Here is a 108,140-nt window from a genome sequence, read left to right as displayed (position 1 = left end):
GCGCTGCCGCAGGTCGAGGTCGATGATCGCCACGCGGCGGCCGGCGTGCAGGAAGCCGGTGGCGACGTGGATGGCGAGGGTGGACTTGCCCGCCCCCCCCTTCTCGTTGCCGATGACGATGACCAAGGGCTCGGCCATGAACCTCTCCGAACGGGACGCACGCCGACTCAGCGACATGCATGGGAGGGCAGACTCGGGGAGCCGCCGCCGTTCGTCAACGAGAGGTTAAGCGCCGGCCGGCGACCTCAGGCCGCGCTGCGGCACCAGGGATCCGCCACATCCGCAAGCTGGCACAGCCGCGCCGCCTGTTCGGCCGGCAGACGGACCCGCAGACGGGTGAAGGTGCGGTCGTTGACCTGAACGGTGGAGAAGATCGGCTCCAGCCCGGCCGTGAGGCTGGCCGCCGGACCGCGCGCCACCTCGGCCCAGGCGGACCGGGCCGCCGTTGCGCTCGAGAAGGCCCCGAGCTGGATAGTAGCGAGGCTGGCGGCCGCCCGCGCCGGGGCCGCGGGCGCGGGCTCCGGCGCCGCCCGCGGACGGCTCAGCGTCTGGTCGACCGCTTGCTGGACGGTCGCGACAGCGGCGGCCTGCACGGCAGGCGCGGCGGCTTCGACGAGCGCCGGCGCGGCCGCCTCGATGGCCCCGCGCAGACCCGCGTCGCGGGCGTCCCAGAGCTCGTGCGGCTCCACCACCTCGACGCGGACGGCGGGCCGCAGCCCGGCCTCCGCGCTGGTCCGGACAGGGGTCTCGCCACCCCGGGAAGGCACCTCGACGGCCGCGACCATGCGGGCGAGGCTTTCGAACCGGCCCTGCTCGGGCTCCATGCCGCCACAGCCGGCCACGGCCAGCAGGGGGAGGACGATCACCGCTTTACGAAGTCGAACGCCTGGGGTCATAAGCGCCAACCTATCGCGGGGCCTTTAGGGTCCCGTTGAGGAACACGCTTAAGTCGCACGGTTAACGGGTTCACCATGTCCGAGGTCGAGACGTCCGGCCCCCTGCCGATCGCCCGGGCGGTCGAGCCGTTGCGGGCGCAGGTCAGCACCTGGCGCGCCGCCGGGCTGAAGGTCGGCTTCGTGCCGACCATGGGGGCCCTGCATGACGGCCACCTCGGCCTCGTGCGCGACGCCCTGACCCGGGCGGATCGCGTCGTGGCCAGCGTCTTCGTCAATCCGACCCAGTTCGCCCCGCACGAGGACCTCGACCGTTATCCACGGCAGGAGGCGCGCGACGCCGAGCTGCTGGCCGGGGCCGGGTGCCATCTGCTGTTCGCCCCGACCCCGACGGTCATGTATCCGGAGGGCTTCGTCACCCGGGTGGAGGTGGGCGGCCCCTCGGCCGGGCTGGAGACCGACTTCCGGCCGCACTTCTTCGGCGGGGTGGCCGTGGTGGTCGCCAAGCTGCTCAACCAGGTCCAGGCCGACGTCGCCGTCTTCGGCGAGAAGGACTACCAGCAGCTGCTGGTCGTGCGGCGTCTGGCGCGGGATCTCGACATCCCGACGGAAATCGTCGGCAGCCCGACGGCGCGCGACGCCCGCGGCCTCGCCCTGTCCAGCCGCAACGCCTACCTCTCCCCCGCCGAGCTGGAGACCGCGCGCCGCCTGAATGTCGTGCTGCGCGAGGCCGGCGCTTCCGCGCGCGCGGGCTCCGTGGCGAACGCCGAGGGGCAGGCGGTCCGCGACCTCGAAGCCGCCGGTTTCGGCCCGGTCGACTATGTGGCGATCCGGCGCGCAGACGACCTCGCGCCCTTCGCCGGGGACCGCATCAACGCCCCGGCGCGCATTCTCGCCGCCGCCTGGCTCGGCCGGACGCGGCTGATCGACAATCTGCCGGTCTAGAACGGCGTCGCCGGCCCCAGCGGCACCACGCCGGTCGGATTGATGCCCTCGTGGCTCTCGTAATAGTGCCGCTTGATGTGCTCGAGATTGACGGTCCCGGCGACGCCCTCAAGCTCGTAAAGGCGGCGCGTGAAGGCTCGCAGGGCCGGATAGTCGACCAGCCGGCGCAGGTTGCACTTGAAGTGGCCGTGATAGACCGGATCGAACCGGATCAGGGTCGTCCACAGGCGGATGTCCGCCTCGGTGAGACGGTCGCCGGTCAGCCACGGCCGGTCCGCCAGCCTCGCCTCCAGCCAGTCCAGGGTCTCGAACAGCGGAACCACCGCCTCCTCATAGGCGGCCTGGGTCGTGGCGAAACCGGCCTTGTAGACCCCGTTGTTGACGGTGTCATAGACGCGGGCGTTCACCGCATCGATCCCGGCGCGAAGATCTTCGGGATAGTAGTCGCCGGCCCGGGCGCCGGCCTCATCGAAGCCGCTGTTGAGGAGCCGCAGGATGTCGGCGGACTCATTGCTGACGATCGTTCCCGCAACGCGATCCCACAGCACCGGCACCGTAACCCGCCCGGTGTAGGCCGGGTCCGCCGCCGTATAGACCTGATGCAGATAGTCGGCTCCGTGGATCGGGTCCGGAACCACGCCGGGGCCGTCGGCGAAAGTCCACCCGTGCTCGCGCATGCGCCAGTGCACCACCGAGACGCTGATGTGGTCGAGGCCCTTCAGCGCACGCATCACCAGGGTCCGGTGCGCCCAGGGGCAGGCCAGCGAGACATAGAGGTGATACCGGCCCGGCTCGGCAGGGTGGCCGGTGTCCGGTCCGATCGCGCCACGGAAGGCGCTCTCGCTGCGGACGAACCGGCCGCCGGTCTTCGAAGTGTCGTACCAGGCGTCCGTCCAGACGCCGTCCACCAGCATGCCCATGCCTGTTCCTCTTCGCTGCCTGCCCCGACTTAACGCGGCAGGTCGCGAAAGGTCAGCCGATCGCGCCGACGCACCCCTCGATTTCGCCCGGGGCGAGGTCGGCGTCGGTCAGCGACAGCGTCCAGCCGTGGTGGGTGGCGAGACCCCAGCGACGGGCCCCCGAGCCGATCCCGGCGTCGCCGCCGGCCGAGACCACCACGCGCCGGCCCTTCGGCAGCGCCGCCGGATCGATCTTGGCCACCGCCAGCGAGGTCGGGATGTCCCCGCCGAAGCCGTCGAACACCGACAGGCTCGACCACTCGCGACGCAGGGCGGTCCACCAGGCGGAGTCGCCGTTGAGGCCCAGCACCGCCACGCCGTGGCCGTCGGCGGCGAAGCGCAGGGCGGCGTCCGGGTCATGGACGAGGCGCAGGTCGGCGGCGCGGCCGAAACGCAGGCGGGCCCCGTCCCAGGCCTTCGTCGGATCGGTCGGGGCCCAGACCTGCACCTGCAGCCGGCCCTGACGGTTCAGGCCCCAGCCGACGATCTCGCGCCACAGGGCCTCGACGGCCTCGGCGGTGTCCGGGGTGGCCTGACCGAGCATCCGCGACAGCACGGCCTGTTCGCGGTCGGGACGCAGCTTGGTGTGCGGGCCGGCCGGCGCATCCTTGGCCTGGCCGACACGGGACGCCAGGGACAGACGCTGCAGGAACAGGTCCAGCAGGGCGTCATCGATCGCATCGATCTCCTGGCGCAGGGCGGCCAGCGCCATCTGCTCGGGCGTCATTTCGGCGGCCTCGGGCCAGATTTGCTTGAGGGGGGAAACGGGGGACATGGGCGGACTTTCGGCAAGAACGGATTTCGAGGGGGGTCACGGCGCGTTGGCGCGGGGCCGCTCCAGGGGAGCGGTCGCCGGCGAGGCGGTCAGGGACGAAGCAAGCCCGACGCCTCAGCCGGCGTATCGAAAGCCGTAAAAGCGATAGCCAAAATAGAAACCGGCCGCGCGCGAGCGGGTCGAAAGCGACAGGATGTCGGCGCGCAGCGAGGACATGGTCCGGTTCCGTGGGCGGAGCGAAGGCGCTCCTCACCTGCCCAGAACACGCAAACTTCGTGCGCCGTCAAGCGCCGGCGCGCGTCAGCAAGAGAAAACGGGTCCGGTTGTCGGCCGAATCCTGCAGATCGTTGCGCAAAATCGACAGGCCATAGATGTCCGCGGCCGCCGCGGGCGCGATCGCCGCCCGGCTCCGGTCTCCCGCCTCGGCCACCGCCTGCGCCGCCCCCGCCGTGTCGAAGACCTCGACCGGGGTCAGCCCCAGGGCCGCCAGGGCGGCGACACACTGGCCCAGCGCCGCCGGGTGACTTTCGGCGGTTCTCAGATCGGACAGCCGCGCTTCGGGGATGGCCATCAGGGCCAACCGGATCGGCCGCCAGACGTCCGCCGCGACCTCCAGCCCGCTGGCCGCGACGAGCGACGCCGCCGGCTCGACCACCCCGATGGTGGTGTTCTCGACGGGAATGAGCGCGCAGTCGCAGTCCCCGGAGGCGACCGCGTCCAGCGCCTCGGCGAAGGTCTCGAACGGCGCCGGCACATCCCAGGGGCGCAGCGCCAGGCAGGCCTCGTGGCTGAAGGCGCCAGGCGCCCCCTGGTAGGCGACGCGGCCCGAGGCGGGCGGTTCAGCGGCTTTGTCGGCGTGGCTCATGGAAACCGGGACGGCGGCGTAACGGAAGAAGGACGCGCATTGTCCGGGGGCCGGGCGTCAGGCACAAGGCCCGGCGACACGGCACAGAGGACGACGCCATGACCCTGATGCAGCGCCGGAGCCTTCTGCTCGGCGCGGGCGCGCTCGGCCTCGGCGCCTGTTCCTCGACCGCGATGGCCCCGCCGCCGCCCACCCTGGTCCGGCCGTCGCTGCCGCCGATGCGCCTGTCGAGCGACCGGATCGTGCGCATCACCGTCTGCAGTCGCCCGTTCCGCCCGGCCGGGCCACGGATCGAGGTCGAGACGGTCGGCGACAAGCGCGTGGTGCACAACTACGGACACGGCGGCAGCGGCTGGTCCCTGTCGTGGGGCTCGGCCGAGCTCGCGCGCGATCTGGCGCTGTCGGGCGGCGTCCGCGACGTCGCGGTGATCGGCTGCGGGGCCATTGGCATGACGGCCGCCACCCTGCTTCAGCGCGCCGGCGCGACGGTCACCGTCTATGCCTCGGAACGTCTGCCCCATGCACGTTCCGCGCGCGCGACAGGCCTGTGGACGCCGGATTCGCGTATCGCCGACCCGGATCGCGTCGATCCTGCGTTTCCGGCGCAGTGGGAACAGATGGCCCGCGCCTCCTGGGCGATGCACCAGACCTATGTCGGCCAGCCCGCCGAGCCGGTGGCGTTTCTGGACCGCTATGGCGTCGGCGGCGTGCGCGCCCCGGACCCCGAAACCGGCTTTCAACCCCAGCCGGCCGCGCCGCCGGTCGAGGTCCGCTTCGCCGGCTATGGTTCGCGCCTCGCCGGACTGACGCCGCGCTCCCGGCTGCTGGCGCCGGATCAGCACGACTTCGACGCCGAGCGCGTCCGCCTGGCGCCGGAGATGCAGTTCAACATCGCCGAGCTGTCGCGTCGGCTCATCGCCGACTTCCAGGCCGACGGCGGCAGGATCGAGACGCGGACCTTCCATGCCCCGTCCGAGCTGGCGACCCTGCGCCAGCCGGTCATCGTCAACTGCACCGGCTACGGGGCGCGGGCCCTGTTCGGGGACGACAGCCTGGTCCCCGTGCGCGGCCAGATGGCCTGGCTGCCGCCCCAGCCGGAGGTGCGCTACGGCTTCTACGGCAACGGCGTGTCCGTCATGTCGCGACCGGACGGCCTCGGCGTCCAGCGGATCGCCGGCGACATGTTCGGCTACGGCGTCGACGACGAGACGGCGGACGTCCTTGAAGCCGAGGACGCGATCCTGCGCGCCGCCGCCGTCTTCGCAGCCTGAGCGTCAGGCCGCCTGGGACCGGTTCACCCGGCCGGCGCTGAGCCGCTCGGCGACGAGGAAGGCCAGTTCCAGCGCCTGGTCGGCGTTGAGGCGCGGATCGCAGTGGGTGTGATAGCGGCTCGACAGGTCGTCCTCGGTCACCGCATGGGCCCCGCCGAGGCACTCGGTGACGTTCTGACCGGTCATCTCCAGATGCACGCCGCCGGGGTGCACGCCCTCGGCCTCGGCCACGTCGATGAAGGTCCGCACCTCGCCGAGGATGCGCTCGAACGGCCGGGTTTTGTAACCGTTGCCCGCCTTCAGCGTGTTGCCGTGCATCGGGTCGATCGACCAGACCACCCGCTTGCCGTGGGCCTTCACCGCCTTCATCAGGCGCGGCAGGCGCTCGGCGGCCTTGTCGGCGCCGAACCGGCCGATCAGCGTCAGACGACCCGGCGTATTGTCCGGGTTGAGGATGTCGATCAGCGGGAGCAGGTCGTCCGGCTCCATCGTCGGGCCGCACTTCAGCCCGATCGGATTGCGGATGCCGCGCATGAACTCGACGTGGGCCCCGTCCGGCTGGCGGGTGCGCTCGCCGATCCACAGCATGTGCGCCGAGGTGTCGAACCACTCGCCGGTGGCCCCGTCCAGCCGCGTCAGGGCGCTTTCGAGATTGAGCAGCAGGGCCTCGTGGCTGGTGAACATCTCGACCCGGGCGAGGATCGGGTGACTCTCCTGGGTCAGGCCCAGGGTGTCCATGAACTCCAGCGCATCGGCGATCTTCTCGGCCACCTCGCGGTAGCGCGCCTGCGACGGGTTCTGGGCCGCGAACTCCAGGGTCCAGCGGTGCACGTTGCGCAGGTCGGCGAAGCCGCCCTCGGCCAGGGCGCGCAGCAGGTTCAGCGTCGCCGTCGACTGGTGGTAGGCGCGGATCAGCCGCTCGGGGTCCGGCGTGCGCTCTTCCGGCGTGAAGGCCATGCCGTTGATGATGTCGCCGCGATAGCTCGGCAGCTCGACCTCGCCGATCTTCTCGACCGGAGACGAGCGCGGCTTAGCGAACTGGCCGGCGATGCGCCCGACCTTCACCACCGGCTTCTTGCCGGCGAAGGTCAGCACCACCGCCATCTGCAGGATCAGGCGGAAGGTGTCGCGGATGTTGTCGGTCGAGAACTCCTTGAAGCTCTCGGCGCAGTCCCCGCCCTGCAGCAGGAAGGCCTCGCCCGCCTCGACCTGGGCCAGACGCTCGGTCAGACGCCGGGCCTCGCCGGCGAACACGAGCGGGGGCATGCCGCGCAGACGGTCCTCAACGGCCTCGAGGGCGCGGGCGTCAGGATAGTCCGTCGGCATCTGGGTGACGGGACGGGTTCTCCAGCTTTCGGGGGTCCAACGGGCGCTCATGGGCACAGAATAGGCTTTCCCGCCGTCCTGAACAATGAACAGTGTGCAGATGCGGCGTCGCCGCTGGAAGGATCGTGCCATGCAGACGCGTCGGGTGAAGACGGACGGATTGACCCAGCAGGTGCTGGAGGCCGGCGAGGGGCCGCTGGTGGTGCTGCTGCACGGCTTCCCCGACCTCGCCCTCGGCTGGCGCGCCCAGATCGCGGCGCTCGCGGCGGCCGGCTACCGCGCCGTGGCGCCGGACATGCGCGGCTATGGCGGCACGGACCGGCCGGGCGGGCGCGAGGAGCACACCATCCTGCATCTTGTCGGCGACGTGGTGGACCTCGTCCGGGCGCTCGGCGAGACCTCGGCGGTAGTCGTCGGCCACGACTGGGGCGCACCGGTCGCCTGGCATTGCGCCCTGCTGCGCCCCGACATGTTCCGCGCCGTCGCCGGCCTCGCCGTCCCCTTCCAGCCGCGCCGGCCGGGCGGCCCGCCCATCGCCGCGATGAAGGCGATCGCCGCCCGCGCCGGGCGTGGCGACCTCTACATCACCCGTTTCCAGGCCGACGACGCCCACCTGCCGTTCGAGGCCGATGTCGCCGCCGCCCTGCGCAAGGCCTTTTACGCCTATGACGGCGCGACGCCGGACACAGTCCAGTCGACCGGCTTCCTCCCGCCCGGCGAGACCTTCCTGTCGACCATCCGCGACGACGCCCCCCTGCCCCCCTGGCTCGACGCGGGGCACTTCGACCAGTACGTGGCCGCCTTCGCGGCGAGTGGCTTTCGCGGACCGGTGGACTGGTATCGCTGTCTCGACCTGAACTGGGCCCTGACGGCCTGCCTGCAGGACCGGAAGATCGACCAGCCGTCGCTGTTCATGGTCGGCGAGCGCGACCCGGTGCGTCACTACGCCGGAGCGCACGAGGCCGGTCAGGCCGACTGGCTCACCGACCTGCGCGGCCAGCATGTCCTGCCCGGCGCCGGCCACTGGCTGCCGCAGGAGCGGGCGGAGGAGGTCAACGCCCGACTGCTGGCGTTCCTGGCGGAAATCGACCGCGGCGACTGAACCGTTCGACGCCCGGCGCGCACCTTGCCCTCATCATGACCGATGACGTCGCTTCCGATGACGACCGTGCGCCGGACACCTTGCTGGTCCTGTCCGCGAGACTCGGCGACCGTCTGGCTCTCGACCGCCTTGTGCGGCGATGGCAGCCCCGCCTGACCGCCCACGCCCGGCGCCTGCTGCAGGACCCGGACGCCGCCCGGGACGCTGTCCAGACGGCATGGCTCGAGATCGTACGCGGGCTTGAGCGGTTGCGAGACCCGGCGGCCTTTCCGGCCTGGGCCTATCGCATCGTCACCCGCCGCTGCGCAGCGACCATCGGCGGCCGTCGACGGGACCGCGCCCTGGCGGCGGGCATGGCCCGCGAGGCCCGGGTGCCGCCGGAGCCCCCGCCGGGCCCTGACGCGGCCGACGATCACGGGCGCCTGCGCGCCGCCGTGCGTGCGCTGCCGCCCGACCAGCGCGCCGCCATCGCCCTGTTTCATTTCGAAGGCCTGTCCGTGGCCGAGACGGCCGTGGCGCTCGACGCCCCGGTCGGCACGGTGAAGACCCGCCTTATGCACGCCCGGCGAAAGCTCCGGGCCGCCCTTGAAGGAGACCGCCATGACTGACTTCGACCGTCAGCTCGACGCCGCCGTCGTCGCCGAGGAACGCGACCTGCTCCGCCGCATCGGCGAGGAGCCCGGCGCGATCCCCCAGCTGTTCGGCCTGTTTCAGGGGCGGATGGCGTGGGTGAACCTCGTCATGATGCTGGCGCAGGCCGCCCTGTTCATCGCCGGCGTCTGGGCGGCGTGGCGCTTCTTCCAGGCCACGGACGCTCTGGAGGCGCTGCGCTGGGGCCTGCCGGCCGCCGTGGCTTTGCTGGCCGCCCTCGTCATCAAGGTCGCCATGTATCCGGTCGTGCACATCCGTCAGCTACGGCAGGAGCTGCTCCGGCTCCAGCTCAGCCAGCACCGGGACTGATGCGGCTCAGACAGGATGGGTCGGATCCGGCTTCGGCGCCGGCTCGGGCGTCGACGGCACGTCGGGCAACGGGATGAACTCCAGATCGTCCTCGCTCGGCAGCGTCATGCGCCCGGCCTTCCAGTCGGCCTTGGCGGCGTCGATGCGGGCCTGGGTCGAGGCCACGAAGTTCCACCAGATGATGCGTTCGCCCACCGGCTCGCCGCCCAGCGCCATCACCGTCGAGGGCTGCAGGGCCGTGACCGTCGGCTCGGCGTGGGGCGCCAGCACGACCATCTGGCCTTCGCCGAAGCGCTGGTCGCCGACCTCGATCTCGCCGCGCACGACATAGAGGGCGCGCTCGGAATAGCCGCCGGCGCCGCGCCCCGGCGGCGGCGTGGTGCGCACCCCCTCCGCCAGCTCCCAGTGGACGTAGAACAGCGGCGACGACACCGGTACGCCGGCCCGGGCGCCATAGGCCTCGCCGGCGACCAGCCGGGCGAACAGGCCGCCGTTCTCGTAGCTCGGCTGGTCTTCCTCGGGATGGTGGTGGAAGGACGGATCCGCCTCCTCCGCCTCGAGCGGCAGGGCGATCCACGCCTGCATGCCGTGCATGGGGCCGCCGCGGCTGCGCTTCAGCGGGTCGGTGCGTTCGGAATGGACCACGCCCTTGCCGGCGGTCATCCAGTTGACCTCCCCCGGGCGGATGGCCTGGGTCGCGCCGGTGTTGTCCCGGTGCATGATCTCGCCCTCGAACAGATAGGTCAGGGTCGACAGGCCGATGTGCGGGTGCGGCCGCACATTGATGGCCTCGGCCCCGGGGGCGAACTCCGCCGGGCCCATCTGGTCGAGGAAGATGAAGGGCCCAACCATGCGCCGCCTGTGGAAGGGCAGAACCCGTCCGACCTCGAAACCGCCGAGATCCTTGCGGCGGGCGTTGATCACCATCTCGATCATGTCGGGCTCCCGTTCAGTGCAGCGCCAGCCGGGCGAGGATCGCCGGGGCCGGGTCAGGCGTCGCCTGCGCCCCGTCCGCGGTGAAGTCGCTCCACTGGGAACGGGCAACGAACACCAGTTCGCCGTCGTGAACCAGCCCCGTGGTCGGGGCGTCGAGTTGCGGCAGGTTGGCGGCGAGCACCTCGACGGTGGCCACCCCGCTCGCATCAGCGGCCAGCGTCAGCCGGAGTATGCGTTGCGGCATGGCGCCGTTCTGGATGGCGTACAGCACCGTCCCGTCAGCGACCAGGCCGTCCAGCCCGATCAGGCTCGCCTCGGCAGGCGCCGGCAGCCGGATCGCGGCCCCCGAGCGCCGGTCAATCCGCCACAGCCCAGAGGAATAGTCCGCCACAATCAGCGCTGCGCCGTCGGTCGTCGTCACCATCCCCTGCGGCGAGCCGAGCTGTCCGGCCGGAACCCAGACCTCCAGCGACGTGCCGCCGGACGGCAGACGGTAGATCGCGCCGCCGGTAGAATCCGCGACATAGAGGGCGCCGTCAGCCGCAAGCAGCAGATCGCCGGGGTCGAAGTCCGTGACGCCGGCCGGCGCGCCGAAACGGGCGCGCACCGCCCCCGTCGCCGCGTCGAGCTGGAGCAGGGCCGGCTCCGGGCGCGCCGCCCCCTCCGGCAGCCCGTGCACCGCAGGCGCCAGCGGAGCGGTGGTCGCCCACAGCGAGTCCGTCCCCGGATCGAGCGCGAGGCCGATCGCCGCGCCGATACTGGCGTCGCCGGCCAGCAGCGGCGTCACCACGCCATCGTCCGCCAGCGCCACAATCGCCCGCCCTCGAACCTGGGATACCAGCCAGCGCCCGCGCGCCGCGTCCCGGACGAGGCCCTCGGCGATAACCGGCCCCTCGAGGCGGGCCATCGACGACAGGCGCCCTTCGCCGACCGGAGCCAGATTCGCCGCCAGCGCCGCGGCGGCCTCGGCATGGCCGGGCGCGCCGGCGAGGGCGGACAGGGCGCGGTCGCGCTCCAGATTAAAGACGAGGCCGGTGGCGGCGTAGCGACGCACCAGCCGCAGGGCCTCATCGGTCTGCCCGCGGGCGGCGGCGATGCGCGCGCGCAGCTGGATCAGCCCCGGATGGTTGTCGATCCGCAAGTCCGCCTCGGCGAGACGGGCGGCGGCCAGATCGAGGTCCCCCGCGGCGGCCGCCGCGAGCCCCTCGGCGCGAAGCCGTCGAAAGGCCGCGACATCGCCCTCCTCCGCCTGGGCTACAGCCGCCGGATCCGCCGCCGCCGGCCAGGCGAGGGCGACCGGGCCAGGGGCGGCAAGGGCGCAGGCCAGCGCGCACGCGACGAAGCGCCGCGCGGACATTGAGGTCATGCGGCGGGCCCCTAGTTGAGGTGCGGTGTAACGATGCCCAGCGGCAGGGTGGTGACGTTCTTCACCCCGCGCGTGACGATGTGGCTCTCGCAGTCCGAAACCACCGCCAGCGCCAGCAGCTTCTCGCGCAGGAACTTGTCGAAGGCATGCATGTCGGAGGTGACGATGCGCAGCACATAGTCCTCGCGGCCGGTGATCGTGGCGCACTGCACCACCTCGGGCCAGCCCTGCACGGCGGCCTCGAAGGCGTTGAGGTTCTCGGTGGAGGGCAGGCTCAGCTTGACGATGGCGTAGACCTCGAAGTCGAGCCCCAGCTTGCTGGCGTCGAGCAGGGTCACCCGCTTGCGGATCAGCCCCTGGTCCTCGAGCCGCTTGATGCGGCGCCAGCAGGGCGAAGCCGACAGACCGACCCGGTCAGCGACCTCTGCGACCGACAATCCGGCGTCATTCTGCAGGATGTCGAGGATCCGCGCGTCAATGGCGTCCAGCTCTTCCGCGAGCATCATTCCTCCAACTTTTGTTTCGTAGAACAAAATACCTCAAATCGGCATTTGGCAAGGCGGATTTGAGCGAGCCTTCCCGACGGCGTCATGCTATTGCCGCCGCTGGAGAGAAACGCCGGTCGGATCAACCGAGGGCAGGACCCGATGAAGAAGAACAGCCAACCGCTTTCCCTACGGATTCCGGAGCCTTCCGGCCGCCCGGGGGATACGCCGGACTTCAGCCACATCACCCTCGACGCCGCCGGCGCCGTGGCGCGTCCCGACACGGACGCCGCGCCTGCCAGTCTGCGCGACATGGCCTTCCAACTGGTGCGGGTGCTCGACGACGAGGGCCGCGCTGTCGGCCCGTGGGACCCGCGCCTCGATGCGGAGACGCTGCGTCGCGGTCTGAAGGCGATGATCCTGACGCGCGCTTTCGACGACCGGATGCACCGCGCCCACCGTCAGGGCAAGACCAGCTTCTACATGAAGTGCACCGGCGAGGAGGCCATCGCCGTCGCCCAGGGCATGGTCCTGAGCCGCGAGGACATGGGCTTCCCGACCTACCGCCAGCAGGGGCTTCTGATCGCCCGCGACTACCCGCTGGTGGACATGATGCACCAGATCTATTCGAACGCATCGGACCCGATCAAAGGCCGGCAGCTGCCGATCATGTACTCCTCGAAGGAGTATGGCTTCTTCACGATCTCGGGCAACCTCGGCACCCAGGTGCCCCAGGCCGTCGGCTGGGCCATGGCCAGCGCCTACAAGGGCGACGACCGGATCGCCATCAGCTGGATCGGCGACGGCGCCACGGCCGAGGGCGACTTCCACAACGCCCTGACGTTCGCGGCCGTCTACCGGGCCCCCGTGATCCTGAACATCGTCAACAACCAGTGGGCCATCAGCTCCTTCCAGGGCATCGCCGGCGGGCTGGAGACGACCTTCGCCTCCAAGGCCATCGGCTACGGCCTGCCGGCCCTGCGCGTCGATGGCAACGACTTCCTCGCCGTCTGGGCGGCGACCCGCTGGGCCGAGGAGCGCGCCCGCGCCAACCTCGGCGCCACGGTGATCGAGCTGTTCACCTACCGCGCGGCCCCGCACTCGACGTCGGACGACCCCAGCCGCTACCGGCCCGGCGACGAGTTCGAGAAGTGGCCGCTGGGGGATCCGGTCGCCCGACTGAAGCAGCACCTGATCGCGCTTGGGGAATGGTCCGACGAGCAGCACGAGGCCGAGCTCAAGGCCGCCGAGGAGAAGGTGCGCGCCGCCGGCAAGGAGGCGGAGGCGGTCGGCACCCTGGGCCAGTCGCGCCCGAGCGTGAAGACCATGTTCGAGGACGTCTACGCCACCGAGGACTGGCGCCTCGTCGAACAGCGCCGCGAGGTGGGGATCTGAGGATGAGTGCGCCCGCCATGACCACCGACACCCCCGCCGTCGTTCCGATGAACATGATCCAGGCGCTGAACTCGGCGCTGGACGTGAAGATGACCGAGGATCCCAACGTCCTGTCGTTCGGCGAGGACGCCGGCTACTTCGGCGGCGTCTTCCGCGTCACCGACAAGCTGCAGCAGAAGCACGGCCTGACCCGCAGCTTCGACGCCCCGATCAGCGAGTGCGGCATCGTCGCCGCCGCCATCGGCATGGGGACCTACGGCCTGCGCCCGGTCGTCGAGATCCAGTTCGCCGACTACATCTACCCGGCCTACGACCAGATCGTCTCCGAGGCGGCCAAGCTGCGCTACCGCTCGGCCGGCCAGTTCACCGCCCCGATCGTGGTGCGCAGCCCTTACGGCGGCGGCATCTTCGGCGGCCAGACCCACAGCCAGAGCCCCGAGAGCCTGTTCACCCACATCGCCGGGTTGAAGGTGGTGATCCCGTCGAATCCCTATGACGCCAAGGGCCTGCTGACGGCGGCGATCGAGGACGACGATCCGGTCATCTTCTTCGAGCCCAAGCGCCTCTACAACGGCCCCTTCGACGGCTGGCACGAGAAGCCGGTGTCGCCCTGGAAGGCCCAGGCGCTGGCCCAGGTCCCGACCGGCAAGGTGGTCGAGCCGATCGGCAAGGCGCGGGTGATGCGCGAGGGCAATGACGTCACCATCCTGGCCTATGGCACCATGGTCTGGGTGTCGCTGGCCGGGGCCGAGCACGCCGGCGTCGACGCCGAGGTCATCGACCTGCGCAGCCTCGTGCCGCTGGACATCGAGGCCATCGAAGCCTCGGTGAAAAAGACCGGCCGCTGCGTCGTGGTGCACGAGGCCCCGAAAACCTCGGGCTTCGGCGCCGAGCTGAGCGCCCTGGTGCAGGAGCGCTGCTTCTACCACCTCGAGGCGCCGGTGATGCGCGTCACCGGCTGGGACACGCCCTACCCCCACGCCTTCGAGTGGGAATACTTCCCCGGCCCCGAACGGGTGGCCGAGGCGCTGAAAGCCGTCATGTCGGGAGGCCGCTGATGGGTCGTTTCGTCTTCAAGCTGCCCGATGTGGGCGAAGGCACCGCCGAGGCCGAACTGGCCGCCTGGCACGTCAAGGTCGGCGACCCGGTGGCCGAGGACCAGATCGTCGCCGAGGTGATGACCGACAAGGCCACGGTAGAGATCACCGCGCCGGTCGCCGGCGTCGTCTCGAAGCTGCACGGCGAGCCGGGCCAGATGCTGGCCGTGCGCGGCCCGCTGGTCGAGTTCGAGGTCGAGGGCGCCGGGAATGCGGCGGCGGAGGAGTCTCAACCGGCTCCCCTCTCCCTTGAGGGGAGAGGGGCCGGGGGTGAGGGTGACACCGCGTCCGGACAGTCTGCCCCCGTTGCAGCTGCGCCCGTCGAAGCGGCCGCGCCCGCGCCCCAACCGGCTGGCGGGGTCACCCCCACCCCTGCCCCTCCCCCCTCAAGGGGGAGGGGAATTGAAAGGGACCCCAACCAGAAGCCCCTCGCCTCTCCGGCCGTGCGCCGGCGGGCGCGGGAGCTGGGCGTCGAGCTGCAGTTCGTGACGGGCTCCGGCCCGGCCGGCCGCATCGAGCACGGCGACCTCGACGCCTTCCTCGCCGGCGGCGCGCGTCCCGCGCCGACCGTGACCGGCGGCGCCCCGACCTTCGCCCGCGCCGAAGGGACGACCGAGGTGAAGATCATCGGCCTGCGCCGCAAGATCGCGGAGAAGATGGCCGAGAGCGTGCGGCGCATCCCGCACATCACCTATGTCGAGGAGATCGACGTCACGGCCCTGGAAGAGCTGCGCGCCCATCTGAACGCGCAGAACAAGGGGACGGACCGGCCCAAGCTCAACCTGCTGCCTTTCCTCGCCCGCGCCATGGTCGTGGCCCTGCGCGACCAGCCGCAGATCAACGCCCACTATGACGACGAGGCCGGCATCCTGACCCAGCACGCCCCGGTGCACCTGGGCATCGCCGCCCAGACGCCGAACGGGCTGATGGTGCCGGTAGTGCGCCACGCCGAGGCGCGCGACGTCTATGACACCGCCAACGAGATCGCCCGGGTCTCGGCCGCGGCCAAGTCGGGCAAGGCGGCGAAGGACGAGCTGTCCGGCTCGACCATCACCATCACCTCGCTCGGCACGCTGGGCGGCGTGGTCCACACCCCGATCATCAACCACCCCGAGGTGGCCATCGTCGGCCCCAACAAGATCCAGGAGCGGGTCGTGGTGCGCGACGGCCAGATGGTCGTGCGCAAGATGATGAACCTGTCCTCGTCCTTCGATCACCGCATCGTCGACGGCCATGACGCGGCGGTGTTCATCCAGCGCATCAAGGGCCTGCTGGAACAGCCCGCGACGCTGTGGATGTGATGTGCATCGGGTGTGGTGGCGTCAGATCTTCCGATGTTGCGCGTCGCCACGGCCCGGCGTTCCATTGACCCGCCTATCGCGAGGAACGTCATGAAACATGCCCTGATCGCCTTGGTCTCCGCGTCCACGCTCGCCTGCGCCGCGCCGGCCTGGGCCTGCGTGCCGCCGCCGTTCAACGCCTCCAATGACACGGCGGCGGCGCGCGCCGTGTTCGTGGGCCGGGTCGTTTCGGTGGAGCTTTCTGACCCGGCCGAGTGCCTCGCCGCAGCCCGGAACCGCGCCAGCCTCAACCTGCCGCGAGACCCCGGAGCCAGCGCCTGCGAGGCTTTTGGCTATGCGACGCTTGAACCCGCCTGGGTCATCAAGGGTGAGGACGTCGCGACCGGGCCGTTCCGCGTCGCCTGGAACCAGGTCGGCTATTGCACCGCCGGCTGGACAGCCGAGGTCGGCGCCCTCGCCATCGTCATGGTTCCGGAGGATGCGCGTACCCTGCGCGACGGCGTCACAGCGACCGTCGAAGGCGCCTACCAGACCGACCCCCTGTTCAGCACCATCCTCGAGCTGGTCGCAGAGACCCAGCCCTGACGTTCACAAGCGACGGCCACGCATGACCCAGACCCTCAAGACCAAAGTCCTCATCGTCGGCGCCGGCACCGGCGGCTATGTGGCGGGCATCCGCTGCGGCCAGCTGGGGCTGGAGACCGTTCTGGTCGACGGCGGCGACGGGCTCGGCGGGACCTGCCTGAACGTCGGCTGCATCCCGTCCAAGGCCATCATCCACGCGGCCGGCAAGTACGAGACTGTGGCGAAGGCGGCGGCGGACGGCGGGACCCTGGGGATCACCGCTGCGGCCCCCGCCGTTGACCTGGCGAAGACCGTCGCATGGAAGGACGGCATCGTCCGCAAGCTCAACGCCGGCGTCGCGGCCCTGCTGAAGAAGGCGAAGGTCAAGGTCATCAACGGCTGGGCCGAGTTCGCCGACGCCAAGACCTGCACCGTGAAGACGGCGGACGGCGACATCCGCATCAGCGCCGAGCACGTCATCCTCGCCACCGGCTCCGAACCGGTCGAGCTGCCCTTCCTGCCCTTCGGCGGCGACGTCATCTCCTCGACCGAGGCCCTGTCGCTGGACGCCGTGCCCGGAAAGCTTGTCGTTGTCGGCGGCGGCTATATCGGGCTGGAGCTGGGCATCGCCTATCGCAAACTCGGGGCCGAGGTGGCCATCGTCGAGATGGCCGACCGCATCCTGCCGCTCTACGACAAGGCCCTGACCGACCCGGTGCACAGGTGGCTGGAGCGCCACGGGGTGCAGCTGTTCCTCGGCGCCCGCGCCGGCGGCTTCGGGGATGGCGCGCTCTCCGTCACCACGAAGGACGGCGAGCCCCTGTCGATCCCGGCGGACAAGGTGCTGGTCACCGTCGGCCGCAAGCCGCGCACCCGCGGCTGGGGTCTCGAAAACATGGGCCTGGCCATGGACGGCCCGTTCGTGAAGATCGACGACCGCTGCGCCACCAGCATGAAGAACGTCTGGGCCGTCGGCGACCTGACCGGCGAGCCGATGCTGGCGCACAAGGGCTCGGCGCAGGGCGAGATGGTCGCCGAGATCATCGCCGGCAAACCCCGCCGGTTTGATCCGGTTTCGATCGCGGCGGTCTGCTTCACCGAGCCGGAGATCGTCTCCGCCGGCCTCGGCCCGGCCGACGTCGAGGGCCGCGACGACGTCATCACCGCCATGTTCCCCTTCGCCGCCATCGGTCGCGCCCTGGCCATCGAAGCCGGCGAGGACGGCGGCTTCGTGCGGGTCATCGCCTCGAAGACCGACCACCGCATCCTCGGGCTCCAGGCCGTCGGCCAGCATGTCTCGGAGCTGTCCAACAGCTTCGCCCAGATGCTGGAGATGGGCGCCCTGCTCGAGGACGTCGCCGGCACGATCCACGTGCACCCGACACTGGGCGAAGCCTTCCACGAGGCCAGCTTGCGGGCGCTGGGGCACGCGATCCACATCTAGGGGGCGCCAGAAAGCCCCTCCGTCCGGCCGCTTCGCGCCCGGCCACCTCCCCATTTCATGGGGAGGAGATCGCCTTTCCTCCCCACGCAGTGGGGAGGGGGACCGCGAAGCGGTGGAGGGGCCTGATCACGTTATCCGCCCCCAGTCCAGCGCGTGCACCTTGTCCCGTCCCAGCGCGGCGACGAGGGGCGGCGCAGCGAACAGGCCGGCGATCGCCGGGTCGCGCACGTCCAGCCCGCCGGTGAAGGCGCCGAAGGCGGGCAGCAGGATCCGCTGGCCATCGGTGACGAAGCAGGGCCGGCGCACGCCGCGGCCGTGGGCGGCGACGCGCACGGCGGGGTGAAGGTGGCCGGCGACCTCTCCCGCTCCGTCCCCGGCCTGCGGCTCATGGATCAGGCGCAGCGCCCCGACCTGACGGGTCGTCACCACCTCACCGGTCAGCCGGTCCAGCGCCCCGGCCAGGGCCTCGAGGTCGTGGTTGCCTTCCAGCCAGACCCAGCGCCGCCCCTGCGCCAGCCGCGCCAGCCGGGCGTGGTCCGCCTCGCCCAGCCGCTCGACCGCGCGCCGGTCGTGGAAGCTGTCGCCGAGAAGCACCACCGTGGCCGGCTGCAACGCCTCCACCTCGGCCTCCAGCTTCGCCAGGGTCGCCGGGCTGTCGTAGGGCGGCAGCATCTGGCCGCGAACGGCGAAGGCCGAGCCCTTCTCCATATGCAGGTCCGAAGCGACCAGCGTCCCCTGCGCCGGGATCCAGAGCGCACCCGAACAGCGCAGCACGCAGGTCTCGCCGGCCACGCGCACCGTCAGGCCGCCGCAGGCGCGCCGCGCCGGGGCGAGCGTCGCCTTCAGAGCCGCGTTCATCGCCCGCGCCCCGTCGGGACAAGGGCATCACACCGGCCACAGCGAAGGCACAGAGGACACAGCGACGTCGCGCATGCCGCGCCGAAGGCGCCTTTCCTTCGAGCCCTGGAATTGAGGCGCTTCGCGCAAAGCCTCGCCGACGCCGTCGTGCTCGCTGTGCCTCGCTGTGGCCGCCGTGATCCCTTGAGGACCGGGGGCGGCAGCAATCTGGCCCTCATCCCATCACCTCGGCCACCAGCGCCTCTTCGTCGAACATCAGGCCGGAAGCCTCAAGGATCAGCTCGGCCGCCTCGCCGCCGTCGACCCGTTCGCGGCCGATCTGCACCAGCACGGGCACCGAGAAGGGCGAGGGCCGCGCCAGCGCCGCATGGTCGATCCGCCCCCGGATTCGCGTCAACAGTTGACCCAGCCGCGCCACGTCCAGCAGCCCCGCCGCCGCGTCCGCCCGGGCGATGCGCAGCAACAGGTGATCCGGCTGGTGCCGGCGCAGCACGTCGTAGATCAGGTCGGTCGAGAAGGTCACCTGCCGCCCGGTCTTCTCCGCCCCCGGCTGGCGCCGCTCGATCAGGCCGGAAATGAGCGCGCAGGCCTTGAAGGTGCGCTTCATCATGAAGCTCTCGTCCAGCCAGCTCTCCAGATCGTCGCCCAGCATGTCCGGCTCGAACAGGGCCTCGAAGTCGAGGTCGGCCATGGAGCGCACCGACCAGATGGCCAGGGCGTAGTCGGTCACCACGAAGCCCAGCGGCCCGACCCCGGCCCGGTCCAGGCGGCGGGTCAGCAGCATGGCGAGCGTCTGGTGCGCGATCCGCCCCTCGAACGGATAGGCCACGAGGAAGTGGCGGCTGCCGCGGGCGAAGGTCTCGACCAGCAGGGCTTTGCGCCCGGGGATGCGCGAGCGCTCGTCCTGGGCCTCCAGCCATTCCTGCACGTCCGGCGGCAGGACCCGCCAGTGGTCGCGGTCCTCGATCATCTCGCGCACCCGGTCGGCCAGCGAGGTCGACAGCGGAAACTTCGAGCCGCCCCAGCTGGGGATCTTCGGCTCCTTGTCCTGCGCCGGGCTGACGAAGGCGTCGAGGCCCACGATGCCCTGGAAGGCCCAGACCTGGCCGGCGAAGACGAAGGTGTCGCCGGGCGACATCTGTTCGAAGTAGTGCTCCTCGGCCTCGCCCACCTTGCGGCCGCCCATCAGGGCCTTGCCCCCGGCCCGGCGGGAGGCGACGCGGACGTTCAGGGTGGCGGCGGTGACGATGGCCCCGACATTCATGCGGTGGCGCTGGGCGGTCTTGGCGTCGCGCACCCGCCACATCCCCTGCCGGTCGCGCACGATGCGGGCGAAGCGGTCGTAGGTGCGCAGCGCATAGCCGCCGGTGGCGACCAGATCGACCACCTCCTCGAAAGCGGCGTACGACAGGTCGCGATAGGGGGCCGCCGTGGTGATCTCGGCGTGCAGCGCTTCAAGGCTGAACGGCTCGGAGCAGGCGCAGCCCATGATGTGCTGGGCCAGGGCGTCCAGCGCCCCGACCTGCCCCGGGTCGCGGTCGAAGGCGTTGGCCTCGACCGCCTCGCGCGCCGCCTGGCACTCCAGCAGCTCGAACCGGCTGGCCGGCACCAGCAGGGCCCGGCTGGGCTCGTCGAGGCGATGGTTGGCGCGGCCGATGCGCTGCACCAGCCGGCTGGCGCCCTTGGGCGCCGCCAGCTGGATCACCAGGTCCACGTCGCCCCAGTCGATGCCGAGATCGAGCGTCGAGGTGCAGACCACCGCCCGCAGGTCGCCGCGCGCCATGGCCGCCTCGACCTTGCGCCGCTGCTCCGCCGCCAGCGAGCCGTGGTGCAGGGCGATGGGCAGGTCGCGATCGTTGATCGCCCACAGCTGCTGGAACACGAACTCCGCCTGCCAGCGGGTGTTGACGAAGATCAGCGTCAGTCCGGCCCGCACGATGGCGTCATAGACCTCCGGCATGGCGTGCTGGCCCGTGTGCCCGGCCCAAGGCACCCGCCCCTGCGACACCAGCACCTCCACCACCGGCGGCGCGCCCGGGTCGCCGGTGACCACCCGTACTCCATCCCATTCTCCCCCCCCAGGGGGGAGAGGACCATGCGGAGCATGGTGAGGGGGGGTAGCGCCCCGCCCCCCCTCCACCGCTTCGCGGTCCCCCTCCCCCTGCGGGGGAGGAATGCACGGCCCCAGCCACCCCGCGATCTTGCCCGGGTCATCCACCGTCGCGCTCAGCGCCACCCGCCGCATGGCCGGGGCGTAAGTCTGAAGCCGGGCCAGGCCGAGGTTGAGCAGGTCGCCGCGCTTGCCGTTCCAGATGGCGTGCACCTCGTCGAGGATGATGCAGCGCAGGTCGGCGAAGTAGCTGCGCGCGCCCTCCCAGGCGAGGAACAGCGCCAGCTGCTCCGGCGTGGTCAGCAGGATGTCCGGCGGCGACTGGCGCTGGCGCTGGCGCTTCGCCATGCCCGTGTCGCCGGTGCGGCTCTCGACGTGGATGTTCAGCCCGATCTCGCGGATCGGCGTCATCAGGTTGCGCTCGACATCGACGGTCAGGGCCTTGAGCGGCGACAGATACAGGGTGTGCACCCCGGACCCGGGCCCGCTCTCCGGCCGCGGCCCGCGCTCCGCCAGCTCCAGCAGGGTCGGCAGGAAACCCGCCAGCGTCTTGCCGCCCCCGGTGGGCGCGACCAGCAGGGCGTGCGCCCCGGCCTGCGCCGCCGCGACCATCTCCAGCTGGTGCCGCCGCGGCGCCCAGCCGCGCCGCGCGAACCAGTCGGCGAACAGGGGAGGAAGACCGGACGACGCGCTCACCGCACCCTGATAGCATGTTCCCGTTCCGTTTCAGCCCCCGAGCGGCTATCTGTCCGGAGTGAGTCCGTCATCCCCGACCACCACCGCGCCCGAGACCAGTCCGGTCGCCGCCAGCCTGCCGCCGCTGCCAGCCGCCCTGGCGACGCCGCCGGGCGCGGGGGCGGTGGCGGACGACGCCGGCGCGCGCCGGATCAAGCGCGGCGAGGCCGAGGGGCTGTTCACCGGACCGGCGGTGATCGTGGCCCACGCCGGGCTGACGGCGCGCCGGCTGGGGCTGGCCCCGCCGCCGCGCGGCCCGGGCCTTTTCGATGCGCTGGAGCTGTTCGCCTTCGTGCGGCCGGCCACCTTCTGCGCCCCCTCCCCCACCGGTCTGGCGCTGGCCGTCGGCCTGGCCGAGCCGGGCCCGGCCGAGGCCCAGGCCCTCGCCCTGCGCGAGGCCGCGGGCCTGCTGCTGGCCGAGCTGGCGCGGCCGGACTATCCGGGACGTGAGGCGGCCTTCACCCTCAACGAGACCCTCGGCCGCGCCGGCTGGCCCTGGGCCGACCATGTGCGCGCCGCCCTGTCGGCCCAGCCGCTGCGCGAGCGGCGCGAGCGGAGCGCGGGTCTCGACGTCTGGGCGCGCCTGCCGGAGTGGGAGGACGAGGCGCCGCGCGGCGAGGCCGGCTCGGCCCCGGTCGACAGCGAGAGCGCCCGCATCCGGCTGGAGAAACTGCTGCAGGCGGCCGGGCTGGACGAGGCGCGGCCGACCCAGTCCGACTACGCCGCCGAGGCCGCCTTCGCCTTCTCGCCCCGGGATGAGGAGGGCCGGCCGCGGGTGCTGCTGGCCGAGGCCGGCACCGGCACCGGCAAAACCCTCGGTTATCTGGCCCCCGCCAGCCTGTGGGCCGAGCGCAATGCGGGCGCGGCCTGGGTCTCGACCTACACCCGCGCCCTGCAGCGTCAGATCGATCGGGAGAGCGCCGGCCTGTGGCCCGACCCCGAGGTGCGCCGGAAGAAGGCCGTGGTCCGCAAGGGCCGCGAGAACTACCTCTGCCTGCTGAACCTGCAGGACATGGTCCAGGCCGCCCAGCTGGGCAACGGCGACCTGATCGGGGCGGCGCTGGTGGCGCGCTGGGCCCTGCACAGCCGCGACGGGGACATGACCGGCGGCGACTTCCCGGGCTGGCTGCCGGGCCTGTTCGCCGTCGCCCCGGGCGGCCAGGCCTCGGCCGCCAATCTCGTCGACCGGCGCGGCGAGTGCGTCCACGCCGCCTGCCCGCACTACCGCACCTGTTTCGTGGAGAAGACCATCCGCGCCAGCCGCCGCGCCGACCTGGTCATCGCCAACCATGCGCTGGTCATGACCCAGGCCGCCTTCGACGGCGCGCGGACGGCGCGGGGCCAGAAGGGCGACGCCGAGACCGCGGCCCTGAAGCGCATTGTCTTCGACGAGGGCCACCATCTGTTCGAGGCGGCGGACAGCGCCTTCTCCGCCTGCCTGTCAGGGCAGGAGGCCGCCGAGCTGCGCCGCTGGATCCGCGGGCCGGAGGGGCGCGGCCGGCGCGGGCGCGGGCTGGAGCAGAGGCTCGGCGAGCTGTGCGCGGACAACGAGCCGGCGGCCAAGGCGCTGAGCGACGCGATCCGCGCCGCGGCCGCCCTGCCCGGCGAGGGGGTGTCCGGCCGCATCGCCCCGGCCTCGGGCGAGATCAATCCGGTCGGGCCGATCGAGCGCTTCCTCGCCGCCGCCCTGGCCCAGCTGCGCGCCCGGGCGGCCGAGGGGGCCAGCTCCACGGAGTTCGGCCTCGAATGCGCCCTGCGCCCGGTCACCGAGCCGGTGCTGGAGTCGGCCCGGGCCGCCGCCCAGGCCCTCGCCGCGGTCGAGGCGCCGCTGCTGGCCCTGTCGCGGCATCTGGAAGACATTCTCGACGACGACGCGGCCGAGCTCGACAGCGGCGTGCGCGCCCGCATCGAGGGGGCGCTGCGCGGGCTGGACCGGCGCGCGCGCATGACCCTGCCCGGCTGGCGCGCCATGCTGGCGGCGCTGGAGGAGGCCTCCGACGAACCCGACCCGGACTTCGTCGACTGGCTGTCGGCCGAGGCCGCCTTCGGCCGCATCCAGGACGTGGCCCTGCGCCGCCACTGGATCGATCCGACCGTGCCGCTGGAGGCGGCCGTCATCATGCCGGCGCACGGGGTGCTGGTGACCTCGGCCACCCTGACCGACCCCGGCGCCCTTGAGGACGGCGGCGATCCGTTCGACGCGGCGCGGGTGCGCACCGGGGCCGCCCGTCTGATCGAGCCGGCGCGCACCCTGAAGGTCGAGAGTCCGTTCGACTACGCCGCCAACAGCCGGGTGCTGGTGGTCACTGACGTCGGCAAGGACGACCCGCGCCAGACCGCGGCAGCCATGCGCGAGCTGTTCCTCGCCGCCGGCGGCGGGGCGCTGGGCCTGTTCACCGCCATCCGCCGGCTCAAGGCGGTCTATGAGCGGCTGGGGCCGGAGCTGGCGAAGGCGGGCATCCCCCTCTACGCCCAGCACGTCGATCCGCTGGAAGTCGGGGCGCTGGTCGATGTGTTCCGCGCCGAGCGCGACAGCTGCCTGCTCGGTACGGACGCGGTGCGGGACGGCGTCGACGTGCCGGGCCGCTCGCTGCGGCTGCTGGCCTTCGATCGCGCGCCCTGGCCGCGGCCAGATCTGCTGCACCGGGCGCGGCGCCAGCGCTTCGGCGGTGAGGGCGCGGCCGGACGCGCCTGGGACGACGCGCTGGCCCGCGGGCGCATCGCCCAGGCCTTCGGCCGCCTGATCCGGCGCGCCGACGACCGCGGCGTGTTCGTCATGCTGGACGCCGCCACCCCGACCCGCCTGTTCGCCGCCCTGCCCCCGGGCACAGAGGTGCGCCGCCTCGGCCTCGCCGACGCGGTGGAGGTGGTGCGGGAGTTTCTCGGATAATCTCCTCCCCCGTAGCGAAGCGTATGGGGGAGGGGGACCACGCGCAGCGTGGTGGAGGGGGCGAGGGACGAGACGAAAACCTCACAGCGCGCGGCGCCTGCGGTCGCCCCCTCCACCGCTTCGCGGTCCCCCTCCCCCGTTTCACGGGGGAGGAGCGCTCAGGCCGCCGCCGCCTGTTTGCGGGCGTCGGCCCAGCGGATCAGGGCGGCGCGGGGCCAGGCGACGATCCACGAACGGGCGGTGTATTCGCCAGCCTCGATCATCGCCCGTCGGGTCGGCGAGGAGGCGGAGGCCCGCTGGGTGTGGATCTCGTCCGGCCCCTGGTGGACCATGAAGGCGCCGTGCCGCAGCGGGTTCAGCCGCAGATAGGCCAGCCGCGGGCTGATCGTCTCCAGCGGCGGGTCGTAGAACCAGCTGGAGCCCAGCATGCCAGCCATGTGCGGCCGCCGCTTCAGAATCTCCGCCGCGGTGGCCCAGGCGCGGTCCCAGCCGGCCTCATTGAAATCGCCCAGCTCGCGGCTCTCGGTGTGCACCTCCAGCCACGGCTTCCAGGCCTGGGCGCGGGCATAGTCGGCCACCACCGACCAGCCGTGGCCCTCGCGGGCGTGGCGCAGCACCTGGCCGGCCCCGAGCGGCGAGGACAGGTCGATCATCTGGGTGCGCGCCCCGGGCACGCTCAGCGCCAGCGACAGGCGCACGTCCTTGGCCCAGAAATCGCGGTCGTAGGGATCCTCGGCCGCGGTCAGGAAGGCGGCCATGCGCCCGATCCACTCGGGATAGAGGGCGTGGACTTCCGGCGGCAGGGTCTCTGCGGCGGCGCGCTGCGGCAACTCCAGCGCCCAGACCGCCACGAGCGCGCGACGGTGGGCATCTGTGAGGCGATTACCGAAGTGCGCTTCCAGCGCCGCCTCGGCGGCGTGCGACGGCAGGTCGAAGTTCCAGTGCGGGGCGGCCGCGGCGGCGTCGCGGGCGGCGAAAGGGGCGATGGCCTCCACCGCGGCGGCGTCGTCGGTCGACAGCCGGGCGAGGACGGCGCGGAAGGCGGCGGCGTGATCGGGCGCGAGCGTGTCCATGTCCCGCAGCCTGCCACAGGGCCGTATGTGAAGGCTTAAGCCGCGCCCGCGAGACGGCAGGGCCTGATCCACCAGTCGGGATGCGCCGCCTGGAGCCGCCCCGCTGCAGCCTCTGCCATTGCGGTGTCGCGGCACAGCCCGAAGACGGTCGCCCCGGACCCGGACATCCGCGCCAGCGCTACGCCCGGGTCGGCCCGGACGGCGGCAAGCGCCTCGCCGATACGGGGCTCCAGCCGCACCGCCGGGGCTTCCAGATCGTTCCGTTGCGCCGCCAGCCAGGCGATAACCTCGGCGACGGACCACTCGGCCGGCGGCTGCGGGAGATCGGCGGCGCCGGTCACGGCGGCGTCATAGGCGCGATAGACTGCACCCGTAGGCGACGGCGCGCCGGGATTGACCAGCACGGCGGCGAGCGGCGGCAGGCGCGTCTCGGGTTGCAGCGCATCGCCCCGGCCGGTCGCCCAGGCGGTTTCGGCGCGCAGACACATGGGCCCGTCCGCCCCGAGGGCGGCGGCGATGGCCTCCAGCGCCGCTGGCGACAGGGGCGCCCCGGCGAGATGGTTGGCCAGACGCAGGGCGGCGCCCGCGTCGGAAGACCCGCCCCCCAGACCCGCCGCGACCGGCAGCTGCTTGTCCAGCGTGGCCGCGAAGGCCGCCGGCGCGCCGACCGCCGCGGCGAAGGCCGACAGGGCCCGGGTGACCAGATTGTCGGTTTCGCCCGCCAGCGCCCCGGCGAAGGCGCCGGTGACCTCGAAGGCCCCCGCCTCCGCGCGACGCAGGCGCACGCGGTCGCCGACGTCGGCGAAAGCCACCAGACTGGCCAGCGGATGGTAGCCGTCCGCGGCCGGAGGGCCGACGTGCAGGAACAGGTTGACCTTGGCCGGCGCCAGGGCCTCGGCGACATCGCTCATGCCGGGCTCAGGGCTCCAGCGCGGCGGCGGCGGTCGTCGTCGTCGCCCCGGCAGGCTCAGCCTGCGCAGCCTCGAAGGCGTCCAACCCGATCGCCAGCTTGGCCTCGGCGGCGGCGCGTTCGTCGGCATCGGGATCCAGGGTCAGGACCCGGGCCCACTGGAAGCCGGCCTCCCGCCGGCGGCCGACCTTCCAGTAGGCGTCGCCGAGGTGGCCGTTGATCTCGGCGTTGGCCGGCTCCTTGGCCACCGCGGCCTCGAGCGTCTCGACCGCTTCCTCATAGAGTCCCTGCCGGTACTGGGCCCAGCCCAGCGAGTCCTGGATGTTGCCGTTCTCGGGCTCGGCGGCGAAGGCGCGGGCGATCATCTCGGCCCCCTGCTCCACCCGCAGCCCGCGATCGACCCACATATAGCCGAGGTAGTTGAGGATGGTGGCGTCCTCCGGCGCGGCCTGATGCGCCGCCCACAGTTCGGCCTCGGCTTCCGGGATGCGGCCAAGGGACTCATAGGCGGCGCCCCGCAGGAACCGCACCTCGGCCGCCTGCACCGGCGCGTTGAGCAAGGGCCCCGTCAGCAGATCGAGCGCGCCGCCCGGGTCCTCCGCCTGCAGCAGCAGCGCCGCGAGGGCATAGGCGGCGCCGGCGTCATGTGGCGCGACATTCAGCGCCGCCCGGGCCTCGCGGACGGCCCCCTCAAGGTCGCCATCCGCCTCGAGGCTGAAGGCGATGCCCAGACGCGCCGGCGCATAAAGCCCGGGACGCTCGGGGCCGATGGCGGCGAACACCTCGCGCGCCGCCGCGCGACGCTCGACCTGGGCCAGGGTCTGGCCCAGGCGAAGCCGCAGGGCGTCGTCGTTGTCGAGCGTCAGCGCCATCTGCAGATAGGCCACGGCGAACTCGCCGGCCTGATCGGCGACGGCGGCGGTGGCGGCGGCCATGAGAGCGGCGGCGGCGCCGGCCCTCAGGTCGACGAGGGCGGGCGGGCGGCCCCGGGCGTCGAGCCGGGCGAGGCCCTCCGGCGCGCGACCGGCCGGAGCGCCGGCGGCGGCATAGACCTCGCGCGCCTCATCGCGGCGGCCCCGGCGTTCGAGGAAGGCCCCGTAGTCGGCCCGGAACAGGGCGGCGTTGGGGGTGTCCCTGACGAGGGCGACCCAGGCCGCCTCGGCCTCGGCATGGCGACCGCGACGCTCGAGCAGTTGGGCGCGGCTGTAGCGCAGGAAGACGAGGGTGCGCGGGTCAGTAACCGTCGGCTCGGCCAGCGCCGCCGTCCAGTCGCCGGCGAGCGCCGCGGCCCAGGGGGCCAGGAGGGCGCCAGCGCGGGCGTGGGGCGCGCCGATCGGCTCGGCGGCAAGCGACGCATGCGCAGCGCGGGCGCGACCACGCGCGAGGGCCTCGACCGCCCGCGCCAGCCGTCCGGCCTCGACCAGCACCGGCGGGGCCGTCTCCGCGGTCGGCGCCGTCGCGGCGGCAAGGGTCATGTCGCCGGACAGCAGGGCCGCCGTGAAGGCCTGATCGGCGAGGCGGGTCTGGTCTGCGGCCAGGGTCCGGGCCGCGGCGAGATAGTCGGCGGCGACGCCGGCCTGCCCGCGGGCGAAGGCCGACCGGCCAGCGAGGAACAGGCCATAGGCCGAGCGCCCGTCAGCATCGATCAGGCGCCCGCTGAGATCGGGCCCCAGCCGGATGACGGGCCGGGCCTCCGCCGCCTGCGTCTCGCCGGGCGGCAGGAGCGCTCCGGACAGGACGGTCGCCGCGGCGACAAGAAGGGCAGGCTTGAGGCGTTCGGTCATGGTCGCGTCCGTTCGGGGAACCGACAGCCTCCCCGTTTTGCGTGGCCGCGGCAAGGCGGCGGCGCCCGCAGGCGCCGCCGGGGCTCACATATTGGGGTAGTTCGGGCCGCCGCCGCCTTCAGGCGTGGTCCAGACGATGTTCTGCGACGGATCCTTGATGTCGCAGGTTTTGCAGTGGACGCAGTTCTGGGCGTTGATGACGAACCGCGGGTCCGCCTTCGCCGCCTCGTCGCCATAGACCACCTCATAGACGCCGGCCGGGCAGTACAGGCGCGCCGGCTCGCCGTACTTCGGCAGGTTGACCTGGATGGGGACGGACGGGTCGATCAGCTTGAGGTGCGCTGGCTGCTCCTCGGCGTGATTGGTGTTGGAAATGAACACCGACGAGAGCTTGTCGAAGCTCAGCTTCCCGTCCGGCTTCGGATAGGCGATCGGCTTGTGCTGCGCCGCCGGCTCGGTCGAGGCGGCGTCGGTCTTGTCGTGCTTCAGGGTCGGGATAGGCGACCAGCCGCCCAGCAGGGTGCGGCACCACATGTCGAACATGCCCAGCGCACCGCCGAGAGTCGTGCCGAACTTCGACAGCAGCGGCTTGGCGTTCCGCACCAGCGCCAGCTCCTTGTAGACCCAGCTGGACTCGAAGGCGGTCTGGTACTCGACCAGTTCGTCGCCCGCGCGCCCGGCGCGGACCGCCTCATAGGCGGCGTCGGCGGCCAGCATGCCGGTCTTCATGGCGTTGTGGCTGCCCTTGATGCGGGGCACGTTGACGAAGCCGGCCGAGCAGCCGATCAGCACGCCGCCCGGGAAGCTGAGCTTCGGGATCGACTGCAGTCCGCCCTCGACGATCGCCCGCGCGCCGTAGGAGATGCGCGTGCCGCCCTCCAGATGCTCGGCGATGGCCGGATGATGCTTGAACCGCTGGAACTCGTCGAACGGCGACAGATGGGGGTTCCTGTAGTTCAGGTGCACCACATAGCCGATGGCCACGTAGCGGTCGCCGAAGTGGTACATGAAGCTGCCGCCGCCGGTCTTGTCGTCCAGCGGCCAGCCGGTGGTGTGCTGGGCCAGGCCGGGCCGGTGCTTTTCGGCCGGCACCTGCCACAGCTCCTTGAGCCCGATGCCGTACTTCTGCGGCGACCGGCCGTCCTGCAGCCGGTGGCGCGAGATGATGGTCTTGGCCAGCGAGCCGCGCACGCCCTCGGCGATGAAGACGTATTTGCCGTGCAGTTCGAGGCCGGGCTGGAAGTCGCCGGTGGGCTTGCCCTCGCGGTCGATGCCGAACACCCCGGCGACCACGCCCTTGACCCGGCCGGTCTCCTCTTCCCAGACCACATTGCTGGCGGCCATGCCCGGATAGACCTCGACGCCCAGCGCCTCCGCCTGCTCGCCCAGCCAGCGGGCGACATTGCCCAGCGAGGCGATGTAGCAGCCATCATTGTGCATGAACGGCGGCAGCAGCGGCATCGGCAGGGGCAGCTCGCCCTGCGGCCCCAGCAGCAGGAACTGGTCGTGCGTCACCGGCGTCTCGAGCGGCGCGCCGCGGGCCTTCCAGTCCGGGAACAGCTCGCCCAGCGCCTTCGGGTCGATCACCGCGCCGGACAGGATGTGGCCCCCGATCTCGGCGCTCTTCTCGAGCACGGCCACCGAAATCTCGGCCCCGTCCTTCTCGGCCCGCTGCTTCAGCCGGATCGCCGCAGCGAGGCCCGCGGGCCCGCCGCCGACGATCACGACGTCGTACTCCATGATCTCGCGCTCGACGCCCTGCAGCGCTTCCAGCGGCGGCAGATTGTCCAGGATGGCTTCCTGGCGGGCGCTGGCGGCCCCGCCTTCGATCGCTTGCTCGGCCAAGGTCGGCGTATCCTCGTGCGTTGAAGGGTCTTTTGACCGCTTATCCGTAGGTGACGCGGGGGCGGTCAAGGATTATCCCGGGTCTGGTCATGAACGCGCCCACCGACATTTCGCCTCAGGACGGCCGCGCGCTGGAGGCCCTGATGGCCTTCTGGGCCGAGGCGGGCGTCGATACGGCCTTCGAGGACGCGCCGGTCGACCGGCTGGCCGCGCCAGCCCCACCGCCGCCCGTGCCGGTCCGGCCCACTGCCCCGGTCGCGCTCGCCGCCGCCGGGACGGCGGATCCCGACACCGCCGCGGCCGAAGCCCGCGCGCTCGCCGCCGCCTGCGCCGACCTCGACGCCCTCGCCGCCGCCATCGCCGCCTTCGAGGGCTGCCCCCTGAAGGGCATGGGCGCGCGGCAGGCGGTGTTCAGCCGCGGCCGGCCCGACGCGCCGCTGATGATCATCGGCGAGGGGCCGGGCGCCGAGGAAGACGCCCGGGGCCAGCCGTTCGTCGGTCGCGCCGGCCAGCTGCTGGACCGCATGCTCACGGCGGCCGGACTGGCTGATCAGGTGTTCATCACCAATACCGTCTTCTGGCGGCCGCCGGGCAACCGCACCCCGAGCCCGGAAGAGCAGCGGGTCTGCGCCCCGTTCGTCGAGCGCGCCTTCGCCCTCGTTCGTCCCCGTGTGGTGCTGCTGCTGGGGGCGGCCGCGGCCCGCTCGGTGCTCCGGGCCGAGGAAGGGGTGATGAAGCTGCGTGGCCAGTGGAAGGACTGGCGGCTGCCCGAGGGCGCCATCGAGGCCCCGGTGATGACCACCCTGCACCCGGCCTTCCTGCTGCGGCAGCCGCAGGCCAAGGGCGCGGTCTGGTCGGATCTTCTCGAGGTCGCGGCGCGGCTCGACGCCGGACGTTGAGCCTTATTCCGGGCGGATCACGGCGCAGGTGACGCGCCGGGCCCCGAGCGCCTCGCACGCCTCACGCGCCGCCTCCTCGGTCAGGCCGACGAAGCGCGAGCGATACCATTCGCCGGCGGTCTGGACCGTCTGTTCCGTGCCGCGGAACTGGGCGCGGAAACGGCGATTGACCTCGGTCAGCCAGCCCTGGGCCACCTCGCGGTCACGAAAGGCCCCGACCTGCACGGCCCAGCGGCCGGCCGGCTCGGGCCGGGCCGGGGCCGGGGTCGCCGCGGCGGCGCGCGCCGGGGCCGCCGGCGCCGCGCGACCGCCGTTGAGGCGGTCAGTCACGCTCAGCCCCGCGGTATCCGCCGCAGGTCCGGCGGCCAGCGCCACGAGGGCGGTGCCCACGGTATCGGCGTCACTGCCCGCGGCGGTCGGTCCTTCCGCCGGCGTGCGATCGAGCGAGGCGTAGGCCACCGGCCCGTCCCCCAGCCGGGTGTCGCCACCGACGCCGAACCCGCGCTGCTCGAAGAAGGTCTGGGCCAGTTGCACCGGCTGTTCGCCGCGCCGCAGGGCCTCGAACTCGAAGGCGGTGTTCATCAGCTCGGCGACATGGGCGTTGCGCGAGGCGGTCGACCGGCCGCCCAGCACAATGGTGTTGACCCGACGCCCGTCGCGCACCGCCGAGGCCGCGAGATTGTAGCCCGACGCGTTGGTGTAGCCGGTCTTGATGCCGTCATAGCCCGAGCCGCTGTGCAGCAACCCGTTGGTGTTGGCGTACTCCCGGCCGTTGTACACCCAGTGGTGCTGCCCGAAGTAGTGATAGTACTGGGGGAAGTCCCGCATGACGGCGCGGGTCAACACCGCGAGGTCGCGCGCCGTGGTCAGCTGGCGGGCGTCGGGCAGGCCGTGCGGGTTGACGAAGCGCGTCTGGCTCATGCCGAGCTGCTGCGCCTTCAGCGTCATCTGCGCCGAAAAGCGGGCCTCGGAGCCGCCGACATGCTCGGCCAGGGCCACGGCCATGTCGTTGGCCGAGCGCACCGCCAGCGAGCGCATGGCGTCATCCACCGTGATGGTCGCGCCGGCCGGCAGGCCGAGCTTGGACGGGGGCTGCGACGCGGCGCGCGGCGAGACAGTGATCTCGTCGGTCAGGTTGATGCGGCCCTCCGCCAGGGCTTCGAACGCCATGTAGAGCGTCATGACCTTGGTGATGGAGGCCGGATAGCGACGGGCGTCGGCATGGCGGGCGAACAGCACCTCGCCCGAGGCGGCGTCGACCACGATGGCGGCGTAACGGACGTTCTCGCCGGACTGCGCGACCACGGGCGGCGACGAGGGCGACGCCGACAGGACCAGGGCCAGGACGGCGGCGAGGGGAACGGCTCGGCGAAGCGGACTCATCTTCGGACGTGCGGCCTCTACTGCGGCTGGGCGACGGCGACAGCCCCGACACGGGACGGAAGCAAGCCCCATACCATGCCGAAGTCGGCTTGCGGTTGGGTTAACGCACCCTGAACAGACTTGTGAAGCCGTCTCCCCCCTCGATTGATAAGATGAATGCCGATCACATTGTGCATTGCACAATCGTCCTTGACCCCTCTTCGCTATTGCAGCATAAGACGCGCGTGCTCGGGCTCGCCCGGCGCGAGAAAAAATTAGCGTCCACGCGCAAGCTTCAGGAGCTCCCCCAATGGCCGACAGCGCTGAAACCGTGAAGAAAACCGTCGAACAAGCCACCACCGCCGCCAAGGCGACCGCCGAGAAGGCCCAGGCCGCCGGCGCCCAGGCGTTCCGCGAGACCATCGACCGCTCGGTCGCTGGCCTCACCGAGATCTCCTCGCACGGCAAGAAGAACCTCGAAGCCATGGTCGAGTCGGCCACGGCCGCCCAACGTGGCGCCGAGGCCCTGTCGCAGCAGGCGATGGCCTACTCGAAGAAGACCCTCGAGCAGAACCTGAGCGCCGCCCAGTCGCTGGCTTCGGCCCGCTCGGTGCAGGAACTGGTCGAGCTGCAGACCACCTTCGCCAAGTCGGCGATCGAGACCTACCTGTCGGAAGTCACCAAGATGACCGACACCCTGACGGCCTCGATGAAGGACAGCTTCAAGCCGATCAACGAGCGCGTCACCGCCTCGGTCGAGCGCTTCCAGGCCGCCCGCTAAGCTTGCGGACGTTCGAAGACGATCAAGGGCCTCCGGGGCGACCCGGGGGCCCTTTTCGCGTCAGCCCGCCAGCACGCCTTCGTGGCGCAGCAGCCAGGCCTTGCGCGCCACCCCGCCGGCATAGCCGGTCAGGGCGCCCGAGGCCCCGATCACCCGGTGACAGGGCACGATCAGCGCCACGGGATTGGCCCCGTTGGCCAGCCCGACCGCCCGCACCGCCTTCGGCGTCCCCAGCGACGCCGCCAGCACGCCATAGCTGCGCGTCTCACCGGCCGGGATGGCGCGCAGGGCGCTCCATACGCTCCGCTGGAACGGCGTGCCGCCCATCCGCACGGACAGCCGGTCCAGCGCCGTGACCTCGCCGTCAAAGTAGGCCGCGAGGGCCTCCGCGACGGCGCGGGGCGGATCACCCGGCGCGGGCGCGACCGGGCCGTGGTAGCGCAGGAGGAGACGTCTCAGGCGATCCTCGAAGTCCGCGAAGTCGAGGGCGAGCACAGCCCCCTCCTCATCCGTAACGAGGATGACAGGCGCCAGGGGCGTCCCGACGCGGGACACGACGAGACGGGACGCGACGGTCAGCATGGCGCAGCTCCGGCAGTCAGGGGTGTGAGACAGGGCTCCGCGTCGCGCAGGTGGCGCAGGGCGTAGCCCTCCCAGGGCCGCCAGGCGTCCGCGATGACGGCCTCTGGCGCGACGAGCGGCGGCGCGGCGGGGTCTGCGTCCCAGCGGCCGACCACGCGCAGCCCGGGACGCCGGGTCACACGGTCGCGCAGGCGCGGGTCCGCGGAGAGGTCGCGCCCGATCACCTCGGGGTCCGCCGAGAGGTCGAACAGCCGTCGGACCCGGGCCAGCAGCCGGGGCAGGACCCGCAGATCGGACACGGACGCCGTGAGGTCGAGGCGGCCGGGCGCGAGGCGCGCCTCCAGCCAGCCCTCGGCGCCGTCCTCAGGGCAGAGGTCCCGACGCCAGACCCCGCGCTCGACCGTCTCGCCGGCGGCGGCGAGGTCGGCGAGGACCTGGGCGGCGTCGTAGGGTTCGCGCAGGGGCAGGCCGAGCCGCACGCCCCCCTCCCCGCGCCCGGCCGGGACGCGACGACGCCGCAGCGCCGAGGGCGGACGGCCGTACAGGGCCTGAAAGGTCTCGTTGAAGCGACGCACGCTGCCGAAGCCGGCCGCCAGGGCGATCTTCGCCATCGACAGGTCGCTGTCGTGCAGCAGCGCCCGGGCCAGCAGCACCCGCCGCGTCTGGGCCACCGCCACCGGGGCCGCGCCGAGGTGTTGCCGGAACAGCCGGCGCAGGTGGCGCCCGCCGACGCCGAGGCGTTCGGCCAGCCGCTCCACATCGCCCTCATCCAGCGCGCCGCCCTCGATCAGGGCCAGCGCCCGGCTGACCGTGCTGGAGGAACCGCGCCAGGCGCCCATGTCCGGCGCGGTTTCAGGACGGCAGCGCAGGCAGGGGCGGAAGCCGCGCGCCTCGGCGGCAGCGGCGCTCTCGGCGAAGCGGACATTCTCACGCTTCGGCGTCCGCGCCGGGCACACGGGGCGGCAGTAGATGCCGGTCGTCAACACACAGGTGAAGAAGCGCCCGTCAAAGCGGGCGTCGCGCGACGTCAGGGCGCGGTAGCAGGCTTCGGCGTCAAGAGGGGCGGCGGGGACGTCCATGGCCCCACCCTGCCCCCGATCGCCGTCTGCGTCTCGCGGCTTTCGGACTCCGGCGTGATCGTCACGCCGCAAAGCCGGGAGCCAGGATCAGCGCTGGCGGGCCTTGCGGGCGGCGTAGCGCTCGTCGCGACGCGCCTTCTGCTCTTCCTTGGTGAGCTGCTTGCGGGCCTTACGCTCGGCGCGCTTGGCGGCGAGTTCACCCTCTTCGGCTTCCAGCGCCTGCGCCAGACGCGCCGCCTCGGCCTCGGCCTTGAGACGCCGCTGCTCGGCCTTCTCCAGTTCGCGCTGGCGACGCAGTTCCTCGCGCTCAGCCTCGCGCTGGGCGCGGACAGCCTCGAAATCGGCGGCCGGGACGTGCGGCTTGGGCTTGAACTTGGCGAGCAGGGCCTTGCGGGCTTCCGCCTGGGCGGAGAGACGATCGGTGAAGCCGGTCTGTTTCAGATCGCGCATGCGCGGGGGATCATTCCTTGGGCATCAGGACGCCGCGCCGGCGCGAAGACCGGGGCGCATACGTCGCTTTCGATTGGGAAGCGCCGCGCAACGCACCGGTCGGCGCCTCGCACAGCCCGGACGCGCGATGGCGTCGGCCTGCGGCAAATAGGCTGCCCGACCGGTGATCGCAAGCTGAAATGGCCGGGACGCCGCCGTCCGGGGGCTCAGTCCGGCTTCTGCGCCTGCCCCACGGCGGCGCCCGCAGCGCCGCCCACCGCTGCGCCCACGGGCCCGGCCACGACGGCGCCAGCGACAGCGCCGGTGGCCGCCTTCTGCTCGATGGTGGCGCCGCAGGCGGTCAGCAGACCGGCGACACCGAGGACGACAAGGGCGGGACCAAGCGACGAACGCATGACGACTCTCCTGTGGACTACCTTCAGGAACGCCCGGGCCCAGGGCGGGTTCCGGCCAAGCAACAGTCCTCAAGCCGGCCTCACACGCCTCACGCGAAGACAATGTTTCCGTGCGCGCTTCAGAAGTAAACAAGCTATCGCGCCAAGTAGTCCGAGGTTGTACAGCGAGCCCCTTGGCGACGCTGGCTTTTTTGGTCTGTGGAGCGGGCTGACGCGCCCGGCGGGTGCTGACAGAGGGCCGCGCCTTGCGAATCGAACACATTGCCGCCATATTAACGGCTATACAGGCGCGCTCTGTAGCGGCTCCGCACGGCCGCTGACCTGCCGGGACCCGATGGCTGTCGGGCACCCGAGACGACCCGGGGGCGACGTTTCCCGCCCTGCCGTATAGGACGCCTTGCTTGTCGACTCTCTCGCCGCGACCGCCTTTGCGCGCCGCCTCCATGGTCCGTGTCAAACCTGCCCATGCCGCCGTCGCCGTTGGCGTTCTGGCCGGTCTGGCGATCGGGTGCGCCTATGCCGGCGGCATGGCGGCCAAGGCGACGACGGTGCGGGCGCAGGTCGAGCGGCTCGAAGGCGCCTCGTCGGCAGGCTTTACGGAAGAGGCGCTCGCCGCCGCCGCGGGTGGTCTGGACGCCAGCGCCCTGGCCATCGCCCGTCGTCACGATCCCTACAGCGTCGCCGGGCCCACCCAGCGCGACCGTAATGCCGAGCTGATGACCGCCCGGCTTGAGGATCTTCGCGCGCGGTCGAGCGGTGAGACCGGCCTGCGCCGCGTCAATCTGACCACGCCCGCCCGGCCGTTCCAGTTCTCGGGCGCTCTCGACGCCTCGCGCGACCTCGAGTGCCTGACCCAGGCCGTCTATTACGAGGCGCGCGGCGAAGGCCGCGCCGGCATGCAGGCGGTGGCCCAGGTCGTGCTGAACCGCGCCCGCCACCCCGCCTTCCCCAAGACCATCTGCGGCGTCGTCTTCCAGGGCGCCGCGCGCCAGACCGGCTGCCAGTTCAGCTTTACCTGCAACGGCGCCATGCGCGGCGCGGTCAACCGGTCGGCCTGGACGCGCGCCCGCGACGTCGCCGCCCGCGCCCTGTCGGGCGAGGTCTTCGCCGCTGTCGGCACCGCGACACACTTCCACACCACCGCGGTCAGCCCGCGCTGGCGGCACAGCCTGCTGCAGGTGACCCAGGTCGGCGACCATGTCTTCTACCGTTTCGGCGGTCGGGCTGGAGCCAATGCGGCCTTCGCCTACGAACCCGCCCCGTCGGCTGCGCCGGCGGAAACGCCCGTCATGGCCAGCCTCGACCCCACCGAGCCGGTGCGCCAGGCGGGCCAGGCTGTGGCCTATTCGCTGATCCTGGCGCAGGAGGGGATGGCGGCCCCGGCGCCGACGGGCCGCACCCCGTCGGACGCCTCTGCCCCGACCGCGGACGACGCGGCGGCCCCGGCCACGGCCACCCTTCAGGACGCCGACGCGCCGCGCAGCTGACGTCTCAGTCGGTCTCCACATTCCATTGGGTCGTGAGGTTTTCGGTGAGATTGCCGAACGGCCTCGGCGCGTCCGCGGCCGGCGGCGCGTCACCGTCGGCGTCCGGCTTCTCCTCCGGTGGGCGAGCCGCGAGGTCGAACGGTTCAGGGATCGGTTGAAGCTCAGGCGGGCGCGAGGGGGACACGAAACACCTCCGGAATGACCCCGGATCAACCGTCCGGGCCTGCACCGGGTTCCGCGAGACGGCTCAGATCACGTCGAGGCCGACATCCAGCGCCGGGGCCGAGTGGGTCAGGGCCCCGACCGAGATCACGTCGACGCCCGTCTCCGCGATGGCGCGAACCGTCTCCAGCGACACCCCGCCCGACGCCTCCAGCACCGGCCGCACCGGCTCCCGCCCGGCCCGGACTACGGCCTCGCGCAGTTGCGGCAGTTCAAAATTGTCGAGCATGATCACATCCGGCCGCTCGACGAGGGCCAGATCGAACTGGTCGAGGGTGTCGACCTCCACCTCCACCCGCACCAGATGACCGGCCGACGCCCGCGCGGCGCGGATCGCCGCCGCGACCCCGCCGCAGACGGCGATATGGTTGTCCTTGATCAGGATCGCGTCATCGAGGCCGAAGCGATGGTTCACGCCGCCGCCGCAGCGCACGGCGTGCTTCTCCAGCGCCCGCAGCCCGGGTGTGGTCTTGCGCGTATCGGCGATGCGCGCGCCGGTCCCGGCCACCGCCTCGACATAGGCGCGGGTCAGGGTGGCCACGCCACACAGCCGGCCGACCAGATTGAGCAGGGTGCGTTCCGCGGCGAGCAGGGCGCGGGCGTCGCCTTCCATGCGCACGAGCGGCGCCCCGGCCGCGACGGCGTCGCCGTCCGTCGCCAGCAGCTCGACCGTCGCCTGAGGGGCCAGAAGGCGCACGGTCAGCGGGGCGATCGCCAGCCCGGCGACCACCCCGGCCCGACGGGCGGCGACCACCGCCCGCATGCGGGTTCCGGCCGGCACGCAGGCGGCGGCGGTCAGGTCCCCGGCGCGCCCGAGGTCCTCGTGCAGGGCCAGACGAACGACGGGCTCTATGAGAAGGTCAGGCAGGGCGTTCATGCGGCGGCGGTGCTCGGGGTCGGCGGGCGGCGCAGCCGGCTGTGACGCGCCTCGGCGAGGGGTTCAGGGAAGTCGGTACGGTAGTGGCCGCCGCGGCTCTCGCGACGGTCCAGCGCCGCGCGCGCGATCAGGCCGGCGGCGACCAGCGGCGGCGCGTCCGGCGCCGTGCGCTCCAGCCGGGCGAGCAGGTCCAGCAGGCGGGTCAGGCGGGCGGCGTCGCGCACCACGCCGGCCTCGGCCGTCATGGCCTCGCGCAGTTCGCCCAGCGCCCCGGGCGCCAGGTCCGGCGGAACCTCGCCGCCGAGGACTGAGGTCCGACCGGAGACCTCGACGGGTCCCGCCGCCGCCAGACGGCCGGCCCGGCGACCGAAGGCGGCCGCTTCCAGCAGCGAGTTGGACGCCAGACGGTTGGCGCCGTGCACGCCCGTGGCGGCGCACTCGCCGACCGCGAACAGGCCCGCCAGGCCGGTGCGCCCGTCCGCGTCCGCGGCGATGCCGCCCATGTGGTAGTGGGCCGCCGCCGCGACCGGGATCGGCGCTTCACGGGGATCCAGCCCCGCGCCCATGCAGGCGGCGAACACCGCCGGAAAATGCGTCGGGAAATGCGCCCCGATCGCCGCTCGCGCGTCGAGGAAGGCGCCGCGGCCGGACTGGCGGGCGGCGTGGACGGCGCGGGCCACCACGTCGCGGGGGGCGAGGTCAGCCTCGGCCGCCTCGCCAAGCAGGAAGCGGCCCTCGCCGTCGATCAACCGGGCCCCCTCCCCGCGCAGCGCCTCGGTGGCGAGCGGGGCCGGGTCAAGGCCGACGTCGATGGCCGTCGGGTGAAACTGGACGAACTCGGGATCGAGGATCTCTGCCCCCGCCAGCGCCGCCAGCGCCAGGCCTTCGCCCTTCAGCGCGGCCGGGGTGGTGGTCACGGCGTAAAGCCCGCCGACCCCGCCGGTGGCGAGGATCACGGCCGGGGCGAGGATCTCGGTCAGCCGGCCGTCGCGCTCGATGACGACGCCGCGCACCTGCCCGCCGGCGTCCTGCAGCAGGGCGCGCAGCCGGCCGTTCTCGAGGGTGCGGACGTGCGGCGCCGCGCGCACGGCGGCGACCAGGGCCGACAGGATGGCGCGGCCGGCGCCGTCGCCGCCGACCCGCGCGACGCGGGCGACGCTGTGCGCCGCCTCGAGGCTGACGCTGAAGCCGCCGTCGGCGTCCCGGTCGAAGGGCGCGCCCAGCGCCGCCAGCCACTCGACCGTGGCCTGGCCGTCTTCGGTCAGGGCGCGCGCGGCCTCGGGCGCGACCAGACCGGCGCCGGCGATCTCGGTGTCGCGGGCGTGCAGCCCGGGCGAGTCGGCGCGGGTCAGGGCTGCGGCCAGCCCGCCCTGGGCCCAGGCCGAGGCGCAGGCCTGCAGCAGCGGCGCGGGGGTCACCAGCAGGGTCGGCCGCGGCGCGGCCTCCAGCGCCGCCGACAGGCCGGCGAGGCCGCCGCCGATGACCAGCGGTCCGTCGTGGACCTGACGATCGCGAACCGGGCGCATCAGATCAGCTCCATCCCGTTTCCGGCCGCGCCCACGAGCGCCGGCCAGGCGCCGAGCGCCCCGACGCCGACGCAGGCGGCGGCGGTGAGCAGGAACAGGGCGACGCTCTTGCCCGCCTCGCCCCAGGTCAGCTGACGGCCCTCGGGCCGCCAGGCGCCGCGGCGGATGTGCGAAAACAGGGCGAGAGCGAGGAAGGCGGCGAAGATCCACGCGCCATTGCTGAAGCCCCACCAGATGGCCGCCGCGCCGACGGCGATCATCGCCGCCATCTCCAGCGCCGGATGGATGCGCGCCAGCACCGGACCGAGGGCCTTGGAGCCGTCGAGCGGCGGGGCCGGGGCGAGGTTGACGAGATTGAGGAAGGCGATGGCCGCCACGCCCTGCAGCCACAGGGGGTCGCCGGTGATCAGGTTACCGGCGAAGAAGGGGATGGCCGCCAGCAGCCCGAAGGCCGGGCCGGCGAGCGAGACCTTGACCCCGTCCCACTCGCTGGCCGGGAGGCGCTGACTGCGGGCGACGCCGCCGAGGAAGGGGATGATGTAGATACGGGCCGGCCCCATGCCGAGCCGGTTCATGGCCAGCACATGGCCGTACTCGTGCACGAACAGCCCGAACACGGCGGCGATGGCGATCATCCAGCTCTGGGTGATCCACCAGATGAAGCCGCCCAGCAGCAGGGTCGAGACCAGCGCCCAGAGCGGGTTCTGACCGCGGTCCAGCGGCGGCGCGGCGGGGGTCGGCCGTGCGGGGGCGGTCGCCGCCGGCGCCGGGAGCGGCGGGGGCGGCGCGCGGCCGTCGCGGGGGCCCCAGGGGCCGGAAGTGTCGATGTCGCTCATGCCCCGGACGTGGCTCCGGCCGTCGCGCCGGGCAAGGCCGCCGCGACCATCAGATCAGCTCGACGGCGACGTGGTGACGCGCGCGGATCATGTCGTAGCGCGCCGGAACCGCCGGCGGCGGCAGATCGATCATGCGCTGCACCGCCAGCCGGCCGCGCGCGGCGATCTCCTCGGGCACCGTCACCTCGTGCTTCATCTCGAGCAGACAGTCGCGGATGTTCTCCAGCGTGATCCGCTTCATGTGCGGGCACAGGTTGCAGGGGCCGATGAAGCGCGTGTCCGGGGCGTCGGCGGCGACATTGGCGGCCATCGAGCATTCGGTGATCAGCACCACCTCGCGCGGCCGGCGCTGGACGACATAGTCGTTCATGGCGGCGGTCGAGCCGGCGAAGTCGGCGGCGGCCAGCACCTCCTCGGGGCATTCCGGGTGGGCGAGGATCTCGGCGCCGGGATAGGCCTCGCGCATCTCGGCGATGTCAGCGGCGGTGAAGCGCTCGTGCACCTCGCAGCGGCCCTTCCAGGCGATGATGCCGACCGGCGTCTGGGCCGCCACGTTGCGCGCCAGGAACTCGTCGGGGATCAGGATGACCCGGTCGACGCCCCACTCGCGGGCGGCCCACTCGACGACCTGGACGGCGTTGGCCGAGGTGCAGCAGATGTCGGTCTCGGCCTTCACGTCAGCCGTGGTGTTCACATAGGTCACCACCGGCAGACCGGGGTAGCGGGCCTTGATCAGCCGCACGTCGGCCCCCGTGATCGAGGCCGCGAGCGAGCAGCCGGCGCGCAGGTCCGGGATCAGCACCGTCTTGTCCGGCGACAGGATCTTCGACGTCTCGGCCATGAAGTGCACGCCGGCCTGGACGATCACCCGCGCCGGCGACCGCGCCGCCTCGCGGGCCAGTCCGAGGCTGTCGCCGACATAGTCGCCCACGCCGTGGAAGATTTCCGGGGTCATGTAGTTGTGCGCCAGGATGACGGCGTCGCGCTCTCGCTTCAGCCGGTTGATCTCGGCGATCAGCGGCGCCTGCAGCGACCACTCCAGAGGGGTGACATGATCCTTCAGGCGCGGCCACAGGTGCGCGGTCTCGCGCGCCGTCACCTCGTCCAGACCGGGAGCCTCGCCATAGGCCATCGCCGCCTCCTGTCCCGCTTATGCTCTATTTGAGCATAAGCGGCGCCCGAGAAAAGCGGGCTGCGCCCGCTTCCTTATGCTCAGATTTAGCATAAGGCCTGCGCAAGATAGAGGTTCGCCTGCAAGGCGCAAGGCCTCATGTCGCGGCGGCCGGCCGCAGCGCCCGCGCGAGTTCGGCTTCGGAGTAGGGTTTGCGCAGGAAGGGCCAGGGCGCATCCGCCAGGGTGGCGGCCACATCCTCGCCCGCATACCCCGAGGTGAGGACCACCCGCACCTCGGGATACTGCGCCGCCACCCGACGGGCCAGCTCCGCCCCGTTCATGCCGCCGGGCATGATGACGTCGGTCAGCATCAGGTCGAAACTGGCCGCCGCGAGCGCCGTCAGGGCCGCCTCGCCGCTGCCGGCGACCTCGACCTCATACCCCAGCCCCTGCAGCAGCTCCTCGGCGACCGTGGCCACCGCCGCGTCGTCCTCGACCAGCAGGACGCGCCCGGCCCCGGCGAGACCGCCAACAGGTTCCGGCTCCTCGATCACGGGGAGAGCATGATCCGCCGCGAGCGCGGGCAGCCACAGCGTGACCTCCGCGCCCCGGCCCGCTTCCGAGGCGATCCGGGCGTCGCCGCCGCTCTGGCGGCAGAAGCCGTAGACCTGGCTGAGCCCGAGCCCCGTGCCCTTGCCCAGCGGCTTGGTGGTGAAGAAGGGCTCGAAAGCGCGGTCGACGATGTCCGCGCTCATGCCGGCGCCATCGTCCGCGACGGTCAGCAGCACATAGAGTCCCGGGGCCAGGGTCGCGTCATCGCCCTCGGCCAGCCGGCGCGTACCGGTGCGCACCTCGACCCGGCCGCCCTCTCCGACGGCGTCCGAGGCGTTGACCACCAGATTGAGCAGCGCCGCCTCCAGCTGGGCGGGATCAATGTCCGCCCGGGGCGCGTCAGCCGCGAGCGCCAGGTCCAGCGCCACGCCGGGCGCCAAGGCGCGACGCAGCAGCGGTTCGCTTTGCTGGATCTGGGCGTTGAGATCGGTTGGCTCGGGCCGCAGGGCCTGACGGCGCGAGAAGGCAAGCAGCTGATGCGTCAGGCTTTCGCCCCGACGCGCGGCGCTGAGGGCGGCGCGGCCCAGTTTCTCGCGCCGCGCCGGATCGTCGCTGCGCAGGATGATGTCGAGCGCGCCGATCACCACGGTCAGCAGATTGTTGAAGTCATGCGCCACCCCGCCCGTGAGACGCCCGACGGCTTCCATGCGCTGGGCGTGCATGAGATCCGCTTCGGCCTTGGCCTTCTCGGCGAGGGCCGCCCCGACCCGGTCTTCCAGCAGCTCGTTGAGACGCTTCAGGTCCTGCTCGGCCTGTTTGGCGTCGGTGACATCGAAGGCCACACCCACGAAGCCGGCCACATCGCCGTGTGCGTCGAGGCGCGGGCGCGAAAACGACTTGAGCCAGCGGTAAACGCCGTCCGCCCTGCGGTAGCGCGCCTCCAGCGAGAACGGCTGACGTGTCGCCTCCCCGGCCAGGGACGCGGTCACCAGCCCGGGCTGATCGTCCGGGTGGATGTAGTCGCGCCAGTCGGCGTCGCGCACGGTCTCGTAGTCCCCGCCCATGTAGGCGACGTAGGCCTCGTTGACGAATTCGCGCCGACGCTCCCGATCGGTCACCCAGATCAGCACCGGGGCCGTATCGGCGATGGCGCGGAACCGCTCCTCGCTCTCGCGCGCCTCCGCGAGCGCCAGCCGCTGCTCGGTGACGTCGAACGACATGCCGACGTAGCCGAGGAAGGCGCCATCGACGTCAAACCGGGGGTTCACCGAACAGCGCATCCAGCGCCAGGCGCCGTCGGCCCGGCGGAATCTGGCCTCGAAGCCATACGGCAGCCGGCCAGGGCGATGCGCCGCCTGCACCGCCTCGACCCGGGCGACGTCGTCCGGGTGCAGGGCGGCGCGCCAGACATGGCCCAGCAGCGCGTCCATCGGCGTGCCGTAGAACTCGACGAGCGCCCGGTTGGCGAACTCCACCCGGGCCTCGACGTCAGTCATCCAGACCGGGGACGGAGCCGTATCCGCCATCAGGCGGAAGCGCACCTCGCTCTCGGCCCTCGCAGCGTCCGCTCGACGCGCCGGCGTGACGTCGACCAGCACCACCACATAGCCGTCGGGCGCGCCGTCGGCGGCGATCAGACCCCGCACGCTGGCGAGGCACCAGACCGGGGAGCCGTCAGGCGTCAGATAGCGCTTCTCGATCTCGCCACCGGGCGCGCCGGCCTGCATGCGCGCGAACAGGTCGATCGTCACCGCGACATCATCCGGATGGGTGATGTCCAGCGGACTGAGACCGATCAGGTCGTCTGCAGCGCGGCCGAGGATGGCCGCAAACCGGTCGTTGGCGGCCACGAAGCGCCCCTCGGCGTTCAATCGGGCCACACCGGCGGAAGACTGGTCGAGCAGGGCCCGAAGCTCGCTCTGACCAAGGTCAAGCGCCCGCGTCGCGGCGTCCTGGGCAGCCGACGCCGCATCGAGGTCGCAGATGGCCTGGCGCAAGGCTGCGGCGACGGCGGCGGAAAACAGTCCGACGAGAACGAAGTTGGTCGTGGCGACCCGACGGATGTGGTCGAACAGGTCGATGCCGCTGGTCGCGCCGACGAGCACCCAGCCCCCGGCGAGGCAGGCGATCAGGGCCGTCACGCCCGCCACCGGTCCCGCCGCAAGGGTGGCGACGATCACCGCCGGCAGGAAGATCATGAAGCCGGCCGCATCGCCGTAGGCGGCGCTGAGCGCCCAGCGCAGAATCAGCACGGCGAGCGCCGCCGTCAGACCGAGGCCGACCGCCTGCAGCGGGGTCGCCCGACGACGCGCAGCGCGCGCCAGAAGCCGGCTCAGTCCGCCTGCCTCAAGAACCGCCCGTAAGCCCGTCATGCATCCCCCGCGCCGACGGCTCCAACCCCTCCACGGGATCGGCCATCGACCCTGCGCAACCCTTGCGACGACAAAACGTTCCGTCCGCCCCGGATGGCAGGCGCCAAGTCACTCATTGGCGCCGCGGGCCGGCCCGTGGCCCTTGCGGACAGGCTGACCCGCCCCACCTTCTCAATCAAGACCCTGTAGTCACCAAGGAGATCAACTGATGAACGTTCAACCGCAGACGGGCCTCGGCGCCGCGGACCGGAGCGGCGTCGCCGACGAGCTGGGCAAGGTGCTGGCGGACAGCTTCGCCCTGTACCAGAAAACCCACGGCTATCACTGGAACGTCCGCGGGCCGGAATTCTTCAGCTATCATAATCTGCTGGAGCAGCAGTACCGCGAGATCTGGGAAGCGCTCGATGACATCGCCGAGCGCATTCGTGGTCTCGGCAAGCTGGCCCCGCAGGGCCCGTCCGCGCTGGCCAATCTGACCGGAATCAAGGAGGGCGATCCCGAGAAGGACGCCCAGGGCATGCTCAAGGAGCTGATGCGCGACCACGAGACGGTGATCGCCAGCGCCCGTCATGCCCTCGAAGTCAGCGACGAGGCCGGCGACGAGGTCACCGTGGACCTGATGACCCAGCGCCTCGCGGCGCACGAGAAGCACGCCTGGATGCTGCGTTCGAGTCTCGGCGGTATCTGAGTTCGCCACGAAGTCGCCGGTTTGCGCGGCTAGGTCGCCCCTCGCATGCATCTGATCGAAGTCCACGCGCGACGCGGCGTTCGCCGTCTGGCCGCCGCCGCCCCCGCGGTAGTGGCGGTGCTCGGCGTCGCCCTGTCCGCGGGGTCTGCGCCGCGGCCGGATCTCGACCGGACGGCCGAGTCGGTGGCCCGCGCCACCGGCGGCGACCTCGGCCCTGCCGGCTTCGAGCGCCTGACGGCGCGCCTCGACCCCGCCCAGATGGCGGTGGCCGCGCGCTTCGATCCCGCGTCGCCCTCCGCCGCAGCGCTGGGCCTGACACCGGGCTGGGAGAGCCTGTCGCTGATCGGCCGCCCGATCGAGGTGCGGGGGGCCGGGCTTGAAGCCCGCCGTCGCAATGCAGCGGTGGCCCCCGACACAGGCGCGCTGCGGGCTGCAAGGCCGTTCGCCTTCACCCCCCGCAGCGCCGAAGACGCCCGGCGCGCCCGACGCTGCCTGACCCAGGCGATCTATTACGAGGCGGCCCTCGAAAGCACGGAAGGGCAGGAGGCTGTGGCCCAGGTCATCCTCAACCGTGTGCGCGATCCGAACTATCCGTCCAGCATCTGCGGGGTGGTGTTCCAGGGCGCCGAGCGGACCACGGGCTGCCAGTTCAGCTTCACCTGCGACGGCTCTCTCGCGCAGGGTCCTGTCGACTGGGCCTGGCGGCGGGCGGCGATCGTGGCCGACCGCGCCCTCGCCGGGAAGGTGGCCACCGCCGTGGGCACGGCGACCCACTACCATGCCGACTATGTCGACCCCTGGTGGAGGCCGACGCTCAGCAAGCTGACCCAGATCGGCGCCCACATCTTCTACCGCTGGAAGGGCTGGGCCGGCGAAACCGCCGCCTTCACCCAGGGCTACTCGGGCGTGGAGCCGGTCATCGACGAGTCGCGCTTCGCGCGCCCCCGGCTGACGTCCCCCGACGCAGAGCTGCAGCTCGCAGCCGACGAGCCGGCGCCGGTTTCGCCGCAGCCGGGCCTCGCCGGTCCGCTGCGCACGGTCGAGATCGACGGGCAGACCCGCATCGTCGGCGTGGCCAGTCTGGGCGGCCGCCGCCCGCCCACCGCCGACGAGATCGCCGCCATCAACGCGCGCCTCGCCACGTTCGAGACGGGCGCGTCTTCGCCGCCTCCGCCACCGCCACCGCCCGGCGTCACCCCGCTCGCCGTCGAGGAAGTCGGTCGCCCCGTCGCTCCCTGACGGCAACCCGGCGGCCCGGTCTGCATTCTCACCCTCGCGGCCGCGCTCCTGGCGGCATCTCCGAGGTGACCTGTGACCGACCCCGCCGTACCGCGTCTCGCCGAGGATCTTCCGGACGCTGCGGAAGCCCGGTTTCGGGCGCTTGCCGACACCATGCCGCAAATGGTGTGGTCGACCCGGCCGGACGGCTTCCACGACTACTTCAACGCCCGCTGGTACGACTTCACCGGCATGCCCGTCGGCGCGACCGACGGCGAGGGTTGGGCGGAGCTGTTCCATCCCGAGGACCAGCCGCGGGCCTGGGCGCGATGGCGGCGTTGCCTCGAGACCGGCGAGCCGTACGAGATCGAATACCGGCTGCGCCATCACACGGGGGCGTGGAGATGGACTCTCGGGCGGGCCAATCCGATACGCGACCCGGACGGCCGCATCGTCCGCTGGCTGGGCACCTGCACCGATGTCGACGACCTGAAGCGGCTGGAGGCGTCACAGGCGCTGATCAGCCAGGAGCTCAGCCACCGGATCAAGAATATCTTCGCCGTGGTCACCGCCCTCGTCGCCCTGTCAGCGCGGCAACATCCGGCGGCGGCGGAGTTCGCCCGCACCCTGCGCACCCGCATCAGCGCGCTTGCCCGCGCCCACGAGTTCGTCCGGCCGCACACCGAAGCGTCGCGGCCCACGGTAGGCTCGATGACGCTGCATGCCTTTCTGGCGGCCCTGTTCCGGCCCTACGTCAGCGACGACGGCCGCCCGCAGGTCGAGATCGTCGGCGACGACATGGGGTTCGACGACCAGTCGGCCACGCCTGTCGCCCTGCTGTTTCACGAACTGGCGACGAACGCCGCCAAGTACGGCGCGCTGTCGAGGCCCGGCGGGCGGGTCCGCCTCGAGACCTCCACCCGCGATGACCGCTTCCTGCTGAGCTGGCGCGAACGCGGTGGCCCGACCGTCCGCCCGCCGGAGCGCTCCGGCTTCGGCTCATCCCTCACCCGCCTCTCCGTGGAGGGACAGCTGGGTGGGGACATCCACCGGACCTGGGCTCCCGAGGGGCTGCAGGTCGACATCTCGCTGCCAGCCTCCGCGATGTCGCGACGCAGGGCAGCCCTGCGCGGGGACGGAAACCCCATAGCCGGATCGGCGTTGGATACTGGAACCGCTTGAGTATCGAGACCATGCCTGCCCGGATCCTGATCGTAGAAGACGAGGCCCTCGTCGCCATGGAGCTCCGCTTCGTACTGGAAGACCTCGGTCACGAGGTCGCCGGGCAGGCGGCTGACACCGCGACCGCCCTGACCGTCATCGGGGACCGGCCGATCGACCTCGCGCTGGTGGACATTCACCTCTCGGACGGGCCGACCGGCGTGGGGCTGGGACGGCGACTGGCCGCCCTGGGCGTCACCGTGGTGTTCCTGACCGCGAACCCTGGCATGGTGCGCGACGGGGTGGACGGGGCGCTGGGCGTCCTTTCCAAGCCGACCGACGAGCGCGCCGTCGGGAGCACCGTGGCCTATGCCCTCGCCCACCGCGAGGGTCAGCCGGTGCAGTACGCCCCGCCGGAGCTGAAGCTGTTCGCCGCCTGACCGGTGGGCCCGGTCAGTCCCACTGGCCGATTTTCTCGGCCTCGCGGTGGCTGATCGGGTGGCCCTCGGCCTTGTGGTCCTGCTCGGCGAGGAAGCGGACCGCCTCCAGCGCCGCCATGCAGCCCATGCCGGCCGCGGTCACAGCCTGTCGATAGATGTCGTCGGTGACGTCGCCGGCGGCGTAGACGCCTTCGATGGCGGTCGCCGCGGTCCCGGGCTTCACCCGCAGATAACCGCCCTCGTTGGTCTCCAGCACCCCGGCGAACAGCTCGGACGCCGGAGCGTGGCCGATGGCGATGAACACGCCGTCACAGGCCAGGTCTGTGGTCTCGCCGGTACGCACATGCTTGAGCCGCACGCCGGTGACATTGGCGGAGACGCCGTCCTTCACGCCCAGCACCTCGTCGATGGCCGAATCCCAGATCACCTCGACCTTGGGATTGGACAGAAGACGATCCTGCAGGATGCGCTCGGCGCGCAGCTCGTCACGCCGGTGCACCAGCGTCACCTTGGCGGCGAAATTGGTCAGGAACAGCGCCTCCTCCACGGCCGTGTTGCCGCCACCGACGACCACCACGTTCTTGCCGCGATAGAAGAAGCCGTCGCAGGTGGCGCAGGCGGAGACGCCGAAGCCACGGTAGGCCTGTTCGGACTCGATCCCCAGCCACTTGGCCTGGGCGCCGGTGGAGATGATCACCGTCTCGGCCAGGATTTCGGTCCCGGAATCGAGCGTCAGGCGGAACGGGCGCTGCGACAGGTCCGCACGGGTGACGATGTCGTGGATGACCTCCGTGCCGACATGCTCGGCCTGCTTCTGCATCTGCTCCATCAGCCAGGGCCCCTGGATGACGTCGGCGAAGCCCGGATAGTTCTCGACATCCGTGGTGATGGTCAGCTGGCCTCCGGGCTGCAGGCCGGCGATGACCACGGGCTTGAGCAGGGCGCGGGCGGCGTAGATGGCGGCGGTCCAGCCGGCGGGACCGGACCCGATGATGGCGACGCGGACGGAGCGGGGTTCTGCAGGAATCGACATGGCGCTAATCTAGGCGCCTTCGACACCAGATGCGACGGAGAGGCGACGTGTCCGCACCCGAAAATCCGCCCACCACCACCCGGCTGGGCATCGGTATCGCCCTCGGCGCCGCGATCGGCTCCGCCGTCGGCCTGACGACCGGCGACCTCGCCCTGTGGCTGGCGCTGGGCGTCGCGATCGGCGTCGGCGTCGGGGCGGCCATGGACGCGCGCGCCAAGGCGGCGGCGTCCCCGTCGCGCAAGCGCGGCGATGGCGGAGAGGGCGGGGTGTCGCCCACCCTTATCGCCGGCGACAGCGGCGGCAAGGGCAAGGGCGGCATGGATGACGCCGGCGACGGCGGGGGCGATGGCGGCGGCGGCGACTGACGCGGTCTAGCCGCGCGCGGCGAAGGCCTCGAGCACCGCCGCCGCGGCGCGTCGGGTCTCGTCCAGCGGCGCGTAGGTCCAGGCCGGCAGGGCGGGATCGAACGGCCGCGCGGCCCCGCACGCCTCGAGCGCCTCGCTCAGGCGGGCGAACTTGGGCGACGGACGGCGCGCGACCATTGGCAGCAGATGCACCGGCTTGCCGGTCGAGGCCGCCTCGGTGGCCATGTTGGCGCTGTCCTCGGTGACGAGGACATGGTCCGCCGCGGCGAGGAAGGCGAACAGGGGATTAGCCCCCTGCCCGTCCCAGATCCAGCCGGGCGTCTCCGCCAGCGCCGCGCGCAGGGCCGCCTGCGCGGGCTCAGGCGTCCGCCGCGAGAAGGTCAACAGCAGCGATCCACCTGCGGCAGCGACTGCACCGGCGATTTGCCGCCCCAGCTCGGTCGCATGGGCCTGTGTCAGGTCGAACGCCTTTGACCGGCCACCGATCATGGCGGCGATCCGGGGCCGCGGCAGGGCCTCGATTCGGTCAGCGAAGGCCGGGGCGGCTGTCGCGAGACGCTCTGCGGTGACGCGATGAGGCGCCCCGAGGATCTCGAAAACGTTGTCGCCTTCAAGCCGGTCATGGGCCGGGGCGATGACCAGATCGAACAGGCGCGGCGGCAGGCGCGGGTCCTGGATCTGCACGACGAAGGGGCCATGCGGCTGCCGCCGGGCGGCGAGCGCCAGCGGCAGGCTGGCCCGGCCGCAGCCGATCCAGATGTCGCAGCCTGGCCCGAGAGCGTCTTGCCCCTCGGCCAGCATCGCGGGCGTCTTCAACTGCGCCGGCAGAAGGTCAAAGGCACCTTTCCAGGTGACGCGCACCACATCGATGGCGGCGGGCGCCAGCCGACCAATCGCCTCGGCCAGCCCAAGCGCCTGATTCTCGATCCCGGCCCGGCCGTCGGTGACGACCCTCAGCCGCAACGGCGCGGTCTGCGCCGTCAGATCCACTCGACCTTGAGGATTTCGTACGCCTTCACGCCACCGGGCGTGTTGACCTCGACCACATCTCCGACCTCCTTGGAGATCAGGGCGCGCGCGATCGGGCTGGCGATCGAGATGCGCCCCAGCTTCACGTCGGCCTCATGCTCGCCGACGATCTGGTAGCGATGCTCGTCCTCGGTGTCCTCGTCGACGACGGTGACCGTCGCCCCGAACTTCACCTGGGCGCCCGACAGCTTGGACACGTCGATGATCTGGGCGCGGCTGATCTTGTCCTCGATCTCGGCGATCTGGCCCTCGATCCAGCCCTGGCGCTCCTTGGCTGCGTGGTACTCGGCGTTCTCGGACAGGTCCCCATGCGCCCGCGCCTCCGCGATCGCCGCGATGACGCTCGGGCGCTCGACAGACTTGAGCTGCTTCAACTGGATGTCGAGGACACGGTAGCCCTCGGCCGTCATCGGCACTTTTTCCATTGTGACGTGGGTTTCCGTCTGACGCCCGAACTGGAGGTGAAACGCGGGAGCACAAGGCCCCGGACCGCTGGGCGTGCGCGGCCGGGGAAAGAGGATAGGGTGGCCGTAAGCCATGTTCAAGCGGTGTTTCGCGGCCGCGAAAGGCGATGGCGCGCCAGAGCGAAGATGGCCCAGACCGCGCCCGCCACAAGGCCGGCGGCGACCAGCCAGGCCGCTGCGGCCACGCCGGCCGCCAGGAAGGCGATCAAGAGAAGGGTGAGACCGGCCAGGCCGGCGGCGATCTGGAGGGTGTGCAGGCGCATGGCGCGAAAACGTCGTCGCCCGCCCCGGGTTGCCTCACATCAACGCGAACGCCCCCGCACGACGGTGGCCGCCAGCGTAAACAGGACGACGTTGAGCAGCACGGCCCCGGCTTCGAGCTGCAGGCCGTGCACCACCGCCATGATCAGCGCCATGGCCGCCAGCAGGGCGGCTGCGCCCAGCAGAGGCGGACGGCCCAGTCGCCACGAGGCGAGCGGCGCGAGCAGCGCCAGACCGGCGACCACCTCGACGAGGCCAACGCCGCGAACGAAACCCGAACTCGCCGCGCCGGACCAGCTGAACAGCAGGGCCAGATGATCGAGCGGCTCGGTCAGCTTGGCATAGCCGGCGGCCACGAAGAACATCGCCAGCCAGCCCTGGAACGTCCACAGCAGCAGGTTGCGCCGCGTGGCGCGAAGCCTTTCGCGGGGGCCGAGGGGACGGGAGGCGGCGTTGAGGGTCGTCATGGTTCAGAAGGGGTCAGGACTGGCGGGGGAGGTTGTCCGCTCCTAGGTCGGGGGGCGCCGATGATCCGACAAGAAGGCACAAATATGTTACCGCCACGCTTATGCGATGGGTCGCCGCCACCCGGCGCGGACGGGACGGACTGCCTCGCGGTCCGCGAAGTGCTGGGCCGCGTGGGCGACAAATGGTCCCTGCTGATCGTCGGACAGCTGGCCCAAGGGTCCAAGCGATTCAATGAGTTGCGGCGCGCCGTGGACGGGGTGTCCCAGCGGATGCTGACGCTCACCCTGCGCGGCCTGGAGCGGGACGGTCTTGTCGCCCGCACCGTTCACCCTGGCGTGCCGCCGCGGGTCGATTACGCCCTGACCCCGGTCGGCGAGACGCTTCTGGCGCCGGTCTGCGGCCTGGTGGCGTGGGCGGAGGCGCACCGAACGGCCATCACGGCGGCGCGCGCGGCGTTCGATGCGGCCTCGACCGCCGGCCCCCTGCCCCGCCAGGACGCCGCCTGATGGCGCGCAAGCACGTCAACCAGGGACGGGTCGCGGCCAAGGCCGACCTGCCTGAGAAGATCTGCGTCACCTGCGCCCGTCCGTTCAGCTGGCGGCGCAAATGGGCGCGGGACTGGGATCAGGTCCGCTACTGTTCCGATCGCTGTCGCGCGGCCGGCCCGAAGGCGTAGGCGTCGCGGGCCGCCGCCAGTCGCGCCAGCTTGGCCTCGAACGGCCCCCAGTCATCGTCCCGGTCGATCGCCGCCCAGATGGCCTCGACCTCGTCGATCAGCATCTCTTCGGGCTCCGCGGCCTGGAAGACCGGAACCTCCAGTCGTTCGGGCCTGTCCGGGGCATGTTCGAACAGGACGGCGCGGAAGGCGTCGAAGGTGCGCCCCTGATAGAGTTGCGCGCGCGGACCGGCGAGCGCCCGGCCGGCGCTGGAGAAGCCTCCGAACCAGTCGAAGAAGAGCGGCTCCCAGCGCAGCGCATCGCCGCCTTCCCGGAGGAGCGCCAGGGCGGCGTCGACGAGCGCCTGATCCGCCTCCTCCCCTGCGGAGACCACCCCGAACCGGCGCAGAAACGCCTGTCGCAGCGCGGCGATGTAGGCGGGCCCGAAGCCGTTGAGCACCTCGGTCAGGGCCTCCACAGGGGCCAGCGAGCGCAGCGTCCCGGCGAACTGGGTGAGGGCCCAGAACACGGCCTCCGGCTGACGCGCGAAGGCGTACAGCCCGAACTGGTCGAAATAGGCCGCCGTGAACCCGGGCTCGTAGCGCGGCAGGAAGCGCCATGGGCCGTAGTCGAAGCTCTCGCCGGTGACATTGAGATTGTCGGTGTTGAGGACGCCGTGCACGAAGCCGGCGGCGACCCAGGCGGCGGCGAGTCGCGCCGAGGCGTCGCGCACCGCCGCCAGAAGGCCCGGGACGTCCCCCTCGGCCACATGGGGGTGGTAGAGGCTGCGGGCATGCCCGGCGAGGGTCTCCAGCATGTCCTGTCGCTGCAGATACGCCGCCCGCTGGAAGGTGCCGAAGCGGATATGGCTATGGGACAGGCGCACCAGCACCGCGGACCGGGTCGGCGAGGGCTCGTCGCCGCGCTCGAGCGCCTCGCCGGTCTCGATCAGGCTCAGGGCCCGGCTGGTCGGAACCCCTAGGGTCTCGAGCATTTCGGCGGCCAGCACCTCACGCACGCCGCCCTTCAGCGTCAGCCGTCCGTCGGCCCCGCGCGACCACGGCGTCTGGCCGCTGCCTTTGGTGCCGAGATCCAGCAAACGCCCGTCCTCGGCCTGCAGCTGCGCGGCGAGGAACCCTCGGCCGTCGCCGAGGTCCGGATTGTAGGTGCGGAACTGGTGCCCATGGTAGCGCATGGCGATCGGGCCGGGCTGACCGGGAAGCGGCTCGAGCCGACCGAAGTGGGCCAGCCACTCCGCGTCCGTCAGATCCGCCAGCCCGCACGTGGCCGCGGCCCTCGAATTGCGAAACCGCAGCCGGGTCTCGGGAAACGCCGCCGGCGAGACCGGGTCGCCGAACTCGGGGCCGAGCGCCGCGAAACGGGGCGCGGGGCTGTAGGAGGATGACACGGGCATCCCGGGCACATGCGGCCGACGGAAGCGCGCTGCAAGCGTCAGTTTTCGTTGAACCGTGGCCGCGGGTCGTTATGGTGCGCCGCAGAGATCGGGCCCTTGCCCGTCCTTCGGGGCGCTGGCGGGTCCGGCCGGTCGGTCCCCAGTCCAGTTTGGCGGGCCGGCTTCGGTCCGGCGGCCGTCGATAACCGGCCGCCAAGAACGTCGACCTGTTTGCTCCGGAGGCCGCATTGGCGCGCAAGATCACGCTCGATTTTCTCAAGACCGAGGCCGCCTCGGGCGCCTTTCTGGGCCTCGCGGCCCTGGCGGCCCTGATCGTCGCCAACTCCGCCTGGGCGGACCAGTACTTCGCCTTCCTCAAGGGCTACCAGACCCTTCAGATGGGCCCGCTGGTCCTGACCATGGCCCTGTCCGACTGGGTCAAGGAAGGGCTGATGGCGATCTTCTTCCTCGTCGTCGGCCTTGAGATCAAATACGAGATCCTGAAGGGCGAGCTGTCGGACCCGCGGCGTCTGGCCACACCCGTGCTGGCCGCGCTCGGCGGCATGGTCGGCCCGGCCCTCGTCTATCTCGGCATCACCCACGCGCTCGGTGGCCCCGCCCAGGGGTGGCCGATCCCGCTGGCCACGGACATCGCCTTCGCCCTGGCCGTGTTCGCCCTCGTGGCGCGCGGCCTGCCGACGTCGCTGCGGGTGTTCCTGCTGACCCTCGCCATTGTCGATGACCTGGGCGCCATCGCCCTGATCGCCATCCTGTTCAGCGGCGGCGTCCAGATCACCCCGCTCCTCGTGGCGGTCGGGATCATCTTCGCCATGGGTATTCTGTCGCGCGTCCGCATCACGCCGCCCTTCTGGGTGCTGGCCTTCGCGGCGGTGTGGTGGTTCACCGTGCAGGCCGAGCTGTCGACCTCGCTCGCCGCCGTGGCCTTCGCCACCATCGTCCCGGTCAACACGCGCAAGCCGGGCCACGACAGCCCGCTCAAGGAGGCGATGCACGAGCTGCACCCTTACGTCGCCTATGTGATCCTGCCGATCTTCGCCTTCTCCAAGGCCGGGGTGTCGTTCGCGGGCATCAGCCTCGAAGCCTTGTTCACCCCGCTGGTCCTCGGCATCGCCATGGGCCTGTTCATCGGCAAGCAGATCGGCGTGCTGGGCTTCGCCTGGCTGGCGACGGCGCTCAAGATCGGGGCCAAGCCGCGCGGCGCGACCTGGCCGCAGGTCTATGGCGTCAGCCTGCTGTGCGGCGTCGGCTTCACCATGAGCCTGTTCATCGGGGCCCTCGCCTTCCCGGGCGCGATCGACTCACCCGAGCAGGTGCAGGTGAAGCTGGGCGTGCTGGGCGGATCGTTGCTTTCCGGTCTGCTCGGCGCGTTCATCTTGCTCCGTGAGCCGCGGCCCAAGGTCGAAACCGCCCCCGAAGCTTGACGCAACGTCATCGTTTTTTGTCGTTTTCGCATCACACCCGCGTCAGCGGGGGCGAAATCACGACGCAGGGCGGGCGAGTACGCTTGTCGGTAGGTTGAACCTGGATTACGCCAAAGGTTCGAGGGTTCGTGTCCGTGTTTCAAAGAAGACGCGACCCGAGGGACAGGAAATGACCGGGGCTTCGGCCCTTTTCAGGAGCGGGGACGCACATGCGACTCAACCGGACTCTTCGTACGACCGCCTCGGGCGCCGTTCTCGGCGCTGCGCTGCTCGGCGGCGGCGCCGCCATGGCCCAGGACGGCCAGGTCACCACCGTCGACGAGATCATCGTCACCGCGCAGCTGCGCGAGCAGAGCCTGCAGGAGGTGCCCGTCGTGGTCACCACCCTGTCGGAAGAAGCGCTCGCCAACGCCGGCGTCCGTGACATCAAGGACGTCCAGGTCCTGACGCCGGGCCTGACGGTGACGTCGACCTCGTCGGAAGCCTCGACCACCGCCCGGATCCGCGGCGTCGGCACCGTCGGCGACAACCCGGGTCTGGAAAGCTCGGTCGGCATCGTCATTGACGGCGTGTACCGCTCGCGGAACGGCGTCGGCTTCGGCGACCTCGGCGAGCTGGAGCGGATCGAGGTTCTGAAGGGGCCGCAGGGCACCCTGTTCGGCAAGAACACCTCGGCCGGCGTGATCAATGTCATCACCCAGCTGCCGAGCTTCACGCCGGAGTACAATCTGGAACTGACGGCCGGGAACTACGGCGCCCTCGGCGCCGCCGGCTCGGTCAGCGGCCCGATCACCGAGACCCTCGCCATGCGCCTGTTCGCCGCCCGCCGGGTGCGCGACGGCTTCTATGACGTGAACACCGGCGACGGCCCCCGCACGCTAACGGACGACAACAATCAGGACTACTGGACCACCCGCGGCCAGCTGCTGTTCCTGCCGAACGACAACACCTCGATCCGCTTGATCGCCGACTATTCGAAGCGCGAGGAGTACTGCTGCACGGGCGTGTCGATCCGTACCGGCCCGACCTTCGGCATCATCGATGGCCTGTCGAACGGCACGGGCACCCGTCCGCCGGCGACCGGCTTCGGCGAACTGCCGTTCTCGCGTGAGGCGTTCGCCAACCGCGGCAGCGACCAGGAAATGACCGACCGCGGTCTGTCGGCCGAGGTCAACATCGACATCCCGTCGATGAACGCCCGCCTGACCTCGATCACCTCCTGGCGCGACTGGGAGACCGTCAACGCCCAGGACATCGACTACACCGGCGCCGACATTCTCTATCGCGAGAAGGACGGCCTGTACGCCTACACGGTCGAGAACCTGACCCAGGAACTGCGTCTGGCCGGCACCACCGACCGCCTCGACTGGCTGGTGGGCGTGTTCGCCACCACCGAGAGCATCGATCGGGCCGACTCGTACTACTACGGCGCTGACTACACCCCGTTCATCTCGCTGCTGCTGACCAACGGCGCCAGCCCGGCCTTTGTCGGCTGCCTGACCCGTCCGGGCCAGACCGCCGCGACCCTCGCCCAGTGCGCGGGTTCGGGCGGCGCGGTCAACGGCGGCGGCCCCGGCTTCGGCACGGGTCTCGGCGCGGTGGACAACTACACCCAGGACACGACCTCGTTCGCGGTGTTCACCAACAACACGTTCCGCCTGACCGACCAGTTCGATGTCACCTTCGGCCTGCGCTACACGCAGGACTCCAAGGAACTGACTGGCCGTCAGGACAACGTCGGCACCAACGGCCAGGCCTGCGGCTCCGCCCTCGCCAACCAGGCGGCGATCGGGGCGGTCCTCGGCGCCTCGGCGGCCCGCGCGCTCGGCGTGGTCTGCCTGCCCTGGGCCAACGTCCTGTTCGACAACCGCTCGATCGACGAGGACTTCGACGACAGCGAGGTGACCGGCACGCTGAAGGCTACCTACCGCCTGAACGACGACTTCATGGTCTATGGCTCGTACGCCCGCGGCTACAAGAGCTACGGCTACAACATGGACCGCGTGCAGACGGGCGTGACCCCGAACGCATCGCTGTTCTTCCCGTCGGAAGTGGTCGACAGCTACGAGCTGGGCTTCAAGTCCACCCTGCTGGACGGCTCGCTGCTGTTCAACGCGACCTACTTCAACCAGACGTTCGAGAACTTCCAGCTCAACACCTTCCTCGGCACCGCCTTCGTGGTCGAATCGATCCCGGAGCTGACCTCGGAAGGCGTGGACGTCGACCTGCTGTGGTTCACCCCGGTGGAGGGCCTGACGCTCACCGGCGGCCTGACCTACGCCCAGACCGAATACGGCCGCTTCACCGCCGCCGACCTGACGGTGCCGGCGAACTTCCCGCAGCTCTCGCTGCTGCCGGGCGCCCAGGCCTCGTTCGCGCCGGAATGGTCGGGGTCCGCCTCGATCAACTACGAGCGCTCGCTCGGCAACGGCCTGCAGATGGGCCTGAGCCTGTCGGGCAAGTACATGACCGAGTACAACACCGGCTCTGACCTGCTGCCGTTCAAGCAGCAGGACGGCTACGGCCTGTTCAACGGCCGGATCTCGATCGGCGCCGAAAGCGAGCGTTGGACCGTGGATCTGTGGGCCCAGAACCTGACCGACGAGGAGTACTATCAGGTCGTGTACAACTCGCCGCTGCAGGGCTCGGCCTTCGCCGCCACGGCCCAGCCGGACGGGACCTTCTACAACCCGGCGACCGACACCCAGGGCTACAGCGCCTTCCTCGGCGCCCCGCGCACCTGGGGCGTCACGCTCCGCGTCAGCTACTGATCGGACGTTCACTCCGAACAACGGAACGGCCGGGCGAAAGCCCGGCCGTTTTGCTTTGGAGATCGGGCGAGGGACAGGCGAGGGACAGACGAAGGCCCGCGCCGCGGACAGGCTACGGTCAAGCGGCCGAGGCCCCGCCCCCGGAGGACGGGAGCACGGCCGCGGCCAGTCAAAGGGTCAGGTGATTGACAGCCGCGACAGGCGCGCCCTCTGCGCGCCCGCCCTTGCGGCGCCTCTAGAAGCGGGCCGTCCCGGCGAGGATGTTGGCGTGCACCGTCGGCGACAGCTTCTGGTAGCCGTTCTTGCCGCCGCGGAAATACAGGTTCGGTCCGGCCAGCGCCGGATCGAAGCCTTCGCTCACCAGGTCCGTCTTGCGGTACTTGAACGTCCCCGTGGTGTCGGCGGCCTTGAGCAGGCGCACGAAAACCGGCTGGGCGTAGGCCGGGAGTTCAGCCGCCACCCATTCGCCGAACGCCTTGGCCGAGAAGGCCTCGTCCATGATCAGGGCCGCCATGCCGGCCTTGCCGTCCTGGCCGGGGACCGGCACGCCGTAGACGATGGCCTCGGCCACGCCCGGCGCGGCGGACAGACGCTCCTGCACCTCGGTGGTGGAGACGTTCTCGCCCTTCCAGCGGAAGGTGTCCCCGATCCGGTCGATGAAATAGTAGTAGCCCTCGGCGTCCTGGCGCATCAGGTCGCCGGTGCGGAACCAGCGGTCGCCGCGCTCGAACACGTCCTCGAGCACCTTCTTCTTGGAGGCGGCGGCGTCCGCGTAGCCGGAGTAGCTCTGGCGCAACTCGTCACCGATCCGGCCGATCGCTTCCCCGATCTCGCCTGCCGGCACCGGCAGGCACAGGCCGTTGACGCTCCGGACAGGCTCCTCCGTCTCGACGTCGAAGGCCACGAGACGGATGTTGATCTGCTTCTTCACGAACCACGGCACGCGGCCGATCGCGCCCGGCTTGCCGTCGAAGTTGAACAGCGAGACATTGCCCTCGGTCGAGCCGTAGAACTCGAGGATCTCGGGGATGCGGAACCGGCTCTTGAAGTCGGTCCAGACCTCGGGCCGCAGCCCGTTGCCGAAGGCCAGACGCAGCTTGTGCGCCCGCTCTTCCGGATGCTCGGGGCTGTTCACCAGGTAGCGGCACAGCTCGCCGATGTAGACGAAGGTGGTCGCCCCGCTGGCCGACACGTCGGCCCAGAAGCCGCCGGCCGAGAACTTGCGGCGGATGATCACCGCCCCGCCGTTCAGCAGGGTGGAGCCCACGCCCACCAGCCCGCCGGTCGAGTGATACAGCGGCAGACAGTTGTAGACCCGGTCCTTGTCGGTCGAGCCGGTCGCGCCCGCGAAGGCGCGCATGTAGGTCCGGGCCCGCGCGTGGATGATCTTGGCGGCCTTGGGCAGGCCGGTGGTGCCGGACGTGTAGATGTACATCGCCACGTCACGGTTGGTCAGACCCTCGCGCAGCGAGCGGGCCGGGCGGACAGACGAGGCGCCGCGGACGCCGGCCTCGAGGCTGCGGCGATCGCCGCTCTCGTCGGCCAGCTGCAGGCCCAGCACCCAGAGGGAGAGGGTCTTCTCGGCCATCGGGCGCGCGCTCTCCAGCGCTTCGACCGACTCGATGTCACAGATCACCTGCGAGGCCGAGACGATGTTCAGGCAGTGCGCCAGCGGCGCCCCGCTGAGGTTGGTGTTGATCAGGGCGCAGGGCACGCCGACCTTGGACAGACCCAGCCAGGCGGCGATGTAGTCCACCCGGTTGTTCATCATCAGCGCGACGACATCGGAGCGGCGCAGGCCGCGGCTGCGGGCCCAGTGGCCATAGCGGTTGGCCAGGGCGTCGAGGTCGCGATAGGTCAGGCGGCGGCGTTCATCCTCGAGCGCCACATGGTCGGGGAACTGGTCGACCACGGCCTCGATGTCGTCGCAGAGCAGATCGGCGCTCTCCATGGCGATCGGCGCCACGCGTTTCAGCAGCCGCCTGAGTCCCGACACGAACTTCAGGTCGCGCCGAACATTCGCCATCAGCCCCATCGTCTCGCAGCCTCCCTGCTGATGTCTTCTCCCCGGTGATGGAGAAGGTGCGGCGACGGGTCAACCGGCAGGGGAACCCGCGGGCGGTTCTTTTGTCGCGTCGCGCTGCGAAGTCGCAGTTTGCGCAAAGAACCTTCCCTTTACGTGCGCGTCAAGATAAGACTCGGGTCATGGCGAGCGCCGACGACCATCGCACCTACACGATCCGCCAGCTGTGCCGCGAGTTCGGGGCGACAGCCCGGGCGCTGAGGTTCTACGAAGACAAGGGCCTGCTCAACCCGGCCCGCAAGGGGCAGACGCGCGTCTATGACGCCCGCGACCGGGCCCGCCTCAAGCTGATTCTGCGGGGGCGCCGGATCGGCTTCACCCTGCAGGAGATCCAGCAGATGCTGGACCTCTATGATCACAAGGATCACAACGCCCATCAGATGGCCGTGGCCCTGCGCCGCCATCGCGCCCAGATCGAGCAGCTGCGCCGCCAGCGCGAGGATCTCGACGAGGCGATCGCCACCGCCGAGGAAGCCTGCCGCGTCATGGAGCAGAAGCTCGGCCAGTTCCGGCCCGACCTGCTGCCCGGCGCCGAGGAATACGCCAGCCTGCTCCGCGAGCGGCTGAACCCCGAACCCTACGTCCACGCCTTCAAAGCGAGAGCCTGATCATGCCCTACAAGGCCCCTGTCCGCGACCTGACCTTCTTCCTCAACGAGGTGCTGGAGATCGACCGCTACACCAATCAGGCGGGCTTCTCGGACGTGTCGTCCGATCTGGTGGGCCAGATCCTCGAGGAAGGCGCCAAGTTCGCCGAGGAGGTCATCGCGCCGCTGAACCGCGTCGGCGACGCCGAGGGGTGCAAGTGGGACGACGGCCACGTCACGGGCCCGACCGGGTGGAAGGAAGCCTACCACCAGATGGTCGAGGCCGGCTGGCCCAGCCTGACCTGTGACCCCGAGTTTGGCGGCCAGGGCATGCCGACCATCGTCGGCATGGCGTTCGGTCAGTTCACCGCGGCCGCCTCCCCGGCCTTCTCGATGTACCCCGGCCTGACCCATGGCTGCTACGAGGGCCTGCACGCCAATGGCTCGCCCGAGCAGAAGGCCAAGTACCTGCCCAAGCTGGCCTCGGGCGAGTGGGGCGGGACCATGAACCTGACCGAGCCCCAGTGCGGCACCGACCTCGGCCTGATCCGCACCAAGGCCGTGCCGAACGGTGACGGCAGCTACGCCATCACGGGCCAGAAGATCTGGATCAGCTCGGGCGAGCACGATTTCACGGACAATATCATCCATCTGGTGCTGGCCCGGATCGAGGGCGCCCCGGCGGGCATCAAGGGCATCAGCCTGTTCGTCGTGCCCAAGTTCATCGTCAACGACGATGGCTCGCTGGGCGAGCGCAACAGCCTCAAGTGCGTCGGTCTCGAGCACAAGATGGGCATCCACGGCAACGCCACCTGCGTCATGCAGTACGACGGCGCAACCGGATGGCTCGTCGGCCCGGAGAACAAGGGCATGGCCGGGATGTTCGTGATGATGAACGAGGCGAGACTGGGCACCGGCCTGCAGGGGCTGGCCATCGCCACGGCCGCCTATCAGGCCGCTGCCGAATTCGCCAAGGACCGCCTGCAGGGCCGCAGCCTGACCGGCCCGAAGAACGCCGAAGGCCCGGCCGACCCGATCATCGTCCACCCGGACGTGCGCCGCATGCTGCTGGAAGCCAAGGCCATCGTCGAGGGCGGCCAGGCCTTCGTGCTGTGGACCGCGCTGCAGGCCGACCTGCAGCGCGCCGAGGACGAGGCGGTGGCGACAAAGGCCCGCGACTACATGGGCCTGATCACGCCGGTGCTGAAGGCCTATCTGACCGACCGCGGCTTCCACGCCACCAGCCTCGCCATGCAGGTGCACGGCGGCTCGGGCTACACCGAACACTTCCCGGCCAGCCAGTATCTGCGCGACGCGCGCATCACCATGATCTACGAGGGCGCCAACGGCATTCAGGCGCTCGACCTGGTCGGCCGCAAGCTGCCCGCCAACGGCGGCCGCGCGATCATGAGCTGGTTCGCCGATATCGACGCCTACGTCGCCGAGCACGGCGGCAACGAGGCGGTGAAGCCGTTCATCGACGGCCTCGCGGACTCCAAGAAGGCCCTGCAGGACGGCACCATGTGGCTGATGCAGAACGGCATGCAGAACCCGGACAACGCCGGCGCCGCCTCGACCGACTATCTGCACATTTTCGGCCTGACCGCCCTCGCCTATGTCTGGGCCCAGATGGCCGTCGCGGCGCAGAAGCAGATCGACGCCGGCTCCACCGACCCCTTCTACAGCGGCAAGATCGCCACCGGCCGCTACTTCGTCGAGCGCATGCTGCCGGACGTGGGCGCCCACCTGAAGAAGCTGAAGACCGGCGCCGACGTGCTGATGGGCGTCCCGGCGGAGGCGTTCTGAGGTGTTTTCCCTCTCCTATCGGGAGAGGGGATCGTGAAGCGGAGTTGACAGAAATGAACGTCCTGAACCTGCCCGAACCCGACTTCATGCTGGAGGAGGAAATCACCCTCTTCTCCGACTCCGTCGGCAAGTGGATCGACGAGCACGCGCCGCCGGAGAAGGTGGCCAGCTGGATCGAGAACAGCTCGGTGCCGCGCGAGCTGTGGACCCAGGCGGGTCAGGACGGGCTGATGGGCCTGAGCCAGCCCGAGGAATGGAGCGGCATGGGCGGCGATTACCGCCACGAGGTGGTGCTGATGCGCCAGCTCGGCTGGAAGGGCGCGGACCACTTCGGCGTCTCGCTGCATAACGCCATCGTCGCCCCCTACATCTGGCACTACGGCACCGAGGAGCAGAAGCAGCGCTGGCTGCCGCGGCTGGTGACCGGCGAGCTGGTCGGCGCCATCGCCATGACCGAGCCGGGCGCCGGCTCGGACCTGCAGGGCGTCAAGACCACCGCCATCAAGGACGGCAACCAGTACGTCATCAACGGCTCCAAGACCTTCATCACCAACGGCCAGCTGGCCAACTTCATCATCGTCGTGGCCAAGACCGACCCGGGCGAGGGCGCCAAGGGCGTCAGCCTGGTGGTGGTCGAGACCGACGAGGTCGAGGGCTTCCGCCGCGGCCGCAACCTGCACAAGATCGGCATGGAGGCGAACGACACCTCCGAGCTGTTCTTCGACGGGGTGAAGGTGCCCGGCGAGAACATCATCGGCGGGGACGAGGGCCGCGGCTTCTACCAGCTGATGGAGCAGCTGCCGCAGGAGCGCCTGAACATCGCCGTGCAGGGTCTGGCCGCCGCCGAGCGCGGGCTCGCCCACACGCTCGACTACGTCAAGGAGCGCAAGGCTTTCGGCAAGCGCATCCTCGACTTCCAGAACACCCAGTTCAAGCTGGCCGAGGTCAAGACCAAGCTGACCGTGGCCAAGGCCTTCGTCGACCGCTGCATCGAACTGCACCTGGCCGGCAAGCTGGACGCCGCCACCGCCTCGATGGCCAAGTACTGGGTCACCGACATCCAGGGCGAGACGATCGACGAGATGCTGCAGCTGTTCGGCGGCTACGGCTACATGACCGAATACCCGATCGCCCAGCTGTACAAGGACGCCCGCGTTCAGCGCATCTACGGCGGCACCAACGAGATCATGAAGGTGCTGATCGCCCGGACGCTCTGAAAGCCCCCCTCAAACGGTCGGCACCGTCCCCCCGTCGATCCGGTACTCCGCGCCATGAAGGGCTCCGGCCCGGTCAGAAGCGAGGAACGTCACGAGCTCGGCGACCTCTTGAGGCCAGGCCGGACGCCCGATCGGTATGCCGCCCAGCCCGTCGAGGATGCCCTGGCGGGCCGTGGCCTCATCATGACCCCCGGCTTCGGCGATGCGCGAGACGAGGGCCCGGGCCGCCGCCGTATTGATCCATCCCGGCGCGACGGACACCACGCGCACGCCCCGTGGTCCGACCTCCTTGGACAGGGCCTTGGAGTAGGTAGACAGGGCCGCCTTGGCCGCCGCGTAGGCCGTCGTGGCGTCCGGCAGGGGCGACTGTCGCTGAATGCTGGACACGTGCACCACCACCCCGCGCCCGCGTCGGACCATGGCGGGGACCAGCGCGCGGTCCAGCCGCACGGCCGGCATCAGGTTCAAATCCAGTTCCGACTGCCAAATGGCGTCGTCGAGGGCTGCGAAGCCGCCGCCGGGCGCGCGTGATCCACCGAGCACATGGATCACGGCGTCGAGCCGGCCGACCTCCTCGCCCAACGCCGCCACGAGAGCGCCCACCCCCTCAGCCGTCTTCAGATCGGCGGCGATGAAGCTGTGCGGGGCCCCTCCCGACCCCGCGGACCGGGCGGCCGAGAACACGCGCGCCCCGGCAGCCGCAAACCGTTCCACGATCGCCAGTCCGGCCCCCTTCGTCCCCCCCGTCACCAGAACGGTGCGGCCGGCGAACTCGGCGGGATCGGTGCGGAAGGCCGGCGGGCTCACAGGCTGATCTCGAGGACCCGGACGAGCCCGTCGTCGAGGGTGAAACGGTAGGTGAAATCCAGAGGACTACCCGGGAAGGTCCCGGTCACGCGGGCGATCACGACGGCCTCGCCAGAGGCGTCGCTACGGGCCGACAGGATCGCATTCTGCACCCGGTAGCGCTGCAGGGTGTCCGCGGCCCAGGTCGAGATCGACTCCCGGCCGCGATGGGTTGCACGTTCATCCTGAACCTCGCCGTCCGGAGCGAAGGCTGAGGCCACGCCCTCCGCCTTACCTGCGTTGACGGCGCTGAAATAGGCGCTCACCGGCGCCGGGATCGTGGCAGACATGCTGTGATCTCCCTCGTTTGCACAGGAGGCGAGGTGCGCCTAGACTAACCAGATGGCAAGAACCAACGAAAAAGTCCGGTACTCACCTGACAGTAAGTCAGGGCATACGCCCCTGACTGCTGCCGAGGGTGTGACGGCGGCCTTCCGCATTCTCGAGGGACGCTGGAAGATGCTGATCCTCTTTCACCTGTTCAGCGGCGACGCCCTGCGCTTCTCCGAGCTGGAGCGGGCCATTCCTGCTGTGTCACAGAAGATGCTGATCCAGCAGTTGCGCCAGCTGGAAGGCGACGGAGTGGTCCAGCGTATCGTCTATCCCGAGGTGCCGCCAAGGGTGGAGTACAGGTTGACGGCCTGGGGACTTGCCCTCTGTCCGGCCCTAGACGCCATCCTGACGTGGGCGGAGGCCCGACCGGGCCCGCAAGGCGACGAGGCCTGAGAGGTTCTGTTCATGATCCGCCTTCACGTCACCGCAGATCTAACTGCCGGCGCGGCCGTGGCCCCGACGCTGGACCAGTCGCGCTATCTGACCCAGGTGATGCGGCTGGGCACGGGGGACTCCCTGCGGCTGTTCAACGGCCGCGACGGCGAGTGGCGCGCCACCGTGGCCGAGGTGCTGAAGAAGGGCGTGGTGCTGCGCGCCGAGGCGCGCGTGCGGGACCAGATCACACCGCCGGACGTGGAGCTCCTGCTCGCCACGGTGAAGAAGTCGGCGCTCGAGTTCGCCGTCGAGAAGGCCACGGAGCTGGGTGCGGCGCGGATCCGGCTGATCACCACGGCCCGGACACAGCCCCAGCACCTGCGGCTGGACCGGCTCGACGCCATCGCCGAGGAGAGCGCCGAGCAGACCGGCCGGCTGGACGTCCCGCCGGTGGATGATCCGGTCAAGCTGACCGCCCTGCTCGACCGCTGGGACACCTCGCGCCGGATCATGTTCTGCGACGAGACCGGCGGGCCGCCCGCCCTGCCCGCCCTGGCCGCCGCGGGCCCCGGCCCGTGGGCCATCCTGATCGGTCCCGAGGGGGGCTTCGCCCCGGAGGAGCGCGACCGGCTGAGGGCGATGCGCTGCGCCACGCCCGTGTCTCTGGGGCCGCGCGTCCTGCGGGCCGATACCGCCGCGGTCACGGCCCTGACCCTGTGGCAGGCGGCGCTGGGCGACTGGGAGCGCTGAGGGCGCCCGGTCGCACCATGGGAGCCCTTGAGCAGGGCCCTGCCCTCTCCCATCTAGGCGCGACACGTGGGGGACACGCATGACCGACCAGGCGCCGCTCTCGGCCGACGATCTCGTCGGCGTCATGGCGAAGGGCATCAAGCCGCGCGATCAGTGGCGCATCGGGGCCGAGCACGAGAAGTTCGGCTTCGACCGTGTCAGCCTGCGCCGGCCGACCTACGAGGGCGAGACGGGCATCCGCGCCATGCTGGACGGCCTGACCCGCTTCGGCTGGGCCCCGGTGCTCGAGGGCGGGCACGTCATCGCCCTTGAACGCGCCAACGCCGAGGGCTTCACGGCCTCGATCAGCCTCGAGCCCGGCGGCCAGTTCGAGCTGTCCGGCGCGCCGCTGAAGACCATCCACGACATCTGCAACGAGACCGGCCAGCACCTGATGGAGGTCAAGCAGGTCGCCGACCAGCTCGGCCTGGGCTTCCTCGGGCTCGGCTTCGACCCGATGTGGACCCGCGAGGACATCCCGGTGATGCCCAAGGGCCGCTACGACATCATGCGCGCCTACATGCCGAAGGTCGGCTCGCTGGGCCTCGACATGATGCTGCGCACCTCGACGGTGCAGGCCAACCTCGACTTCGAGTCCGAGGCCGACATGGTCGAGAAGTTCCGCGTCAGCCTGGCGCTGCAGCCGGTCGCCACCGCCCTGTTCGCCAACAGCCCCTTTACCGAGGGCCGGCCGAACGGCTTCCTGTCGGCACGGGCCAATGTCTGGACCGACACCGACGCCGATCGCACCGGCATGCTCAACTTCGTGTTCGAGGACGGCTTCGGGTTCGAACGCTATGCCGACTATGCGCTCGATGTGCCGATGTATTTCGTCAAGCGCGACGGGCGGTATGTGGACGTGGCCGGGCGCTCGTTCCGCGACTTCCTCGACGGTCGCCTGCCGGAGCTGCCCGGCGAGCGGCCGACGCTGAAGGACTGGGGCGATCACCTGACCACCCTGTTCCCCGAGGTCCGGCTCAAATCGTATCTGGAGATGCGCGGGGCCGACAGCGGGCCGTGGAGCCGCATCTGCGCCCTGCCCGCCCTGTGGGCCGGCATCCTCTATGACGCGCCGTCGCAGGCGGCGGCCTGGGACCTGTGCAAGGGCTGGGCGGTCGAGGATCACGAGCGGCTGCGCCGGGACGTGACCCGCCTCGGCCTGCGCGCCGAGGTCGGCGGACGCAGCCTGCGCGACGTGGCCGTCGACATGGTGGCCATCGCTAAACAGGGCCTGAAGAACCGCGCCTGCTTCTCCGGCGGCATGGTCGACGAGCGCGGCTATCTGGCCGAGCTGGAAGACATCGCTGACTCCGGCGTGACCCCGGCCGAGCGGCTGCTGGACCTGTACCACGGGGCCTGGGCGGGCGACCTGAGCCGCGTCTACCGCGACTTCGCCTACTGATCTTTCCCTCCGGCCGCGCCGGCGCCATCCTCGCCGAGGGTTTGGAGGGACATCACCATGAGCGACGTTGAAGCGGGCCTGCGCGAAGAGGCCGAACGGCGGGCCCAGGCGCGCATGAGCGTGCGCGTGCACGCCTTTGTCTTTGTGCTGGTCAACGGCGGCCTGCTGGGGCTCGACTATCTGACCGACGGCCGGTTCGACTGGGCCTGGTGGCCGATGCTGGGCTGGGGCATCGGCCTCGCCGCCCATCTCATCGGCGTCACCTACAGCCTGTCCGGCGCCCACGACCGGGCGGTAGCGCGCGAGCTGGAGTTCCTGCGACAGCGCCAGCGCAGAGATTGACAAGGTTTGCCATCGGGCGGACCCTCGCCCCATGGCCACCATGAACATCTCCCTGCCGGCCCAGATGAAGGTCTGGGTCGAGTCCCGCTCCGCAGACGGGCGTTACGCCAACGCCAGCGACTACGTCCGCGACCTGATCCGCCGCGACCAGGAACGAGTGGAGAAGATCGCGCACATGCAGGCGCTGGTCGATGAGGGTCGCGCTTCGGGCGTCAGCGAGAAGTCGGTAGAAGAGATCTTTGAAGAAGCGAAGGCCGATCACGAACGGCGGCACAGGGCCGCGTGAACGCCTATCGGCTCTCTCGGAGTGCAGAGGCCGATCTGCTGAGCATCTTCGCCCGCAGCCTTGACGACTTCGGACCGATGCAGGCCGTGCGCTACCGTGACGAGCTGGTCGCGCGGCTACGCACCCTCGCGCTCCATCCGGGTTTGTTCAGACTGCGGCACGAGTACAAGCCACCGACCAGAATCTGCCCCTTCAAGGCTCACGTGATCGTCTATGACGAAACCGATGAAGGCATCCTGATCGTGCGCATTCGCCATGCCAGCGAAAACTGGCTTGAGGATCCCCGCGGGGGCGACAACGTGAGCGAAACCCCATGACCCACCCCATCCGCGTCGGCGTCGGCGGCTGGACTTACGAGCCCTGGCGCGGGGTGTTCTATCCCGAGGGTCTGACGCAGAAGCGCGAGCTGGAGTTCGCCTGCCGGCGGCTGACCTCGATCGAGCATCACTGCGGAGTTGAGCACGTTGTGAGGGTCGTATGACGACCTCGGCCAGAACGAAGATCTTCGGATTGTTGGCCGCCGCGTTGGTCGCTTGGGTGCTGACCGTCGTGTTTGATCTAGCCCCCATGGTTTTGGTCCCGCTGACAGATCGCATTTTCGGAGCGGAGATACAGACCGGCATCGATCCAGTTCAGCTCGGAAACATCGTCACGCTCTACGCTGCATTCGGCCTGCCAATCGCCGTCCCGTTCGTGCTGATCGCGGGGTATCCGGTCTGGAAACGCTCGGAGAGCCGTGGCCGTACGCACAAAAGAGACGCGATCTGGTTGGGCGCAACCGTCGGCCTGCTGCTCGGACTGGCCTTTGCCGCCTACATTTTCGTCTACGGCTTGCAGACAATGGCTGACCAGGACTCAAGCTTCAACTCTTGGAGTTACGGGTATCAGATGACTGCTGATGGCATGCCCACAGCTCTCGGATGGATGTTCCAAGTGCTCGATATCGCCCTGACTGCCGTCACAGGCGCTGCTGCGGGACTCACAGCTTGGACGGTTGCGTCGCTCATGGAAGCGCGAAGGAGACTGGCGTGACCGGAAAAATCTACGTCGGCATCGGCGGCTGGACCTATGAGCCGTGGCGCGGGGTCTTCTACCCCGAAGGTCTGACGCAGAAGCGCGAGCTGGAGTTCGCCAGCCGGCGGCTGACCTCGATCGAGATCAACGGCACCTACTATTCGACCTTCAAGCCGGACAGCTGGATGAAGTGGCGGGACGAGACGCCCGAGGGCTTCGTCTTTTCGGTCAAGGCCAGTCGCTACTGCACCAACCGCAAGGTGCTGGCCGACATGGGCGAGTCCATGGACCGTTTCCTCGGCCAGGGCCTGACGGCGCTGGGCGACCGGCTGGGGCCGATCAACTGGCAGTTCATGGCCACCAAGAAGTTCGATCCGGTCGACTTCGAGGGCTTCCTGAAGCTGCTGCCGGCCGAGCGCGACGGGGTGCGGCTGCGGCACGCGCTCGAAGTGCGCCACGGCTCGTTCGAGACCCCGCAGTTCTACGAGCTGGCGGCGAAGTACGGCTGCGCCATCGTCTATGCCGAGGACGACGAGGCGCCGGAGTGGCCGCGCATCGATCAGCCCACCGCCGACTTCACCTACGCCCGGCTGATGTCCAGCCGCGAGGAGGAGCCCACCGGCATGGCGTCGGCCGAGCTGGACGCCATCGCCGCCCGGACCCGGCAGTGGGCCACGCGCGGCGAGGTCTTCGCCTACTTCATCGCCGGGGCCAAGGTGCGCAATCCGGCCGCCGCCGAGGCGCTGATCGCCCGCCTCGGGTAGTTGTCCACGGGCCGCCAATCCCCATGTTGGCGACACGGATTTCCAGCCCAGAGGCCCTGACCATGCCCATCGCCACCCGCGCCTTCGCCGCCGTCGCCGCCGACCAGCCGCTGGAGCCCTACCGCTTCGACCGGCGCGACCCCGGCCCGGACGATGTGGCGATCGAGATCCAGTACTGCGGCGTGTGCCACTCGGACCTGCACGTGGCGAAGAACGACCTCGGCAACACCCGCTACCCGATCGTGCCGGGGCACGAGATCGCCGGCGTGGTCACGGCGGTCGGGGCCAATGTCAGCCGCTTCAAGGTCGGCGACCGGGTCGGGGTCGGCTGCATGGTCGACAGCTGCCGCACCTGCGAGCCCTGCCGCGCCGGCGAGGAGCAGTACTGCGCGCCCGGCATGACCCAGACCTATGGCTCGCCCGACCCCAAGGGCGGCCCGGTCGACCAGCGCATCACCCAGGGCGGCTACTCCGACCGCATCACCGTGGATCAGGCCTATGTCCTGCGCATCCCCGACGCCCTGCCGCTCGACGCCGCCGCGCCCCTGCTGTGCGCCGGCATCACCACCTATTCGCCGCTGAGGCACTGGAAGGTCGGCCCGGGCTCGAAGGTGGCCGTGGTCGGCCTCGGCGGGCTGGGTCACATGGCGGTCAAGCTGGCCGTGGCCATGGGCGCCGAGGTGACGGTGCTGTCGACGTCGGACCGGAAGCGCGCCGACGCCGAGCGCATGGGCGCGAAGCACTTCCTGGTCAATTCGGACAAGACGGCCATGCAGGCCGCGGCGGAGAAGTTCGACCTGATCATCAACACCGTCTCGGCGACGCACGAGATCGCCAGCCACCTGCAGCTGCTGGCCCGCGACGGGACCATGGTCATGCTGGGCCTGACCACCGAAGGGCTGCCCGTGTTCGCCCTGCCGCTGCTGTGGCGTCGCCGCAGCGTCGCCGGCTCGCTGATCGGCGGCATCCGCGAGACCCAGGAGATGCTCGATTTCTGCGCCGAGCACGGCATCACCTGCGAGATCGAGACGATCGCCCCGGACCAGATCAACGAGGCCTATGCCCGGCTGGAGAAGTCCGACGTGCGCTACCGCTTCGTCATCGACATGGCGCGCATGGCCGCCTGAGCCCGCGCCGGCCTGTCATTGCCCCTTGGCAAAATGACAATGACGCTTGACAGGCCTCACGAGCATCCGTAAAGCACCCTTGTCACAACGACGAGGGTGCTTGTCATGTCTTACAAACCTCCGGGCCTGCGCGGCTTCGCCGGCGTCATGGGCGTCAGCCTGCTGATCGGCGCCGTCATCGGCGTCGCCGTGGCCATCCTCGAGGAAGGCGGTAACGCCTTCGCCCGGCTCGGCATTCTGGCGGTCCTCGTCCTCGGCCTGGCCGCGATCCTGTGGATCAGCATCCGCTGGTGGTCGCGGCTCGATGAGGCCGCGCGCGAGGCCCACAAATGGGCCTGGTACTGGGGCGGCTCGGGCGGCGCCGGCGTGGGCTTCCTCGCCGTCGCGGCGGCCACCCGCTTCGGCCAGCTTGACGGCTCGCCGGTGCTGGCCAGCTGGACCCCTGCGGAAGCCTTCTACAACGGCGCCATGGCGCTGATGGCGTGCCAGCTGGTCGGCTACGGCCTGGCTTGGGCCGTCTGGTGGCTGCAGCGGCGGTGATCCCATGAACAATCGCCTCAAGGTCCTGCGCGCCGAGCGCAACTGGAGCCAGGCCGAGCTGGCCGAGCGGCTGGGGGTCTCCCGCCAGACCGTCAACGCCCTCGAGACCGGCCGTTACGACCCGTCCCTTCCCCTCGCCTTCAAGATCGCGCGCGTCTTCGAACAGCCGATCGAGTCGATCTTTTCGGAATAAAGGAGCGTTCCCAAATGGTTGCCGACGACGAACGTCCCGTCCCCCTCGCCCGCCGCCTGCTGGTCGGTGCGGTCCTCGCCCTCGCCGGCGCCGCCACCGGCGCCGCTGTCGCCCGCTTCACCTTCCTCGGCGACACCAACCTGCCGGACACGGTGGCCGGGCTGGTCGCGATCGCCCTGCTGGCCATGGCCGTGATCAGTGTCTTCGTCATGGCCCGCCGGCCAGCGTCTGTACCCAAGGGCTGCGGGGTGTTGCAGATCATCGTCACCGCCCTCGCGGGCGTCATGCTGCTGGCCCCCATCGCGCCGCTCGGCCTTGCGCCGGACGTGACCTTCTTCGGCATCGCCGCGCTGCTGGCGATCCAGACCTTCGCCAACCTGCTTCTATGGCGGCGGGCGGATGAGCTTCTGCGGCGGATCACGGTCGAGGCCGGCGCCCTGACCTTCTGGCTCAGCCAGGGCGTGCTGTTCCTCTACGCCGCCGCCGAGCGCCTCGCCCTCGTCCCCGAGGTCAACGCGTGGAGCCTGATCGGGGTGATGATGGCCCTCTACATTCTCGCCTCCGCCATCGTGGCCGCCCGGCGCGGCCTGTCCTGAACCTGTCCCCGCTTCCGCAAGGAGATCCACAATGTCCCTGACCCAACTGCTCAAGACCGCCGCTCGCAGCGCTGTCGGCGTCGCCGCCGGCCTCGCCCTGACCTTCGTCGCCGTCGACGGAGCCTTCGCCCAGGCCCCCGCCGCCCCGGCCATCACCCCCGCCGAGGGCAAGGGGCCGGCCCTCTGGCTGATCCAGGACGATGACTCGCGCATCTGGCTGTTCGGCACGGTGCACGTGCTGCGTCCCAACACGCCGTGGGGCACGCCGGCGGTCGACGCCGCCCTGGCCGAAGCCGACACCCTGATCCTCGAGATCAAGGATCCGAACGACCAGGCCGCCGCCGCGCCGCTGATCCAGCAATTCGGTCTGTCCCCTGACCGGCCGCTGTCCAGCCTGCTGACCGCCGAAGAGCTGGCCGAGCTGAACGCCGCCGCCGGGGCGCTGGGCGCCAACGCGGCGGCCCTCGACCCGCTGCGCCCCTGGCTGGCCGGCCTGACCATCTCGGTCGCGCCGATGATCGCCGCCGGCTACGATCCGATGTCGGGGGTGGACACGGTGCTGCGCGCCCGCGCCCTCGCCGCCGGCAAGCCGGTCGACGAACTGGAAAGCATCGAGGCCCAGATCCGCATGCTGGCCAGCATGTCCGAAGAGACCCAGCTGGCCTTCCTGCGCTCGGCCATCCGCGACTACGAGATGGCCAGCACCATCCTCGACCAGCTGGTCACCGCCTGGGCGACCGGCGACGTCGAGGGCATCGAGCGGATCGGCGTCGAGGAGATGCGCAGCCAGTCGCAGGAGCTCTACGACCTGCTGCTGGTGACCCGGAACCGCGACTGGGCTGACCAGATCCAGACCCTGCTGGCCGGTTCGGGCGACACCTTCATCGCCGTGGGCGCGGCGCACCTGGCCGGCGACGACAGCGTCCAGGCCATGCTGGAGGCCCGCGGCGTGCGCGTGGCGCGGACCCAGTAAGCCCGGACACCCCGGACTGACCCCGAGGGCCCGGCCGCAAGGCCGGGCCTTTTCGCGTCAGACGACCTCGTGCATCAGCGCCTGGCGGTAGCCGTCGACCCAGAGGTTACGGAACCGGCGGCTACGCTCGGCATGATAGATATGCGCCAGCTCGGCGTAGGAGCGGTCGAAGTCGTCGTTGACGAAGACGTAGTCGAACTCGTCGGCGTGCTCGATCTCGCCCTTGGCGTTGGCGATGCGCTGCTCGATCACTTCCGGCGTATCCTGCGAGCGGGTGATCAGGCGGCGCTTCAGCTCCGCGAGACTGGGCGGCAGGATGAACACCCGCACGGCGTCGTCCGGACACTTGCGGGCGACCTCGCGGGCTCCCTGCCAGTCGATGTCGAACAGCACGTCGCGGCCCTCGGCGAGGGCCCGCTCGATCGGCGCGCGCGGCGAGCCGTAGAGGTTGCCGTGCACGTCCGCCCATTCGAGGAAGGCGTCCTCGTCGATCAGGCGCTGGAACAGCTCCCGGTCGACGAAATGGTAGTCACGACCGTCCACCTCGCCCGGACGGATGCCGCGGGTCGTCATGGAGATCGACAGCTCCAGCCCACCGTGGTCCGCCATCAGCCGCCGGCACAGCGACGTCTTGCCGGCCCCCGAAGGGCTGGCGACGATCAGGAGGACGCCCCGGCGGGGGCTGCGTTCGTTGGACATGAAGACGCGGACTCGTGGACGGAGGAACGGGGATCAGGGCTGGACGGGGCGTAGCGCGGCGCCGCCCTCGGGCTCAAGGGTGATGACAGCCTCGCCGGTGAGCGGCGCAGCCGCGGCGGCTTCGGTGGTCTCCACCGGCGGGGCCTCGCCGCGCTCGATGGCGCGCCAGCGCGCCACATTGGCCCGGTGCTCATCGTAGGTGCGGGCGAAGGCGTGCCCACCGGTGCCGTCGGCGACAAAGAAGAGCTCGTCGGTGACCGGCGGATTGAGCACGGCGCGCAGGGCGTCGACGCCGGGATTGGCGATCGGCGTCGGCGGCAGGCCGTCGATGACATAGGTGTTCCACGGCGTCGGGGCGCGCAGTTCCGACAGGCGGATGCCGCGGCCGAGCGGGCGGCCCTGGGTGATGCCGTAGACGATGGTCGGGTCGCTCTCCAGGCGCATGCCCTGCCGCAGCCGGTTGGTGAAGACGGCGGCCACACGCGGCCGCTCGGCGGCGAGGCCGGTCTCCTTCTCCACGATCGAGGCGAGGATCACCGCCTCCTCGGGCGTGCGGACCGGCAGGTTGCCGGCGCGCTGGGCCCACAGCCGGGCGAGGTTCTCGTCCGCCGCCAGTTGCATGCGGCGGATCACCGACTGGCGGGTCTCGCCGCGGGTGATCTCGTAGGTCTCGGGCCAGAGCGAGCCCTCGGCGGGCACCTGCGGAACCTCGCCGGTGAGCAACTCCTCGGCCATCAGGATGTCCACGGCCTGGGCCGAGGACCAGCCTTCGGGCAGGGTCACGAAATGCCGGACGACGCGACCTTCGGTCAGGGTGCGGATCACCGTCGACAGCGAGGCGCGCGAGGGGATTTCGTACTCCCCGGCGCGCAGCCGGCGATCGGCGCCAGTCAGGCTGACCGCGGCCTTGAACATGTCGGTCGAGCGGATCACGCCCGCCCGGCGCAGCGCCGCGCCGATGGCGTCGACATTGGAGCCGGACGCCAGGGTGACGATGGTCGTCTCCCCCTGCCGCGCCCCCGGCCCCGGGCCGTAGTAGACGCTCCAGGCCCAGATCAGGCCGGCGATAAGAAACAGGCTGACCGTGGCCGAAGCCGCCAGCAGCCCGGCCAGCAGCCCCGGACGACGCCGGGCCGCGTCACGCGCCCGCCCCTTCCAGGACGCCACCTCAGCCCACCTTCCGGAAGATCACGGCGGCGTTGGTGCCGCCGAAGCCGAAGCTGTTGGACATGGCCACGTCGATCTTCTTCGGCTTCGCCTTGTGCGGCACGAGATCCATCGGCGTCTCGTGCTCGGGGTCGTCGAGATTGATGGTCGGCGGAGCGATCTGGTCGCGGATGGCCAGGATGGAGAAGATGCACTCGATGGCGCCGGCCGCCCCCAGCAGGTGGCCCGTCATCGACTTGGTCGAGGACATCGACAGGTTGGCGGCATGGTCGCCGACCAGGCGCTCCACCGCCTTGGCCTCGATCCAGTCGGCCATGGTCGAGGTGCCGTGGGCGTTAACGTAGTCGAGGTCCGACGGCTGCAGGCCGGCGCGCTTCAGGGCCGCCACCATAGCGCGGTAGCCGCCCTCCCCGTCCTCGGACGGCGCGGTGATGTGCCAGGCGTCGCCGGAGAGGCCGTAGCCCGCCACCTCGGCGTAGATGGTGGCGCCGCGGGCCACGGCGTGTTCGTACTCCTCCAGCACCACCACCCCGGCGCCCTCACCCATGACGAAGCCGTCGTGGCGGCGGTCATAGGGACGGCTGGCCTGTTCCGGCGCGTCGTTGAAGCTGGTGCACAGGGCGCGGCAGGCGAGGAAGCCGGCGATGCCGATCGGCACGATCGAGCTCTCGGCCCCGCCCGCCACCATGACGTCGGCGTCGCCCAGGGCGATCAGGCGGGCCGCATCGCCGATGGCGTGGGCGCCGGTGGCGCAGGCGGTGACGACCGAGTGGTTCGGGCCCTTCAGGCCATGGCGGATCGAGATCTGCCCCGAGGCCAGGTTGATCAGGGCCGAGGGGATGAAGAAGGGGCTGACGCGACGGACGCCCTGTTCCTTCAGGACGATGGCGGTGTCGGCGATGGGGCCGAGGCCGCCGATGCCGGAGCCGACCATCACGCCGGTGCGCTCCTTGTCCTCGTCGCTCTCCGGCTTCCAGCCGGCGTCGGCGAGAGCCTCGTCGGCGGCGGCGATGGCGAACAGGATGAAGTCGTCGACCCGCTTGCGCTCCTTGGCCGACATGATCTGGTCAGGATCGAACACGCCGGCGACGCCGGGGGCCCCGCCGCCGCGGCCATCCACGCTCGGAACCTCGCCGGCGATGGTGCAGCCATAGCCCTCGGTGTCGAACACAGTGATCGGCCGGATGCCGGAGCGACCCTCCAGGATCCCCTTCCAGCTGTGCTCAACCCCGTGGCCCAGGGGCGTGATCAGGCCCAGGCCCGTGACGACGACGCGGCGCATGCCCCGCTCCTTCAATCTTCCCGTGCGAATCCGGGAGTCCGGCTGTCCAGAAACATTAATGGCCGCCCGCGTCGCCCGCTAGGGCGCGCCGGGCGGCCACGAATGCCGTGCGATCAGGCGGCGGGCCTCAGCCCGCGGTCTTCTCGTTGATGAACTTCACCGCGTCGCCGACGGTCTGGATGTGCTCGGCGGCGTCATCCGGGATCTCGATGTCGAATTCTTCCTCGAAGGCCATCACCAGCTCGACGTTGTCGAGCGAATCGGCGCCGAGGTCGTCGATGAAGCTGGCCTTCTCGGTCACCTTGTCCGGATCGGCGTCCAGGTGTTCGATGACGATCTTGCGGACGCGTTCAAGCGTGTCGGACATGTCTCTGCCTTCAGTTTGCGCCCGGAAGCGCTTTCGTTGGTCTTGCGCCTGCCGTCTCACGTCGGAACGACGGAGGCAAGCCCCCGGAGCCTTCGCGCCGGGACGCCCGCGGGCTTTAGCACAGGCGACGGGGCGGGAAATAGTCTGTTGCAGGGTGTGATCGGGGCAGCATCTATCCTCCCCATGCAATGGGGAGGGGGACCGTAAAGCGGTGGAGGGGCTCCTCAGCGCAGCGTGCTTTTCGCCCCTCCACCGCCTTCGGCGGTCCCCCTCCCGACGTTGTGGGGAGGAAAGCCCCCGCGGATCACAGCATCGCCATGCCGCCGTTGACGTGAAGGGTCTGGCCGGTGACGTAGGCGGCCTCGTCCGAGGCCAGATAGACAGCAGCGGCGGCGATCTCGTCGCCCGTGCCGAGTCGGCCGAGCGGGATGCGGCCCAGGATGGTGTCGCGCTGCTGCTCGTTGAGCACATCGGTCATGGGCGAGGCGATGAAGCCCGGCGCGATGCAGTTCACGGTGATGCCCCGCGAGCCGACCTCCTGCGCCAGCGACTTGGAGAAGCCGATCATGCCGGCCTTGGAGGCCGCATAGTTGGTCTGGCCCGGGTTGCCGGTGACGCCGACCACCGAGGTAATGCCGATGATGCGGCCGGCGCGGCGCTTCATCATGCCCTTCACCGCCGCCCGCGACAGGCGGAAGTAACTCTCGAGATTGACCTTGAGCACCTGCTCGAAGTCCTCGTCCTTCATGCGCAGGATCAGGCCGTCACGGGTGATGCCGGCATTGGCCACCAGCACGTCCAGCGGGGCGCCGGCGGCGGCTTCGGCCGCGCCGACCAGAGCATCGACCGAGTCGGGATCCGACAGATTGGCCGGGGCGATGACGGCGCGCTCGCCCAGCTCGCCGGCCAGCTCCGCCAGCACCGCCTCGCGCGTGCCGGACAGGACCACGGTCGCGCCCTGGGCGTGCAGGGCGCGGGCGATGGCCCCGCCGATGCCGCCGGTCGCGCCGGTCACCAGCGCGGTCTTGCCGGAAAGATTGAACATGGGGAGCCTCCTCTCAGCGGAGGCCGTTCATAGTGCGGCGCCGGGCCGGCGTCATCCCCGCGCGACGCGGAGATGACGCCCCTGTCCCGATCGGTGCGCGATCAGGCCGTCGCGTCGGCGTCCGCTGCCTCGGCCGCGGCCGTCCCGGCGTCGGCGGTGATGTCGAAGGCGATCTTGCCGTCCTTCAGCACCACCTTGACGTGCCCGCCCTTGGTCAGGCGGCCGAACAGGATGTCGTCCGCCAGCGGCTTCTTGATGTGCTCCTGGATGACCCGGGCCAGGGGCCGGGCGCCGTAGAGCTCGTCGAAGCCGTTCTTGGCCAGCCAGTCGGTGGCCTCGTCGGTCAGCTGGATGGTGATGTTGCGGTCCGCCAGCTGGGCTTCCAGCTGCAGGATGAACTTGGTCACCACCGACTTGATCGTCTCGGCGTCCAGCGGCCTGAAGGCCACGATGGCGTCCAGACGGTTCCGGAACTCCGGCGCGAACAGGCGCTGGATGGCCTTTTCGTCCTCGCCCTCGACCTTGCCGCGGCCGAAGCCGATCGCGGCCCGGGCGTTGTCGGCCGCCCCGGCGTTGGTGGTCATGATCAGGACCACGTTGCGGAAGTCGACCTTCTTGCCGACCGCGTCGGTCAGCATGCCGTTGTCCATCACCTGCAGCAGGATGTTGTAGACGTCCGGGTGCGCCTTCTCGATCTCGTCCAGCAGCACCACGGCGTGCGGGTGCTGGTCGACGGCGTCGGTCAGCAGGCCGCCCTGGTCATGACCGACATAGCCCGGAGGGGCGCCGATCAGCCGGCTGACGGTGTGCCGCTCCATGTATTCGGACATGTCGAAGCGCAGCATCTCGATGCCGAGCGTCGAGGCCAGCTGCTTGGCGACCTCGGTCTTGCCGACGCCGGTCGGGCCCGAGAACAGGAAGCAGCCGATCGGCTTGCTGGGGTCGCGCAGACCGGCGCGGGCCAGCTTCATGGCCGCGGTGACCTGCTCGATCGCCTGGCCCTGGCCGAACACGACACGGTTCAGGTCGGTGTTGAGCTCGCGCAGGGCCTCGGTGTCGGACTTGGACACCGACTTCGGCGGGATGCGGGCCATCTTGGCGATGACGGCCTCGACCTCCTTCTGGCCGATGACCTTCTTGCGCTTCGACTCGGGCAGCAGCTTCTGGCTGGCCCCGGCCTCGTCGATCACGTCGATCGCCTTGTCCGGCAGCTTGCGGTCCGACATGTAGCGCGCCGACAGCTCGACCGCCGTGCGCACTGCGGAGTCGGTGTAGCGGACCTTGTGGTGCTCCTCGTAGTAGGTCTTCAGGCCGCGCAGGATCTTCACCGAATCCTCGACCGTCGGCTCGTTGACGTCGATCTTCTGGAAGCGACGGACGAGCGCCCGGTCCTTCTCGAAGTGCTGCCGGTACTCCTTGTAGGTGGTCGAGCCCATGCAGCGCAGGCTGCCCGAGGCCAGCGCCGGCTTGAGCAGGTTGGAGGCGTCCATGGCCCCGCCCGAGGTGGCGCCTGCGCCGATCACCGTGTGGATCTCGTCGATGAACAGGATGGCGTTGTCGTGGCCCTCCAGCTCCTTGACGACCTGCTTGAGGCGCTCCTCGAAGTCGCCGCGGTAGCGCGTGCCGGCCAGCAGGGCGCCCATGTCGAGGCTGTAGATGGTGGCGTCCTTGAGGACGTCCGGCACCTCGCCATTGACGATCTTGCGCGCCAGCCCTTCGGCGATGGCGGTCTTGCCGACGCCCGGGTCGCCGACCAGCAGGGGGTTGTTCTTGGTGCGGCGGCACAGGATCTGGATCGAGCGCTCGACCTCGGCCTGGCGGCCGATCAGCGGGTCGACCTTGCCCTGGCGCGACTTCTCGTTGAGGTCGACGCAATAGGCCTCGAGCGCCTCGCCGCCAGACTTGACGGCCTGGGCGTCCTCGGCGTCCTCGCGCGAACCGCCGGCGGCGCGGGCCGGCCGGGTCTCCGCGGCGCCCGGCTTCTTGGCGATGCCGTGGGCGATGTAGTTGACCGCATCGTACCGCGTCATGTCCTGCTCCTGCAGGAAGTAGGCGGCGTGGCTCTCGCGCTCGCTGAAGATGGCCACCAGCACATTCGCGCCGGTGACCTCCTCGCGGCCCGAGGACTGGACGTGGATCACGGCGCGCTGGATCACGCGCTGGAAGCCGGCGGTCGGCTTGGCGTCCTCACCATCCGAGGTGGCGAGGGCCGACAGGTCGGTATCGACGTAGAGGGTCAGGGCCCCGCGGAGCGCCGCGAGGTCGACGTTGCAGGCCTGCATGACGCCGGCGGCGTCGGGATCATCGATCAGCGCCAGCAGCAGGTGCTCGAGGGTCGCGTACTCGTGCCGACGCGCATTGGCGTAGGCGACGGCGCGATGCAGGGTCTCTTCGAGGGGGCGCGAGAAGGAGGGCAAGGGAACTCAGTCCTTTTCCATCGTGCATTGCAGGGGATGCTGGTGACGGCGGGCGGTCTCCACGACCTGGGCGACCTTGGTCTCGGCCACCTCGTAGGTATAGACCCCGCAAACCCCGACACCATGCTGATGCACATGCAGCATGATGCGGGTCGCGTCCTCGCGGCTCTTCTGGAAGAACCGCTCCAGCACATAGACGACGAATTCCATCGGCGTGTAGTCGTCGTTCAGGATGAGCACCCGATACAGCGACGGCTTCTGCAGCTTGGGGCGCGTTTCGGTGACCGTTGCGGCGCCGCCGCCGGGCTGTTCACCTGGTCTCCTGTTGGGCATTCGTCGTCCGGTTATCAGGGCAGTCAGGGACTGAGATAGGGAATGATGGCCGGTTTTGAAGCGGCGTCCAGTCACAGGTTCGGGCGTCGTCGTCGCGGCTGCCTGACTGCGCCCGGGCGTGGTATCCGCGCCGCATGAGCAGCGCGCCCCTTCCCGACGCCGGCCGCAACTGGGTCGACGCCCACGCCCCCGAGTCGCTGAAGCCCTGGCTCAAGCTGGGCCGCTTCGACCGGCCGGTGGGCATATGGCTGCTGCTGCTGCCCGGCTGGCAGGGCCTCGCCCTGGCGCTGGCGGCGGATCGTCGCCAGCCGGATCTGTACGACCTCTGGCTGGTCGTCGGCTTTGCGCTGGGGGCCTGCCTGATGCGCGCGGCCGGCTGCGCCTACAACGACATCGTCGACCGCGACATCGATGCGAAGGTGGCGCGCACCGCCGGCCGGCCGATTCCCGCCGGGCGGATCACCGTGAAGCAGGCCTGGGGCTTCGTCGTCGGCTGCTGTCTCGCCGCCTTCCTGATCCTGCTGAGCCTGTCGCCCCTCGCCATTGCCCTCGGCATCGGGTCGCTGGGGCTGGTGGCCGCCTATCCGTTCATGAAGCGCATCACCTGGTGGCCCCAGGCCTGGCTGGGCCTGACCTTCAACTGGGGGGCGCTGATGGGCTTCGCCGCGGCCGGAGGCGATCCCGGGCTCTGGCCCGCCGCCCTGCTGCTCTATGCCGCCGGCGTGTTCTGGACCCTCGGCTACGACACCATCTACGCCCTGCAGGATCTGGAGGACGACGCCCTCGCCGGGGTCAAGTCATCGGCGCGACGGCTGGGCGCCGGCGTACGCCGCGGCGTGGCGCTGTTCTACGCCTTCAGTCTCGCCGCCCTCGCCGCCACGGTCGTGATCGCCGGGCTGGCCCCGCTCGCCTGGGCCGGCGTGGCCGCTGTGGCCGCCCATCTGGCCTGGCAGACGCTGCGGCTGCGCGCGGACGACCCGCGCGGGGCGCTCGCCCTGTTCCGGGCGAATCGCGAGGCCGGGATTTTGTCGCTGATCGCCCTTATGTTGGGGGCGGTATCCCTGTTCTGAGGTCCGGAGTCGCCCATGGCCCCCGCCCCTGCCCGTCCCGTTCGCCCCTGGCGCGCCGCCCTGCTGCTGGGGCTCGGCGTGCTTGCGCTCGCCGGCTGCCAGCGCCGCGAGGAGGAGCCCGCGCCGGCCGCCGAGGCCCCGGCCACGGGGCCGACGGTGACCCCGGCCGACGCCGCGGCGCCGCTGAACTTCGATTCGCGCACCTCCTACGCCGAGGTCGCCCTGCGCCTGCCCGAGGCCGTGGTGCGCCAGCCCGACCTGCACGCCCGCCTCTACGCCGCCGATGTGCGGGACCTGCGCCAGTTCGCGGAAGGCGCCCAGGCTGACCTCAGCGAGTTCGGCGGCGGCGGCATGCGCGGCTACAGCCGCACCATCAGCTGGAGCTCCGGGGCCGAGACCGGCAAGCTGCTGTCGCTCGGCCGCGAGGTCACGGAGTACACGGGCGGGGCCCACGACAGCCTCGCCTACTCGGCCGTGCTCTGGGACAAGGCGCTCAAGGCGGTCCTGCAGCCGTCGGCCCTCTTCCGCGCCGGCGTGAACCTCGACACCCTTGATCAGGCCCTGTGCGCCGCGGTCAACCAGGCCAAGAAGGCGCGCGACGGCGCAATCCCGCCGGTCAGCCTCGACGCCACTGACACCTTCAGCTGCCCGCGGGCGGCGGACACCCCGTTCGTGCTGTCGCCGTCGGACGTGCCAGGCAAGGCGGGCGGCCTGACCTTCCTGATCGCGCCCTACACCGTGGGCCCCTGGGCCGAGGGCAGCTATCAGGTCCAGGTGCCGCAGACGGCGTTCCGTCAGCTCCTGGCCCCGGCCTATGTCGACGAGTTCGCCGGCGCGCCCGTGAAGGCGGCCGGCGAAGGGCGTTGAGACGGGGCTGAGGCGCGTCAGTCGGCCAGGAAGGCGTCGACCGCCTCGGCGAAGCGCGCCGGCTGGTCAGACATGATGAAGTGGCGGCTGTCGTCGATGCGCACCAGCTTGACGTTCGGCAGCGTCGCGTACTCGCGGGCCCACATGGCGTCAGCCATGGCGGCCGGCGCGCCCCCGTCGGCGTCAGCGGCGTAGAGGGCGGTCACCGGCGTGGTCATGGCGGCCAGCTCCGGCCGGGCGTCATTGGTCATGACATCGCGGATGGCCGCGGCGAGGGCCTGACGGTCGCCCGCCGCCGCCCACTCGACCATGGCGACGCGCACGGCGGGATCCCGGGCCAGACCGACGGCGGTCTGGCTCTGACCGGCGCGGAAGGCGGCCTCGGGGGTGGACAGCATGCCGGCCGCGGCCTGCTCGGCGAACGGACGGGCGGCCTCCGCCGTCATCTGGGGCCCGTAGAGCGCCGAGAAGAAGGGCAGGCTGTCGACGCTGAGCAGACGCCCGACGCTGTCCGGATGCGCCTGGGCCAGACGCAGGCCGACGAGGGCCCCCATGGAGTGGCCGATCACCGCCGGACGGACGAGGCCGCGCTCGCGGATGTAGGCGTCCAGCGCCTCGACCACCGGGGCGACGAAGGGCCCGTCGGCGCCGTGGCTCCAGGGTTCGCCGGCGAAGCCCGCCAGCTGGACCATGTGCACCCGGTGGGTGGCGCTCAGACGGGTCGCCTCGGCCCGCCACACCTCCCGCGAGGAGGCGTAGCCCGGGATCAGGATGACGTCGGGCCCGGCTCCGAGCACCTCCACCGAGAGGCGGTCAGAGCGGTAGTCGATCGCCTGCGCCACGGCAGGCGTCGGCGCGGGGGCGGCGAAGGCGTCGACGGCCACCGCCAGCGACGGCAGGCAGGCGGCGAGGCCGATCAGGGCGGCGCGCCAGCGGGCGGCCTTGCGGGCGGCGGCGGCGGAAACCTGGGCGCGCGAGGTCGTACGCGCCTGGAAGGGGGCGTTGAACATGGGAGTCTCCTTGGAAATCGGTTGGGGTGTGGACGCCTGCCTCAGGCGGGCGGGAGGGCGTGGGGGTTCTCGAAGATCTCCTCCACCGGTCGGCCGAACAGGGCGGCGATGCGGTAGGCGAGGTCCAGCGAGGGATCGTGTTTCTCGGTCTCGAGGGCGATGACGGCCTGGCGTGAGACGCCCAGCTGGTCGCCGAGCTCGGCCTGGGTCCAGTTGCGCTCGACCCGCAGCAGTTTCAGACGGTTCTTCATTGGGTCGACCGGATGAAGGGGGTGACGAGGCCGTACAGCCCCCAGAACAGCGGATAGATCATCCAGCCGGCGGCATGCGGGGCGCCGCCGAAGGTCTCGGCGAAGCCCCAGCCGCAGAAGGCGGCCATGGCGAGGCCCGAGGCGACGATGAAGCGCTTGGCGGTGAGGATGCGGACGAACTCGTCGCTCTCGACCATCAGCCGCAGGGTGGCCCAGATCTGGCCCGCGACCGGGGCCGCCACGGCGAGCCCCAGCAGCCAGCCCGCGGGCTTGCCGATGATTTCGTCGAAGGCGCCGTAGATGGCGGCGACATTGACCGCCAGATACCCGCCCATGAAGGCCATGGTGCGGATGACATAGCGGCGGTCGGCGGGTGTGCCGAAGTTGCCGGGAAGGATCGTCATGACAGGTGCTCCTGACTTGGTGTAAGGGCAACATGACATTGGCCGTATGTCATGTCAACCTGACTTTTCGTCAGGATCGCATAACTTTCGGGAAGCAGCTTGCGACCCCGTTGGCGAGGGCTATCCTCGCGACCATGCCCGCCGCCCCGCGCGTCTCGCCTGCCGCCGTTTTCACCACCGAGGAATGGGCCCCGTTCCAGCGGCGACCGGGCGCGATCGGCCTGCTGCTGGTGGCGCACTGCTGGGGCGTCATTGCGCTCTCAATGGCCGCAGCAGTGGTCTGGCCGCTGCTGATCCCGCTGGCGATCGTGATCATCGGCACGCGCCAGCTGGGTCTGGCCATCCTCATGCACGAGGCGGCCCACGGCGCCCTGTCGCGGAACCTGAAGCTCAACGATCTTGTCGGCCACTGGCTGTGCGCCGTCCCGGTCGGGGCGTCGCTGAGCGCCTATCGCCCCTACCACCTCAGCCACCACCGCTTCGCCCAGCAGCCGGAAGACCCGGACAAGGTCTTGTCCGATCCCTTTCCCGTCAGCCCGGCGTCCCTGCGCCGCAAGATGATCCGCGATCTGACCGGCCAGACCTTCTTCAAGCAGCGGGTCCTGCTGCCGCTGGCGGTGCTGCGGCGAGCCCGGGTCGAAGGCGCCAACCACGCCTATGATGCGGCGGTCATCAGCCGCTCGATCGTGGCGTTCCTCGCGGTCAACGCTGGCCTGGCCGTGGTGCTGGCGCTGGCCGGGGCCTGGTGGGCCTTCTGGATCCTGTGGATCCTGCCGATGGCGACCTGGTTCCCGTTCGTCACCCGGCTGCGAAACATCGCCGAGCATGCCTGCGTCGAGGGCTCGGCCGAGGACGCCTTCCGCGCCGCCCGCACCACCCGCGCCAGCTGGTGGGAGCGCGCCTTCATCGCCCCCTACTGGGTCAACTTCCACGCCGAGCACCACCTGTTCATGCACGTGCCCTGCTGGAAGCTGCCGCAGCTCCACCGGCGGCTGCAGCGGAAGCCCGAGGGGGCCCGCATGGAGGTGGCCCCGGGCTATCTGGCGGTGCTGCGGCAGGCCACGCGCGGCTGATCGGCCGCATCGCGCCGCGCGCCCGGGCGGCGTAGGAGCTGCCCATGCGTCCGCCCTCCTCCCTCGGCTCCGGCCGCGCCGTGCCCTCCGGCCGTCTGACGCGCATGCTGCGCTTCGGCGGGATGGCGGCGGGGGTGGCCGGGGCGGCGCTCGGCGAGGGCGCGCGGCAGATGGCCGGCGGCAAGCGCCCATCCCTGTCCGACGTGCTGCTGACCCCGGCGACCGCCCTGCGCGTCACCGACGAGCTGGCCCGGCTGCGCGGCGCGGCCATGAAGATGGGCCAGCTGCTGTCGATGGACGCCGGCGAGATGCTGCCGCCCGAGCTGGCCGAAATCCTCGCCCGGCTGCGCGCCGAGGCCCGCCCCATGCCGCCGGCCCAGCTGGAGGCGGCGCTGAACCGCCGCTGGGGCCGGGACTGGCGCGATCGTCTGGCCCGCTTCGACATGGAGCCCATGGCCGCCGCCTCGATCGGCCAGGTGCACCGGGCCGTGACCCACGAGGGCGAGACCCTGGCGGTCAAGATCCAGTATCCGGGCGTGGCGCGCAGCATCGACGCCGACCTCGACAACGTCACCGCCCTGCTCAACCTGTCCGGCGTCCTGCCGAAGGGGCTGGAGCTCGCCCCGCTGCTGGCCGAGGCCAGGCGCCAGCTGCACGAGGAGGCCGACTACGTCCGCGAGGCCGGGCAGATGAGCGCCTTCGCCGAGCTGCTGGCGGACGATCCGCGCTTCGTCACGCCGCGCCCGCACGCCCCGCTCTTGCGGCCCGACGTTCTGCCGATGACCTGGCTCGAGGGGCGGTCGATCGAGCAGCTGGCGGACGCCCCGCAGGCGACGCGCGACGCGGCGGTCGCGACGCTGCTCGAGCTGACCCTGCGCGAGCTGTTCGTGTTCGGGCGGATGCAGACCGATCCGAACTTCGCCAACTATCTTGCCCTCCCGGACGGATGCATCGGCCTGCTCGACTTCGGGGCGGCGCGCGAGATCGCCGCGGAGACGACCGAAGCCTATCGCGGGCTGCTGCGCGCCGGCCTTTCGGGCGACCGCAGCGCCGCCATCGCGGCGGCCAAGGCGGTGGGATTCTTCGACGACCGGCTGATCGCGCGGCAGGGCGCGGCCGTGGACGACATCTTCGACCTAGCGCTGGAGCCGCTGTCGCGGCCCGGGCCGTTCGACTTCGGCGACCCCGAGGTGGTGCGGCGGCTGCGCGAACGCGGCATGGCCTTCGCCGAGGACCGCGACGTCTGGAAGGCCCCGCCCCCGGCCGTCCTGTTCGTGCAGCGCAAGCTCGGCGGCATGTATCTGCTGGCGGCGCGGCTCAAGGCCCGGGTCGACGTCCGCGCCCTGATGGCCGTCCACGCTTGACGCAGGCCTGTCGCGGCCGCAGTCGGCGGCCATGAGCATCGCCGATCCGCGCGCCTTCATCCTCGCCAACACCCGCCTGACGCCGACTCCGCATGCGCCGGAGATCGTCCTGTGGGTGGCGGACGAAGTGACGCCCCTGTGGCGGCTGACGGAGGAGGAGCTGGGCGAGATGGGCCTGCCGCCGCCGTTCTGGGCCTTCGCCTGGGCCGGGGGCCAGGGGCTGGCGCGCTGGCTGCTGGACCATCCGGAAGAGTCTGCGGGCCGGTCGGTGATCGACTTCGCCGCCGGCTCGGGGCTGGTCGGCATCGCCGCCGCAAAGACCGGCGCCCGCGAGGTGCTGGCGGCCGACATCGATCCCTTCTGCGGCGCAGCCGTGGCGCTCAATGCCGAAGCCAACGGGGTCCGCCTCGCCTTCACCGCCGCAGATCTGCTGGAAGCTCCACCCCCGCCGGTCGAGCTGATCGTCGCCGGCGACGTCTTCTACGAACAGCCCATGGCCGACCGGGTGCTGGCCTGGCTGCAACAGGCGCGGGCGGCGGGGACCCGCGTGCTGGTCGGCGATCCAGGCCGCGCCTATGTGCCGAAGTCGGGCCTGACCCTGCTGGCGGAGTACGAGGTCCCCACCACCCGCGAACTGGAAGACCTGGCCGTCAAGCGCACCCGCGTCTGGGCCCTGGACTGACCGCGCACCTGAAGGTTCATCACAGAGGGCACGGAGAGATCACGAAGGACACGGGGAGGTCGCGCCCTTGGCGCCGCAGGCGCCCCGGAGTCCCGCATGGAGTATGGCGCTACGCGCGCAGTCACGCCGGTCCCGTTGTGACCTCTGTGACTTCTCTTCTCTGTGGACTCCGTGATGAACCTTGAAGGCCTGATGGCCGCAAGGTCAGCCCAGCACGTCGGCGGCGTCGGGGTTGCGGCGGAACCAGGCGATGGCGTAGCTGCAGATCGGGGTGAGCTTCAGCTCGTGGGCGCGGGCGTGCTCGACCAGCGCCGCCATGAACCGGCCCGCCGCGCCGGCGCCGCGCAGGGCCGGATCGGCCTCGACGTGCAGCAGGGCGCGGACGTCGCCGCGGACGGCATAGTCGCAAAACACCGCCCCGCCCTCGAACGGCTGGACGAACCGCTTCGCCTCGGCGAGGTCGACCAGCGGGCCGATGGCGCTCACGCCGGGCGGTCCTGCAGCAGGTTCAGCAGCCCCAGCACGCTCTTCACCGTGAACCAGAGCGACAGCAGGAACAGCAGGGCGAGGAACACGAAGCCGAGCGGAATGCCGATGATCGACAGGAAGCTGAGGATCATCAGGATCCACAGGCCGATCGTCCACCAGAACACCGACCAGAAGAAACGGATCTGCGTGTCCATATGCTGGCGCGGAATGCCCGTGGCCGAGTCGCGGGCGGCGTAGGCGACCAGCAGGCCGACGATCACCAGCAGGTTCGCCGACGGGATCGACAGAATGTAGAGCAGCCAGGCCACCGCCGCCGCGGGCTTGCCGGCGGCCTCGTGGGCCGAGTCGTAGCGCGGCTCGGTCACGGCAGGCTCCATCAGATCAGCAGGGTCATGGGATCGGCGAGGGCGCGGCCGGACTTGAGCCGGATCACCCCGACCACGCCGCGCAGCAGGGTCCACAGGGCGGCGACGAACAGGACGAAGACGCCCAGATTGACCACGATCAGGATGACGCCGGCCACGGCGGCGATGGCCGCGCCCCACAGGGTGCGCTTCTGGAAGACGAAATGGCTGGCGGCCAGCGGATCCGCCGGCGGCTCCCGCCCCATCACCGCCAGGATGCCGACGAGGGCCGAGACGCCGAGGGTAGGCACCGCGAACAGGATCAGGGCGTAGAGGGTGACAGCGCGGATCCCTTCCGGCGTGTCGGCTACCACGTCGCGCGGGCGGGTCGACGGCGCGGCGGCGGGCGCTACGGTCGACGCCGCAGGCGGGACGTAGGCAGCGGTCGGGGCGGGCTCCGGCTGGAGCGGCGGGACGGGCGGAAGCGGCGGCGTTTCGGTCACGGCGGCCGAACGTGGCGCGACGACCGGCGGTTCCGGCGGCAGGGCAGCCGGAGCCGGCGCGGGCGCGCCCTTCAGGTCTTCAGGGCAGGCGAATCCGATCTGGCGATCCAGCGCATCGCAGGGATCCTCCCCACCGGGGGTCTTGCCGTCGGACATGTCAGACGTGGCCATCGGCCCTCCTCACTCAGCCGGACAATGGCGAGCGCGGCCGTTCGGCGCAACTGTCCGCCGGCGCCGTTCAGCGGCCGTAGGCGACCTCGCAGCCGGCGGCGACCGCGCCGGGCAGGCAGCCGGGCTTCTCCACCCGCACCGTGACCCGGCGTACGCGGACGTCCTCGAGGCAGGCGAGGGCCAGCCGCTCGGCGAAGGTCTCGACCAGGCCGATGTGCCCTTCGGCCACCAGCTTCGCCGCCGCCTCGGCCACGGTCTCGTAGTTGACCGTGTCGGCCAGCCGGTCGACCGGGCGCGCCCCCAGCTCCAGCGTCACGTCGAGGACGAGGCGCTGCAGCACGCCCTGCTCATGCGCATGCACGCCGATCCCCGCCTGCACCTCGAGGCCGCGCACGAAGACGCTCAAGCCCTCGCGGCGGGCGGCGGCGGGAACGGGAAAGGGCGCCAGCGGCTCGGGCAGGGACACGGTCACTCCAGAATGTCGGGGGTCTTCCAGGCCAGATGCTGGCCGCCATCGACGGCGATCATCTGGCCCGTGACCATCGGGGCGTCAATCAGCCAGAGCACCGCGTCGGCGATCATCTGCGGCGTGGCGGCGGCCTCAAGCGGCACCGCCTGCGCCTCGGCGGCGAAATCGGCCGCGCTCTGGTGGATCGACTGCAGGGTCGGGCCGGGCCCGACGCCATTGACGCGGATGCCCGGGGCCAGGGCCTGGGCCAGGGTGCGCGTCGCCCACCACAGGCCATTGCGCGACAGGGCGTAGGAGAAGAAGCGCGGGTCCGGCTTGAGGACGCGCTGGTCCAGCAGGTTGACGATGGCCGAGCCCGCCGGGGCCTGGGCCGCAAAGGCCTCGGCCAGCACGATCGGGGCGCGCAGGTTGGTGTCGAGGTGCCGGTCCCAGCTGGCGCGGGTCAGGCCGCCGACGCGATCGTCCTCGAACACCGAGGCGTTGTTGACGAGCACCGACAGCGGGCCCAGCGCCGCGACCGCAGCCGACAGGAGCGCCTGCACCGCGGCCTCGTCGGCGAGGTCCGCCTGCAGCGCCACGGCGCGGCGGCCGAGGGCCTCGATCTCGCCGACCACCTCGCGCGCCGCTTCGGCCGAGCCACCGTAGTGCACGGCGACGTCGAAGCCGGCGCGGGCCAGGGTCAGGGCGATGGCGCGCCCGATGCGCTTGCCGGCGCCGGTGACCAGCGCGGCCTTGCGGGGGCAGGCGTGCGGGCCGCCCCCGGACGCCGGATCAGTCAACCCGGCCGAACTCGAAGAAGTTGACGGCGGCGACGACGGCGACGAAGCCGAGGATGATGTAGAGAGCCAGCATGGAGAACTCCGGAGCGATTGGTCCCCGGATAGTCCGGCCTCGCCCGCTGTTCAAGGCGCGCGACGACGCATAGGGGTGTCGGATCGGCGCCTGCGGGGCGCAGGCGGGAGAGACGGATGAGCTGGCGGCGGCGGATCGAGCCCTTCACCCGACCGCTGTTCTTCGCCTGGTCGCGGCTAAGCCGCGGCATGACCCTGGGCGTGCGCGGACTGGTCGTCGACGGCGAGGGCCGGGTGCTCCTGGTCGAGCACACCTACCTGCCCGGCTGGTGGCTGCCCGGCGGCGGCGTCGACCGGGGCGAGACCACCCACGACGCCGTGATCCGCGAGGTGTGGGAGGAGGCGCGCGTGCGGGTGCTCGACCCGCCCCGGCTGGTCTCGGTCCATTCCAACGAGGCCTTCTTCCCCGGCGACCATGTGCTGCTGTTCCGCATCGACGCGTTCCGCACGGAGCCCTTCGAGCCGGACGGGGAGATCGCCCGCATCGGCTGGTTCTCCCCGGACGCCCTGCCCGAACCGATGAACCGCGCCAGCCGCGACCGCATCCGCGAGGCCCTGGGCGGCGCCCCGCCGACGCCGGAATGGTGAGTCAGTGCACCGCCGTGAAGGCGAAATAGCAGACCTCGGTGGCGCAGCCTTCCATGGTCAGCACCGCGATCAGGGGACGCCCGGCCCCGGGATAGATCGTCATCTGCATCGACTGGCCGTAGCCCCGCCTCTGGTCGAGCACCCGTCCGCTGGCCCGATCGAAGACTGTCATCGACAGCCCCGAACAGTCCTGGTCACAGCCCGCGACGAGGGTCACAGAGGCCGCGGCGCTGGTCAGGTTCTGGGTCCAGGCGGCGCCCTGGCGGAGGTTGTCCTGGGCGACGAAGTAGGAGCGGCTGTAGCTCCGGCCGGCCCATTCGGCCTCCATCCGGTCGAGCGCATGCCGGATGTAGCTGGTCAGCTCCTGACCCCGCGCCCCCGTCGCCGCGGCCAGGGCAGCGCAAAGAAGGACGGCCGCAAGCGTTCTGTGAAGCATGTAGGTCTCCCCCGACCACGGGGATTGAGGGGCCCGGCGGGCGCGATCGTCAAGCTGCACGTCCCGTGGCGCCCCGGAGCGCTGGACGGGACGCGGCGGAGGTCGCACTCATGGGCGCATGACGCTCAGCAACGCCACCGCCTTCGCCGTCGCCGCCGTGATCGTCGGCGGGGCCTTCACCGCCCTGCAGGGGCCGACCAACGCGCGGCTGGCCGGCGCCGTGGCCTCGCCGGTCAATGCGGCGCTGATCTCCTTCGCCGTGGGGACGCTGGTGCTGGCGGCGCTGGCGGCGGTGCTGCGCACGCCCCCGGACATGGAAGCGACGCGCGCCCTGCCCTTCTGGGCCTGGCTGGGCGGGGCCTATGGCGCCGTGTTCGTGGTCGCCGCCGCCTTCGCCGTGCCGCGGCTGGGCGTGGCCTCGACCATCACCCTGATGATCGCTGGCCAGCTGGCGCTCAGCCTGGTGCTGGACCACTTCGGCTGGCTGGGCGTGCCGCGCCAGCCGCTCAGCCTGACCCGGGTCGCCGGCGTGGCGCTGGTGCTGGCCGGGGTGCTGCTGGTGCGGCGGCCGTAATGGTTGAGGGGGCCGTGCCAGCGGCCTGATTCCCCCCTATATCCCGGCGACGATGACGGACGCCCCGCCCCCGGTCCTGACCGCCGCTGACCTGATCCGTGACGAGGCGCGCCGCGCCCCGGACAAGCCCGGCGTCTACCGCATGTACGGCGAGGACGGCGCCTGCCTGTACGTCGGCAAGGCGCGCAGCCTGAAGAAGCGCATCCTGCAGTACGCGCAGGGGCGTTTCCACACCCAGCGCATCGGGCTGATGGTCAGCCTGACCCGGTCGATGGAACTGGTGGTCACGGCCTCGGAGACCGAGGCCCTGCTGCTCGAGTCCAACCTGATCAAGCGGCTCAAGCCGCGGTTCAATGTGGTGCTGCGCGACGACAAGTCGTTCGCCGAGCTGATGATCCGGCGCGACCATCGCGCCCCCCAGGTGCGCAAGCACCGCGGCGCCCACACCCTGGAGGGCGACTACTTCGGCCCCTTCGCCTCGACCTGGGCGGTCAACCGCACGCTCAACACCCTGCAGAAGGCCTTTCTTCTGCGCTCCTGCGCGGACAGCGTCTACGAGAGCCGGACCCGGCCGTGCATGCTGCACCAGATCAAGCGCTGCTCGGCCCCCTGCACCGGCCTGATCTCGCTGGAGGACTATGGCGCGCTGGTCGACGAGGCCAACCAGTTCCTGCGCGGCAAGTCGCGGGCGGTGATCTCGCGCCTGTCGGCCGAGATGCAGCAGGCCTCGGACGACCTCGACTTCGAGCGCGCCGCCCGGGTTCGTGACCGCATCCGCGCCCTGTCGGCCATCACCATGGAGCAGTCGGTCAATCCCGAGACGGTCGAGGAGGCCGACGTCTTCGCCCTGTTCAGCGAGGGCGGCCAGGCCTGCGTCCAGGTGTTCTTCTACCGCGCCGGCCAGAACTGGGGCGGGCGCGCCTACTTCCCCCGCGTCGATCGGGCCGACAGCGACGCGGAGATCCTCGGGGCCTTCCTCGGCCAGTTCTACGAGGACAAGCCCGTGCCGCGGCTGATCCTGTCGAACGTGCGGCCGCACGAGATCGAGCTGCTGGAAGAGGCCTTCTCGATGAAGGCGGACCGCAAGGTCGAGATCGCCCTGCCCCGCCGCGGCGAGAAGGCCGATCTGGTCGGCCACGCCCTGACCAACGCCCGGGAAGCGCTGGGGCGGCGGCTGGCCGAGAGCTCGGCCCAGGGCAAGATCCTCGACGAGGTCTGCGAGGCCTTCGGTCTGGAGGGACGTCCCGAGCGTATCGAGGTCTACGACAACTCGCACATCCAGGGGACCAACGCCGTTGGCGGCATGATCGTCGCCGGACCCGAGGGCTTCCGGAAGACCCAGTACCGCAAGTTCAACATCCGCGGCGACGAGCTCACCCCCGGCGACGACTACGGCATGATGCGCGAGGTGCTGCGCCGCCGCTTCGCCCGACTGGTCAAGGAGGAGGAGGCCGGCGAGGACGTGGAGCGGCCCGATCTGGTGCTGATCGACGGCGGGGCCGGGCAGCTGGCCGAGGCGGTCCAGATCATGAGCGAGCTGGGGGTGCACGATATCCCGGTGGTCGGGGTAGCCAAGGGCCCTGACCGCGACGCCGGGCTGGAGCGCTTCTTCATCCCCGGCAAGCCGCCCTTCATGCTGCCGCTGAAGTCGCCGGCCCTGTACTATCTGCAGCGGCTGCGCGACGAGGCGCACCGCTTCGCCATCGGCGCGCACCGCACGCGCCGCGCCATGGACGTGAAGAAGAACCCGCTCGACGAGATCGAGGGCATCGGCCCGACCCGCAAGAAGGCCCTGCTGCACGCCTTCGGCTCCGCCCGGGGCGTCGGCCGCGCCAGCGTCGCCGACCTGCTCAAGGTGGACGGCGTCAACCAGGCGCTGGCCGAGCGCATCCACGCCTTCTTCCGTCCGGAGACGCGGCGCTAGAGGCGCGGCGAACCCCGATCGGCCGTCAGGCGTTCCCCCCGCGCCCTCCCCTCGCCTATATCTGCACCATGCCCCAGCATTCCCAAGCCGCCCTGCTTGCCGGTTACCGCCGCTTCCGCGAAGAGCACTGGCCCGAGGCCCGCGCCGAGTATGAGGCGCTCGCGGTCGAGGGGCAGAGGCCCCACACCCTGGTCGTGGCCTGCTCCGACAGTCGCGCCGACCCGGCGCTGATCTTCGACACCGCGCCCGGCCAGCTGTTCGTCGTGCGCAATGTCGCCAACCTGGTGCCGCCGTACCAGCCGGACGGCCAGCTGCACGGCGTGTCAGCGGCGCTGGAGTTCGGGGTCAAGGTGCTGGGCGTCCGGCGCATCGTCGTCATGGGCCACGCCCGCTGCGGCGGGGTCAACGCCATGGTCCACGGGGCTCCGTCGAACTGTCAGGACTTCGTCGCCCCCTGGGTGCAGCAGGGCGCGCCCGTGGTGCGCCGCGTCGCCGAGGCCTGCGCGCCCGAGGACGTCGAGCAGCTGACCGAGGAGGCCGTGGTCCGGCTCTCGCTGGACAATCTGCGCACCTTCCCGTGGATCGCCGAGCGTGAGGCCGCCGGAACCCTGGCCCTGAGCGGCATCCACTTCGGCATCGCGGACGGGGTGCTGCGGGTGTTGACCGACAAGCCGCGCTTCGAAACCCTCGACTGAACCGCGGATCGCCTCGCCAGAGGCGGCGAATGATGGCACATCCCGGGCACGGAGCCCTGACCATGACCCGAGCCGCCAACCCGATCCCGAACATCCTGACCAGCATCCGGTTGATCGCCGGGGTGGTGATGTTCCTCATTCTCGCCGGGGCGACCGGCGGGGTGCCGGTGCTGTCGGCCTATCTGAGCCCGGAAGACCAGTTCGGCCTCTACCGCACGGCCTTCTACATCTTCGTCGTGGCGGCCGCGACCGACTGGGTCGACGGCTATCTGGCCCGCCGCTGGAACGCCGAGAGCCGCTGGGGTGCGATCCTCGATCCGATCGCCGACAAGGTGCTGGTGACCGGGGCCATCCTCGGGGTGCTGACCTCCGGGTCGGTGCCGCAGATCGCCATCCCCTGCGGCCTGATCCTGTTCCGCGAGTTCGCCGTCTCGGCCCTGCGCGAGACCATCGCCGGACAGGTGTCCCTGCCGGTCACGACCCTCGCCAAGTGGAAGACCACGCTGCAGCTGGTGGCGCTGGGCGCGCAGCTGTTCGCGCGCAACTGGGACGGGTTCGGGCTTAGCTTCGACCACCTGCCGGCCTTCCAGCTGCTGGCCGACACCCTGATCTGGATGGCCGCCATCGTCACCGTCTGGACCGGCTGGCAGTACTTTACGCGGGCCCGGCGGGAGATGGCCTGACGTCGGCCCCGGCGTCCGCCCTGGCGGTGGCCGGGGTCCAGCGCGCCGCCACCTCCGCCGAGGGCCGGTCGAGGCGCTTCTCCAGCACCACGAACTCGAGGTGGTCGCAAAGGGGAATGCCGAACCGCGGATCGTGCATCGGGAACGGGGCGCGACGCCCGGTCAGGTGATAGCCGCGCCGCTCGTACCACGCGATCAGCTCGACACGACGGGAGATGACGGTCATCTCCATCACCGTTGCCCCCTGCAGCCGGGCCAGCGCCTCCGCCTCGGCGATCAGCCTGCGGCCGAGGCCCGAGGCCTGACGCGCCGGGTCGACGGACAGCATGCCCAGATAGGCGCGGCCCGCGAGGTCGGCGACGTTGACGCAGCCGGCGAGGCCCTGGTCGGTCTCGGCCAGCAGCACTGTCTGACCGGGCATGGCCAGCAGGGCCGCCAGGGACTCGACGTCGGTCCGCTGGCCGCCCAGCAGATCGGCTTCATGGGTCCAGCCGCGTCGGGCGGAGTCCCCGCGATAGGCGCTTTCGATCAGCGCATGGAGGGCCTTGACGTCCTTCGGACCGGCCGGGCGAATTCTTTCGCTCACTCGACTCCAAGTTCCCGGAGCAGGTGGTCCATTTCATAGACCTCCCTCAGCGCCGTGGTGATGGCTTCGGTCGACACGAGGACCGACCGGTTCACATTACGGTCGTACCCGTAAGCATTCCGTTGCGTGAGCACGGTCGAATCGAAATTCGCCCCGATCACCTCGCCGGCGGCGTTGATCGCCGGCGAGCCGGAGGAGCCGCCGATGGTGTCGGTGGAGGCGGTCATGTTGACCACCGCCGTCGGGTCGATGTGGTCGCGGGCGGCGAGGATGCGCGGGGCCACGTCAAACGGCGCCGCCCCGGTGGCCCGGTCCCAGAGGCCGGCGAAGGTGGTGAAGGGGCCGAAGCGCTGGCCCGGCACGTCGGAGCCCTCGATCAGGCCGTAGGTCAGGCGCAGCGAGAAGGTGGCGTCCGGATAGACGCTGTCGCCATAGACGGCGAAGCGGGCCCGGGCCAGGGCCTCCGAGGCGCGATCGGTCGGGGCCTGGATGCGGGCCTCCCAGTCGGCGCGGATGGCGCGGGTCGGCTCCTGGATGGCGAGGGCATACTGGATCATCGGGTCGGTCGAGGCGCGGATGGCCTCCATGCCCCCTTCCCACAGGGCCTGGCGCACGTCCGGGTCGCCGAGGGTCGAGCCCTCGACCAGCCGCGCCGAGAGGATTTCGGGGCTCTCGCGGCCCAGCAGGGCGCGCACGCGCGGATCATCGACGGTCAGCCACTCGCGGGTCTTGGACAGCCACCACTCCAGCCGCTCCTGCTCCAGCGCCGGATAGACCGGACGGCGGGCCAGCAGGGCGTTGCGGGCCGCCCCCAGACGGCTGTCGGAAAACTCCGGCAGGCGCTCGGCCGAAGGCTTCTCGCGCTCCTGGGCGGCGCGGACGAGGGTGCGGGCGTAGCTGAACAGCAGGGAGCCGCCGCCGGCGCGGGCTTCCAGCAGGGCGTAGGCCGGATAGAGCTCGCGCTGGATCGGCTGCACCGCCGCCAGGTCCGCCCACGGGTCACCGACCTCGGCCGCGAGCGCGGCGTCCGCGGCCACCCGGCTGCGGAAGTCGGCCTCGGCTTCGGCGCGCCGGGCCATGAAGGCCGGGTCGATCAGCGCCGCCATGCGGCCGCGGCCGCGCTTGTAGGTGTTCTCCAGCCCGTACAGCGGGTCCATGGCGATGAAGGCGTTGTCCGCGCTTTCGTCACCGAAGCGGATCAGCCGGCCGCGCAGCTCGGAATCCATCAGTTGATCCAGCGGCAGGACCACATCGCGCAGGGTCATCAGCTGGTCCTGGGTCAGCAGGCGCTGGGTCGACCCAGGGTTACCGGTCAGGAACACCGGCGAGCCGGCCTCGGGCGCCTGGGCGTTCCAGCGGAAGAAGTTCGGCGTCTGCGCGGGCGCGCCGTTCTCGTAGACGCGCAGCAGGGCGGCATCGATGGCGAAGCGCGGGAAGGAGAAGTTGTCGAGGTCGCCGCCGAAGGTAGAGGCGCGGTCTTCCGGGGCCCAGGCGAGGCGCACGTCCTCATAGCGGCGGAAGTCGTAGAGCTTGAACTGGCCGCCGCGGTACAGGCTGATCACCTGGCAGCGCCGGGTCGTGTCGCCCGCACAGGCCTCCTGCTCGATCCGCGCCGCCTCGGCGTCACGCGCCCGGGTGAAAGCCTGACCGGTCAGGCCGGCCCCCGCCGCCTGCATGCGTTCGGTGACATCGGTGATGGCCGTCAGCACCTCGGCCACCTGGCCCGGGCACTTGAGCTCCTCCTCGCGGGTGCGCGGCAGGAAGCCGGTGCGGGCGTAGCTGGTCTGGGGCGTCGACAGGGCGGCCACACAGGAGGCGACGCAGTGCTGGTTGGTCAGCACCAGTCCCTCGCCCGACACGAAGCCGGCCGAGCAGCCGGCGAGACGCACGGAGGCCAGGCGGACGCGGTCGAGCCAGCCCTGGTCGATGTTGGTCCCCAGCGTGGCGTTGGCGCGCGCGATGGGGAAGTTGTCGAAGGTCCACATCCCCTCCTCCGCCGTGGCGGGCGTGGCGGCCAGGCCGGCGAAGGCGGCGAGCGAGGCGCCGGCGAGAAGGGCGAGCAGGGGACGCGACATGGGAGCACTCCGGGACGGTCTGTCTTTGAGGGCGGACGCTAGGCCAAGCCGCGGCAAGAGGCGAGAGGCAGGACGCCGCCCCCTCGCAAAGCGCGGCCACGGCGCCCATACTGTGCGCTGCAGCGACGGGGGACAGCATGGCGGAACCGACAGGCGGACTGGGGCTCGGCCATGCCGCCGCCCTGCTGGCGGCGGCGGTGGTGGCGGTGCCCCTGTTCCGGCGCTTCGGACTCGGCTCGGTGCTGGGCTACCTCGCCGCCGGCATGGTGATCGGCCCCTTCGGCGTCGCCCTGTTCCGGGAACCCGAAACGATTCTGCACGTGGCCGAGTTCGGGGTTGTCATCTTCCTCTTCATCATCGGACTCGAGATGCGGCCCAGCCGGCTATGGAGCCTGCGCCGGGAAATCTTCGGACTCGGCGCGGCCCAGGTCGCGGCCTGTGGGGCCTTGCTCACCGCCGTGGGCCTCGCCGCGGGCCTAGGTCTCGCGGTGGCCTTCATTGCCGCCATGGGCTTCGTCCTGTCGTCGACCGCCGTGATCATGCAGATGCTCGACGAGCGCGGCGAGATGGGCACCGCCAAGGGGCAGCGCGGCGTGTCCATCCTTCTGATGGAGGACCTGTCGATCGTCCCGCTGCTGGCGATCGTCGCCATCATCGCCTCGGCGACGGGTGTGGCCAGCGAAGGCGCGCCGCTTTGGCAGACGGTGATGCTGGCCCTGGGGGCGATCATCGCCGTGTTCGTCGCCGGCCGTTATGTGATGAACCCTATGTTCCGCATCCTGGCGCGCTACGGCGGGCGCGAGGTCATGACCGCCGGCGCCCTGCTGGTCGTGGTCGGCGCGGCCTGGCTGATGTCCGAAGGCGGACTGTCGATGGCGATGGGCGCCTTCCTCGCCGGGGTGCTGCTGTCGGAAAGCACCTTCCGCCACCAGCTGGAGGCCGACGTGGAACCGTTCCGCGCCATCCTCCTGGGGCTGTTCTTCCTCAGCGTGGGCATGTCGCTGGACCTCGCCGTGGTGGTGGCCGACTGGAGGCTGGTCATCGGCGGCGTGATCGCCTTCATGGCGGTCAAGGCCGTGGCCATCTACGGCATCGCCCGCCTGTTCCGGGCGACCGAGCGGGAGGCGGTGGAGCGCGCCGTGCTGTTCGCCCAGGGCGGCGAGTTCGCCTTCGTCCTCTATGGCGCCGCCCTGACCGCGGGGGTGTTCGACACCCGCATCAGCGCGGCCATGACGGCGATTGTGATCCTGTCGATGATGCTGACGCCGGTCACCTCCCTGCTGCTGGCGCGCTTCATGCCGGCGAAGACCTTGTCCGCGGAGGGGGCCGAGGGTGTCGACGCCGCCCATGACCTGAGGGAGCGGGTCCTGATCATCGGCTTCGGGCGTTTCGCGCAGGTCGTCTCCCAGCCCCTGCTGGCGCGCGACGTCGATGTCTCGATCATCGACAATGACGTCGAGATGATCCAGGCGGCCGGCAACTTCGGTTTCAAGGTCTATTTCGGCGACGGCAGCCGGCTCGATGTCCTGCGGGCGTCCGGCGCGGGCGAGGCGGAGACGATACTGGTGTGTGTCGACCAGCCCGAAGTGGCGGACCGTATCGTCGAACTGGTCAAGTCCGAGTTCCCCCTGACCAAGCTGTTCGTGCGCGCCTACGATCGCGGCCACTCGATGCGACTGATCGAGGCGGGCGTCGAGTATCAGATCCGCGAGACCTTCGAGTCGGCGCTGACCTTCGCCGAGCATGTGCTTGAGGACCTCGGTTTCAACGGCGAGCAGATCCGCGAAACCCTCGAGGACGTCCGCCGCCGGGACGAGGAGCGGCTGGCGCTGCAGCTCGCCGGAGGCATCACCGCCGGCCGCAACCTGATGCGCGGCAATGCGGTGACCCCGCAGCCGGCGCCCTACGTCAAGCCACGCCGCGAAGGCGTGGCGCTGAACGAGGAGGCGGCGGAGGCGCTGCAGGAACGGGAGTCGTCGCCGTCCTGAACGGCCGGCGACGACTCCCGACGAGACGTCAGCCCTGCGCTTCGGCGAGGGCCACGCGGGCCTGCAGCTTCTGGTCCGCCGACAGGGCCGTGGAGATCTCGTTGAAGCGCTCGACCGACAGGCCGGAGCCCTGGATCACGGCGACCATCTCCGCCTGCTGCTCGGTCGAGGGCGCCCCCCCGGCGGCCATGGCGATCTCACGCACCCGGGCGTAGGCCGGGGCGAACATGCCGAGCTCGGCGTCGGTCACGCCCGCGGCGACCGAACCGGCCGGCGAGTCGGGCGCGGCGGCGACGGCGACCCGCGCCTGCAGCACGGCATCAGCCGAAATACGGGTCGACAGACTGTTGAACTGGTCGATGGTCAGGCCGGCGTCGGTGATCGCCGAGGCCATGGCGGCCTGCTGCTCGGTCGTCGGCTGACCGCCCTGAACCCCGGCCATGACGCTGCGCACCGCGGTCATGGCGGCGGCGAAGGCGGCGAGGTCGGCGTCGCTCACGGCCTCCGCCGCAGGCGCGGGGGCGTCTTGCGACAGGGCCAGAACCGGCGTCTGGGCGGCGAAAAGGGCAACGGCGGAAACCGCGGCGAGGAGGGGGAAGCGCATGGGCTCTCCTTCTGGGTCGCGTTCACATCCGGCGACAGCCGGTCGCTCACAGGCGGGGCCTGTGTGTCCCCGAAGCAGCGAAAATGAACAGAAACAATGACATTGGGGAGGGCGGAAGCCTAACCCCTGCGTCCAGCCGGAGCAAATCGCCCGACTGCACGGTGCCGGAACGCCCGCCGGCGCTCCCTGTTCCCCGCCTCACACGCGCCTAGTTGAGGCTCTCAGGCTCCGGCGGCAGGGCCGGCAGCGGCGCGCACGGCACGCCGTCCTCGCGCAGGGCGCGGACCTCGTCCGGCGTCGCCTCGCCGTAGATCTCGCGCTTCTCCGAGCGGCCCTCGTGGATCGCCCTCGCCTCGCGGGCGAAGGCGTCGCCGACATAGTCGAAGTTGGCCTCGACGTGGCTGCGCATCTCGCGCACGGCCTGCATCATCATCTGACGCATACGCCCGGCGGCCTCGGGATCGACGGCGGTGCGCTTCGTGCCAGCGACCGCGGGGGCCATGATCTGCTTGCTTACGGCGCACGACCCGCACACCGGACACTCGACCAGCCCGCGCGCCGCCTGATCGTCATAGTCGGATGACGATGAGAACCAGGCCTCGAAGCCATGGTCATGCTCACACTGCAGGGCGTAGCGGATCATCGCGGCGGCTGGAAATCGCGGTCGTGACTGAGGCTGGGAATGGCGGCGCGGGCGCGTCCCACGGCGCTCATATCCAGATCGGCCAGCAGGACGCCAGTCGCATCGTCGTCGCGGCGGGCGATGATCTCGCCCCAGGGATCGATCACCAGCGAATGGCCCCAGGTCGCCCGGCCGTCCTCGTGCAGCCCGCCCTGGGCGGGGGCGAGCACAAAAGCGCCCGTCTCGATGGCGCGGGCCCGCAGCAGGGTCTCCCAGTGCGCCCGCCCGGTCGGCACGGTGAAGGCGGCCGGAACCGTGATGATCTCCGCCCCGGCGCGGGCGAGGGCCCGGAACAGCTGCGGGAAGCGCAGGTCGTAGCAGATGGACAGGCCCAGCCGCCCGAACGGCGTCTCCGCCACCTCCGCCGCCTCGCCCGGACGGACCGAGGCGCTTTCGCGATAGGATTCACCGCCGGGCAGGTCGACGTCGAAGACGTGCAGCTTGTCATAGCGGGCCACCGTCTGTCCCGAGGGATCGATCAGCAGACTGCGGTTGGCGGCGCGGTCGTCATCGTCCCGCCCGGTGCGCACCATGGCCGACCCGATCAGCAGCCAGATATCCAGCTCGGCGGCCAGCGCCGACAGGCCGGCGACCACCGGATCGGACGTCTCGTCCGCCAGATGGGCGTCGCGCGCGTCGCGGCGGCGCTGCATCATGTTCGAGGCCTCGGGCGTCAGGACGAAGCGCGCCCCGCCCGCCGCCGCCTCGCGGACCAGCGGGACCAGATGGTCCAGCGCCGCCTCGGGCGTGGCCGGGCTGCGGGCCTGAACGAGACCGACGCGCACCGTCGTCGCCGTCATGCTCAGGCCGCCAGCAGCGGGTCGAGCCCGCCCCGGGCGTCCAGCGCCACCAGGTCGTCGCAGCCGCCGATATGGCGGCCGTCGATGAAGATCTGCGGGAAGGTGTTGCGGCCCGAGCGCTCGACCATCTCGGCGCGCTTCTCGGGATCGTTGGAGGCGACGATCTCCTGATAGTCCGCACCCTTGGACTTCAGCAGCATGCCGGCCCGCAGGCAGTAGGGGCAGCCGGGCTTGGTGTACATGACGATCTCGGCCAACGCGTGGGTCTCCGTGAAGGACTGGTGACAGCTACATAGGCAAGGTTCGCGCCGTTCGCACCCGCGCGACCACCGCCAGATCGACGGCGCGGGCCCCGGCAGCCAGCAGGGCCGCGGTGCAGGCCTCGGCCGTCGCGCCGGTGGTCAGCACGTCATCGACCAGAAGGATGCGCCGCCCGCGCACCTGCTGCGCTCCGGCGGGCGTGACGTGGAAGGCCTTGCGCACATTCAGCCGGCGTCCCCGCGCGCTCTTGCCGCCCTGACTGTCGGTGGCGCGGGTGCGTTGCAGGGCGTCGGGCAGATAGGCCCGCCCGGCCAGCCGGGCCAGCGGCCGGGCGATCTCGGCCGCCTGGTTGGCGCGCCGCGACAGCAGCCTGAAAGCGTGCAGGGGCGTCGGGACGATCGCGTCCGCCTCCTCCAGAAGCTCCGCCGCCGACCGGGCGATCCAGCGCGCGAACAGGGGCGCGAAGACCTGCTGGTCCGCGTGCTTGAGCTGCAGGATCGCATCGCGCGAGGCCTCGTCATAGACGCAGGCGGCGCGTGCCCGCGCGAAGGCGTAGGGCTTCGCCACGCAGGCGGCGCAGCGATCGCCCCCGAGCGGTCCCGCCTCGGCGGGCATCCCCGCGCCGCAGCCATCGCACACCGGCGCCTCGAGAAAGGTGATGCGACTGAAGGCGGCGACGTCGAGCCCGGCCGATCCGGCCGGCGCGCCGGTGTGCGTCACCGGCGGCAGCAAGAGATCCAGCGCAGACCGGACCGCGCCCGCCAGACGCGGGCCGGGTTCCCAAAACGCCCGGGCGCCCCCACCTTGGTCGCGCATGCCCGTCGCCGCCTCTCCTCCGCCGATCCTGTTCGACGCCCGCCGTCGCGCCGCGCGCCTGTCCCGCGCCCGCCTCGACCGCGCCGACTTCCTGCACCGCCGCGCCGCCGAGGACGCGGTGGACAGTCTTGAAGTCATCCTGCGCCCCTTCGCGGCGATCGTCGACACTTCCGCCCTGCCCGGCGCGTTCGCCGAGGCCTTCCGCGCCCGGCCGGAACTTGCGGCGCGGACCGGCCCCGTGATCCCGCTGCCGACCGGGGCCGACCCCGGGGCGCAACCCCTGCCGCTGGAGCCGGAGTCGCAGGACCTGGTGGTGTCCCTGTTCAGTCTGCACTGGGCCAATGATCTGCCCGGCGCCCTGGCCCACATCCGCCACGTCCTCAGGCCGGACGGCCTGTTCCTCGGGGCCCTGTTCGGGGCCGGCACCCTGAAGGAGCTGCGCGGCGTCCTGACCGAAGCCGAGCTGGAGGAACGTGGCGGCGCCCAGGCGCGTATCTCCCCCTTCGCCGACGGCTATGACGGGGCGGGCCTGCTCCAGCGCGCCGGCTTCGCCCTGCCCGTTTCAGACGTCGACCGGGTGACCGTGCTCTACCCCGACCTTCTGGCCCTGATCCGCGACCTGCGGGCCATGGGCGAGACCAGCGCCCTGGCCGGGACCGGGCGACCGCTGACACGGACGATCGTGGCCAGGGCTGCCCAGCTCTATGCCGAGCGCCATGGTCAGGCGGACGGGCGCATCCCGGCGACGTTCGAGATCATCCGGCTGGCCGGGTGGGCTCCGCACGAGAGCCAGCCGAAGGCGGCGCGGCGCGGCTCGGCGAAGGTGCGGCTGGCGGACGCGCTCGGGGTCAGGGAAATCAAGGCGGGCCCGGACGACTCCGTCAGCTGAGCGCCTGACCGATCGTCGTCATGGTGCGCACGATCAGGCCAGAGGCGTTGCCGCCCAGCGCCTGCCAGCCGGCGAGGCAGACGACGAACATCAGGGCCGCGATCAGGCCGTACTCCAGCGCCGTGGCGCCCCGATCGTCGCGCCGGAAGCGCGACAGCGTGCGGATCATGTCGCCTCCCTCGGGCCGGCGCGGTCAGAGCAGGTCGCAGAGCCAGGCGACCAGGGGTTCATCCGCCGGCGGCATCGGATACTCGCGCATCCTCCGCGGTTCGATCCAGGCCAGCGCCGCGTGCTCGCGTCGCTCCACCCGGCCGGACCAGCGCCGACAGAGATACAGTGGCATGAGCAGGTGAAAGGATTCGTAAGCGTGACTGGTGAACACGAAGGGGGCGAGGCAGCTCTCGCTCACCTCGATGCCTAGCTCCTCGCGCAATTCGCGGATCAGCGCCGCCTCGGGCCGCTCGCCCGGCTCGACCTTGCCGCCGGGAAACTCCCATAGCCCGGCCAGGGCCTTGCCCTCCGGCCGCTGCGCGATCAGCACCCGGCCGTCCGCGTCCACCAGGGCGACGGCGACAACGAGAACGGTGGGGACAGCCGTCTGGGCAGACTGCTCAGTCATGCGGTCTTGCGCATCCAGGCCGCGGACGCCGGATCCCGGTCGATGACACGGGCCACAGCCACGAGAACGCGCTCGCCCTCACGGTCGCGGGCCTCAACCACGACCTCGTCACCCGGCTCGAAGGCCCACGCCTCATCGTCGGGGATGGAGCCCTCAAGCAGGCGGAAGACGTTTTCGCTCAGGGACTCGGCGGCCACCGGACGCCAGACGTCGACTGGCTCGTTGACCAGCCTGACGTAGACCGTATCTGCCTCAATAGATGAAGCCATCGCCACCGACATGGATAACCTCCCCGGAGGTGTCGTCGATGACGACGGAACGTCCGGTTACAGGATGAACATAGCGCGTCGCCGCCCCGCCTGTCTCGCGATTGACGGCGGGGTGAGCCGCGCCCCGCAGTCTCGCTTCGGCGATCGCTTCCGCCGACCAGCCCCGCACGGCCATCTGCCGCCTGAGCTTGTCCGGCGGCTTCATCGTCAGCTCCGGTAGTCGCCGTTGATCTCGACGTAGCCCTTGGTCAGATCGCAGGTCCAGACGGTGGCCGAAGCCCGTCCCGAGGCCACATCGACGGTAACCTCCAGCTCGGCGTTCTTCATATAGGCGGTCATGGTCGCCTCGTTCAGCGTCGGCGCGGGGGCGCCGTCCAGGGCGGCGGCATGCGGCCCGAACCAGATCGACAGGCGGTCGCGGTCGACCGGCTCCTCGGTCTTGCCGACCGCCATGACGATCCGGCCCCAGTTGGCGTCCTCGCCGGCGAAGGCGGTCTTGACCAGGGGGCTCTCGGCGATCGACTTGGCAAGCTTGCGCGCCGAGGCCGGGCTGGCGGCGCCGTTGACGGTGATGCGGACGAACTTGCGCGCCCCCTCCCCGTCCCGCACCAGCTGGTGCGCCAGGTCCAGCATCACCGCGTCGAGGGCCTGGCTGAAGGCCTTCAATCGACGGTCGCCCACCCGGCCGATGCGCGGCGCACCGGAGGCTCCGGTGGCGAACAGCAGCGCCGTGTCATTGGTCGAGGTGTCGCCGTCGACGGTGACCGAGTTGAAGGTCGTGCGCACATGCAGGCCCAGCAGCGCCTGCAGCACGCTGGGGTGGATGTCGGCGTCGGTGACGAGGAAGGCCAGCATGGTGGCCATGTCCGGCGCGATCATGCCGGAGCCCTTGGCGATGCCGGCGATCCGCACCGGCACGCCGTCGATCTCGGTCTCGGCGAAAGCGCCTTTCGGAAAGGTGTCCGTGGTCATGATGGCTCGACCGGCCCGCGCCCAGGCGTCCGCATCCAGCCCCTGCTCAATCTCGGCCAGACGGCTGATGATCTTCTTGTCGTCCAGCGGCACGCCGATCACGCCGGTAGAAGCCAGCATCACGTCGCGCTGGCGGCAGTCGAAGCGCTTGGCCACCTCGGAAGCGGTGCGCCGGGCGGCGTCCGCCCCGGCCTTGCCCGAGAAGGCGTTGGCGCAGCCGGCGTTGACAACCAGCGCCCGCACCCCGGCGCCCCCGCCCTCGGCCCCGAGGTGGCGCTTGCACCAGTCGACCGGCGCCGACCCGACCTTGTGGCGGGTGAACACCCCGGCGCATGAAGCGCCCTGCGGAAAGTGGAACACCACCAGGTCATCGCGCTCGTGCTTGTAGAAGCCGGCGCGGGCGGTCGCCATCTCGCAGCCTGCGACCGGCGGGATAGCGGGGAACGGCACGGCGAGCGGCGACACGGCGAGACCGGGCTTGCCGGCTCCGGTCGGCGCAGGAGACGGCCGCGTGGTCCGCTTCAGGGCCGCGGCCAGAGGGTCGATCGCCCGTTCGAAGGCGCTTTCCAGCGGGTTCGGCGTCTTCGCCATCAGCCTTGGTCTCCGGAGGGGGCGGCGGCCGAGGCCGGCTCTTCGGCCGGCGCGACAGCCGGCCCCAGCAGCAGGTCCACATCCGCCCGGCCACGCAGCTGCTCCAGCAGCTGGCGGACCTGGTCATAGGTCAGGTAACGCACGATCTGGGGCCGGGCCTGCTCCAGCGTCGGCGGGGTTTCACGGCGCCGGTCCTCGACGCGCAGGACGGCCCAGCCGCCGTCCGTCTCGAACGGCCCGACAGTGGAGCCAGCCGGCCGGTCCCGCAGGGCGTTGGCGTAGGCCTCGGGCATCACGTCGAGGGTCGAGTAGCCGAGATCGCCGCCGGAGAACCGGGTGGCCTGGTCGACCGACCGCTCCATCGCCACCGCCTCGAACGAGGCGCCGGTGTTCAGCAGGCCAACCACCGCGTCCGCCTCCTCCCGCGTGCGCAGCAGGATCAGACGGGTGCGGATTTCCTCGGAGGTGCGGGCAAGGCGCAGCTGCTCCTCGTACAGGGTGCGCACCGCCTGGTCGGAGATGGCGCGGTCCACGACCGAATCCACCAGCATGTCGCCGAGGATGCGTTCGCGCGTGGCTTCCAGCCGGCGCTCGGCCAGGGGCGAGTTGTCGAGCCCGCGCCGCTCGGCTTCACGGGCCAGCAACTTCTGGTCGATGACCTCATCCAGCACCCGCCGGAACAGGGGCGAGGTGGTGTCCAGCGGCTCCCCCTCGCCGATCAGGCCCTGGGCCACGGCCTCGCGCTTGACATCGGAGGCCCAGATCACGCCCCCCTCCACGCGTGCGACGGCGCGATCTCCGGGTTCCGGCGCGCGTTCATCGACGCCCCCGCCGGAGCAGGCGGCGAGCGCCGCCACAAGGACGAGGGGCAGGAAAAGGCGGACGGCTCGCATGGGCGCTCCTGACGGCCGGGCGGGACGGACGGCGGCGTGCCGGGCCCCCTCGCGTTGACAGGGAATAGGGCGGTGCTTAAGTCCCGCCTGCGCCCAAGTCGAGGGGTTTTGATCGTCCGCGCGACGGCCCGGAACGATGTGTTCCGAACGGGCCGGCGCCGCCCGTTCCGGCCCCTCTCGCGGCGTCGTTCGCCGCCTGTCAGAGAGCGCCCTCCCGCTCGTCGCTTCCCGGATCCCGTATGCTCGGCCTCGCCAAGAAGTTTTTCGGCTCCTCCAACGACCGCAAGGTCAGCCAGTTCATGGCCCGCGTGCAGCGGATCAACGCGCTGGAGCCGAAGTTCGCCGCCCTCTCCGACGGCGAGCTGCGGATGATGACCGACGCCTTCCGCGACCGGCTGGCCGGGGGCGAAACGCTCGACAAGATGCTCGACGAGGTGTTCGCCGTCGCCCGTGAGGCCTCGCGCCGCGTGCTCGGCCAGCGGCAGTACGACGTGCAGCTCGCCGGCGGCATGATCCTCCACGAGGGCGGCATCGCCGAGATGCGGACCGGCGAGGGCAAGACCCTGGTGGCCGTGGCTCCGGTGTATCTCAACGCCCTGACCGGCAAGGGCGTGCACGTCATCACCGTCAACGACTACCTCGCCCGGCGCGACGCCGAGTGGATGGGGCGGGTCTATCGCTTCCTCGGGCTTGAGGTCGGCGTCATCGTCAACGGCCTGTCCGACGGCCAGCGCCAGGCCGCCTACGCCGCCGACATCACCTACGGCACCAACAACGAGTTCGGCTTCGACTATCTGCGCGATAACCTGAAGTACGACCGGCGCGAGATGGTGCAGCGTCCCCACCACTTCGCCATCGTCGACGAGGTCGACTCGATCCTGATCGACGAGGCGCGCACGCCGCTGATCATCTCCGGCCCGACCGAGGACCGCTCCGAGCTGTACGTCGTCATCGACCGGCTGGTGAAGGAGATGATCCAGGACAAGGCGACCTACGACCTCGACGAAAAGCAGCGTCAGGCGCTGCTGTCGGAAGTGGGCTCGGAACGCGTCGAGGAGATGCTGGCCGAGGCCGGCCTGCTGGCCGCTGACACCACCGGCCTGTACGACCCGCTGAACATCAGCCTCGTCCACCACGTGAACCAGGCGCTTCGCGCCAACACCCTGTACCAGCGCGACAAGGACTACATCCTGCGCGCCGGCGAGGTGATGCTGATCGACGAGTTCACCGGCCGCATGATGCAGGGCCGTCGCC

The 108,140-nt window shown here is 71.0% G+C and carries 116 protein-coding genes and 2 pseudogenes (2 of these 118 running past the window's edge); 53 read left to right on the top strand and 65 right to left on the bottom strand.

All coding sequences use genetic code 11. From position 1 onward, the window contains the following. Window positions 1-138: the beginning of a division plane positioning ATPase MipZ gene (locus VGN74_RS14155; RefSeq protein ID WP_327449308.1), read on the bottom strand. The gene continues 687 nt to the left of window position 1, outside the view; only the first 138 of its 825 coding nucleotides appear in the window; its start codon is at window positions 136-138; the stop codon falls past the left edge of the window. A gap of 107 nt (window positions 139-245) precedes the next feature. Further along, a complete protein-coding gene (locus tag VGN74_RS14150) occupies window positions 246-866 on the bottom strand; it encodes a hypothetical protein (RefSeq protein WP_327449306.1) in 621 nt (206 codons plus the stop codon). 105 nt (window positions 867-971) lie between these two features. On the opposite strand from VGN74_RS14150, the gene panC reads away from it, so the two are divergent. After that, window positions 972-1,838, top strand: a complete 867-nt coding sequence (gene panC, locus VGN74_RS14145) for a pantoate--beta-alanine ligase (RefSeq protein ID WP_327449303.1) — start codon at window positions 972-974, stop codon at window positions 1,836-1,838. Here the strand turns inward: panC and VGN74_RS14140 are convergent. From VGN74_RS14140 to VGN74_RS14130, 3 genes are all read right to left on the bottom strand, one after another. Continuing rightward, window positions 1,835-2,758, bottom strand: a complete 924-nt coding sequence (locus VGN74_RS14140) for a glutathione S-transferase family protein (protein ID WP_327449300.1) — start codon at window positions 2,756-2,758, stop codon at window positions 1,835-1,837. The two genes, panC and VGN74_RS14140, sit on opposite strands and share 4 nt — an antisense overlap. Before the next feature lie 52 nt (window positions 2,759-2,810). After that, window positions 2,811-3,572 (bottom strand): chorismate mutase, encoded by a 762-nt coding sequence (locus VGN74_RS14135; protein ID WP_327449298.1) that lies wholly within the window; start codon window positions 3,570-3,572, stop codon window positions 2,811-2,813. Window positions 3,573-3,855: 283 nt separating this feature from the next. Then, complete coding sequence (locus tag VGN74_RS14130) at window positions 3,856-4,437, bottom strand: prephenate dehydratase domain-containing protein (RefSeq protein ID WP_327449296.1); 582 nt, start codon at window positions 4,435-4,437, stop codon at window positions 3,856-3,858. A gap of 98 nt (window positions 4,438-4,535) precedes the next feature. Here VGN74_RS14130 and VGN74_RS14125 point away from each other — a divergent pair, with 98 nt between their 5' ends. Next, entirely contained in the window at window positions 4,536-5,708 is a 1,173-nt protein-coding gene (locus VGN74_RS14125; RefSeq protein ID WP_327449294.1) for an FAD-dependent oxidoreductase, read from the top strand. A 3-nt stretch (window positions 5,709-5,711) separates the two neighbouring features. Here VGN74_RS14125 and VGN74_RS14120 read toward each other — a convergent pair whose 3' ends face one another. After that, window positions 5,712-7,085, bottom strand: coding sequence for a class II 3-deoxy-7-phosphoheptulonate synthase (locus tag VGN74_RS14120; protein WP_327449292.1), 1,374 nt, complete (start codon window positions 7,083-7,085; stop codon window positions 5,712-5,714). Between the two features lie 79 nt (window positions 7,086-7,164). Here VGN74_RS14120 and VGN74_RS14115 point away from each other — a divergent pair, with 79 nt between their 5' ends. From VGN74_RS14115 to VGN74_RS14105, 3 genes are read left to right on the top strand one after another with little or no spacing between them, the layout of a single operon-like run. After that, window positions 7,165-8,136, top strand: a complete 972-nt coding sequence (locus VGN74_RS14115) for an alpha/beta hydrolase (protein WP_327449290.1) — start codon at window positions 7,165-7,167, stop codon at window positions 8,134-8,136. Window positions 8,137-8,171: 35 nt separating this feature from the next. Next, window positions 8,172-8,744, top strand: a complete 573-nt coding sequence (locus tag VGN74_RS14110; protein WP_327449288.1) for a sigma-70 family RNA polymerase sigma factor — start codon at window positions 8,172-8,174, stop codon at window positions 8,742-8,744. Beyond that, window positions 8,737-9,096, top strand: a complete 360-nt coding sequence (locus VGN74_RS14105; RefSeq protein WP_327449286.1) for a DUF6768 family protein — start codon at window positions 8,737-8,739, stop codon at window positions 9,094-9,096. The genes VGN74_RS14110 and VGN74_RS14105 overlap by 8 nt, the downstream gene beginning before the upstream one ends. Before the next feature lie 6 nt (window positions 9,097-9,102). Here the strand turns inward: VGN74_RS14105 and VGN74_RS14100 are convergent, their stop codons facing one another. The 3 genes from VGN74_RS14100 to VGN74_RS14090 are packed head-to-tail and all read right to left on the bottom strand — an operon-like array spanning window position 9,103 to window position 11,904. Beyond that, complete coding sequence (locus tag VGN74_RS14100) at window positions 9,103-10,032, bottom strand: pirin family protein (RefSeq protein ID WP_327449284.1); 930 nt, start codon at window positions 10,030-10,032, stop codon at window positions 9,103-9,105. 13 nt (window positions 10,033-10,045) lie between these two features. Next, window positions 10,046-11,398, bottom strand: coding sequence for a hypothetical protein (locus VGN74_RS14095; protein ID WP_327449282.1), 1,353 nt, complete (start codon window positions 11,396-11,398; stop codon window positions 10,046-10,048). An 11-nt stretch (window positions 11,399-11,409) separates the two neighbouring features. Then, entirely contained in the window at window positions 11,410-11,904 is a 495-nt protein-coding gene (locus VGN74_RS14090; RefSeq protein ID WP_327449280.1) for an Lrp/AsnC family transcriptional regulator, read from the bottom strand. A gap of 141 nt (window positions 11,905-12,045) precedes the next feature. Between VGN74_RS14090 and VGN74_RS14085 the strand changes: the two genes are divergently transcribed. From VGN74_RS14085 to lpdA, 5 genes are all read left to right on the top strand, one after another. Then, window positions 12,046-13,278: a 3-methyl-2-oxobutanoate dehydrogenase (2-methylpropanoyl-transferring) subunit alpha gene (locus tag VGN74_RS14085; RefSeq protein WP_327449278.1), complete on the top strand. Its 1,233-nt coding sequence runs from the start codon at window positions 12,046-12,048 to the stop codon at window positions 13,276-13,278. 2 nt (window positions 13,279-13,280) lie between these two features. After that, entirely contained in the window at window positions 13,281-14,336 is a 1,056-nt protein-coding gene (locus VGN74_RS14080) for an alpha-ketoacid dehydrogenase subunit beta (RefSeq protein ID WP_349256347.1), read from the top strand. Further along, window positions 14,336-15,676 carry a dihydrolipoamide acetyltransferase family protein gene (locus VGN74_RS14075; protein ID WP_327449274.1) on the top strand — a complete coding sequence of 447 codons (1,341 nt, stop codon included), beginning with the start codon at window positions 14,336-14,338 and terminating at the stop codon, window positions 15,674-15,676. Before VGN74_RS14080 ends, VGN74_RS14075 begins: the two co-directional genes overlap by 1 nt. Window positions 15,677-15,766: 90 nt before the next feature. Further along, window positions 15,767-16,261 carry a hypothetical protein gene (locus VGN74_RS14070; RefSeq protein ID WP_327449272.1) on the top strand — a complete coding sequence of 165 codons (495 nt, stop codon included), beginning with the start codon at window positions 15,767-15,769 and terminating at the stop codon, window positions 16,259-16,261. Window positions 16,262-16,283: 22 nt separating this feature from the next. Continuing rightward, a complete protein-coding gene (gene lpdA / locus VGN74_RS14065) occupies window positions 16,284-17,684 on the top strand; it encodes a dihydrolipoyl dehydrogenase (RefSeq protein WP_327449270.1) in 1,401 nt (466 codons plus the stop codon). 126 nt (window positions 17,685-17,810) lie between these two features. On the opposite strand, the gene pdeM is transcribed toward lpdA, so the two are convergent. Together pdeM and VGN74_RS14055 are read right to left on the bottom strand one after the other, a co-directional pair. Then, window positions 17,811-18,542, bottom strand: a complete 732-nt coding sequence (gene pdeM / locus VGN74_RS14060; protein ID WP_327449268.1) for a ligase-associated DNA damage response endonuclease PdeM — start codon at window positions 18,540-18,542, stop codon at window positions 17,811-17,813. Window positions 18,543-18,756: 214 nt separating this feature from the next. Then, entirely contained in the window at window positions 18,757-21,348 is a 2,592-nt protein-coding gene (locus VGN74_RS14055) for a ligase-associated DNA damage response DEXH box helicase (RefSeq protein WP_327449266.1), read from the bottom strand. A 163-nt stretch (window positions 21,349-21,511) separates the two neighbouring features. On the opposite strand from VGN74_RS14055, the gene VGN74_RS14050 reads away from it, so the two are divergent. Beyond that, a complete protein-coding gene (locus tag VGN74_RS14050) occupies window positions 21,512-24,277 on the top strand; it encodes an ATP-dependent DNA helicase (protein ID WP_327449517.1) in 2,766 nt (921 codons plus the stop codon). Between the two features lie 158 nt (window positions 24,278-24,435). Here the strand turns inward: VGN74_RS14050 and VGN74_RS14045 are convergent, their stop codons facing one another. The 4 genes from VGN74_RS14045 to VGN74_RS14030 form a co-directional block, all read right to left on the bottom strand. After that, the gene (locus VGN74_RS14045; RefSeq protein WP_327449264.1) at window positions 24,436-25,350 is read right to left on the bottom strand and encodes a hypothetical protein; all 915 of its coding nucleotides are present in this window, start codon (window positions 25,348-25,350) and stop codon (window positions 24,436-24,438) included. Window positions 25,351-25,385: 35 nt separating this feature from the next. Next, on the bottom strand, window positions 25,386-26,261 hold the full coding sequence (locus VGN74_RS14040; protein WP_327449261.1) for a 4-(cytidine 5'-diphospho)-2-C-methyl-D-erythritol kinase: 876 nt from the start codon (window positions 26,259-26,261) through the stop codon (window positions 25,386-25,388). 7 nt (window positions 26,262-26,268) lie between these two features. After that, window positions 26,269-28,044 (bottom strand): tetratricopeptide repeat protein, encoded by a 1,776-nt coding sequence (locus VGN74_RS14035; protein WP_327449259.1) that lies wholly within the window; start codon window positions 28,042-28,044, stop codon window positions 26,269-26,271. An 84-nt stretch (window positions 28,045-28,128) separates the two neighbouring features. Continuing rightward, complete coding sequence (locus VGN74_RS14030) at window positions 28,129-29,784, bottom strand: electron transfer flavoprotein-ubiquinone oxidoreductase (RefSeq protein ID WP_327449515.1); 1,656 nt, start codon at window positions 29,782-29,784, stop codon at window positions 28,129-28,131. 194 nt (window positions 29,785-29,978) lie between these two features. On the opposite strand from VGN74_RS14030, the gene VGN74_RS14025 reads away from it, so the two are divergent. Next, window positions 29,979-30,788, top strand: coding sequence for a uracil-DNA glycosylase (locus VGN74_RS14025; protein WP_327449257.1), 810 nt, complete (start codon window positions 29,979-29,981; stop codon window positions 30,786-30,788). A 3-nt stretch (window positions 30,789-30,791) separates the two neighbouring features. On the opposite strand, the gene VGN74_RS14020 is transcribed toward VGN74_RS14025, so the two are convergent. Then, complete coding sequence (locus tag VGN74_RS14020) at window positions 30,792-32,171, bottom strand: D-alanyl-D-alanine carboxypeptidase family protein (protein ID WP_327449255.1); 1,380 nt, start codon at window positions 32,169-32,171, stop codon at window positions 30,792-30,794. Between the two features lie 289 nt (window positions 32,172-32,460). Here VGN74_RS14020 and VGN74_RS14015 point away from each other — a divergent pair, with 289 nt between their 5' ends. Next, window positions 32,461-32,931: a TIGR01841 family phasin gene (locus VGN74_RS14015; protein WP_327449253.1), complete on the top strand. Its 471-nt coding sequence runs from the start codon at window positions 32,461-32,463 to the stop codon at window positions 32,929-32,931. A gap of 60 nt (window positions 32,932-32,991) precedes the next feature. Here the strand turns inward: VGN74_RS14015 and VGN74_RS14010 are convergent, their stop codons facing one another. The 4 genes from VGN74_RS14010 to VGN74_RS13995 form a co-directional block, all read right to left on the bottom strand. Next, the gene (locus VGN74_RS14010) at window positions 32,992-33,513 is read right to left on the bottom strand and encodes a methylated-DNA--[protein]-cysteine S-methyltransferase (protein WP_327449251.1); all 522 of its coding nucleotides are present in this window, start codon (window positions 33,511-33,513) and stop codon (window positions 32,992-32,994) included. Then, the gene (locus VGN74_RS14005) at window positions 33,507-34,592 is read right to left on the bottom strand and encodes a bifunctional transcriptional activator/DNA repair enzyme AdaA (RefSeq protein WP_327449249.1); all 1,086 of its coding nucleotides are present in this window, start codon (window positions 34,590-34,592) and stop codon (window positions 33,507-33,509) included. Before VGN74_RS14005 ends, VGN74_RS14010 begins: the two co-directional genes overlap by 7 nt. 87 nt (window positions 34,593-34,679) lie before the next feature. After that, the gene (locus tag VGN74_RS14000; protein WP_327449248.1) at window positions 34,680-35,042 is read right to left on the bottom strand and encodes a DUF6481 family protein; all 363 of its coding nucleotides are present in this window, start codon (window positions 35,040-35,042) and stop codon (window positions 34,680-34,682) included. Window positions 35,043-35,248: 206 nt separating this feature from the next. After that, on the bottom strand, window positions 35,249-35,437 hold the full coding sequence (locus tag VGN74_RS13995; protein WP_327449246.1) for a hypothetical protein: 189 nt from the start codon (window positions 35,435-35,437) through the stop codon (window positions 35,249-35,251). 443 nt (window positions 35,438-35,880) lie between these two features. On the opposite strand from VGN74_RS13995, the gene VGN74_RS13990 reads away from it, so the two are divergent. Next, complete coding sequence (locus tag VGN74_RS13990; RefSeq protein ID WP_327449244.1) at window positions 35,881-36,924, top strand: cell wall hydrolase; 1,044 nt, start codon at window positions 35,881-35,883, stop codon at window positions 36,922-36,924. Between the two features lie 4 nt (window positions 36,925-36,928). Here the strand turns inward: VGN74_RS13990 and VGN74_RS13985 are convergent, their stop codons facing one another. The 6 genes from VGN74_RS13985 to VGN74_RS13960 form a co-directional block, all read right to left on the bottom strand. Further along, window positions 36,929-37,108 carry a hypothetical protein gene (locus VGN74_RS13985; RefSeq protein WP_327449242.1) on the bottom strand — a complete coding sequence of 60 codons (180 nt, stop codon included), beginning with the start codon at window positions 37,106-37,108 and terminating at the stop codon, window positions 36,929-36,931. Window positions 37,109-37,171: 63 nt separating this feature from the next. Beyond that, the gene (nadC, locus tag VGN74_RS13980) at window positions 37,172-38,023 is read right to left on the bottom strand and encodes a carboxylating nicotinate-nucleotide diphosphorylase (RefSeq protein ID WP_327449240.1); all 852 of its coding nucleotides are present in this window, start codon (window positions 38,021-38,023) and stop codon (window positions 37,172-37,174) included. Then, window positions 38,020-39,549, bottom strand: a complete 1,530-nt coding sequence (locus tag VGN74_RS13975) for an L-aspartate oxidase (protein WP_327449238.1) — start codon at window positions 39,547-39,549, stop codon at window positions 38,020-38,022. The genes nadC and VGN74_RS13975 overlap by 4 nt, the downstream gene beginning before the upstream one ends. Continuing rightward, the gene (locus tag VGN74_RS13970) at window positions 39,549-40,385 is read right to left on the bottom strand and encodes a metalloprotease (protein ID WP_327449236.1); all 837 of its coding nucleotides are present in this window, start codon (window positions 40,383-40,385) and stop codon (window positions 39,549-39,551) included. Before VGN74_RS13970 ends, VGN74_RS13975 begins: the two co-directional genes overlap by 1 nt. Window positions 40,386-40,434: 49 nt before the next feature. Further along, entirely contained in the window at window positions 40,435-41,517 is a 1,083-nt protein-coding gene (gene nadA / locus VGN74_RS13965; RefSeq protein WP_327449234.1) for a quinolinate synthase NadA, read from the bottom strand. A 136-nt stretch (window positions 41,518-41,653) separates the two neighbouring features. Next, on the bottom strand, window positions 41,654-44,422 hold the full coding sequence (locus VGN74_RS13960; protein ID WP_327449232.1) for a PAS domain S-box protein: 2,769 nt from the start codon (window positions 44,420-44,422) through the stop codon (window positions 41,654-41,656). 208 nt (window positions 44,423-44,630) lie between these two features. On the opposite strand from VGN74_RS13960, the gene VGN74_RS13955 reads away from it, so the two are divergent. From VGN74_RS13955 to VGN74_RS13940, 4 genes are all read left to right on the top strand, one after another. Next, on the top strand, window positions 44,631-45,110 hold the full coding sequence (locus VGN74_RS13955) for a Dps family protein (protein ID WP_327449230.1): 480 nt from the start codon (window positions 44,631-44,633) through the stop codon (window positions 45,108-45,110). Window positions 45,111-45,155: 45 nt separating this feature from the next. Further along, the gene (locus tag VGN74_RS13950) at window positions 45,156-46,349 is read left to right on the top strand and encodes a cell wall hydrolase (protein ID WP_327449228.1); all 1,194 of its coding nucleotides are present in this window, start codon (window positions 45,156-45,158) and stop codon (window positions 46,347-46,349) included. 72 nt (window positions 46,350-46,421) lie between these two features. Continuing rightward, window positions 46,422-47,510, top strand: a complete 1,089-nt coding sequence (locus VGN74_RS13945; protein ID WP_327449226.1) for a sensor histidine kinase — start codon at window positions 46,422-46,424, stop codon at window positions 47,508-47,510. Next, window positions 47,507-47,929, top strand: coding sequence for a response regulator (locus VGN74_RS13940; RefSeq protein WP_327449224.1), 423 nt, complete (start codon window positions 47,507-47,509; stop codon window positions 47,927-47,929). The genes VGN74_RS13945 and VGN74_RS13940 overlap by 4 nt, the downstream gene beginning before the upstream one ends. Before the next feature lie 13 nt (window positions 47,930-47,942). Here VGN74_RS13940 and trxB read toward each other — a convergent pair whose 3' ends face one another. Further along, entirely contained in the window at window positions 47,943-48,962 is a 1,020-nt protein-coding gene (gene trxB, locus VGN74_RS13935; protein ID WP_327449222.1) for a thioredoxin-disulfide reductase, read from the bottom strand. 47 nt (window positions 48,963-49,009) lie between these two features. On the opposite strand from trxB, the gene VGN74_RS13930 reads away from it, so the two are divergent. Beyond that, window positions 49,010-49,327, top strand: coding sequence for a hypothetical protein (locus tag VGN74_RS13930; protein WP_327449220.1), 318 nt, complete (start codon window positions 49,010-49,012; stop codon window positions 49,325-49,327). Between the two features lie 6 nt (window positions 49,328-49,333). On the opposite strand, the gene VGN74_RS13925 is transcribed toward VGN74_RS13930, so the two are convergent. From VGN74_RS13925 to VGN74_RS13910, 4 genes are all read right to left on the bottom strand, one after another. Further along, the gene (locus VGN74_RS13925) at window positions 49,334-50,317 is read right to left on the bottom strand and encodes a mitochondrial fission ELM1 family protein (RefSeq protein WP_327449218.1); all 984 of its coding nucleotides are present in this window, start codon (window positions 50,315-50,317) and stop codon (window positions 49,334-49,336) included. Then, window positions 50,308-50,781, bottom strand: a complete 474-nt coding sequence (gene greA, locus VGN74_RS13920; protein ID WP_327449216.1) for a transcription elongation factor GreA — start codon at window positions 50,779-50,781, stop codon at window positions 50,308-50,310. Before greA ends, VGN74_RS13925 begins: the two co-directional genes overlap by 10 nt. Before the next feature lie 116 nt (window positions 50,782-50,897). Continuing rightward, the gene (locus VGN74_RS13915; protein WP_327449214.1) at window positions 50,898-51,083 is read right to left on the bottom strand and encodes a hypothetical protein; all 186 of its coding nucleotides are present in this window, start codon (window positions 51,081-51,083) and stop codon (window positions 50,898-50,900) included. Between the two features lie 39 nt (window positions 51,084-51,122). After that, window positions 51,123-51,548 carry a DoxX family protein gene (locus VGN74_RS13910; RefSeq protein WP_327449212.1) on the bottom strand — a complete coding sequence of 142 codons (426 nt, stop codon included), beginning with the start codon at window positions 51,546-51,548 and terminating at the stop codon, window positions 51,123-51,125. A 159-nt stretch (window positions 51,549-51,707) separates the two neighbouring features. On the opposite strand from VGN74_RS13910, the gene VGN74_RS13905 reads away from it, so the two are divergent. Both VGN74_RS13905 and VGN74_RS13900 read left to right on the top strand, forming a co-directional pair. Then, complete coding sequence (locus VGN74_RS13905) at window positions 51,708-52,055, top strand: helix-turn-helix domain-containing protein (protein ID WP_327449210.1); 348 nt, start codon at window positions 51,708-51,710, stop codon at window positions 52,053-52,055. Next, window positions 52,055-52,225, top strand: a complete 171-nt coding sequence (locus tag VGN74_RS13900; protein ID WP_327449208.1) for a DUF2256 domain-containing protein — start codon at window positions 52,055-52,057, stop codon at window positions 52,223-52,225. Before VGN74_RS13905 ends, VGN74_RS13900 begins: the two co-directional genes overlap by 1 nt. Here VGN74_RS13900 and VGN74_RS13895 read toward each other — a convergent pair. After that, window positions 52,183-53,619 (bottom strand): protein adenylyltransferase SelO family protein, encoded by a 1,437-nt coding sequence (locus tag VGN74_RS13895; RefSeq protein ID WP_327449206.1) that lies wholly within the window; start codon window positions 53,617-53,619, stop codon window positions 52,183-52,185. The genes VGN74_RS13900 and VGN74_RS13895 overlap by 43 nt on opposite strands. A 227-nt stretch (window positions 53,620-53,846) precedes the next feature. Between VGN74_RS13895 and nhaA the strand changes: the two genes are divergently transcribed. Both nhaA and VGN74_RS13885 read left to right on the top strand, forming a co-directional pair. After that, window positions 53,847-55,040 carry a Na+/H+ antiporter NhaA gene (gene nhaA / locus VGN74_RS13890; RefSeq protein WP_327449204.1) on the top strand — a complete coding sequence of 398 codons (1,194 nt, stop codon included), beginning with the start codon at window positions 53,847-53,849 and terminating at the stop codon, window positions 55,038-55,040. A gap of 209 nt (window positions 55,041-55,249) precedes the next feature. Continuing rightward, window positions 55,250-57,811 (top strand): TonB-dependent receptor, encoded by a 2,562-nt coding sequence (locus tag VGN74_RS13885; protein ID WP_327449202.1) that lies wholly within the window; start codon window positions 55,250-55,252, stop codon window positions 57,809-57,811. Between the two features lie 235 nt (window positions 57,812-58,046). Here VGN74_RS13885 and VGN74_RS13880 read toward each other — a convergent pair. After that, window positions 58,047-59,849 (bottom strand): annotated as a pseudogene (locus tag VGN74_RS13880) (long-chain-acyl-CoA synthetase); the annotation flags it as partial. A gap of 167 nt (window positions 59,850-60,016) precedes the next feature. On the opposite strand from VGN74_RS13880, the gene VGN74_RS13875 reads away from it, so the two are divergent. From VGN74_RS13875 to VGN74_RS13865, 3 genes are read left to right on the top strand one after another with little or no spacing between them, the layout of a single operon-like run. Continuing rightward, on the top strand, window positions 60,017-60,502 hold the full coding sequence (locus tag VGN74_RS13875; protein ID WP_327449200.1) for a MerR family DNA-binding transcriptional regulator: 486 nt from the start codon (window positions 60,017-60,019) through the stop codon (window positions 60,500-60,502). 2 nt (window positions 60,503-60,504) lie between these two features. Beyond that, window positions 60,505-62,286, top strand: coding sequence for an acyl-CoA dehydrogenase C-terminal domain-containing protein (locus tag VGN74_RS13870; protein WP_327449198.1), 1,782 nt, complete (start codon window positions 60,505-60,507; stop codon window positions 62,284-62,286). 53 nt (window positions 62,287-62,339) lie between these two features. After that, window positions 62,340-63,503, top strand: coding sequence for an acyl-CoA dehydrogenase family protein (locus tag VGN74_RS13865; protein WP_327449196.1), 1,164 nt, complete (start codon window positions 62,340-62,342; stop codon window positions 63,501-63,503). Window positions 63,504-63,512: 9 nt separating this feature from the next. Here the strand turns inward: VGN74_RS13865 and VGN74_RS13860 are convergent, their stop codons facing one another. Together VGN74_RS13860 and VGN74_RS13855 are read right to left on the bottom strand one after the other, a co-directional pair. After that, entirely contained in the window at window positions 63,513-64,310 is a 798-nt protein-coding gene (locus VGN74_RS13860) for an SDR family oxidoreductase (protein ID WP_327449194.1), read from the bottom strand. Continuing rightward, a complete protein-coding gene (locus VGN74_RS13855) occupies window positions 64,307-64,639 on the bottom strand; it encodes a nuclear transport factor 2 family protein (RefSeq protein ID WP_327449192.1) in 333 nt (110 codons plus the stop codon). Before VGN74_RS13855 ends, VGN74_RS13860 begins: the two co-directional genes overlap by 4 nt. Before the next feature lie 52 nt (window positions 64,640-64,691). On the opposite strand from VGN74_RS13855, the gene VGN74_RS13850 reads away from it, so the two are divergent. The 14 genes and pseudogenes from VGN74_RS13850 (at window position 64,692) to VGN74_RS13785 (ending at window position 73,083) form a co-directional block, all read left to right on the top strand. Then, window positions 64,692-65,075, top strand: coding sequence for a helix-turn-helix domain-containing protein (locus tag VGN74_RS13850; RefSeq protein ID WP_327449190.1), 384 nt, complete (start codon window positions 64,692-64,694; stop codon window positions 65,073-65,075). A gap of 12 nt (window positions 65,076-65,087) precedes the next feature. Beyond that, entirely contained in the window at window positions 65,088-65,807 is a 720-nt protein-coding gene (locus VGN74_RS13845; protein WP_327449188.1) for a 16S rRNA (uracil(1498)-N(3))-methyltransferase, read from the top strand. Between the two features lie 79 nt (window positions 65,808-65,886). Then, entirely contained in the window at window positions 65,887-67,248 is a 1,362-nt protein-coding gene (locus VGN74_RS13840; protein ID WP_327449187.1) for a glutamate--cysteine ligase, read from the top strand. A 57-nt stretch (window positions 67,249-67,305) separates the two neighbouring features. Further along, window positions 67,306-67,590 carry a 2TM domain-containing protein gene (locus VGN74_RS13835; RefSeq protein WP_327449185.1) on the top strand — a complete coding sequence of 95 codons (285 nt, stop codon included), beginning with the start codon at window positions 67,306-67,308 and terminating at the stop codon, window positions 67,588-67,590. A gap of 31 nt (window positions 67,591-67,621) precedes the next feature. Then, a complete protein-coding gene (locus VGN74_RS13830) occupies window positions 67,622-67,876 on the top strand; it encodes a type II toxin-antitoxin system ParD family antitoxin (RefSeq protein ID WP_327449183.1) in 255 nt (84 codons plus the stop codon). Next, the gene (locus tag VGN74_RS13825) at window positions 67,873-68,193 is read left to right on the top strand and encodes a type II toxin-antitoxin system RelE/ParE family toxin (RefSeq protein WP_327449181.1); all 321 of its coding nucleotides are present in this window, start codon (window positions 67,873-67,875) and stop codon (window positions 68,191-68,193) included. The genes VGN74_RS13830 and VGN74_RS13825 overlap by 4 nt, the downstream gene beginning before the upstream one ends. After that, a pseudogene (locus VGN74_RS13820) lies at window positions 68,190-68,318 on the top strand (DUF72 domain-containing protein); the annotation flags it as partial. The gene VGN74_RS13825 and the pseudogene VGN74_RS13820, both read left to right, overlap by 4 nt. A 35-nt stretch (window positions 68,319-68,353) precedes the next feature. Next, window positions 68,354-68,908, top strand: coding sequence for a hypothetical protein (locus VGN74_RS13815; RefSeq protein WP_327449179.1), 555 nt, complete (start codon window positions 68,354-68,356; stop codon window positions 68,906-68,908). Beyond that, window positions 68,905-69,654, top strand: coding sequence for a DUF72 domain-containing protein (locus VGN74_RS13810; RefSeq protein WP_327449177.1), 750 nt, complete (start codon window positions 68,905-68,907; stop codon window positions 69,652-69,654). The genes VGN74_RS13815 and VGN74_RS13810 overlap by 4 nt, the downstream gene beginning before the upstream one ends. 62 nt (window positions 69,655-69,716) lie before the next feature. Beyond that, window positions 69,717-70,781 carry an NAD(P)-dependent alcohol dehydrogenase gene (locus tag VGN74_RS13805; RefSeq protein WP_327449175.1) on the top strand — a complete coding sequence of 355 codons (1,065 nt, stop codon included), beginning with the start codon at window positions 69,717-69,719 and terminating at the stop codon, window positions 70,779-70,781. A gap of 105 nt (window positions 70,782-70,886) precedes the next feature. Next, the gene (locus tag VGN74_RS13800) at window positions 70,887-71,321 is read left to right on the top strand and encodes a hypothetical protein (RefSeq protein ID WP_327449173.1); all 435 of its coding nucleotides are present in this window, start codon (window positions 70,887-70,889) and stop codon (window positions 71,319-71,321) included. Between the two features lie 4 nt (window positions 71,322-71,325). Next, window positions 71,326-71,514 (top strand): helix-turn-helix transcriptional regulator, encoded by a 189-nt coding sequence (locus VGN74_RS13795; protein ID WP_327449171.1) that lies wholly within the window; start codon window positions 71,326-71,328, stop codon window positions 71,512-71,514. 14 nt (window positions 71,515-71,528) lie between these two features. Further along, a complete protein-coding gene (locus tag VGN74_RS13790; protein WP_327449169.1) occupies window positions 71,529-72,110 on the top strand; it encodes a hypothetical protein in 582 nt (193 codons plus the stop codon). Window positions 72,111-72,141: 31 nt separating this feature from the next. Next, window positions 72,142-73,083 (top strand): TraB/GumN family protein, encoded by a 942-nt coding sequence (locus VGN74_RS13785; RefSeq protein WP_327449167.1) that lies wholly within the window; start codon window positions 72,142-72,144, stop codon window positions 73,081-73,083. A gap of 57 nt (window positions 73,084-73,140) precedes the next feature. Here VGN74_RS13785 and gmk read toward each other — a convergent pair whose 3' ends face one another. The 7 genes from gmk to clpS form a co-directional block, all read right to left on the bottom strand. Further along, a complete protein-coding gene (gene gmk, locus VGN74_RS13780; protein ID WP_327449165.1) occupies window positions 73,141-73,782 on the bottom strand; it encodes a guanylate kinase in 642 nt (213 codons plus the stop codon). Between the two features lie 33 nt (window positions 73,783-73,815). Beyond that, a complete protein-coding gene (mltG, locus tag VGN74_RS13775) occupies window positions 73,816-74,949 on the bottom strand; it encodes an endolytic transglycosylase MltG (RefSeq protein ID WP_327449163.1) in 1,134 nt (377 codons plus the stop codon). A 1-nt stretch (window position 74,950) separates the two neighbouring features. Further along, on the bottom strand, window positions 74,951-76,231 hold the full coding sequence (gene fabF, locus VGN74_RS13770; protein ID WP_327449161.1) for a beta-ketoacyl-ACP synthase II: 1,281 nt from the start codon (window positions 76,229-76,231) through the stop codon (window positions 74,951-74,953). 127 nt (window positions 76,232-76,358) lie between these two features. Next, window positions 76,359-76,598: an acyl carrier protein gene (locus VGN74_RS13765; RefSeq protein WP_298273999.1), complete on the bottom strand. Its 240-nt coding sequence runs from the start codon at window positions 76,596-76,598 to the stop codon at window positions 76,359-76,361. A gap of 304 nt (window positions 76,599-76,902) precedes the next feature. After that, window positions 76,903-77,643 carry a 3-oxoacyl-[acyl-carrier-protein] reductase gene (fabG, locus tag VGN74_RS13760; RefSeq protein ID WP_327449155.1) on the bottom strand — a complete coding sequence of 247 codons (741 nt, stop codon included), beginning with the start codon at window positions 77,641-77,643 and terminating at the stop codon, window positions 76,903-76,905. A 101-nt stretch (window positions 77,644-77,744) separates the two neighbouring features. Beyond that, entirely contained in the window at window positions 77,745-80,060 is a 2,316-nt protein-coding gene (clpA, locus tag VGN74_RS13755) for an ATP-dependent Clp protease ATP-binding subunit ClpA (protein WP_327449153.1), read from the bottom strand. A gap of 6 nt (window positions 80,061-80,066) precedes the next feature. Then, complete coding sequence (gene clpS, locus VGN74_RS13750) at window positions 80,067-80,393, bottom strand: ATP-dependent Clp protease adapter ClpS (protein ID WP_327449151.1); 327 nt, start codon at window positions 80,391-80,393, stop codon at window positions 80,067-80,069. A gap of 134 nt (window positions 80,394-80,527) precedes the next feature. Here clpS and ubiA point away from each other — a divergent pair, with 134 nt between their 5' ends. Together ubiA and VGN74_RS13740 are read left to right on the top strand one after the other, a co-directional pair. Further along, window positions 80,528-81,463 carry a 4-hydroxybenzoate octaprenyltransferase gene (gene ubiA, locus VGN74_RS13745; protein WP_327449149.1) on the top strand — a complete coding sequence of 312 codons (936 nt, stop codon included), beginning with the start codon at window positions 80,528-80,530 and terminating at the stop codon, window positions 81,461-81,463. A gap of 15 nt (window positions 81,464-81,478) precedes the next feature. After that, on the top strand, window positions 81,479-82,330 hold the full coding sequence (locus VGN74_RS13740) for an RsiV family protein (protein ID WP_327449146.1): 852 nt from the start codon (window positions 81,479-81,481) through the stop codon (window positions 82,328-82,330). A gap of 17 nt (window positions 82,331-82,347) precedes the next feature. Here VGN74_RS13740 and VGN74_RS13735 read toward each other — a convergent pair whose 3' ends face one another. Genes VGN74_RS13735 through VGN74_RS13725 form a run of 3 tightly spaced genes read right to left on the bottom strand, consistent with a single transcriptional unit; the run spans window position 82,348 to window position 83,995 of the window. Then, window positions 82,348-83,340: an alpha/beta hydrolase gene (locus VGN74_RS13735; protein ID WP_327449144.1), complete on the bottom strand. Its 993-nt coding sequence runs from the start codon at window positions 83,338-83,340 to the stop codon at window positions 82,348-82,350. 41 nt (window positions 83,341-83,381) lie between these two features. Then, window positions 83,382-83,591 (bottom strand): helix-turn-helix transcriptional regulator, encoded by a 210-nt coding sequence (locus VGN74_RS13730; protein ID WP_327449142.1) that lies wholly within the window; start codon window positions 83,589-83,591, stop codon window positions 83,382-83,384. Further along, window positions 83,588-83,995 carry a hypothetical protein gene (locus VGN74_RS13725; protein ID WP_327449140.1) on the bottom strand — a complete coding sequence of 136 codons (408 nt, stop codon included), beginning with the start codon at window positions 83,993-83,995 and terminating at the stop codon, window positions 83,588-83,590. Before VGN74_RS13725 ends, VGN74_RS13730 begins: the two co-directional genes overlap by 4 nt. Window positions 83,996-84,129: 134 nt before the next feature. On the opposite strand from VGN74_RS13725, the gene VGN74_RS13720 reads away from it, so the two are divergent. Genes VGN74_RS13720 through VGN74_RS13710 form a run of 3 tightly spaced genes read left to right on the top strand, consistent with a single transcriptional unit; the run spans window position 84,130 to window position 87,114 of the window. After that, window positions 84,130-85,068, top strand: coding sequence for a fatty acid desaturase family protein (locus tag VGN74_RS13720; RefSeq protein WP_327449138.1), 939 nt, complete (start codon window positions 84,130-84,132; stop codon window positions 85,066-85,068). Window positions 85,069-85,112: 44 nt separating this feature from the next. Next, window positions 85,113-86,432, top strand: a complete 1,320-nt coding sequence (locus VGN74_RS13715) for an AarF/ABC1/UbiB kinase family protein (protein WP_327449136.1) — start codon at window positions 85,113-85,115, stop codon at window positions 86,430-86,432. A 31-nt stretch (window positions 86,433-86,463) separates the two neighbouring features. Beyond that, window positions 86,464-87,114 (top strand): methyltransferase, encoded by a 651-nt coding sequence (locus tag VGN74_RS13710; RefSeq protein WP_327449134.1) that lies wholly within the window; start codon window positions 86,464-86,466, stop codon window positions 87,112-87,114. A gap of 204 nt (window positions 87,115-87,318) precedes the next feature. On the opposite strand, the gene VGN74_RS13705 is transcribed toward VGN74_RS13710, so the two are convergent. The 6 genes from VGN74_RS13705 to VGN74_RS13680 all read right to left on the bottom strand — a co-directional run bounded on the left by VGN74_RS13705 (window position 87,319) and on the right by VGN74_RS13680 (window position 89,996). Continuing rightward, window positions 87,319-87,600 (bottom strand): GNAT family N-acetyltransferase, encoded by a 282-nt coding sequence (locus tag VGN74_RS13705; RefSeq protein ID WP_414643568.1) that lies wholly within the window; start codon window positions 87,598-87,600, stop codon window positions 87,319-87,321. After that, window positions 87,597-87,968 (bottom strand): hypothetical protein, encoded by a 372-nt coding sequence (locus VGN74_RS13700; RefSeq protein ID WP_327449132.1) that lies wholly within the window; start codon window positions 87,966-87,968, stop codon window positions 87,597-87,599. The genes VGN74_RS13705 and VGN74_RS13700 overlap by 4 nt, the downstream gene beginning before the upstream one ends. Window positions 87,969-87,979: 11 nt before the next feature. Beyond that, a complete protein-coding gene (locus tag VGN74_RS13695; protein ID WP_327449130.1) occupies window positions 87,980-88,621 on the bottom strand; it encodes a hypothetical protein in 642 nt (213 codons plus the stop codon). Window positions 88,622-88,688: 67 nt separating this feature from the next. After that, entirely contained in the window at window positions 88,689-89,081 is a 393-nt protein-coding gene (gene folB, locus VGN74_RS13690) for a dihydroneopterin aldolase (RefSeq protein WP_327449511.1), read from the bottom strand. 8 nt (window positions 89,082-89,089) lie between these two features. After that, a complete protein-coding gene (locus tag VGN74_RS13685; protein ID WP_327449128.1) occupies window positions 89,090-89,869 on the bottom strand; it encodes an SDR family oxidoreductase in 780 nt (259 codons plus the stop codon). Then, window positions 89,862-89,996 carry a hypothetical protein gene (locus VGN74_RS13680; RefSeq protein WP_327449126.1) on the bottom strand — a complete coding sequence of 45 codons (135 nt, stop codon included), beginning with the start codon at window positions 89,994-89,996 and terminating at the stop codon, window positions 89,862-89,864. Before VGN74_RS13680 ends, VGN74_RS13685 begins: the two co-directional genes overlap by 8 nt. A gap of 62 nt (window positions 89,997-90,058) precedes the next feature. Between VGN74_RS13680 and VGN74_RS13675 the strand changes: the two genes are divergently transcribed. Then, entirely contained in the window at window positions 90,059-90,529 is a 471-nt protein-coding gene (locus VGN74_RS13675) for an NUDIX domain-containing protein (protein WP_327449124.1), read from the top strand. Window position 90,530: 1 nt separating this feature from the next. On the opposite strand, the gene VGN74_RS13670 is transcribed toward VGN74_RS13675, so the two are convergent. Further along, window positions 90,531-90,965: a hypothetical protein gene (locus VGN74_RS13670; protein ID WP_327449122.1), complete on the bottom strand. Its 435-nt coding sequence runs from the start codon at window positions 90,963-90,965 to the stop codon at window positions 90,531-90,533. Window positions 90,966-91,083: 118 nt separating this feature from the next. On the opposite strand from VGN74_RS13670, the gene VGN74_RS13665 reads away from it, so the two are divergent. The 4 genes from VGN74_RS13665 to pgsA all read left to right on the top strand — a co-directional run bounded on the left by VGN74_RS13665 (window position 91,084) and on the right by pgsA (window position 94,841). After that, window positions 91,084-91,539 (top strand): DMT family transporter, encoded by a 456-nt coding sequence (locus tag VGN74_RS13665; RefSeq protein ID WP_327449120.1) that lies wholly within the window; start codon window positions 91,084-91,086, stop codon window positions 91,537-91,539. A 52-nt stretch (window positions 91,540-91,591) separates the two neighbouring features. Further along, window positions 91,592-93,463, top strand: coding sequence for an excinuclease ABC subunit UvrC (gene uvrC / locus VGN74_RS13660; protein ID WP_327449118.1), 1,872 nt, complete (start codon window positions 91,592-91,594; stop codon window positions 93,461-93,463). 68 nt (window positions 93,464-93,531) lie between these two features. Then, a complete protein-coding gene (locus tag VGN74_RS13655) occupies window positions 93,532-94,158 on the top strand; it encodes a carbonic anhydrase (RefSeq protein ID WP_327449116.1) in 627 nt (208 codons plus the stop codon). Between the two features lie 62 nt (window positions 94,159-94,220). Further along, on the top strand, window positions 94,221-94,841 hold the full coding sequence (gene pgsA / locus VGN74_RS13650) for a CDP-diacylglycerol--glycerol-3-phosphate 3-phosphatidyltransferase (RefSeq protein WP_327449114.1): 621 nt from the start codon (window positions 94,221-94,223) through the stop codon (window positions 94,839-94,841). On the opposite strand, the gene VGN74_RS13645 is transcribed toward pgsA, so the two are convergent. Together VGN74_RS13645 and VGN74_RS13640 are read right to left on the bottom strand one after the other, a co-directional pair. Continuing rightward, on the bottom strand, window positions 94,813-95,427 hold the full coding sequence (locus VGN74_RS13645; protein WP_327449112.1) for a GNAT family N-acetyltransferase: 615 nt from the start codon (window positions 95,425-95,427) through the stop codon (window positions 94,813-94,815). The two genes, pgsA and VGN74_RS13645, sit on opposite strands and share 29 nt — an antisense overlap. After that, window positions 95,424-97,502 carry a S46 family peptidase gene (locus VGN74_RS13640; protein ID WP_327449110.1) on the bottom strand — a complete coding sequence of 693 codons (2,079 nt, stop codon included), beginning with the start codon at window positions 97,500-97,502 and terminating at the stop codon, window positions 95,424-95,426. Before VGN74_RS13640 ends, VGN74_RS13645 begins: the two co-directional genes overlap by 4 nt. 137 nt (window positions 97,503-97,639) lie before the next feature. Here VGN74_RS13640 and VGN74_RS13635 point away from each other — a divergent pair, with 137 nt between their 5' ends. Further along, the gene (locus tag VGN74_RS13635; protein WP_327449108.1) at window positions 97,640-99,490 is read left to right on the top strand and encodes a monovalent cation:proton antiporter-2 (CPA2) family protein; all 1,851 of its coding nucleotides are present in this window, start codon (window positions 97,640-97,642) and stop codon (window positions 99,488-99,490) included. A gap of 28 nt (window positions 99,491-99,518) precedes the next feature. On the opposite strand, the gene VGN74_RS13630 is transcribed toward VGN74_RS13635, so the two are convergent. The 5 genes from VGN74_RS13630 to VGN74_RS13610 all read right to left on the bottom strand — a co-directional run bounded on the left by VGN74_RS13630 (window position 99,519) and on the right by VGN74_RS13610 (window position 102,653). Continuing rightward, a complete protein-coding gene (locus VGN74_RS13630) occupies window positions 99,519-100,094 on the bottom strand; it encodes a DUF4168 domain-containing protein (RefSeq protein WP_327449106.1) in 576 nt (191 codons plus the stop codon). A 208-nt stretch (window positions 100,095-100,302) separates the two neighbouring features. Beyond that, window positions 100,303-100,737: a DUF1178 family protein gene (locus tag VGN74_RS13625; protein ID WP_327449104.1), complete on the bottom strand. Its 435-nt coding sequence runs from the start codon at window positions 100,735-100,737 to the stop codon at window positions 100,303-100,305. After that, a complete protein-coding gene (locus tag VGN74_RS13620) occupies window positions 100,734-101,576 on the bottom strand; it encodes a carbon-nitrogen hydrolase family protein (RefSeq protein WP_327449102.1) in 843 nt (280 codons plus the stop codon). The genes VGN74_RS13625 and VGN74_RS13620 overlap by 4 nt, the downstream gene beginning before the upstream one ends. Window positions 101,577-101,578: 2 nt before the next feature. Then, window positions 101,579-101,833: a glutaredoxin 3 gene (gene grxC / locus VGN74_RS13615; RefSeq protein WP_327449100.1), complete on the bottom strand. Its 255-nt coding sequence runs from the start codon at window positions 101,831-101,833 to the stop codon at window positions 101,579-101,581. Between the two features lie 31 nt (window positions 101,834-101,864). Continuing rightward, a complete protein-coding gene (locus VGN74_RS13610; RefSeq protein ID WP_327449098.1) occupies window positions 101,865-102,653 on the bottom strand; it encodes a ComF family protein in 789 nt (262 codons plus the stop codon). Here VGN74_RS13610 and VGN74_RS13605 point away from each other — a divergent pair. After that, window positions 102,652-103,542 carry a methyltransferase domain-containing protein gene (locus VGN74_RS13605; RefSeq protein WP_327449096.1) on the top strand — a complete coding sequence of 297 codons (891 nt, stop codon included), beginning with the start codon at window positions 102,652-102,654 and terminating at the stop codon, window positions 103,540-103,542. The genes VGN74_RS13610 and VGN74_RS13605 overlap by 2 nt on opposite strands. Here VGN74_RS13605 and VGN74_RS13600 read toward each other — a convergent pair. From VGN74_RS13600 to VGN74_RS13575, 6 genes are read right to left on the bottom strand one after another with little or no spacing between them, the layout of a single operon-like run. Continuing rightward, entirely contained in the window at window positions 103,535-103,711 is a 177-nt protein-coding gene (locus VGN74_RS13600) for a Flp family type IVb pilin (protein ID WP_327449094.1), read from the bottom strand. The two genes, VGN74_RS13605 and VGN74_RS13600, sit on opposite strands and share 8 nt — an antisense overlap. Window positions 103,712-103,735: 24 nt before the next feature. After that, window positions 103,736-104,161: a (deoxy)nucleoside triphosphate pyrophosphohydrolase gene (locus VGN74_RS13595; RefSeq protein ID WP_327449092.1), complete on the bottom strand. Its 426-nt coding sequence runs from the start codon at window positions 104,159-104,161 to the stop codon at window positions 103,736-103,738. After that, window positions 104,158-104,430 carry a hypothetical protein gene (locus VGN74_RS13590; RefSeq protein WP_327449090.1) on the bottom strand — a complete coding sequence of 91 codons (273 nt, stop codon included), beginning with the start codon at window positions 104,428-104,430 and terminating at the stop codon, window positions 104,158-104,160. The genes VGN74_RS13595 and VGN74_RS13590 overlap by 4 nt, the downstream gene beginning before the upstream one ends. Then, window positions 104,414-104,635, bottom strand: coding sequence for a hypothetical protein (locus tag VGN74_RS13585; RefSeq protein WP_327449088.1), 222 nt, complete (start codon window positions 104,633-104,635; stop codon window positions 104,414-104,416). Before VGN74_RS13585 ends, VGN74_RS13590 begins: the two co-directional genes overlap by 17 nt. Window positions 104,636-104,637: 2 nt before the next feature. Next, the gene (gene argJ, locus VGN74_RS13580) at window positions 104,638-105,993 is read right to left on the bottom strand and encodes a bifunctional glutamate N-acetyltransferase/amino-acid acetyltransferase ArgJ (protein WP_327449086.1); all 1,356 of its coding nucleotides are present in this window, start codon (window positions 105,991-105,993) and stop codon (window positions 104,638-104,640) included. Continuing rightward, window positions 105,993-106,886, bottom strand: a complete 894-nt coding sequence (locus VGN74_RS13575) for a peptidylprolyl isomerase (protein WP_327449084.1) — start codon at window positions 106,884-106,886, stop codon at window positions 105,993-105,995. Before VGN74_RS13575 ends, argJ begins: the two co-directional genes overlap by 1 nt. 239 nt (window positions 106,887-107,125) lie before the next feature. On the opposite strand from VGN74_RS13575, the gene secA reads away from it, so the two are divergent. Continuing rightward, window positions 107,126-108,140 carry the start of a preprotein translocase subunit SecA gene (secA, locus tag VGN74_RS13570; RefSeq protein ID WP_327449082.1) on the top strand. 1,835 nt of this gene lie beyond the right edge of the window, so 1,015 of the gene's 2,850 nt are visible here — the first part of the coding sequence; it begins with the start codon at window positions 107,126-107,128; its stop codon lies off the right edge, out of view.

Source organism: Brevundimonas sp. (genome assembly GCF_035998205.1).
GTDB lineage: Bacteria > Pseudomonadota > Alphaproteobacteria > Caulobacterales > Caulobacteraceae > Brevundimonas.
Note: the sequence above shows the minus strand (reverse complement) of the source record. Positions and strands in the feature narration are given on the sequence as shown.

What these genes read in the sequence shown, in the direction of transcription:
- panC (WP_327449303.1), top strand. Translation starts at nt 972, where the DNA reads ATGTCCGAGGTCGAGACGTCCGGCCCCCTGCCGATCGCCCGGGCGGTC.
- VGN74_RS14140 (WP_327449300.1), bottom strand. Translation starts at nt 2,758, where the DNA reads ATGGGCATGCTGGTGGACGGCGTCTGGACGGACGCCTGGTACGACACT.
- VGN74_RS14135 (WP_327449298.1), bottom strand. Translation starts at nt 3,572, where the DNA reads ATGTCCCCCGTTTCCCCCCTCAAGCAAATCTGGCCCGAGGCCGCCGAA.
- VGN74_RS14130 (WP_327449296.1), bottom strand. Translation starts at nt 4,437, where the DNA reads ATGAGCCACGCCGACAAAGCCGCTGAACCGCCCGCCTCGGGCCGCGTC.
- VGN74_RS14125 (WP_327449294.1), top strand. Translation starts at nt 4,536, where the DNA reads ATGACCCTGATGCAGCGCCGGAGCCTTCTGCTCGGCGCGGGCGCGCTC.
- VGN74_RS14120 (WP_327449292.1), bottom strand. Translation starts at nt 7,085, where the DNA reads ATGAGCGCCCGTTGGACCCCCGAAAGCTGGAGAACCCGTCCCGTCACC.
- VGN74_RS14115 (WP_327449290.1), top strand. Translation starts at nt 7,165, where the DNA reads ATGCAGACGCGTCGGGTGAAGACGGACGGATTGACCCAGCAGGTGCTG.
- VGN74_RS14110 (WP_327449288.1), top strand. Translation starts at nt 8,172, where the DNA reads ATGACCGATGACGTCGCTTCCGATGACGACCGTGCGCCGGACACCTTG.
- VGN74_RS14105 (WP_327449286.1), top strand. Translation starts at nt 8,737, where the DNA reads ATGACTGACTTCGACCGTCAGCTCGACGCCGCCGTCGTCGCCGAGGAA.
- VGN74_RS14100 (WP_327449284.1), bottom strand. Translation starts at nt 10,032, where the DNA reads ATGATCGAGATGGTGATCAACGCCCGCCGCAAGGATCTCGGCGGTTTC.
- VGN74_RS14095 (WP_327449282.1), bottom strand. Translation starts at nt 11,398, where the DNA reads ATGACCTCAATGTCCGCGCGGCGCTTCGTCGCGTGCGCGCTGGCCTGC.
- VGN74_RS14090 (WP_327449280.1), bottom strand. Translation starts at nt 11,904, where the DNA reads ATGATGCTCGCGGAAGAGCTGGACGCCATTGACGCGCGGATCCTCGAC.
- VGN74_RS14085 (WP_327449278.1), top strand. Translation starts at nt 12,046, where the DNA reads ATGAAGAAGAACAGCCAACCGCTTTCCCTACGGATTCCGGAGCCTTCC.
- VGN74_RS14080 (WP_349256347.1), top strand. Translation starts at nt 13,281, where the DNA reads ATGAGTGCGCCCGCCATGACCACCGACACCCCCGCCGTCGTTCCGATG.
- VGN74_RS14075 (WP_327449274.1), top strand. Translation starts at nt 14,336, where the DNA reads ATGGGTCGTTTCGTCTTCAAGCTGCCCGATGTGGGCGAAGGCACCGCC.
- VGN74_RS14070 (WP_327449272.1), top strand. Translation starts at nt 15,767, where the DNA reads ATGAAACATGCCCTGATCGCCTTGGTCTCCGCGTCCACGCTCGCCTGC.
- lpdA (WP_327449270.1), top strand. Translation starts at nt 16,284, where the DNA reads ATGACCCAGACCCTCAAGACCAAAGTCCTCATCGTCGGCGCCGGCACC.
- pdeM (WP_327449268.1), bottom strand. Translation starts at nt 18,542, where the DNA reads ATGAACGCGGCTCTGAAGGCGACGCTCGCCCCGGCGCGGCGCGCCTGC.
- VGN74_RS14045 (WP_327449264.1), bottom strand. Translation starts at nt 25,350, where the DNA reads ATGGACACGCTCGCGCCCGATCACGCCGCCGCCTTCCGCGCCGTCCTC.
- VGN74_RS14040 (WP_327449261.1), bottom strand. Translation starts at nt 26,261, where the DNA reads ATGAGCGATGTCGCCGAGGCCCTGGCGCCGGCCAAGGTCAACCTGTTC.
- VGN74_RS14035 (WP_327449259.1), bottom strand. Translation starts at nt 28,044, where the DNA reads ATGACCGAACGCCTCAAGCCTGCCCTTCTTGTCGCCGCGGCGACCGTC.
- VGN74_RS14030 (WP_327449515.1), bottom strand. Translation starts at nt 29,784, where the DNA reads ATGGAGTACGACGTCGTGATCGTCGGCGGCGGGCCCGCGGGCCTCGCT.
- VGN74_RS14025 (WP_327449257.1), top strand. Translation starts at nt 29,979, where the DNA reads ATGAACGCGCCCACCGACATTTCGCCTCAGGACGGCCGCGCGCTGGAG.
- VGN74_RS14020 (WP_327449255.1), bottom strand. Translation starts at nt 32,171, where the DNA reads ATGAGTCCGCTTCGCCGAGCCGTTCCCCTCGCCGCCGTCCTGGCCCTG.
- VGN74_RS14015 (WP_327449253.1), top strand. Translation starts at nt 32,461, where the DNA reads ATGGCCGACAGCGCTGAAACCGTGAAGAAAACCGTCGAACAAGCCACC.
- VGN74_RS14010 (WP_327449251.1), bottom strand. Translation starts at nt 33,513, where the DNA reads ATGCTGACCGTCGCGTCCCGTCTCGTCGTGTCCCGCGTCGGGACGCCC.
- VGN74_RS14005 (WP_327449249.1), bottom strand. Translation starts at nt 34,592, where the DNA reads ATGGACGTCCCCGCCGCCCCTCTTGACGCCGAAGCCTGCTACCGCGCC.
- VGN74_RS14000 (WP_327449248.1), bottom strand. Translation starts at nt 35,042, where the DNA reads ATGCGCGATCTGAAACAGACCGGCTTCACCGATCGTCTCTCCGCCCAG.
- VGN74_RS13995 (WP_327449246.1), bottom strand. Translation starts at nt 35,437, where the DNA reads ATGCGTTCGTCGCTTGGTCCCGCCCTTGTCGTCCTCGGTGTCGCCGGT.
- VGN74_RS13990 (WP_327449244.1), top strand. Translation starts at nt 35,881, where the DNA reads ATGGTCCGTGTCAAACCTGCCCATGCCGCCGTCGCCGTTGGCGTTCTG.
- nadC (WP_327449240.1), bottom strand. Translation starts at nt 38,023, where the DNA reads ATGAACGCCCTGCCTGACCTTCTCATAGAGCCCGTCGTTCGTCTGGCC.
- VGN74_RS13975 (WP_327449238.1), bottom strand. Translation starts at nt 39,549, where the DNA reads ATGCGCCCGGTTCGCGATCGTCAGGTCCACGACGGACCGCTGGTCATC.
- VGN74_RS13970 (WP_327449236.1), bottom strand. Translation starts at nt 40,385, where the DNA reads ATGAGCGACATCGACACTTCCGGCCCCTGGGGCCCCCGCGACGGCCGC.
- nadA (WP_327449234.1), bottom strand. Translation starts at nt 41,517, where the DNA reads ATGGCCTATGGCGAGGCTCCCGGTCTGGACGAGGTGACGGCGCGCGAG.
- VGN74_RS13960 (WP_327449232.1), bottom strand. Translation starts at nt 44,422, where the DNA reads ATGACGGGCTTACGGGCGGTTCTTGAGGCAGGCGGACTGAGCCGGCTT.
- VGN74_RS13955 (WP_327449230.1), top strand. Translation starts at nt 44,631, where the DNA reads ATGAACGTTCAACCGCAGACGGGCCTCGGCGCCGCGGACCGGAGCGGC.
- VGN74_RS13950 (WP_327449228.1), top strand. Translation starts at nt 45,156, where the DNA reads ATGCATCTGATCGAAGTCCACGCGCGACGCGGCGTTCGCCGTCTGGCC.
- trxB (WP_327449222.1), bottom strand. Translation starts at nt 48,962, where the DNA reads ATGTCGATTCCTGCAGAACCCCGCTCCGTCCGCGTCGCCATCATCGGG.
- greA (WP_327449216.1), bottom strand. Translation starts at nt 50,781, where the DNA reads ATGGAAAAAGTGCCGATGACGGCCGAGGGCTACCGTGTCCTCGACATC.
- VGN74_RS13915 (WP_327449214.1), bottom strand. Translation starts at nt 51,083, where the DNA reads ATGCGCCTGCACACCCTCCAGATCGCCGCCGGCCTGGCCGGTCTCACC.
- VGN74_RS13910 (WP_327449212.1), bottom strand. Translation starts at nt 51,548, where the DNA reads ATGACGACCCTCAACGCCGCCTCCCGTCCCCTCGGCCCCCGCGAAAGG.
- VGN74_RS13900 (WP_327449208.1), top strand. Translation starts at nt 52,055, where the DNA reads ATGGCGCGCAAGCACGTCAACCAGGGACGGGTCGCGGCCAAGGCCGAC.
- VGN74_RS13895 (WP_327449206.1), bottom strand. Translation starts at nt 53,619, where the DNA reads ATGCCCGTGTCATCCTCCTACAGCCCCGCGCCCCGTTTCGCGGCGCTC.
- VGN74_RS13885 (WP_327449202.1), top strand. Translation starts at nt 55,250, where the DNA reads ATGCGACTCAACCGGACTCTTCGTACGACCGCCTCGGGCGCCGTTCTC.
- VGN74_RS13875 (WP_327449200.1), top strand. Translation starts at nt 60,017, where the DNA reads ATGGCGAGCGCCGACGACCATCGCACCTACACGATCCGCCAGCTGTGC.
- VGN74_RS13870 (WP_327449198.1), top strand. Translation starts at nt 60,505, where the DNA reads ATGCCCTACAAGGCCCCTGTCCGCGACCTGACCTTCTTCCTCAACGAG.
- VGN74_RS13865 (WP_327449196.1), top strand. Translation starts at nt 62,340, where the DNA reads ATGAACGTCCTGAACCTGCCCGAACCCGACTTCATGCTGGAGGAGGAA.
- VGN74_RS13855 (WP_327449192.1), bottom strand. Translation starts at nt 64,639, where the DNA reads ATGTCTGCCACGATCCCGGCGCCGGTGAGCGCCTATTTCAGCGCCGTC.
- VGN74_RS13850 (WP_327449190.1), top strand. Translation starts at nt 64,692, where the DNA reads ATGGCAAGAACCAACGAAAAAGTCCGGTACTCACCTGACAGTAAGTCA.
- VGN74_RS13845 (WP_327449188.1), top strand. Translation starts at nt 65,088, where the DNA reads ATGATCCGCCTTCACGTCACCGCAGATCTAACTGCCGGCGCGGCCGTG.
- VGN74_RS13840 (WP_327449187.1), top strand. Translation starts at nt 65,887, where the DNA reads ATGACCGACCAGGCGCCGCTCTCGGCCGACGATCTCGTCGGCGTCATG.
- VGN74_RS13835 (WP_327449185.1), top strand. Translation starts at nt 67,306, where the DNA reads ATGAGCGACGTTGAAGCGGGCCTGCGCGAAGAGGCCGAACGGCGGGCC.
- VGN74_RS13830 (WP_327449183.1), top strand. Translation starts at nt 67,622, where the DNA reads ATGGCCACCATGAACATCTCCCTGCCGGCCCAGATGAAGGTCTGGGTC.
- VGN74_RS13815 (WP_327449179.1), top strand. Translation starts at nt 68,354, where the DNA reads ATGACGACCTCGGCCAGAACGAAGATCTTCGGATTGTTGGCCGCCGCG.
- VGN74_RS13805 (WP_327449175.1), top strand. Translation starts at nt 69,717, where the DNA reads ATGCCCATCGCCACCCGCGCCTTCGCCGCCGTCGCCGCCGACCAGCCG.
- VGN74_RS13800 (WP_327449173.1), top strand. Translation starts at nt 70,887, where the DNA reads ATGTCTTACAAACCTCCGGGCCTGCGCGGCTTCGCCGGCGTCATGGGC.
- VGN74_RS13795 (WP_327449171.1), top strand. Translation starts at nt 71,326, where the DNA reads ATGAACAATCGCCTCAAGGTCCTGCGCGCCGAGCGCAACTGGAGCCAG.
- VGN74_RS13790 (WP_327449169.1), top strand. Translation starts at nt 71,529, where the DNA reads ATGGTTGCCGACGACGAACGTCCCGTCCCCCTCGCCCGCCGCCTGCTG.
- VGN74_RS13785 (WP_327449167.1), top strand. Translation starts at nt 72,142, where the DNA reads ATGTCCCTGACCCAACTGCTCAAGACCGCCGCTCGCAGCGCTGTCGGC.
- gmk (WP_327449165.1), bottom strand. Translation starts at nt 73,782, where the DNA reads ATGTCCAACGAACGCAGCCCCCGCCGGGGCGTCCTCCTGATCGTCGCC.
- fabF (WP_327449161.1), bottom strand. Translation starts at nt 76,231, where the DNA reads ATGCGCCGCGTCGTCGTCACGGGCCTGGGCCTGATCACGCCCCTGGGC.
- VGN74_RS13765 (WP_298273999.1), bottom strand. Translation starts at nt 76,598, where the DNA reads ATGTCCGACACGCTTGAACGCGTCCGCAAGATCGTCATCGAACACCTG.
- fabG (WP_327449155.1), bottom strand. Translation starts at nt 77,643, where the DNA reads ATGTTCAATCTTTCCGGCAAGACCGCGCTGGTGACCGGCGCGACCGGC.
- clpS (WP_327449151.1), bottom strand. Translation starts at nt 80,393, where the DNA reads ATGCCCAACAGGAGACCAGGTGAACAGCCCGGCGGCGGCGCCGCAACG.
- ubiA (WP_327449149.1), top strand. Translation starts at nt 80,528, where the DNA reads ATGAGCAGCGCGCCCCTTCCCGACGCCGGCCGCAACTGGGTCGACGCC.
- VGN74_RS13740 (WP_327449146.1), top strand. Translation starts at nt 81,479, where the DNA reads ATGGCCCCCGCCCCTGCCCGTCCCGTTCGCCCCTGGCGCGCCGCCCTG.
- VGN74_RS13735 (WP_327449144.1), bottom strand. Translation starts at nt 83,340, where the DNA reads ATGTTCAACGCCCCCTTCCAGGCGCGTACGACCTCGCGCGCCCAGGTT.
- VGN74_RS13730 (WP_327449142.1), bottom strand. Translation starts at nt 83,591, where the DNA reads ATGAAGAACCGTCTGAAACTGCTGCGGGTCGAGCGCAACTGGACCCAG.
- VGN74_RS13725 (WP_327449140.1), bottom strand. Translation starts at nt 83,995, where the DNA reads ATGACGATCCTTCCCGGCAACTTCGGCACACCCGCCGACCGCCGCTAT.
- VGN74_RS13720 (WP_327449138.1), top strand. Translation starts at nt 84,130, where the DNA reads ATGCCCGCCGCCCCGCGCGTCTCGCCTGCCGCCGTTTTCACCACCGAG.
- VGN74_RS13715 (WP_327449136.1), top strand. Translation starts at nt 85,113, where the DNA reads ATGCGTCCGCCCTCCTCCCTCGGCTCCGGCCGCGCCGTGCCCTCCGGC.
- VGN74_RS13710 (WP_327449134.1), top strand. Translation starts at nt 86,464, where the DNA reads ATGAGCATCGCCGATCCGCGCGCCTTCATCCTCGCCAACACCCGCCTG.
- VGN74_RS13695 (WP_327449130.1), bottom strand. Translation starts at nt 88,621, where the DNA reads ATGGCCACGTCTGACATGTCCGACGGCAAGACCCCCGGTGGGGAGGAT.
- VGN74_RS13675 (WP_327449124.1), top strand. Translation starts at nt 90,059, where the DNA reads ATGAGCTGGCGGCGGCGGATCGAGCCCTTCACCCGACCGCTGTTCTTC.
- VGN74_RS13670 (WP_327449122.1), bottom strand. Translation starts at nt 90,965, where the DNA reads ATGCTTCACAGAACGCTTGCGGCCGTCCTTCTTTGCGCTGCCCTGGCC.
- VGN74_RS13665 (WP_327449120.1), top strand. Translation starts at nt 91,084, where the DNA reads ATGACGCTCAGCAACGCCACCGCCTTCGCCGTCGCCGCCGTGATCGTC.
- uvrC (WP_327449118.1), top strand. Translation starts at nt 91,592, where the DNA reads ATGACGGACGCCCCGCCCCCGGTCCTGACCGCCGCTGACCTGATCCGT.
- VGN74_RS13655 (WP_327449116.1), top strand. Translation starts at nt 93,532, where the DNA reads ATGCCCCAGCATTCCCAAGCCGCCCTGCTTGCCGGTTACCGCCGCTTC.
- pgsA (WP_327449114.1), top strand. Translation starts at nt 94,221, where the DNA reads ATGACCCGAGCCGCCAACCCGATCCCGAACATCCTGACCAGCATCCGG.
- VGN74_RS13640 (WP_327449110.1), bottom strand. Translation starts at nt 97,502, where the DNA reads ATGTCGCGTCCCCTGCTCGCCCTTCTCGCCGGCGCCTCGCTCGCCGCC.
- VGN74_RS13635 (WP_327449108.1), top strand. Translation starts at nt 97,640, where the DNA reads ATGGCGGAACCGACAGGCGGACTGGGGCTCGGCCATGCCGCCGCCCTG.
- VGN74_RS13630 (WP_327449106.1), bottom strand. Translation starts at nt 100,094, where the DNA reads ATGCGCTTCCCCCTCCTCGCCGCGGTTTCCGCCGTTGCCCTTTTCGCC.
- VGN74_RS13625 (WP_327449104.1), bottom strand. Translation starts at nt 100,737, where the DNA reads ATGATCCGCTACGCCCTGCAGTGTGAGCATGACCATGGCTTCGAGGCC.
- VGN74_RS13620 (WP_327449102.1), bottom strand. Translation starts at nt 101,576, where the DNA reads ATGACGGCGACGACGGTGCGCGTCGGTCTCGTTCAGGCCCGCAGCCCG.
- VGN74_RS13605 (WP_327449096.1), top strand. Translation starts at nt 102,652, where the DNA reads ATGCCCGTCGCCGCCTCTCCTCCGCCGATCCTGTTCGACGCCCGCCGT.
- VGN74_RS13610 (WP_327449098.1), bottom strand. Translation starts at nt 102,653, where the DNA reads ATGCGCGACCAAGGTGGGGGCGCCCGGGCGTTTTGGGAACCCGGCCCG.
- VGN74_RS13600 (WP_327449094.1), bottom strand. Translation starts at nt 103,711, where the DNA reads ATGATCCGCACGCTGTCGCGCTTCCGGCGCGACGATCGGGGCGCCACG.
- VGN74_RS13595 (WP_327449092.1), bottom strand. Translation starts at nt 104,161, where the DNA reads ATGACTGAGCAGTCTGCCCAGACGGCTGTCCCCACCGTTCTCGTTGTC.
- VGN74_RS13590 (WP_327449090.1), bottom strand. Translation starts at nt 104,430, where the DNA reads ATGGCTTCATCTATTGAGGCAGATACGGTCTACGTCAGGCTGGTCAAC.
- VGN74_RS13585 (WP_327449088.1), bottom strand. Translation starts at nt 104,635, where the DNA reads ATGAAGCCGCCGGACAAGCTCAGGCGGCAGATGGCCGTGCGGGGCTGG.
- argJ (WP_327449086.1), bottom strand. Translation starts at nt 105,993, where the DNA reads ATGGCGAAGACGCCGAACCCGCTGGAAAGCGCCTTCGAACGGGCGATC.
- VGN74_RS13575 (WP_327449084.1), bottom strand. Translation starts at nt 106,886, where the DNA reads ATGCGAGCCGTCCGCCTTTTCCTGCCCCTCGTCCTTGTGGCGGCGCTC.